The sequence below is a fragment of the Bradyrhizobium arachidis genome, assembly GCF_015291705.1.
Taxonomy (GTDB): domain Bacteria; phylum Pseudomonadota; class Alphaproteobacteria; order Rhizobiales; family Xanthobacteraceae; genus Bradyrhizobium; species Bradyrhizobium arachidis.
The window spans coordinates 4,040,568-4,154,873 of the sequence record NZ_CP030050.1 but is presented as its reverse complement, the minus strand read 5'-3'; the positions used below and the strand labels follow the sequence as shown (position 1 = coordinate 4,154,873).

Sequence of the window (114,306 nt, the reverse complement as noted above, 5' to 3'; positions counted from 1 at the left end):
AGCTGCCAGCGGATACAGCTTGTCGTGCACCGCGCGAGCCCGCGGCCAATCGCCAGCCTCCGCCGCGATCCAGAGGCTGACCACCAGTTCCGGAACGACACAGGCGAGACTGACTTGGCTGCCGGCCGAGCCGACGAGATAGCTCGTCAGCAGGTGCTCATCTCCCGAGCCGAGCACGGCGAAGTCCGGCCGCAGCTTGCGGATCAGCCTCAGATTCTGTTCGTAGGCAGCGACCTCCCAGCTGCCCTCTTTGATCGCGACGAAGCGAGGGTCGGCGACGAGTTGCTCGAGCAGCGGCGACGCATAGGCCATTGCACCCGCACCGACTGGCGCGGCGTAGAGCATCAGCGGCACGGTCGTGGCGTCGCGGATATGGCGGTGATGTTCGATAACACAGCCCTCGGCGTGACCGAGCGCCCAGCTGTTGGGCGGAAACACCAGCAGCCCGTCCGCACCCGCCTGCTCCAGCGTGGCTGCCTCTCGCGCAGCCTCCAGGCTGGATTCATGATTGACGCCAGAGACGATCAGGCAGTCCTTCGGAGCGTGCTTTCTCGCAAGCTCCACCACGCGTTGCTTTTCAGCGAAGGACAGCACGAAATTCTCGCCGGCGTGGCCGTTGACCAGGAGCCCGTTGATGCCGGGCGTGGAGGCGACCGAGGCGAGATGGGCTGCAAGCTTCGCCTCGTCGATCCCAAAGTCCGGCGTCATCGGGACGATCGTCGCAGCATGAATGCCGCGGAGCCGATCGCCAAATGTCCGCGTCCTGACCGACATCCGCTAGTGAATGATCTGGTCGAGGAACGTCCGCGCCCGCTCCGACTTTGGGTTCCCGAAGAACTCCTCCGGCGCGGCCTGCTCGACCACCTTGCCTTCGTTCATGAACACGATGCGGTCGGCGACCTCGCGGGCAAAGCCCATCTCATGGGTCACGCACAGCATGGTCATGCCCTCTTCCGCTAGCTTCTTCATGGTCTCCAGCACTTCCTTGACCATCTCGGGGTCGAGCGCCGAGGTCGGCTCGTCGAACAGCATGATCTTCGGCCGCATGCACAGTGCGCGCGCGATGGCGACACGCTGCTGCTGGCCGCCCGACAACTGCCCAGGGAATTTCTCGGCCTGATCCGGAATCCGGACCTTGGTGAGGAAATGCATGGCGAGATCCCTGGCTTCCGCCTCGGACATGCCATTCACGGTCATCGGAGCCAGGATGCAATTCTCCAGCACAGTCATGTGTGGAAACAGATTAAAACTCTGGAACACCATGCCGGTGTCGCGCCTGACGGCATCGATGTTCTTGCGCTGGCGATCGAGCTCGACGCCGTTGACGTAGATCAGGCCCTCGTCGTGCTTCTCGATGTGGTTGATGCAACGAATGAGCGTCGACTTGCCCGAGCCGGAGGGACCGCAGACCACGATCTTCTCGCCCTTGGCGACCTTGAGATCGACCTGGTCCAGCGCGGTGAAGTCGCCATAGTGCTTGTAGACCGCCTCCATGCGAACCGCAGGCTCCTCACGGAGCGCAGGCTGAGCTGCTGCATCTTCGGCCGGGTTCATCGACATCTCGCTCATGCCCGGGCCTCCACGCTCGCCTGTGCGACCGGCGTCCTGGCCGCGACCTTCCTGGACTTCGCAACACTCGATCGACCGAAATGCTTCTCGAGCCGGCGCTGTACCGCATCCCAGACCGATGTGAGGATCAGGTAATACGCCGTTGCCGCCGCATAGACTTCGAGGATCTGGAAATGCTCCTGCATCAGCATGTCGCTGCGGCGCATCAGCTCCTCGACCGAGATCACGGACGCCAGCGAGGTCGCCTTCAACAGCGAGTTGATGGAGTTGCCGAGCGGCGGGATCATCAGCCGGAACGCCTGCGGCAGGGTCACCCGGCGGAACGTCACCCATGGCGACAGGCTGAGCGCCCAGGCGGCTTCGCGCTGCCCCGCCGACACCGCCATGAAGCCGCTGCGCACGATCTCGGCGAGGTAGGCCGCCTCATTGAGGATCAGGCCGACCAGCGCGCAGGTGATCACGCTGAACTTGATGCCCAGCTGCGGCAAGCCGCTGTAGATCACGACCAGCTGGATCAGGAGCGGCGTGCCGCGGAAGAACCAGATGTAGAACCGTGAGATTCCTGACAGCACCGGATTGGACGACATGCGCATCAGCGCGATGCCCATGCCAAGGATCAATCCGCCGATGACCGCCGCCACCGTCAAGCCGATGGTGACGAGCACCCCCTTCATCAGGAAGTAGTTGAAGAAATAGTTGACGGCTGCCGTCGGACTGAAATGGCTCATCGGCTCGTCTCCGTATCTCAGGCCGGTCCGGGGCCGGCGATCGCGAGCGGCTGGTCGGCCGGCATGGCCGTCAAGCCGAACTTATCGAACAGCGCCTGATAAAAGCCGTCAGCCCGCATCGCGTTGTCAACCTGGCCCGCGAGCAACGCACTCACGACGTTGGTCGCGGTCGGGAATGTACGCATCTCGACGGCTGCGCCGCCCTTCGCCACGCTCGCATCGCTGAGTTTCTTGAGCCAGTTCATCTGGTAGCTGCTGACCTCGACCGCGGATGATTTTCCGATCAGATCGTTTTCGGTAGCAATTTTTGTACCGCTGTCGGGCGCAACCACGACCGAGATTGCCTGAACGGCGTACGGCACCATGTACATCAGCTTCGAGCGTTCCTCGGTCCAGAACATGCCGGTATTGACGCCGTCGATGCGCGCTGCGCCCAAGGCAGGAATCATGGCCGGAAAATCCATCCGGACGAGTTCGATCGGAAGACACAACCGCTTGCCGAGCTCGGCGGCGAGTTCCACGTTGAGGCCCTGCAACTGACCGTCCTTGTCGACGAATTGCTGCGGCGGATTGGTCGGATTGATCGAGAGCTGCAATTTTCCGGGCACGATCAGATTGTCGTCGGTGATTGCGGGCGTACAGGCGGCATGCACCGCCGTGGATGCGAGAACGAGTGCGGCAGTCACACCCAAGCGAAGCAGTGTCGAGACCATGTGATACCTCCAGTAAGACGCCAATGACCGATGCAATTCCTCGCCCGGGATTCCCCTCGACGTTTCTTGGATGCAGCCGGCCGGGCCTCGCGACACGGCAGGCAGCATCGTCTTCGAACTGCTCAAGCCGGTCCCGACATCGGCCTGAGCTGGATGCGCATGAAATTCCTCACCAGGGATTCGAACGGACCAAAACCCTTTACCCTCAGGAACTCAGGCGTCTCGAACGCCCATCGCCCCGCGACCTCGTACATGGCGGCGTATTTCGGTCCGTCACCGATGGAGACGAAGCGCTTGGCCGAGAGCCAGCCGGGACAAGCGAGCAGATCAGGGAAATGCTTTTGCTCGTACCAGGCGTTGAACGCAGCCTCGTGCTCAGGATCGATGTCGACCCGCACGATATGGATGAAGGCTTCATCCGGCATCAGTTGGTCCTCATGCCATGCGAATGTCGCCGGCCGCGCGCGCCGCGCCGACCGTCGTTGCAATGGCGTCGCACAGCGCAGGCAGAACCGGCAGCAGCGGCGGCCGTGGATCGGCGTTGCGGATCAGGCCGAGCGCCTTCAGCCCGACCCTCATGCGGGTGTGCATGTCCATGATCGGGGCAGGCCCATAGATGGCGCGGACGATCGGATAGAGCCGCTCGTTGACAGCGCGCATCGCCTCGAGGTCGTCGGCGAGCGAGGCCTGCCAGAGCGCTGCGAACAGCTGTGGCGCGAGGCTGACGAGGCCCGAGAGAATGCCGTCGCCGCCGACGGCCAACTGCGGCAGGAACCAGTTGAAGTTCGACGGCAGGATCGCGACCGAGGGATCGACCTGCTTCACCGCGCGGCGGTTCTCGTCATAGGCCAGCATGGTATCGCTGCCTTCCTTGACGGCGATCACGCTATCGAGGGCTGCGAGTTTCGCGAGCGTCTCCGGCGAGTAGCCGAAGCCGGACGCGAGCGGATACTGGAAGATCGACACGGGAATTCCGATCGCGGAGCTCACCGCCTGCACGAAGGCCACCGGCGCGCGCGAAGTCGCCGAGGCACCGCCGCCGAGCGGCGCGGGCGGGAACAGCACGGCACAATCGGCGCCGGCAGCTTCCGCGAGCTGGGCCTGATGGATCGCCTCCGCGGTGGAATGCGCGATGATGCCTGAAAGCAGCGGCTTGCCGCCGATCTGCCGGCGCGTCCGCTCGATCACCGCCTGACGTTCGTCGTCCGAAAGCGATCCGCCCTCGCCCGCGTGGCCGTTGACGAACACCGCCGCGATGCCATCCGGGCAAGCGCAATAGTCCAGCACGCGAGCATAGCCGTCCCAGTCGATCGAGCTGTCGTCTTTGAAGGGCAGCACGGTCGCGACCGTGACGCCGCGCAGGTCAGGTTTCTTCATCGGCTTGCTCATGACGGTTTCCGCCGCGGAAATTTGAGGCTCGCGCGAGCTTTCAGCACTTCGAGGCCGCCCTCGTTGCGGGCGCTCGCCTCCCAGATGATGGTGCGGGTTTCGTCGTGCTGCTCGGCGATCCAGACGTCGAAGGTGAGCGTGTCGCCGTAGAACACCGGACCGGTGAACCAGAAACGGTCCTCCACCGACACGCCGACGGTGCCGACCAGCTCGCTGGTCAGGATGCTGGTGCAGAGGCCCGCAACCATGATCCCCGGTGCGAGCCTGCGGCCAAAGCGCGTCGCGCCGGCATAGACCTCGTCGACATGAACCGGGCCGAAATCGCCGGTCGCGGCAATATAGAGCGCGCCATCGGCCTCGGTGATGGTCTTGCTGAGGCTGACCCTGTCGTTCACCTTGAGATCGTCGAAGGATTTCGGCTCATACATGGCTCAGACCTTCGCGAAGGGAACCAGCGTCGCGGTGCCGTCCACTACAGTCGCGCCTGAGGGTGACAGCATGCAGGTGACGCGACAGATCGCTTCATCGCCTGCGACCGAAACGATCTCGGCCCTGGCCTCGACGGACTCGCCGACGATCACGGGCGCAGCGAAATTCAGCGCGATGCTGCTGATCCGCCGCGTCGGTCCACCGAGCTGGCTGAGACAGGTCGTGGCCAGACCACCGACGGCGAGCTCGAAGGCCACCATGTTGGAGGCGCCCGCCTTCTTGGCGCGGACGGCATCGACATAGAGACCGCCGAGATTGCCACTGATGCCGGTGAACATCGCCTGCTCGGCCACCGTCATGGTCTTGCGGAAGGCGAAGACTGCGCCCGGCTTGAGAGGTGCGTGAGGCATCGGTCGTTCCCCTAGAGCTGCAAGCCGTTCTTGATGGTGCTGCGCGCAACCAGCATGCGGTGAATCTCGGAAGTGCCGTCATAGATGCGGGTCACGCGAGCGTCGCGATACATCCGCTCCAGCGGCAGGTCCTTGCTGAAACCCATGCCGCCGAACACTTGGATGGCGCGGTCGACCACCCGGCCCTGCATCTCGGACGCCGCGACCTTGATCATCGAGACCTTGTCGCGCGCATCCCGTCCCTGATCGATGTCCCAGGCAGCGTTCATCACCATCATCTTCACGCCGAAGATCTCAGTGGCGGAATCGGCGATCAGCTTCTGCACCATCTGGAAGTCGCCGATGAGCTGGCCGAACTGGCGCCGCTCGCCGGCGTGCTTGCGCATCATCTCGAGCGCGCGCTGCGCCATGCCGACCGCGCGGGCGCCGATATGGGCGAGGCGGATCTGGAGCACGCTCTGCATGATCAGCTTGAAGCCGCCGCCGACCTCGCCGAGCACGGCCGCCTTCGGAATGCGGCAGTCCTCGAAGCTCAGCTCGGCATGGCCATAGCCGCGGTGGCCCATCATCGGCTGGGTGCGCGCGACCTTGAAGCCGGGCGTGCCGCGATCGACCAGGAACAGGGTGATGCCGCCGCGTGCGCGCTTGTCCTTGTCGGTGAGCGCCATCAGGATCACGTAGTCGGCGATGTCGCCGTCACTGATGAAGTGCTTGGTGCCGTTCAGCACCCACTCGTCGCCATCGAGATGCGCCGTCGTGCTGATCGATGCGGCGTCGGACCCCGCGCCGGGCTCGGTGATCGCCATGGCGCAGATCTTGTCGCCCTTCACCGTCGGCAGCAGATAACGCTCGACCTGATCTCTCTTGCAGGCCATCAGCATCGGATAGACCTGACCAAACACACGGCGGATCAGGGCATCAGAGGTTTTCCCGAACTCTTCCTCGACCAGGCAATGCTCGACGCAGGACAGCCCACCGCCGCCGACATCCGCCGGCATGTTCATCGCGTAGAGGCCGAGCTTCTGCGCCTTGGCCTTGGTGACTGCGAGCGCTTCGGCCGGCACCTTGGCGGTCTGCTCCACCTCGTCCTCGAGCGGCTGCACCTCCGTTTCGACGAAGCGTCGGACGGTGTCGACGAGCAGGCGCGTATCCTCAGGCAGCGAGAAATCGATCATCGCGCCACTCCCACAGCCTTGCCGACGATCATGGCGTCGATGTCGGCGGCACCGTAACCGATCTCGCCGAGCACCTCGCGGGTCTGCGCACCGAGCCGCTGCGGCACCAGCCGCACCTCCGGCGTCTGGCCGTCATAGCGCGCGGGATGGGCGACCATCCGGATCGGCGCGCCGCCGGCACTCTCGGCGGTCTTGAACACACCGAGATGCTTGAGCTGGGGATCGGATTCGAGATCGCGATAATCCTGCACCGGCGCATGCCAGATCTGCGCCGCTTCGAGCGAGGGCAGCCAGCCGGCCGTCGACTTCTGCTTCAAGCGGGCTGCAACGATCCGCGTGATCTCCTCGCGCTTCGAAAAACTGTCGGCGTCGCCGAATTGCTTCAGCGCTTCGCTCTCGAGCGCGACGGCCAGCGCCTTGGGCGCGGCCATCGAGATCGCCATATGACCGTCCGCCGTGGCGTGAACACCGTACGGCCCGGGGCTGAACCACGCTGCGATACCCGCCGGCCCGCGCGGGGTCGGCGACGGTGCGCCGTTCAGCCAGGCCGTCAACGGCTCGACCTGGAGATCGATCGCAGCCTGATAGAGGTTCACTTCGACGAGCTGCCCCTTCCCGGTCTTCGTCCTTGCGAACAATGCAGCGAGAATGCTCATCGCATAGAGCGAGGCAGCATGCTGATCGACGATGACCGCGCCGACCGCCGTCGGCTCGCCATCGGCACGCCCCGTCCGCATCGCAAGGCCTGACATCGCCTGAAGCAGCAGGTCCTGGCCCGGGCGGTCCTTGTACGGCCCTTCCGATCCGAAGCCGGTTGCCACCGCGTAGATCAAGCCGGGATTGATCGCCTTCAGCGTGTCATAGCCAAGACCGAGCTTGGCCATGGTGCCGGGGCGGAAATTCTCCATCACGACATCGGATGTCGCGACCAGCTTCTTCACCGCGGCAATGCCGTCGGGATGCTTGAGATCGACGGCGATGCTGCGCTTGTTGCGCCCGGTCGCCAGATGATTGACGCTATCGCCCGCCACGAAATGATTGGCGACCGCCCAGTTGCGCTGAAACGCGCCCTCGATCGGCTCGACCGCGATGACGTCGGCGCCGAGATCGGCGAGCGTCTGCGCGGCGAGCGGCCCTGCGAGATAATGATTGAAGCTGAGGATCTTGACGCCGTCGAGCAGGTTCATCCGTTCACACCTCAGTTCAAGTGGCCGCAACCGGCGCACCGCGCCACGCGAGATCGAACGTCTTGACCAGCGCCAGCGCGGCCGCATCCTGCGCGGGAGGCAGCGGCAGCCGCGGCGGGCGCGGATGGCCGACCGCAAAGCCCATATGCCCGAGCAGCGCCTTGCTGCCGGCGACATAGGCCTGGCCGCCGACGAATTCGATCACCGGCAGGTATTTCAGATAGAGCTCGCGCGCATCCTTGATCGCGCCGTGGTCGGCGACGAGGCTGAAGATGCGGGCCATCTCCGCCGGGACCACGTTGGAGGCCACGGCCACCCAGCCCTGCGCGCCCTCGACGAAGGATTCGAAGCCGAGGATGCCGCCGAACACGGTCATCCTGTCACCGCAGAGGCGGATGATGTCGCGCACGCGCGTCACCTCCAGCGTCGACTCCTTGATATAGAGACAATTGTCGATCTCGGCGATGCGCGCCACCAGAGGCGGCTTGAGATCGACATTGGCGGTCGCCGGGTTGTTGTAGACCATGATCGGCAGCGCGATCGCGTCGGCCACCGTCTTGTAGTGATGAATGAGCTCGTCGTCGGTCGGCGTCGAATAGAAAGGCGGGATGATCATCACGCCGTCGGCGCCCAGTTTTTCAGCACGGCGACTGAGGCGGACCACCTCGCGCGTGTCCTCCGCGCCGGTCCCGATCAGGACGGGGACGCGGCCCGCGGCCTGGCGAATGACGACCTCGGCGACCAGCGCCTTCTCGTCATCGTCCATGGACAGGAACTCGCCGGTCGAGCCAAGCGGAATCAGCCCGTGAATGCCCTGCGCGATCTGCCAATCGACGAAGGCGCGCAATGCAGCGACATCGACCTCGCCCGCTGCCGTGAACGGGGTGATCATGACGGTGTAGGTGCCGCGGAACGTCTTCATCAGGGAACTGCCGGGTGTTCGGGTGCATTCAAGGGATGGACGCCGCCTGCGGAATATCCGCATGCTTTATGCAATCGTTTGCATAAATGGCTCTGCATTGGGCAACACCATCCATTTTTTGAGCTTGATCCGTGCGGAATAAGCTCTTATCGTTTCTGCAATCGTTTGCAGTCTATCGGCAGGTTTGATGAGCGTCACGCTCAAAGATGTGGCACAGGCGGCCCGTGTTTCAGTCAGCACTGCTTCCCGAGCGCTGACGGGAACCGGCCTGACCAGTGAGCGCACGCAGCAGCGCCTGGTGCGCATCGCACGCGAGCTCGGCTATCGGCCAAACCCGATCGCACGGGGCCTCAAGACCGGGCAGTCGCGACTCGTTGCACTTCTCGTCCACAATCTCACCAACGCCTCGTTCCAGGTGATGGCCGAAGTGGTGCAGGCACGCCTGAAGGCGCTGGGTTATCAAATGCTTCTGTGCATCGGTGGCGACGATCCGCAGCAGGAGAGCGACACCCTCACCACGCTGGTCGACCACCGCATCGACGGACTGATCGTGGTGCCGACCGGCAAGAATGGCGCGCAGCTCAAGACACTCGCGAAAGACGTGCCCATCGTCTGCCTGGTGCGGCGCGATGACGCGACCGATCTCGAGACCGTGCTCGCCGACGATCCGCAAGGCGCTTATCTGGGCACGCGCCACCTGATCGAGCTTGGGCACAAGCGTATCGGGCTGATCGTCGGCCGCCAAGACACGACGTCCGGCCGCGAACGGTTGTCCGGCTATGTCCGCGCGCTGCGCGAGGCCGGCATCACCAAAGACGACACATTGATTCATGCCGGCCATTTCGTGCCCGAGACCGGCGCAACCTGCACCCGCAAGCTGCTCGACCTTCCCCGCCCGCCCAGCGCGATCTTCGTCGCCAATCACGAGGCAACGCTCGGTGTCCTGCGCGTAACGGCGGAGCGGAACATCGCGATCCCCCAGGATCTCTCCCTACTCTGCTACGAGGACATGCCGTGGTTCGAATGGCATCGTCCGGCCATCAGCATCGTCGACAACGGCGCACGGGATCTTGCCAATCTCGCCGTCGACCGGCTGCTGCATCGGATGGACGCCAGGGGCAACGGCAGTGACGGCGTGCGCGAGTATCGCGTCGGCGCCCGACTGATCAAGCGCGACTCCTGCCGCCAGATCGACGTCCCGGCCCCTGTGAAATCCGCGAAGTCCAAGTCGTCTTCATCTAAATCGTCTGCGGCCAAATCCGCGAAGGTCTGATCGATGCCCTATGTCGAAGTGCTCGCCCCGCAAGTTCCATCCCAGCGCAAGGCCGCGCTGGCGCGGACCGTAACTGACGGCCTGATGTCGGCGTTCGGCGTCACCGCTGATACTGTCACGCTCTACTTCCTGCCGATTGCGCCCGACGACTACGCCCACGCCGGCACGTTCGGCGCTCAGGCCACCGGCCAGCGCATCCTGCTCAAGGTCCACGCCTTCCGCCGCAGCGAGGCCGAACGCCGCGCCGCCGCCATCGCACTGACCCGGGGCGTGTGCAGCGCCTATGGCGTGCCGGGCGACGATGTCGCGGTTTATTTCCTCGACCGTGACCGCAGCGAAGTTGCCCACGATTCCAAGCTCGCCAGCGACTGACGGGAGCACGCCATGGACCGCTTCTACAGCCAAGACCAGAAAGCCCTGCGCGAGACCGCCCGCCGCTTCGCGGAAGCCGAGATCCTGCCGCGTGCCGCTGCGATCGATCGCGAGGACCGGTTCGACCGCTCGCTCTACAAGGGCATGGCCGATCTCGGCCTGTTCGGCATCTGCCTGCGCGAAGGCGCCGGTGGCGCAGGCCTCGATGCCGTCGCGGCCTGCATCGCGATGGAGGAGCTGGCGCGCTGTTCCGGCGCGGTCGCCAACGCCTTCGCGATCCCTGTCGAGGCCGTGCTGTTCTTCGATCATCACGGCACCGAAGCGCACAAGGCGCTGATCCCCAAAATCCTGAGCGGCGACATCATTCCGGCCACCGCCGTCTCCGAGCCCGACCACGGCTCCGACGTCGCGGGTATCCGCACCAACGCCGTGCGCGAGGGCAATGGCTGGCGGCTCAACGGCACGAAAGCCTGGGTAACGCTCGGCGGCGTCGCCGACCGTATCATGGTGTTCGCGCGCACCGGCCCGGAAGCGGGCCACCGCTCCATCTCCTGTCTCCTCGTCGACGGTGCCCTGACCGGCATCGCTCGCGGCAAGAACGAGGAGTTGCTCGGCATGCACGGCCTCGACGACTGCCAGATCACCTTCTCCGACGTGCGACTTCCCGCCGACAGCGTGATGGGACCGGAGAACCAGGCCTTCAAGATGGCCATGAGCAATTTCAACTTCAGCCGGCTGATGATGGCCTCGATGGCGCTCGGTATGGCGCAGGCCGCTTTCGAGGACGCCACGACTTACGCAAAGGACCGCAAGCAGTTCGGCCAGGCCATCATCGGCTTCCAGGCGGTGCAGTTCATGCTCGCGGACATGTCGACCGACATTGCGGCTGCGCGCCTGCTGATCCATCACGCCGCGCGCCTGCACGATGCCGGCGAGCCGATCGCCAAGGAGGCGGCGCAGGCAAAGCTATTCACCACCGACATGGCGATGAAGCACGTCTCCAACGCGCTGCAGATCCACGGCGGCAACGGCTATTCGCGCGAATACCGCATCGAGCGCATCTTCCGCGACGTCCGCCTCGCCCAGATCTACGAGGGCACCAACCAGATCCAGCGGCTGATCATCGCCCGCCAGGTCGAGAAGGAGGCCGCGTGATGCGGGAAGCGCCGTCATGCTGAGCATCATCACAGCGGCGGAGGCCGCCGCTCTCATCGGCGACGCTGACACGCTGATTGTCGGCGGCAATGGCGGCACGGGCGCTGCCGAAGCCATCCTCGACGCGCTGGAGCAACGATTCCTCGGCGGCCAGGGCCCGCACGATCTGACGCTGATCAACATCACCGGCGTCGGCGCAGTGACCGAGAAGGGGCTCTGCCATCTCGCCCATGAAGGCCTGATCGCGCGCGTGATCGGCGGCAATTTCGGGCTTCAGGTGCCGTTCATGCGCCTCGTCCGAGACGAGCTGATCGACGCCTACAATTTCCCGCAAGGTGTGATGAGCCAACTCTGCCGCGCCATGGCTGCCAAGCATCCCGGCGTGCTCACGCATGTCGGCCTCAACACCTACATGGACCCGCGCCAGGATGGCGGGCGCATGAACAAGCGCACCACCGCGCCGCTCGTCGACCTGCTCGAGCTGCACGGCCAGTCATGGCTGCTCTACCGCGTCCCTGCCCCACCCGACGTCGCCATCATCCGCGGCACGTCGGCCGATGAAGACGGCTATATCAGCATGGAGCACGAGGGCACGACGCGCGAGGATCTCTCGATTGCCCAGGCCGTGCACAATGCCGGCGGCACCGTGATCTGTCAGGTCAAGCGCATCGTGAAGCGCGGCTCGATCCATCCGCAGATGGTGAAGATCCCGGGCTTCCTGATCGACCACGTCGTGCTCGAGCCCGAGCAGATGCAGACCTACGGCACCGCCTATGATCCGGCGCGCTGCGGCGAGGCGCGCGTCCCTGAGGTACTGATCACGCCCGATCCGCTCACCGAACGCCGGGTGATCGCCCGCCGCGCCGCCTTCGAATTGCGGCCGCGCGACGTCGTCAATCTCGGCGTCGGCATCTCCGCGATGATCCCCAATGTCGCGGCCGAGGAAGGCATCTCCGACCTGATCACGCTGACGGTCGAATCCGGCGTGGTCGGTGGCGTACCCGGGCATGCGCGCGAATTCGGTACCGCGATCAACCCGCGCGTCATTCTCGACCAAGCCTATCAGTTCGACTTCTACGATGGCGGCGGCCTCTCCTGCGCCTTTCTCTCCTTCGCGGAGGTGGACGAGACCGGCAACGTCAACGTCACCCGCTTCGGCGAGCGCCGGGACGGCTCCGGCGGCTTCATCGACATCACCCAGAACGCCAAGCGGCTGATCTTCAGCGGCACCATGACCGGCGGCAAGTTCGATATCGGCGTCGAGAACGGCCGCCTCGCGATCCGGCGCGACGGTGCCTTTCGCAAATTCGTTTCACAAGTGGGCCAGATCAGCTTCAGCGCCTCGCTCGCCGCGCAGCGTGGCCAGCACGTCAGCTACGTCACCGAGCGCGCCGTGTTCGAGCTCGAGAACGGCTTCGTGACCCTGACCGAGATCGCGCCGGGCGTCCGCCTCGAGGAGGACATCCTCGCCCATATGGGTTTCAAGCCGCGCATCAGCCCGCATTTGAAGGACATGGACCCGCGCATTTTCCGGTCCGGCCCGATGGGAATCGCGCAGAGCTTCAAGGCGCTGCCGGCGCGGCCACGGAAAGTCGCCTGAGGAATCAGCATGGACACGAGCGCTCCCATCAATCTCCGCTACGAGGACATCGCGCTCGGCGCCGAGTTCGAGACCGCTGCGCATACGGTGACGGAGGCAGACATCGCGACCTTCGCCGACGTCACGCGCGACCATCATCCGCTTCACATCGACAGAGGCTACGCGCGCTCCCGCGGCTTTCCCGCCGTGATCGGCCACGGGCTGTTTGGCCTCTCGCTGATGGAGGGACTGAAGTCTGAGCTGAAGCTGTATGAGGGGACCTCGGTCGCCTCGCTCGGCTGGGACGAGGTGAAGTTCAAGGGCCCCATCGTCGCCGGCGACACCTTACGCGTCCGCTTCCGCTTCGTCGAGAAGCGGCCGACCAAAAATCCGGAGCGCGGCATCGTCGTCGAGACGCTCGACCTCCTCAACCAGCGCGACGAGGTGGTAACCGCGGCGCGCCACATCTCGCTGATCCTGACCCGGCAAGCCGACGCGACGGCGCCCACATGACGAGACATTGAAGAAGACGCGGACCGGAGAACGGCTCCTCTGCCACCCACGATTTGATCGGAGTATTCAGATGCGACTTCCCAAAACCTTCTCCGCCCTCGTCCTTCTGGCCGGCCTGACGCAGGCCGCCGGCGCTCAGACCTGCACGCCGAAGGTACCGGCGTCGAGCCTGATCGAGGCGCCGAAATGGCAGATGTCGATCAACCCGACGCTGCCACCGCAGCAATTCGTCGACGACAAGGGCGAGCTGCAGGGCCTCAATGTCGAGCTCGCCCGCGAGATCGCCAAACGCATCTGCATCGAGGCGGTGTTCCTGCGCATGGACTTCCCGCCGATGATCCCGGCGCTGCGCTCGGGGCGGTTCGATGCCATCAACACCGGCCTGTTCTGGACCGAGGAGCGCTCCTAGATGCTCTACCTCGTGCCTTACGCGCAGCAGGCGATCAGCATCTACACCGATCCCTCCTCCAGCCTGAAGCTCGAGAAATTCGAGGATCTCGCCGGCCGCGTCGTCGGCGTGGAATCGGCGACCTACACCGAGCGCAAGGCGCGTGAGTTCAGCACGGCAATGGAGGCCAAGGGCCTCAAGCCGATCGAGCTGCGCACCTTCACCACCGTCACCGCCACCTCCGCGGCGCTGCGCGCCGGGCAGCTCGAGGCCGCGCTCAACATCAACGAGACCGCCAACTCGCTCGAGCAGAAGGGCATCGCCAAGATCTGGGTCCGCGACATCGCCGGCACCGACATCACCTTCGCCTTCCGCGACAAGCAGCTCGCCCAGGCCGTCGCTGATGCCCTCACCGCGATCCGCGCCGACGGCACCTACGACAAGCTGTTCGACAAGTTCGGCATGACCAAGCTGAAGGCGACCACGTTCGCGATCCGCGGCGACGGGCCGACGAATTGACAAGCCCGCGCTGCCTCATGTGCGGCAGCGCACATACGACACAAGAACGTGGCCTAATGAATTCGTGCACCGGAGGCCGCTCTTCAAGCTGACAGGATTCTAAGGCTTGCGAAGCCGTCGACGCATGTCGGTCGCGGACAGCGCCTGAAGTGCGACATCCAGCTCGATCTTCTCGATCACGTAACCAACGTCTCGCCCATGCCGAGAGCGAAAGTCCCGAACATCTGCCCCCTCGGGAGTATCGCTTTGTCGTTCATGGTTGATTCTTCGTTCCCGTCCATCAGATACCCCAGCGTAGCGCGGCGGTATGCACCGGCGCATCCCACAATTCCCTTGACTGGCTGTCCAGCACGGAGACGGTGATCGAAGCACCAGCCATGTCGAGCGACGTCACGTAGGAACCAGTCAGGAAACGCGTGGCCGTGATCCCCGCTCCGTCCAGAATGCGCTTGGCGCTGTTGGCCATCAGATAGAGCTCGATCAGCGGCGTCGCGCCAAACCCGTTGATCAGAAGAAGCACTTCACTGCCCTTGCTCGGCGCGAGATCGCCCAAAATCGCGTTGAGCATCTCGGCAGCAATCGCATCGGCAGAGCCCAGCGGCACCCTGCGGCGTCCCGGCTCGCCATGAATGCCGACACCCATTTCCATTTCGTCGTCACCCAGGGTGAAGTTCGGCCGACCCGCCGCCGGAACGGTGCACGGCAGCAGCGCTACGCCCATCGAGCGGGTACGCCGGTTGATATCATCGCCAAGCGCCTTGAGAGCGGCGAGCGGCATTCCCTTCTCGGCAGCGGCGCCGACGATCTTTTCCACGATGAGCGTGCCTGCGACGCCGCGGCGACCGGTCGTGTAAGTCGATTTCTCGACCGCGACGTCGTCATTGGTCACTACGCTCTCGACATCGCGTCCGGCCATCTCGGCGGCCATGGTGAAATTCATCACGTCGCCTTCGTAATTCTTGACGATGAAGAGCACGCCAACCCCGGTGTCGACGGCCTCCGCCGCCTCGATCATCTGATCCGGCGTCGGTGAGGTGAAGACCTGGCCCGGACAGGCGGCATCGAGCATGCCGTGGCCGACAAAGCCGGCATGAAGCGGTTCATGGCCGGAGCCGCCGCCCGAGATCAGCGCGACCTTGCCAGGCTTCAGGTTGCGGCGGCGCACGAACTTCCTGTCGGCACCGAGCAACAGGATATCGGCATGCGCAGCCGCCAATCCGTCGAGACTCTCTTCGAGCACCGTGTCGGCGCTGTTGATCAGCTTTTTCATGGCGTCCTCCCCGTGATCTTTTTTGCGTTTCGAATTGGTCAACCGATGCTTTCGGCGTAGCGCGCGAGCTGGGCAGCGAAGTCGACGATGAGCTGCTCGAGCGCGCGATTTTTCTTGTCGTCGCCGAGATCTGGCACCGTCACGGTCACAACACGCGTGCGCGCCTCGCGGTGGGCGCCGCGCAGCCGCCCCGGATGCGCGCGCCCATAGGCTTCGAGGAAAGCGGCACGCTCCGCACCTGCCAGATGGCAGACCTCGAAGATAATCGGGACATGCTTGGCCGGGATCGGCACCAGATAGGCCGGATTGGTGATCTGGCTGACGAATGACCGATTCTTGCCGAGCGCCGCCGCGAGCTTCAGCCGCGTCCCGGACGGCCGGTTGTCGAGCGCCCGTCGCAAAATGAGCTTGTAATCCGCGACATTGCTGTCGCCCGGCCGACTTGTGTCTTCGCCTGCGTCGTCACTCATGCGGTCACCCTGGCAATGGCGGCCTTGAGCCGCGCCACCGCAATCGGCGAGACCGACAGAGTCGTCAAGCCGGTCGCCAGCAGCGCCTTCGTCAAACGCGTGTCCGCCGCGGCATCGCCGCAGAGCGAGACCTCGACACCCCGCTTGCGCCCGGCCTCGACCGTTCGCGCGATCAGCGCGAGCACCGCCGGATGGCCGGCATCGTTGAGGTCGGCGACAGCGCCGATATCGCGTGCCGCAGCCATTGTGTATTGGGTCAGATCGTTCGACCCGATGGAATAGAACGCCGCGCCGAAGTCCTCTGCGCATAACGCTGCGGATGGGACCTCGACCATGATGCCGAGCGGCGGCCGGGCACAAGCGATGCCCTCTGCGCTGAGGGCCGCAAATTCGACGTCCATCATGGCATTAGCCCGGTCGAGCTCCGAAGGGATAGCGACCATCGGCAGCATCACCTTCAGCGTCCCATGCACGGCCGCCCGGCACAGCGCCCGCAACTGCACGCGAAACACCTCCGGCCGCGCCAGCGAGAGCCGGATCCCGCGCAGGCCCAGGAATGGATTGCGCTCGCCATCGACCGTCACGCCGGGGATTGGCTTGTCGCCGCCAGCATCGAGGGTGCGGATCGTCACCGGCCGTCCTGCGGCCCACTCGAGGATGCGGCGGTAGACGGCGTATTGCACGTCCTCGCCGGGCAGGCCCCTCGATCCTTCAAACAGAAACTCGGTGCGCACGAGGCCGATGCCGTCGCAGATTGCGGGATCGAGACCCGCAAGATCTTCGGGTGCGGCAACATTGAGAAGGACGGCGATGCGCCTTCCATCGGCCGTCAGCGCCGGCTTGAGGCGGCCCGCGTCGGCAGCGATCTGTGCGGCACGCGCCTCACCCATGCGCTGCTCGAACAGGCGGCGCGTTTCCGGCTTGGGATCAAAGATCACGCGGCCGGCATCGCCGTCGACCAGAGCCAATGACGGCGGCTGTCCGTTCCACGGTAATGGACCTAGTCCAACCACCATGGGGGCGCCGCGCGATCGCGCGAGCATCGCGACATGCGACGATGGCGATCCGCTAGCGAGCGCAATGGCACCGCCGCGGGTCCAGTCCACAGCGAGGAACGTCGACGGCGAAATATCGTCACCCGTGACGATGGAATCTCCGGAGATTTTTGCGATCGTGTTTGCGCCGTTCAGCCCTGCGAGCACGCGATCGCGAATGTCGACGAGATCGGCGGCACGGGCGCGGAAATACTCCTCATCCGCCGCGCGATAGCCGGCGATCTCCGCATCGAGTGCTGCGCGCCAGGCCTCATCGGCAGCCGTACCGCCCGCAACAGCCTCGTAAGCCCCCTCCGCGAGCGCATCGTCACCGAGCATCGCGACCTGGAATTCCAGGATCTCCGCGGCCTCGCCATGAACCTTCGCGATCAGTTCGGCAAGCTCGGCTGCTGCCCCCTCGATCGCTGCCTTCAGCGCTGCGGCCTCCTGCGCGGGATCACCTTTCGTCACCCTGCTCGCCACTGCACTCGTCAACACGGCGACCGGGCCGATGGCGAGGCCTGGCGAGGCGGGATGGCCGGTGAGGTGAATCTCGCCCACGATTCTACGCCTCGCCGAAACCGTCATGCACCAGCGCCAGCATGGCCGCGAGCGCCGCCTCGCCATCAGGGCCGGCAATGCGGAAATGCAGCGTTGCGCCTTGCGGCGCTTTCACACGCATCACCTTCACCGGACTCTTGGCGTCGGTCCAGGGCCCCTCGGCTGCAAGCGCAACTTCGATCTTGGCGACAAACCCTTTCGCGCATTGCGTGAGCTTCACCGACGGCCGCGCGTGCAGGCCGACCGGATTGACGAGGACCGCCGAAGCGGTCAGCGGCACAAACGTCTGGGCCGCCCGGTTGGCGTTGGCATCATGCATAGAATTCCTCCGCACTGCGCTTGACGGCGGCAAGCGATGAGCCGCCCGAAGATTCGGTCGCAGCGATCACGGCCCCCTCGACCACTGGGGCATTACAGACCAGCACGCGCGCGCGCCGGTCTTCCGGGAGCATCTCGACCGCCATCTCCGAATTGGTTTCGGCACCGCCGAGATCGACGAGGATCGCTACACCCGCCGGTGACCAGGCCGTCTCGATCGCCTCGAGGATTCCCGCAACATTCGTACCTAGGCCACCATCGACATCGCCACCGGTCCAGGCGAGCGGCACTGCGTCCCCGACCATCTGGCGCACCATATCGGCCGCGCCTTCCGCGATCTTCGGCGAATGCGACACGATGACAATTCCGACGTTGCTCATGTATTGACCTCGAGCTCGAGTGTCTCAACTGCTGCGCCGATCAGAAGCGACGCCGAGCGCGAGCCCGGGTCCATATGACCGATGGAACGTTCGCCAAGGAACGATGCGCGGCCACGGATGGCCTGCATGGGCGTGGTGCGATCGGCCGCTTGCACAGCCTCGGCCGCGATTGCCTTGGCATCACCGCCTCCCGCGAGAACCGCGTGCACCGGCACCAGGACATCGAGCAGCGTCTTCTGTCCTGCCTCCGAACGGCCGCGCGCCTTGACGGCCTCGATTGCCTTCTCCGTCGCCGCGACCAGATCGGTCCGGCTCGGCTGCTCCGGAAGGGCCTTGCCCAATTCCATGAAGAAAGTTCCGACCAACGGCCCCGACGCACCGCCGACCTTCATCACCAATGTCATTCCGATCGCCTTCAGCATTTCGGGGAGCGACTTGTCAGCAAGGCCCGGCAATGCGGCGAGCACCGCCTCGAAACCGCGTTTCATGTTCAGCCCGTGATCCCCATCGCCAATCGCCTGGTCGAGGCTCGTCAACTCGTCCGCATGCTCGATCACCGACGCCGCCAGCGCTCGAACCAATCTTTCCCTGGCTACCCGATCAAGGCTCATGCCGCTACCCTCCAGCCCTTCGCATCGAAAAATAGCGGTTTATTCAAACGCAGCGACACGACGTCTCCGGCGCCAAAACCCGCCTCGGGATCCGCCAGGGTCACGACCGGTCGACCCGCGAGATCGAGATGAAGGTGGCTCTGGTCGCCGAGATGCTCGACCCGCTTGACGGTTGCCGATATGTCGCCGCCGCCGCGCGCAATCGTCAGGTGCTCGGTCCGCGCGCCAATCGTCTCGACGCCGACGGGCGCCCCCGCGAACAGCGCCGCCGGCAGCAGATTGATCGTCGGCTGGCCCAGCCTTGCTGCGACATGCGCGTTGATCGGGTTCTCGTAGATTTCCCGCGGCGTGCCGATCTGCATCAGCCGCCCGCCTTCGATCACGCCGATGCGCGAGGCCATGGTCATCGCCTCGGTCTGATCGTGGGTGACATAGAGGATCGTCGCGCCGAGATCGACCTGGATCCGCTTGAGCTCGAGGCGCAGCTCGCCGCGAAGCTTGGCATCCAGCGAGGAGAGCGGCTCGTCCATCAGATAGATGGAGGGCGAACGGACCAGCGCCCGGCCGATCGCGACGCGCTGCATCTGGCCGCCCGACAGCTGCGTCGCCTTGTTGTCCAGCTTCGTCTCGATATGAAGCAGGCGCGCCACCTCCTGCACCTTCGCGCGGATATCGGCTTCGGGCACGCGGCGGGTCGGCGCACGCAACGCGAACGCCATGTTCTCGAACACGGTGAGGTGCGGATACAGCGAATATTGCTGGAAGACGAAGGCAACATCGCGGTCCGCCGGCGCATCGCCGGTCACGCTGCGCCCGTCGATGCGGATCGAGCCAGAATCCGGCTGCTCCAATCCAGCGATCAATCGCAATGCGGTGGTCTTGCCGGCACCGGTCGGCCCGAGCAATGCCACGAACTCACCGTCGCCAACGGTCAGCGATAGATCACTCAAGGCTTGAGTCTTGCCGAAGGCCTTGGAGACGGCATTGATCTCGACCTCAGCCATGCGCGCCTCCTTCATGCAGCGCGGTGCGGATCGCCCGGCCGGATGCCTTGTCGAAGATCGACAGCGTATCGGGCCGGAAATCGAGCCCGACAGTCTCGCCGGTCCGAAACGATTTGCTGCTGGGTGAGCGGGCCTTGAGCGCGCCGTAGTGCGTCGTCACGGTCACGATCTGCGTCGTGCCCAGATATTCAGTGCCATAGACCTCGCCGCGCACCATGCCACGATCGGTAAAACGCACATGCTCGGGCCGTACCCCGAGCACGAGCTCGCTTTCCGCCATGGCCTCCCGCGCCGCAGGAATTGCGACGTCACGCTCGCCGAGCCGGATCGCGTCTGCACCGGTCTGCAGGCCGCCACGGAACGGCAGGAAATTCATGGGCGGCGAGCCGATGAAGTCGGCGACGAACAGCGAAGCCGGCCGGTCATAGATGTCGCGCGGGCTCGCCACCTGCTCGACGACGCCGTTGTTCATCACAGCGATCCTGTCGGCCATCGCCATGGCCTCGAGCTGGTCATGGGTGACATAGACAGTCGTCGCGCCCAGCCGGTCATGCAGGGCCCGCAATTCATGAATCATGGCGTCCCGCATCTCGGTATCGAGCGCGCCGAGCGGCTCGTCCATCAGGAAACACTTTGGCTTGCGCACGATCGCCCGGCCCAGCGCAACACGCTGCCGGTCGCCGCCGGCAAGGCCGGAGACGGAGCGGTCGAGAAGGTGCGAGATCCGCAGGATGCGCGCAGCCTCGACGACCCGTCGATCACGCTCGGCCGCGCCGACGCCCTCGCATTTCAGGGGAAAGCCGATGTTGCGCCGGACATTCATGTGCGGATAGAGCGCGAAGAGCTGGAACACGAAGGCGATGTCGCGCGCCGATGCGCGGTTCATCGTCACGTCCTCGCCATCGAGCCGGATCGTGCCCGCCGTCGGCAGCTCTAGGCCGGCGATCATGCGGAGCGTCGTGGTCTTGCCGCAGCCGGACGGTCCGAGCAAGCAAAGGAACTGGCCGTCCTCCACCGTGAAGCTGGCGGACCTGACCGCATGAAACGCACCGAAGGATTTGTCGAGCACCTCGACCTTGATCTGTGCCATCGCGCGCTACTCCCGGACCTTGGACACGATGGTGAACATCACCGTGCCGAACAGGGTCGTCGCAAACGACCAGGAGTACAGTGTCAGAGACAAAGGCTGCATCAACATCACGACGCCGGCGGCGATGATCGTCGTCGCGATGGCTTCGAGCGGGCCGCGGCGCAGAAGGCGGTCCGCAAGACCGCGACGCGCAATGGATGGAGTGGCGTCGATGCTCATTTGCGGACAGCTCCAAAAGTGATGCCGCGCAGCAGATGCTTGCGAAGCAAGACCGTGAACACCACGATCGGCACCAGAAACAGCGTCGTGCCGGCGGCCACTGCGGGCCAATCTTGCCCACCCTCGCCGATGATGATCGGAATGAACGGCGGCGCCGTCTGTGCGTTACCCGAGGTGAGAAGCACCGCGAAGGCGTATTCGTTCCAGGCGAAGATCAGGCAGAAGATTGCGGTTGCCGCGATTCCCGTGGTGGCCTGCGGCAGCACCACCTTCACGAACGCCTGGAAGCGGGTGTATCCGTCGATCATCGCGGCCTCTTCGTACTCACGCGGGATTTCGTCGATGAATCCCTTGAGCAGCCAGACCGCCAGCGAGACATTGACCGAGGTGTAGAGCAGGATCATCCCGAGCCGGGTGTCCGACAAGCCGATGGTGCGGTACATCAGATAGATCGGGATCGCGACCGCGATCGGCGGCATCATCCGGGTCGACAGGATGAAGAACAGCAGGTCATCTTTCAGCGGCACGCGAAACCGGGAGAAGCCGTAGGCCGAGAGGGTACCCAGAGCAACGGCGAGCACGGTCGAACCGAACGCAATGATCAACGAATTGACGAAGCGCGGCACATAGTTCGAGGGGCCGGCGACCACCATGTTGCGGCTGCGCGCGATGTCATCGCACAGCCCTTGCGGCGGCCCCAGCGAACGGATGAATTCCGGCGTCTGGCGCGAGCGGGTCGTGAACAGGTTGCAGAAGCCTTCGAGCGACGGCTTGAACATCACCTTCGGCGGATAGGAGATCGCATCGTCAGGCGACTTGAATGCGGTGAGCATGATCCAGACCAGCGGGATCATGGTGATGATCGCGTAGAGCACGACGAGCGAGCCGGCAAAGCGCCGCGTCGTGGCCGACGGCTCGACGACTGAATGGGCTGTGGTGGCTGATGTCATCGGCTTTTCACCTTGTTCAGCGCCTTCACATAGATGTTGGCGAGTCCCAAGACCGTCACGAACAGGATGATCGCGAAGGCCGAGGAATAGCCGGTGCGCCAGCTCTCGAACGCCGCCCGCTTGAGCGTGATCGAGGCGACTTCCGTGGTCGATCCCGGCCCGCCGCCGGTGAGCAGATTGACCATGTCGAACATCTTGAAATTCTCGATGCCGCGGAAGAGCACGGCCAGCATGATGAACGGCAGCGCCATCGGCAGCGTGATCGACCAGAACTGCCGCCATTTCGACGCACGGTCGACCTCGGCCGCTTCGTAGATGTAATCGGGGATCGAACGCAGGCCGGCGAGACAAATCAGCATCACATACGGCGTCCACATCCACGCATCGACGATGACGATGGCCCAGGGGCTCAGCGTGACGTCGCCCAGCATCTGGAAGGACGAGGCTGCGCGGCCGGTGAAGAAGGCGACGACGTAATTGAACAGGCCGATCTGGGGCTGGTACAGGAAGGTCCAGAAATTGCCAACGACGGCCGGCGAGAGCATCATCGGCAGCAGGATGATCGTGGTCCAGATGCCATGGCCGCGGAATTTCTTGTCGATGAGGTAGGCCAGGCCGAATCCGAGGACGGTCTCGATTACCACCGTCCAGATCACGAAATGCGCGGTCACCTGCATCGCCGCCCAGATGTCAGGATCGGTCAGGATCGACTGGTACCAGTCAGCGCCCAGCCAGATCGTCGGCACGTTGGCCCTGTTCGCGCGGTAGTTCGTGAACGACAGATAGATCGTCCAGAGCAGCGGGAAGATGTTGATCGCCAGCAGCAGCACGATCGTCGGCGTGATGAAGAGCCAGGCAAGCGTCCTGTCCGACAGGCCCCGGATGCGGCGCGCCACGCCTGGCCGGACCATGACGGCCCGATAGGTGATCCGCGAAGAGGCACTCAATTCGTTCATTGCGTGAACCGATCCTGGCACCCGGCGTCGACACTGCGACGAATTCCGGTCATCTCGAAGGAAACCCGGAGCGCGAGCGCACGCGCTCCGGGCAGCTTGCATCAGAACTTCTTGCCTTCTTCCTTGAAGATCGCCTTCCAGTCCTTCACCAGACCGTCGAGCGCTTCCTGCGCGGTGCCCTTGTCGGCCACCACATAGTCATGCACGCGCTTCTGCTCGGCTTGGAGCAGCTGGGCGTAGGAGGGCTCGGCCCAGAAGTCGACGACCATTCCCATCGACTGCAGGAACTCCTTGGCGAAGGGCGCGCTGTTCGGGAAGCTCGGGTCGTTCAGCACGGACTTGGCGCAGGAATAGCCGCCGAGCGCCCACCACTTCTTCTGGACGTCGCCGCCGGAGAACCACTTGATGTATTGCAGCGCCTCGGCCTGGTTCTTGGAGTAGGAGACCACCGAGATGCCCTGTCCGCCGAGCTGCGTCGCTTGCGCGGCGGGACCGGCCGGGTTGACGAAGAAACCGATCTTGTCGCCGCCGACATTCGGATCCTTGTAGAGGCCTGGGAAAAACGCGAAGAAATTCATCTGCAGCGCGACCTGGCCGGACTTGAAGGCATCAAGCCCTTCCGACATGTAGGAGTTGGAGGCGCCGGGCGGCGTGCAGCACTTGTAGAGCTCCTTGTAGGCCTCGAGCCCCTTCACCGCGCTGGCCGAGTTCACGAACCCATCCATCGCATAGGGCTTCTTCGGATCGTCGTATTTGAAGCCGTAGTCGTAGAGGTAGTTCGAGACGCCCATGGTGATGCCTTCCGAGCCGCGCTCGGTATAGATCGAGGCGCCGTAGACCTTCTTGCCGTCGATCTCGCGGCCCTGGAAGAATTGCGCGATCTCCTTGAGCTCATCGAGCGTCTTCGGCACGCCGATCTCGCGGCCGTACTTGGCCTTGAAGTCCTTCTGCACGTCCGGCCGCGCGAACCAGTCCTTGCGATAGGTCCAGCCCACCGCATCGCCCATCGCCGGCAGCGCCCAGTAGTTCGGTGTGTTCTTCGGCCACTCGGAATAGCCGACCACCGTGGCCGGCATGTAGTCGTCCATGCTGATTCCTTCCTTCTTGAAGAAATCGTTGAGCTTGACGTACTGGCCGTTCTCCGCGGCGCCGCCGATCCATTGTGAATCGCCGATGATGAGGTCGCACAGCGAGCCGTGCGAATTGAGTTCGTTCAGGAAGCGATCGGCGTAATTGGTCCACGGCACGAATTCGAACTTCATGCCGATACCCGATTTGGCGGTGAAGTCCTTCGACAATTCGACCAGCGCGTTGGCGGGATCCCATGCGGCCCAGCACAGCGTGATAGTCTTGCCTTGCGCCTGCGCGGGCGTGGTGCCCGCTCCGACGCCGAACGCGGCGCCAACAGCCCCGCATGCCACTACAAGCGTCTTCATCGTTCGTTTCATTGCACGTTCCCTCCGAGTGGGCCGGCCATCGACATGGCGCGGCTTTCCTACCCGCTCGAGTGCTTCGAGCAGAGCGACACAGTCCATGACGAGCTGAACAACTAAACTGGCGTTTCCTCGCGCCGCCCGGATTCTATAGATCCGGCAGGCTCGATTTGTTTAGTAATGCACCATTTACTAAACATTGCAAGCGCAGTTTGCTGGTCGTCCGCTCGGCCGATTGCAATTTTCTCGTCACGAGCTGATCGCTGTTGCGGACAAGCCGGCGCGCCGACGGAGCAAGGGCGATCACCAGGTCCAGGTGATGGTCGCGAGCATGATTGCTCTGGATGAATGGCATCGACCCGTGAGCAACGGTTGGAGTAAGCGCTCGACTTACGGCCCGCATTGGTCTGCTTAAGCGCAGCGTTTATTCGCGGTCAAACGTGCTGTATAACGCCTGCAAGGAGGGATCGCGATGAAGGCTTTCATCCTTGCCTGTATTGCGACGATCGTCATCGCAGTGGTTGGAGCTGCCGCGCTCAATAGCGTACAGGAACCCGTCGCTGAGGCCTTTGCGACGACGGGCGTACGTCTTTAGGCAACGCTCCGTCAGCTCTATTCGGCTGCGGACGTAGCATGGCGAGGCTGCGGCCGAGAATCGTTCGGATCGCTCCGTGCCAACTCCTGGTCGAGCCACAGGCTATGGTGCTCGCGCGCCCAGTTGACATCGACCTCGCCTGATCCCATCGCCTCGAAGGCACCTTCCATCCCGATCGTGCCGATGTAGATGTGAGCGAGCATCGCGGCGATAAACAGCACGGCCACGACGGAGTGAACGATCTGGGCAATCTGCATGCCCTCGATTCCCGTCAGGTAGAACGGGAACATGAGCAGATACCCGGTCGCAGCGACGAGGCCACCGCCGATCACGACGATCCAGTAGATCCCCTTTTGACCCGCATTGAAGCGGCGAGCCGGCGGATGATCGTGACCGATCAGGCCGCCTCCGCGCTTGATCCACTCCACATCCACCTTGCTCGGGATATTGCCGCCGATCCACATCAGAAAGATCAGCACGACGCCGATCGTGAAGGGAAAGCTCAGGTAGTTGTGCGCGAATTTCGCCCATTGCGACCATTCCGAGAAGGCGTCAAACCCAATCAGCGGAAGCAGCAGCGGCCGACCGAACGTGACGTTCAATCCCGAGATCGCCAGGATGATGAAGCAGGTCGCAGTCATCCAGTGCACGAAACGCTCAAATGTGTTGAATCGCACGATGGTGCGGCCCGATCGTCCGCTTTCGAGACGGACCATGCCGCGCGTCAGATAGAAGATCACCAGCACCGCCAGCATGCCGAGCATGGCAACGCCGCCGATCCACCGCAGCGCGACGTTGCGGAATTCGCGCCACTCGCGGCCAGCCGGTTGCATCAGCACGCTGGAGCGCTGGTCGGGAATGCTGACGCGCCCCTGGATCCGGTCCATCTCCTGCAGCAATTGGCGCTCGTTGACCGAGCTCGCCGTCGGGTTGACCTGCTGGGCCGCTGACGGCGCCGGAACTGCCATGACCAACAGAAGCAACGCCCACGCGCCGATGGCTGGTCGAATGAACCTTGCAAATGAGGACATCTGCTCCTCCCGGCATTTGTGCCACGGCGCGTGGCGCCTTCAGGACTCGATTGTTTCGCGATAGGCGGTCTTCCAGCCCCACGCGCCTGAGCCATAGCCACGCTTCAGCACGCGCTCCTTGTAGATCTGGGCGATGATCTCGCCGTCGCCGGCGAGCAGCGACTTGGTCGAACACATCTCGGCACACAGCGGCAGCTTGCCCTCGGCCAGGCGGTTCGCACCGTATTTTTCGTATTCCTCCTTGCTGCCATCGGCCTCGGGGCCGCCGGCGCAATAGGTGCATTTGTCCATCTTGCCGCGCGAGCCGAAATTACCAACCTTCGGATATTGCGGCGCGCCAAACGGACAGGCGTAGAAGCAGTAGCCGCAGCCGATGCAGAGATCCTTGGAGTGCAGGACTACGCCATCGGCGGTGGTATAGAAACAGTTCACCGGGCACACTGCAGCGCACGGCGCATCCGTGCAGTGCATGCAAGCCATCGAGACCGATCGTTCGCCCGGCTTACCATCGGCGATGGTGACGACCCGGCGGCGGTTGATACCCCAGGGGACCTCGTGCTCGTTCTTGCAGGCCGTGACGCAGGCGTTGCACTCGATGCAACGGTCGGCGTCGCAGAGAAACTTCATACGTGCCATCGTCGTTGCTCCCTATGCCGCCGCGATCTGGCAGAGAGTGACCTTGGTCTCCTGCATGTTCGTCGCGGGATCGTATCCGTAGGTGGTGATCGTGTTGGCGCTTTCACCGAGCACGATCGGGTCGGTGCCCTTCGGGTAGTTGCCGCGGAGATCCTTGCCCGCAAGCCAGCCACCGAAGTGGAAGGGCATCCAGGCGACCCCCTTGCCCACCCGCTCGGTGACGAGTGCCTTCATCCTTGCCCGTGAATTGTTCTCGGCACCGGTGACCCAGACCCAGGCACCATCCTTGACGCCGCGGTCGGCGGCGTCGGTAGGATTGATCTCGATGAACATGTCCTGCTGCAATTCGGCGAGCCACGGGTTGGTCCGGGTCTCCTCGCCGCCGCCCTCATATTCGACCAGGCGGCCGGACGACAGGATGAGTGGGAACTGTTTCGCAATTCCCTTCTCCACTGCAGCCTTCTGCACGGAGAAGCCAATATTCGGCACCCGGAACTGCTTGGCATCGGGCAGCGTCGGATATTTGGCAACGAGATCGACGCGCGGCGTGTAAATCGGCTCGCGGTGGACCGGGATCGGATCGGGCAAGCCGAATGCATTCATGCGCGCCTTGCCGTTGCCGTAGGGGACGCAGCCGTGCGCCAGCGCGACGCGCTGGATGCCGCCCGACAGGTCGAGCGACCACGACACCGCGTCCGGAGTTGCGGGGTTGACCTTGTTGATCACGGCCATTTCCGCTTCGGTGAGCTCGGTATCCCAGCCGAGCTTCTTCAGGCTGGCGAGCGTGAATTCCGGGTAGCCGTCCTGGATGGCCGACCCTAGCGAGTACGAGCCATCCGCGAGCAGGCTGACCTTACGCGTCGTGCCGTCCGGCAGCTTCTCCTCGCGCTCGATGCCAAACCGCGGCCGGAACGTGCCGCCGCCATCCATTACATGCAGATTGGTATTGTAGAGCAGCGGCGTGCCGGGATGCTTGACCTCCGGTGATCCCCAGCACGGCCAGGGCAGGCCGTAATAATCGCCCCCGACCTCGGGATCGTCCCTGGGTGCCCGCATGGTCAGCATGTCGAACTTGGCTTGGTTCTTCATGTGCGCCTTGAGGCGCTCGGGCGATTGCCCGCAATAGCCGGTCGACCAGCTGCCGCGGTTCATCTCGCGCAGTACATCTTCTGCTTCAGGAAGATTGTTCTCGACCTTGATCTTCTTGAACATTTGGTCGGCGAAGCCGAACTTCTTCGCCAAGAGGTAGATGATCTCGAGATCATCCTTCGACTCGAAGATCGGCTTCACGATCTGCTCGCCCCATTGCAGCGAGCGGTTGGAGGCGACGCGCGAGCCCTTGCACTCGAATTGCGTGGCAACCGGAAGAATGTAGACTCCATCCTTGCGTCCCGCCTCGACTGCGAGCGAGGCCCAGGTCGTCGGATGCGGATCGGCGATGACGAGCAGCTCGAGCGCCTTCAGGCCATTAAGAGATTCAGGGATACGGGTGATGCTGTTGGAGGCGTGTCCCTGCACGAATACCGCCTTCACACTGTCCTTCTGCGCGATCTGATCCTTCGGCAGCGTCACCGCCTCGAACCAGCGGGTCAGCGGAATGCCGGGGGCTTCCATGATCTGCTTGGAGTCGAAGCGAGACTTCAGGAAGTCATAATCGACCTCCCAAACCCGCGACCAGTGCTTCCAAGCGCCCTCGGCGAGGCCGTAGTAGAACGGCAGCGTGACGATATCGAGCCCGACGTCGGTCGCGCCCTGGACGTTATCGTGGCCACGGAAAATGTTGGCTCCCATGCCCGCTCCGCCGACATTTCCGGTCATCAGCAGCAGGATGCAACTGGCGCGCACATTGGCGGTGCCCACGGTCTTCTGGGTCTGGCCCATGGCCCAGATCAGCGTGGCCGGCTTCTCGGTGGCAAACATCTTGGCGACGCGCTTGAGCTGCTCGCCGGGAATGCCGGTGACACGCTCGACTTCGTCCGGAGTCCACTTCTCCACTTCCTTGCGGAGATCGTCGAACCCGTAGACGCGCTGCCGGATGAATTCCTTGTCTTCCCAGCCGTTCTGGAGGATGTGCCACATCATGCCGTAGAGCACCGGGATGTCGGTGCCCGGCCGCATCCGCACATATTCCGTCGCGTGCGCGGCCGTGCGCGTCAGGCGCGGGTCGATGACGACGAAGTTGGCCTTTTGCAGTTCCTTTCCCTCAAGCAGGTGCTGAAGCGAGACCGGATGCGCCTCTGCCGGATTGCCGCCCAGGATGACCTGCGTCTTCGCATTACGGATATCATTGTAGCTGTTGGTCATCGCGCCGTAGCCCCAGGTATTGGCGACGCCGGTGACGGTGGTCGAATGGCAGATGCGAGCCTGGTGATCGGTATTGTTGGTTCCCCAGAATGCGCCGAGCTTGCGGAACAGGTAGGCGCCTTCGTTCGTCATCTTGGCCGAGCCGAGCCAATAGACGGAATCGGGGCCCGACTTCTCACGTACAGCTTGAAGTTTGTCGCCGATCTCGTTGATCGCGGTGTCCCAGGACACGCGGGTCCATCGCCCGTCTACCAACTTCATCGGATAGCGCAGTCGCCGCTCGCTGTGCACGAGCTCGCGCACGGAGGCACCCTTGGCGCAATGCGATCCGCGATTGATCGGGGAATCCCAGCTCGGCTCCTGGCCGATCCATACCCCGTTCAGGACCTCAGCCGTCACCGTGCACCCAACCGAGCAATGCGTGCAGACGCTCTTGCGGACGGTCGCGCCTGCGGCGAGCGGACCGGCCATCGCCGCTTCCGCCTTGCGCACGCCGCCGACCGGCAGCGTGCCGAGCGCGGCGAGCGCGCCGCCAGCAAGACCGGATTTGCGCAAGAAGCTGCGGCGGTCGAGACCGCCGGCCTGCCCCGCAAGGGACACGGCAACGGAACCATGGCGCAAGGAACGCTCGTTTGTTCGCTTGATCAGCACGGTCAACCTCCCTTGGCCGGATAACGATTGACGCGATAGAAGGCCTTGATGTGATCGGTTTCCTTGTAGCGCGCCTTGCGCTTCTCATCGCTGGTCTCGCTATCAGCCTGCGCGGACCCGACCAGCGGTGCCGCGAGCGTCGCGCCGGCGCCGACCGTGCCGACGCCGACCTTGCGCAGGAAATCGCGACGCCCGACTGTGGTTTTCTCGTCTTCACTCATCGCATCTCTCCTGGACCTGCCGGTGCAGGTCAGTTGGCGAACGTGAATGCTTCCCTCTCGATCTCGATAAAGGCGCGGCCGAGCGCGCCGACCGCACGATAGAAGATGGCGCTCTCAGCGCGCTCGATGTCGGCGAACAGCTGCCCTATCCAGGACCCGACATGCTTGTCAAAGAACGCGCGCTGCTCCTCGAACGACGCCGGGAAGCGCCCTCCCGCGAAGCCCGCCATGATCTCGCACAGGATGGCGGCGTGATCTTCCGGCTCCGAATTATTCGCGGCGCGCTCGATTCCGGACGCGGCGAGATCGGCGCGCAGGCGCGACAGCGGCCGCTCGTTGAGGAATCCCGTCAGGTAGTAGGAGGCATAAGGCAACAGCTCGCCGCGGCCGAGACCGACGAACAGATCGAAATGTTCGCGCTCGACCTTGGCTGCGACTGCATTGGCGGCGGCTGCGGCCAGCCCGGCATGCGCGCACCCGAGCGGCGTCGCATCACCGTTCAATGCGGCCAGTTGATCGAGCAGCCTTCTAGACGGTGCCGCGGACAAGAGCGTCGCGAGCAGCAGATATTCTCGCGCACGCGCCGCATCGACGGGTTCAATCAGCTCTTCGGACACAAGCGGCTCGCTGTACAGATCGGGCCGCAAGTCCTGGCGCGATACGCCGGTGGCCGCTTCGACCGCCATCACCCGTTGTGCTGGCACCTTGCTCCAGTTCGAAACGGAGGGTTGGCTGATGCCAATTTTGCGCGCGAGTCCTGCAACGCCGCCAGCGGCGCATATGGCTCGCTCAAGGCCATCATCACGCACGTGGACCTCCATCCAAGTCCCGGGTGCTGATTTTGCTTTCGCTACAAAGCGCTAGACCAAGCGTAGTCCCGGCCCAACTGAGGGTCAATCGCCTCCCCATAGTCTGAGGCTATAGCCGTTCGTCGGAGCCTAGCGAGGCAGCGCTCCGCCATGGGTGCGGCGAGGACTCGACGGCTGTTCGCCTCCAGTGCTTTCAGCCACCGTTAGTTGCGATGCAGCAGGAACAGGTGAAGGCCGGGCTTGCTCGGCGACGATCTCAACACTCGATCTCTCGACCTGCTGCAATTCCGGCGAAGAATCCGTGACTTCAACCGGAGTCTCAGGCAGCGTCTCGGCTGCCTTGCTGAGGCCGCCGAAGATTCTGTCCACGAACGCGGCCAGTTCTGCTTCCGAGCAATCCAGTGGGCCAAAGCCCGGCATTGCGGTCGGATCGTTGAAGTCCCAGGCGTTTTCCGCAAGCCCGATGAAGTCGCGAATGGCGGGATCGGCACTCCAGGCGCGACGAAGCGCCGCACGTGTCAGCTCCTGCGGAATCCCCGTGCGCAGGAATTGCCTGATGTCCGTTACGGACGTGATCGCGTCGATCGAAGGCAGGCTCGAAAGGTCAAACTCTGCTTCGTCGTTTTTCACGGCAGGCGGTGGTGCCGACTGCATGTCGTCGGGCATAGCCGGATCGGGTTGCCGAGCGTTCGCCTTTGCTTCCTGCTTGCGACGGGACCAGCGCGCCAGGAACTTATCCTCACTCATTCGTGTCCGCCTTTTTGCTGCCGGCTCGCCAGCGCTTCCGGATCGGCCTGCCGCCGCTTGCGTTTGAAGAATTCCCGTTCGACGTGGTGCTCGGCAACGACTCTTTCAATCTGCTCACGCAGCGCTTCCGGCATGGGAACGGCCTCGACCAGGTTCGCGCCGGACTCCGTGAACGCCTCGCCTTCCGCAGGATCGACGGTGGCGGCAGCCACCGAATAGGGCCAAGCGCCCTCCGCAGGCGACAACACGGTCCAGATGCTCGGGCTACCCGAAGCGAGATTGTCGCGATAGCGCGCCGTCTCGGAACTGTAGAGATCGACCGTAGCACTGCCGGCATAGAACAGCGTTCTGCCGCTCTCTTCGCGCAGAACCGTCCAGGGCTTTGTGTCCGGCTCGTCCGGCAGCACGGCGACCGCGCGCCAGACAAAGTCAGTCCACGGCGAGTCCGCCTTGTACCGCTCGACCACGATGCCGACGGGGATGCACACAAGCGGCAGCGCGGCCGGGCTCACGTCACCATCTCCAGGTGCTTGATCGGCAGCCCCGTCAGCAAATTCTGCGGCTTCATCCGGAGTTGCTGATCGGAGTTCATCGACAGAATGAGATAGACCGGCTCGCCCTGCATCTCGTCCGCGACTGCACTCGTGTCTGCAAACGTCAGGCTGAACAATGCAAGCACACGGCCGGCGCTGCGGTCGTCGAGTTGTTCGCCATGCCAGAGGCGGTCGCCGAGCCTGGTCGCATCGGCGTCGAGCCCAACATACCAGGTGAGCCGCGCATCACGCAGTTCGCGCAGCGGCTCGATACCGACATCAATCCCGAGCAGATGGGAGATCCAGCGCGTCATCGCCCGCGCCAACGCCCATGGCCCGCGGCCGCCCGCGGTGAGATCGAAAGCCATGTCGAAATGGTCGCTTCGGTGCCAGTAGTCGTCGACATTGCCCTCGCCCAGGACGTCCAGCTCTGCATCGGTCACGGCCCCGAGCATCGACATCAGCGAGAGCACCGGGGTCGGGCTCCGCCCACCGACGACCTCCTCGTCGCCGAGCAGTAGGGCCCCTTCTTGCGGCAGGATGCGCTGCTGGCGGAAGAACAGCTCGGCCGCGCGCAGCACGAACGGGTCATCGCAGCCATCCAGCGCATTGCGCAGGATGACATGCACGAGTTGATTGACGAACAGCGGCGGCAAACCGTTCGTCCCCGACCGGACGGCTGCAAGATAGGCGGCTTCCAGGGTCCGATGTCTCACCAGGAGATCGCGAACGGCAAGCACGAGCCGCCAGTTCTCCCGGGCATCCGCGTCAACGATCGCTGCGATTTCATCCACACTGACCGCCCGGCGGGGAGCAACAAACAACTCGCGGTGCAGGCGCCGCTCGACCGGGCATGCGTCGTCCGGCGGAATCAGCTCGGGCCGGACGAAATAGGCCTTCAGGAACTCGTCGGTGACGCAAAGCCCGCCGCCCGCCTCGCGGTCGAGCAGATGATGGCCGCATGCGATCCAGAAATCATTCATCGATTCTGCGGCTCCCGGCCCATCTCGGCAAGCCTGACATTGCTGTCAGGTTCGACGTCATCCTCGGCTTCCATGAACGAGAACGCCTTGCCGTGCCCCTGTCCCTGCCGCAGCTGCAGCCTGCGGAACGACTCGCGGATTTCGCCGTCGCTCACCGAGCGGTGGACGGCAATGAGCGAACTGATCGGATGCGTGCAGAGCGACTGCACAAAGACGACCTCCTCTTCGGCGGCCGTCCGCGCGGTTGCGGGATCCGGCGCGCTGAAACGATCGATGAGTTGCCCGGCGAGGAGCTCGATCAGCGCCCGGCAGTCGCTTTCCGTTGCCGGCACGATCTGCGCCAGTGTCGACCAGCCCCAGGATTGCACCCCAAGGAGGCCGCTGCGGAACGTCGCGCGCGCCTTGCCGCTCAAAGTCGCCGGATCCTGGTCGCAGAAGCGGAACGCGCCGGAGACGACCCATTCGCCGGGCTCTGCCGCCGCGTCGAACACGAAGGTGTCGGAGGGATCGAGCGCTATGGCGCGCAGCAGTTTCAGGGCTCTTGTCACATCCTTGGCCCTCCGAGTTTCGGATCGAGCCAGGATGGTGCGGCGAGCGCTTTGACGAGCTCGCTCCGCTCAACCCTGCCGGTACCGACGTGACGCGCGAAGAGGTCGCCGCCCTCGTCGATCCTCAGGACGGTTCGCCGCTCATGGGGAACCCGGCTGAGATAGTCGCGTGCGACGCTGTCAAAGCCATCGACCTGCCAACGATCGATCACCCGCATCAGGTGCCGTGCAAAACTCTCGGTCACCTGGTCGGCGCCCGCTTCGCCGAACCCCTCCTCATCCAGCGCGGACGCGAGCGGACGAACGCCGGGTCCCTGATCGGCCATGGCGACGGTCCGGATCATGGCGCCAAACACCAGCCATGCGGGCCGCTCAGTCTCGCGCGCGGACGATGGCCACCCCATCCGCCCTCCTCCGACGAGCCCGCCGTCGATCTCGACGGAGCCGGGCCACCCGATCACAACCGTCTTGTTGGGCGGCGCATAGGCGCGAAGAGCGTCGGTGAGTGCGACCATGCCGGCGTAGAACGCGCGCCGCGCGGTGCTCAAGTTTTCGCCGGGCTCGAGCACCACGGCGAATTCGGCGAGATCGAACCGCCCGACATACACCAGTGTGCCGGCGCCGTGCTTGGGTGCAATGCGGCAAGCATGGGCAAAGGCGTCTCCGCTCTCGCGCAACCGGACGAGCGTGAAGGGCGGCGGCAGATGGATCGGTTCCGCCAGGGAAACGTGGCTGGTTGGGGTCGACCGCAAGGCCGTCCTCCACTTTCCTTTTCTTCCCGATAGTGAAAATCTATACGAGGTGCAGGAACGGCGCGAGTCCGTAAGTCGGCGCCGCACTGACGGAGGGATTCACCTGGACCAGCCAGCGAAGACCGTCCTGATCTGCTCGTGCGAAGACACGATGCGTCTTGACACGGCTGCGATCCAGCGGGGATGCCCCAACTGCGAGATCAGAAGCTTTCGCCATCTCTGCGGCGCGGAGCTCGATCATTTCCGCAATGCGGCAAAGGCGGATGGTCCGCTGACGGTCGCCTGCACGCAGCAGGCTGCCCAGTTCACCGAAGAGGCCGGCGACCTTCCCAACGGGATCACTTTCGTCAACATCCGCGAGACGGCGGGCTGGTCGCACGACGGCGCCAATGCGGGTGCGAAGATGGCCGCTCTGCTGGCGGCCGCCGCGATTCCCGCACCCGACTATCCGCTGGTCACATTGTCGAGCGACGGCATCGTCCTGATCTATGGACGCGACGAGGCCGCGATCGAAGCCGGGCGGCTGCTCGCAGACCATCTCGATGTCACGGTGATGCTCAGGCAGCTGACAGACGTTACGCCGCCTCCCGCGGCAGTGTTTCCGATCGTAACAGGCACGATCCGCAACGCGCGGGGACATTTTGGTGCCTTCGAGCTCACGATCGACGACTACGCACGACCGCGCCCCTCTTCGCGCGACCACTTCGTATTCGAGGCCCGGCGCAACGGGGCGACCTCGCGTTGCGATCTGGTGCTCGACCTCTCCGGCGAGCCACCGCTATTTGCCGCGCACGACCTGCGGGACGGCTATCTCCGCGCCGATCCGAGAGATCCCGCGGCGGTGCTGCGCGCGGTGCTTGCCGCTCGCGATCTCGTCGGAAGTTTCGACAAGCCGAGATATATCGACTTCACACCCAGCCTCTGCGCGCATTCGCGCTCGAAGCTGACCGGATGCCATCGCTGCCTTGACTTATGCCCTACCGGCGCGATTGCGCCGGACGGCGACCATGTCGCGGTCAATGCAGAAGTCTGCGCAGGTTGTGGGCAATGCGCGGCCGCCTGCCCCACAGGAGCTGCATCCTACGCGCTGCCGCCCGCAGACACCCAATTGCAGATCCTTCGCGCCATGTTGCTCGCCTATCGCGAGGCCGGCGGCACCCATCCGGTGCTGCTGTTGCACGACAGCCAGCACGGCACGCCGCTGATCGATGCGCTCGCCCGTCATGGCGACGGATTGCCGGCCAACGTGCTTCCCCTCGCCGTCAACGAGTTGACGCAGGTCGGCCTGGAGGCCGTTATCGGCGCATTCGCGTATGGCGCGGCGGCAGTGCGGTTCCTCCTACGCGCCAAGCCGCGACACGGCGTGTCCGGACTTTTGCAGACGATCATCATGGCCGAGACCATCCTTGCCGGGCTCGGATTTGACGGCCGCCGCGTGGCCACGATCGAAACCGACGATCCCGACACCCTGGCTGACCAACTGACGGGGATGGGTTCCCTCGCCGGTCTCGAGAATCCAGCGACTTTCCGGACAGTCGGTAAGCGGGGCGATCTGCTCCGCTTTGGCCTGAGTGAATTGCATCGTCTCGCGCCAAAGCCGGTCGACGTGATCGCCTTGCCCGAGGGTGCACCGATCGGTGCAATCACCGTTGACGCCGGCGGTTGCACGCTGTGCCTGTCGTGTGTTTCTGTCTGCCCGACCGGCGCGCTTCGCGCCGATCCTGAGCGTCCCGTCCTCAAATTCGTGGAGGACGCCTGTGTGCAGTGCGGTCTGTGCGAGAGCACCTGTCCCGAGAAGGTCATCACGCTCACCCCGCAGATCGACTTCCGGACCAGGCGCGCGCCGGCGCGCGTGATCAAGGAAGAAGAACCGGCCCTTTGCGTTCGCTGCGGCACGCCTTTCGGCGTGAAGAGCACCATCGATCGGATCGCGACAAAGCTCGAGGGGCGCCATTGGATGTATCCCACCGGGGACCGCCGAACCGAAGCCTTGCGGATGTGCGCCGATTGCCGCGTCATTGTCATGAGCGAAGAGCAGTTCGATCCAATCCAGGACGTTCCGGAACGCGCACCACCACGGACGACGGATGACTATCTGCGTCAACGCGAGAAAAAGGAATAGCCGCATGCCTCGTTCCATGATGGGTGTTGCGACCTGCCTTGCCATCACGGCCCTTGCCGGCACGGCCGTCGAGGCCGCCGCCCTCACCAAGGTGGAAAAGGTCGCGCTCAAACGGGCGATCGTCGCCTGCAAGGCCGAGGCCAAGGGCAAGAAGATCAAGTGGCTGTCACGCCGGAAATACGTCAACCAATGTGTCGTGACGGCGCTCAAGGAACATCCCAGCATCGACGTCGCCCGCATGCTCAAGGAGAACCCGGAGCTAACAAACATTCCCGTGGAGCAATGGCCGGGGTATTAGAGCGTTGTTGCCAGCTATTTCGACGTCGCACGCGCCAGAAAGTCCGTGAGCGCGCGGCGGTCCTCGGCCGAACCGATGTGCTGCTCCGGCATCTTGGTGCCGGGTGTGTAGGCGTTCGGCCCGATCTCGAACAGTCTTGAGACGGTCTCCGGCGTCCAGACGATATCCATCGACTTGAGCGCGTCGGAGAAGTGATAGCCCGGAAGCGAGGCGATCTTCCGGCCGAAGAGTCCCGCAAGCGTCGGCCCGGCACGCTGCACCTCAGCCTCCGACAATGTATGGCAGGCGACGCAGGCCCTGAAGATTTCGGCGCCGTGATCGCCGGCATAGGAAGCGAGCGGATCCACCGGTGTACCCAGTACGCTCGACCCGATCGCCGCTCCGGTCAGCGCATTCCAGCGCCTGATCTTGCCGTCGGCACCGCCAGTCAGGAGCGTGGTACCATCGGGCAAGAACGCAACCGACCAGACCGGCGCCCCGAACCCAGCGATCGTGCGCATCACGTTGCGCGCCTTGCGATCGACGATCGCGACGGTGCCGTCAATCGCCCCTGCGGCGATCAAAACACCGTCTTGCGAGATCGCCAGCGCCACGATCGGCCTGGCGCCAACCATGACCTCGCCGTTCACCTTGCCATCGGCGGTCATCATGCGCAGCTTGCCGTCTGCCGCACCGGTGACGATTTCGCCATCGGGCGCGATGGCGAGCGCATTCAGCGGCGCCGGCATCGTAACGATCTCGGGGCTGCCGCCCGGCAGAGGCCAAATGCACACTGTCAGATCGTAGCCAACGCTCACCAGCGTTTTCCCGTCGGGAGCAAAGGCCACGCCGTTCACGCCTTGCGAGTGACCTTCCAGCACGCTCATCCCACCGTCGGACAGCGATGAAATCCGCACGGTGTGGTCCCACGAGGCGGATGCCAGCTTCGATCCATCGGGTGAAACGGCGAGCCCGACAATGGGTCCCGTATGACCGACGACAACCATATCTGGTTGCAGCCGACCCGGCGTCCAGACAGCAATCTGGCCGTCCGCACCAGCCGTTGCCATTCGTCCATCGCCGAGGAAGGCAGCCGCATTCACCGCACCCGAATGGAAGCGAAGGACCTGCTCGGCGGACTCGGTTGCGAGGGACCATCGGATCGCGGCAGTGTCGAAGCTGCCCGACAAGATTGTCTTGCCGTCGGCTGAAACGGCGATCGCGCGAACAGGCCCGCCGTGCCCCGCCAATTGCGCCTGCGCAGGCAGCAGCGGGAGGAGCAGCGATGCCGTCAGAAGGGCGGTGGCGAGACGCAATGTCAAATCCATTGGCCGTCGGAGACAGTCACGGCGAAGCGCCCACCGTGCCATTCTGCCCGGCTTTCGCGCCACGGCCAAATGCCGGACGTCCGTCAATTCCGGCATCGATCGATGGCCGACAGGCTTGGCCTGTGGGCAAGCGCGCATCCATTTGATCCAGCTCAACGAGGGTAGCTCGTGTTGGGTTCCAGGTGCGACAAGCGGCGCCTTGAATGGCGATCTACGCGGTCGCAGTCTTCCCAAAGGCGCCTCACAGACCGAGGCCGGATATGCAAATACACCTGAAGGCCTATTTGCAGCTCATCTCGCGGTTGCGGCACTTTCGCGCGTTGCCGCCGCGAAATCGTGATCCCGGCACGCAGCACGCGTCGCCACTCCTGGTCTACGTCGTCGCAGTGTTAGCCCTCCTCCTGGCTGCCCTTGAAGTCGACGTCCACCGCGCGCGGCTTCAATCCGTGGGGCTGGTTGGCGACCCCATCGGGATTGCCCCGATTTTCATGAGTCCTTGAGCAGTGCTTGCGACAGTCGCGCCCCGGCCAGCCGCTTGGCGCGTCGAACCTGCTCGAAGGCATACGAGCCGACCAAGTCGTCCGGTTCGATCACTATCAGTTGAGACGCGCTGGCGCTGTTCTCACTGCGGTGTCTCCCTTGGAAACACAAGAGATCGATCTGCGAAATCTTCAACCGGCAATTTGTTTCGTTGCATTTGCATCCCTTGCAAAGGGGGCATCCCTGCTACCGATGTGCGACCCGCCGGTAATGGATGCGATGCCATATTCGCCGCAGCGACGAAAACGGCCAGCCCGGCCAGGCCAGAGATCATCAGAAGCTTCATGCGAACCTCCAGCGGTTCTACGAGAGTCGAAGCTCTGACTAGTGCAAGAGTCGAAATCCCCGTGTGAGATCCCTCACATCTCTCTTTCTCTTGATCATCGTTGCGCCGGCTGCCCTTCGCGCCAGTCAGGATCCGCTATAGCAGGATGCCTATACACTCTGCTCGATTGCGGCCGCCCCTAGTGGCGACGCAGATGGTCGGCGGCAACAAGCGTTCACTGCGTCCTGGAAAAGTTCCACGTGCCCTGATTGCGCCCTCGCTAGAACTGGACGCCGCGCGTCAATGCACCATCGACAACGAGGTTCGTCCCGGTGATGAAGCTCGCCGCGCGGCTCGCGAGAAACACCACGGCGTTAGCCATTTCCTGCGGTGTCCCCATCCGTCCCGTCGGATTAAGCGCCAGCGCGGTCTTGTAGAGCTCTGGATTGTTGTCCTTGATCATGTTCCAAACCCCACCCTCGAAATAGGTGTTGCCCGGCGAGACCGAATTGGCGCGGATGCCCTTCCCCGCGAGCTGATTGGCGAGCCCTTGCGTGTAATGGATGATTGCCGCCTTGAAGGTGCCGTAGGGGCCGGCCGCGAAATCGACCTCGCGCCCGGAGACGCTTGATATCGTGACAATCGCGCCGGCCGTGCTCTTCTCCAGATACGGCATGGCCGCATTCACCAGCCGGACCGTGCCCATCATGTCGGTCGAAAATTCCTTCTGCCAGCTTTCGTCGTCCTGTCCGATCGCGAGCGCGCTGACATTGGCGACGACGACATCGATGCCGCCGAGCTTTGACGCCATATCGCCGACCCAGGTCTTTAGAACCGCCGCGTCGGCGACATCGACCGCACCGCCAAAGGCCGCCACGCCCTTGGCCTTGAGCGCGGCGACCGTGCTTTCGACCTCGGCCAGATTGCGCGAGCACACACCGACATCGGCGCCCTCGGCGGCAAATGTCTCGGCGATCGCGCGGCCGATTCCCTTGGTGCTTCCCGTGACGAGAACCTTGGCGCCCTTCAGTCCTAGATCCATGACCCGTCTCCTTTTCTTGATTCAGTAGTTGTGCGCAGCCACTTGGACCAATCCGCGATAACTGTGCGGCATGCGCATCGACACCAGATCCTTTCGACGCACGACATTGGTTGGATAGACGCTGTCGAGGTTGGTGGTGTCGACCAGCGCAGTGGCAAGCCCCGTGCCGTCGGCCGCGATCGTTTCCTGCCGCGGGAACGCGAAAGTGTCGGGGCCGAATACGCCGCTGAGCCCAGGATAGCCGCGTTCTGGATCGACGACATTAGCGAAGGCGAAGAACAAATTATTTTCGCCGGCGCGAACGCGGAAATGGTGCCAATGGTGCGAATCCGGGCCGGTTGGAATCGGCTTTCGCTGTTCGACCCCCGTGCCCGCATGCGACGAACTGAAGCGCCCCTTGATCGCGGCAGGACACGCGACGATATCGCAGCCGCGAAGCGCCAGCACCCGGCCCGCCTCGGGAAACGAGGCGTCGTGACCGATCAATAGCCCGATGCGACCGATTGGCGTGTCGACAACCGTCCAACCGTCACCGGCCGTCGCCCAGCTTCGCTCGTCGGCGGTGAGATGCGTCTTGCGATAGACCGAGATGTCCCCATCCGGCGTAACGAGGCAAGCGCTGTTGTAGACTAGATCGCCGTCGCGCTCGGCGAGGCCATAGACAAGATAGAGGTCGAGCTCCTCTGCAAGCCTGCCAAGGCTGTCGGCCGCCGGTCCTGAAATCGGTTGCGCCCCTCGTGCGGGATCGGCAAGGCCCGTCAGGGCGAGCTCCGGGAAGACGACGAGCTCCGCGCCTTCTGCCCTGGCCTTGCGGGCGAGCACCGAGATTTTCTCGTGATTCTGGCTGATGTCGTGGCCTGGCGTAAATTGCGCGACGCTGACCCGCGACGTCTTGCCGGTCGGCCAGGGGTCGTGGCCATAGAGACCGAAGAAGTCGCGCGGATTCCAGCTGAACGTATCGGTTAGCAGCTCCGGATAGAGCTCGGGCCGCCGCTGCGCGAAGACGGCCTCCCCAAGCACGCGGCGCGCGCGTGCGGCGTCGAGATCGATCTCCGACAGCAGCACCCCATCGCCCTTGTCGAGCACCGCCGTCACCTGCCCGTCCGGTGCGATCACGCAGCTGCCGCCACTGAACTGCACCGTGCGTTCAAGCCCCCATCGATTGCTCTCGATGACGTAGCAGCCGTTCTCGAAGGCGCGGCTGATCCAGTAAGGCGCCGGCGTGCGCTCCGCCAGCCAATTCGAGATGTGGCAGATAACATCCGCACCGCCGAGCGCCATCAGTCGCGCGGTCTCGACGAAATGAATGTCCATGCAGATCAGGAGCGCGATCCGCCCGATCGGCGTCTCGAACACCTGATTGTGCAGGTCGCCAGCCGCAGCCCATTTCGGCTCGGAGATATAGGGGTGCGTCTTGCGGTGGCGGCCGACGATTCCATCAGGCCCGATCAGGACGGCCGTGTTGAAGTAGATGTTGTCCTCGTCGACCTCGGGCATGCCGACCACGATGTAGCAGTCATGTTTGCGCGCCAGCGCCGCAAAGCGGCTCGTGGTCGGCCCCGGAATGGCCTCGACGAACGGCGCGACCTCGGCCCGGTCGAACCAGCAATAGCCGGTCGTTCCCATCTCCGGCGTGACGATCAGCTTTGCACCGGCGATCGCCGCCTGCTCACAGAGCTCGAGCAGGCGAGCGACATTGCGCGCCTTCTCGAACATGGTCGGCTCAAACTGGACCGCCGCGACCTTGTGAATGGTGGACATTCCGGCCAGCCTCAAGCGAGATAGGACTTCTTGATGGAGGCTCCCAATGTGTATTTGGGATCGACCATGTTGCCGAGCCTGATACGGCCGGCCTGGGTCAGCAGCATGTAGGCGTCGATCTCGTCGAAACCATAGTCAGCCGCCATCCAGCGGCAGAGCTCGCGATAGGCGATGCGGGCTGCATCTTCCATCGGGCGCGCCGAGCCGATCGTCATGATGAAGTCCCTGGTCTCGAGCCGCGGCCAGGCGATGGTCCAGCCCTTGATCAGATCGACCTGCACCGTCGTCACCGTCGGATGCTCGATGGCGACGCCGCAGAGCTCGCCGTCACCCTGCGCTGCATGGCAATCGCCGAGATAGAGCAAGGCACCCTTGGTGTTGACAGGAAGATAGATGATCGCGCCGACGCCGACGTCGGGCAGATCCATGTTGCCGCCGTAATAATCCGGGACCAGCGAGGATATCGCCTCGATCTCCGGCGAGGTGCCGATGGTGCCGATGAATGGCTCATATGGCAGCGTGATCTTGTCGTTCCATTTGGTTCCGGTCTTGGCGTCGATCTCGAGCTTCTTGACCCGTTCCGGCAGCGCCGGGTTGAGCAGCGCGGTCTGCCCGGTCGAGACCAGGCCGCCGAAATCAGGCATCACCACGGTCGTGCCGCAGGGCTGCGGCCCGCGCGGCACGATGCTCTCGATATAGACCGCGAGCGTGTCGCCCTTCTCGGCGCCGTTGACGTGGATCGGCCCGTTCTGCGGATTGAGGAACGGAAAGTTGAGAATCTTCGACGGGCTGTCGGTCTCCTTCTTGATGGCGCCCTCGAACGCGTCGTGGGTTTCGGCAGCCACCACCGCACCGGGATCGACGGTCAGCACTGGATTCACGTAAGGGCCATAGACATAGTGGTACTTGCCCTGCTCGTGCTCCGTGATGCTGTATCGGGTTCCTCGCTCACCCTTGGCGATGCCCTTGCGGGCCATGATGGAGTCTTTCTGCCAGGACATTTGCTTTTCTCCTTCTGTCGTTGGCTAGTCTTCAAACCGCAAGATGACGGCGCATCTCGGCCGCATCGTCGAGCGCCGCGCGATCGAGGTTCGCGACGATGCGTCCCTTGTCCATGACATAGCAACGCTGCGCCATGGCGCGGATCATGTCGAGGTTCTGTTCGACCAGGATGATGGTCACCCCGGTCCTATGGTTGAGCTCGACCATGTTGCGCGCGATGTCCTGGACGATGTTGGGCTGGATGCCCTCCGAGGGCTCGTCGAGCAGGATCAGATTGGGATCCGCAATCAGGACGCGCCCGATCGCGAGTTGTTGCTGCTGGCCACCGGACATGGTGCCGGCACGCTGGTTCCAGCGCTCGGCCAGGATCGGAAAGGCGTCAACGATCTTGCGCCGCCCCGCTTCGGGAATACCGCCGCCCTTGATCGCTGCGCCGACAGCGACGTTCTCGCCGACGGTCAGCCGCGGAAACACGTCGCGCCCCTGTGGCACATACCCCATGCCGAGGCGCGCCCGTTTGTGCGCGGGGAGAGATTCCACCGCCTCACCTCGATAGACGATCGAGCCGCTCATCGCCGGCACGAGCCCGATCAGGCTCTTCATCAGCGTGGACTTGCCGACACCGTTGCGTCCGATGACGGCGACGATCTCCCCTTCCCGCACCTCGATTTCGAGGCCTTGGAGCACCGGCTTGCCACCATAGCCGGCACGCAGACCCAGCGTTGCGAGGATCACTTCCTTGCGCGGCACATCAAGCATGGGCCTGCCCCAGATAGATCGCCGCCACGCGTTCGTCAGCCACGATCTCGTCGATCGAGCCTTGCGCGAAGACCTGGCCGAGATGCAGCACGGTGACGCGGTGCGCGACCTGCCGGACGAAGGCCATGTCGTGCTCGATGGCCAGCACCGTCATGCCGTCGGCATTGAGCCGCTGCACCATCTCACCGGTCGTGTGGGTTTCCTCGGGCGACATGCCGGCGGTCGGCTCGTCCAGCAGCAGAAGGCGCGGCTTCAGGCTGACGGCCATGCCGATCTCGAGCCATTGCTTCTGGCCGTGGCTGAGATTGCCGGCGATCTGCGCCTGCTCCGATTCCAGCCCGAGGAAGCTCAGCAGCCGGCCGATCTCGGATTCGAGCTCCGCCCCGCGATGCCGGCTCTGCAGGGCGATCTCGAGATTCTGGCGGACCGACAGGCCCTTGAACACGCCAGGCACCTGGAACTTGACCGAGAGGCCGCGGCGAATCCGGGCAAAGGATTTCAGCGCCGTGATGTTCTCTCCGGCGAAGAGAATGTCACCGCTGCCAGGATGATGCTCGCCCAAGATCAGGCGGAACAGCGTGCTCTTGCCGGCGCCGTTCGGGCCGATCAGGCAATGGATCTCGCCGGCTTGCAGCGTGAGATCGACGGAGTTGGTGACGTGCAGGCCACCGAAATGCTTGTTCAGCTTGCGCAGCTCGAGCAGCGACATCAGCCGGCCCTCTGCGTGAAACGGGCGGCGATGCGGCCGAGCAAGTTCATCACGCCGAGCACGAGACCGTTCGGGGCGATCAGGACCGTGAGCACCAACAGCACGCCCATGAAGACCAGCGCGTACTGGCTGCCGTAGATCGTGAGCGCCTGGAACGCGGCGAGCACCACCAGCGTGCCGATCACGGTCGACGTCAGATCGCTGCGACCGCCGACTGCGACCCATATCAGCGGCAGCGCCGCAGCCGTCATGCCCATGCTCGACGGCGTGATGTACTGTCCCCACACCGTGTAGAGCACGCCGGACAGGCCCGCGAGCGCGGCACCGATGACGAAGGTGATGAGCTGGTACTTGCGGATGTCGTAGCCCAGCATCTCCGCCCTCTCAGGATTCTCGCGGATGGCCACGATGACATTGCCGAACGACGAGTTCATCAGGACGCGCAAGGCGAGATAGACGAAGACAAGAAGGCAGAGCACGAGGTAATAGAGCCCGATATCGGCGAACAGCACGATGGGCTCGCCGGGCCACGGGATGGTCAGCGGCGGCATCGCGCTCATGCCGTTGAAGCCGTTCAGCCTTGCGCTGCCGATGTGCCATTCGGGTCCTGCGGTCTGCGCCATGAAGCGTTCCAGCATCAGCGTCACGGCCAGCGTGACGATGCCGAGGAAGACGCCGGCGATGCGGCCGAAGAACATGAAATAGCCGAGCAGAACCGCGAACAGCGCGGCGATCGCCACCGCAATCACCAGCGCCAGCAACGTGAAGCCGTAGGCCGAGCCGAAATTGATGGTGAGGACGCCGTAGCCGTAGCCCGCGATGCCGAAGAACGCGGTCTGGCCGAACGACAGCGAGCCGCCATAGCCCCAGATCACGCAGAGGCTGAGCGCGATGAAGACCCATACGAAGAAGTAGACGGTGTTGCCGACCGTGTAGCCGTCGCTGAACAGCGGATAGGCCAGCGCGACCGCGAGCACGAGGGCAAACAGGCCCCAGAAGCCGGGACCGCGACCGACGGTCTGCGGGCCTTCGAGACGGCGGAACAACGAGAGGAAACCAGTCACGACGCCATCACTCCGTCAGGTGCGCTCACGCAGCACGAAGCCGGAGATGCCTTTCGGCAGGACCCGGACCACGATGATGACGGCAACCAGCAGGCCGATCTGGCCGAACAGCTGTCCCTGCCAGGACGTCATCACCGATTTCACCACCGCCAGAACGGTGCCCGCCGGCGCGGTGCCGAGAAAAACATCGGCGCCGCCGATCACCACTGTGACGAAGGCCTCCATGATGAAGGTCGCCCCCATCGTCGGTACCAACGTCATGGTCGGCGCGTAGAGCCCGCCGGCGAGGCCAGCGAGCCCCGCGCCGCAGGCGAAGGTGAGGCTGTAGATCAGGCGCGTATCGACGCCGAGCGCGGCCGCCATATGCGGCACCTGGATGGTGGCGCGCGCCAGCACGCCGAAGCGCGTCCAGTTGAACAGCGCGTAGAGCGCGGCGAGCACGCCGAGCGCGGCACAGAACAGCACGATACGATAGATCGAGTAGGAGTAGTCGCCGACCTGGAAGCTGCCAAACGGCGTGCCGACGCCGGCCATGGTCGAGCCGACCATGATCAGGGTGCCCTGCGTCGCGATCAGGCTGAGCCCCCAGGTGGCCACGATGGTGTCGAGCGGCCTGTCGTAGAGATGGCGGATCACCGCGAGCTCCACCAGGACGCCAACCAGCGCGGACACGATTGTGCCCGCCAGAATGCCCAGCGGCAATGGCAGGCCGGCATGAACCGTCGCGGCCGTCACATAGGCACCGCACATGATGAACTCGCCATGGGCGAGATTGATCACGCCCATCATGCCGAAGATCACGGCGAGGCCGCAGGCCGAGAGCACCAGGAACGCAAAGGCGTCGCCGAATTGGTAGAGCGCCGAGAAGACGTGGGTCGCGATGTCCATGAACCAACCGATATGTGGGAAGACGCAGCGAGATGTTCTTGACCGCCCCGGCCCGCCGCGAGGGCCGGGGCGATCAGCCGCCGGATCAGGGCTTCGGCGGAGGATTCGACGGCGTGTACTGCGCCATCGGATCTTTCTTGGTGAGATCGCAGCCGGCTTCACCCAGCCAGTACGGCTTGATGTCCTCCCAGACCTTCGGGAAGGAGATCGAATGATCGGCGCCGACCTTGGCGAGATAGATCGTGTGCGACATGTGCTGGCTCTTCGGGTCGATGCAGACTTTGCCTTCCGGCGCGTCCATGCAGACATCGCCCAGCGCGATCACCTTTCGGATGTCCTCGCGCTTGGTCGACTTCGCCCGCTCGACCATCTGCTTGTAGAGATAGACGGCGAGATAGGAGTTCTCCGCCTCCTGGTTCACATAGGGCTCGCTCGGGAATTTCGCTTTGAACTTGGCGTAGAACTCCTTGCTCTTCGGCGAGTCGATTTCCTCGATGTAGTTGGTGGTGACGTACATGTCCTTCAGGCTCGGCGGCTTGAAGCGCTTGTGCTCGTAGCCCTGGCCGACATTGACCGAGGACGCCATCGGCAAGTTGACGTTGGCGGAGGCCGCCTGCTCGTAGTAGGAGGCCTGTGCGGTGCCGACCAGCAGCGTGACGACGAAGTCCGGCTTTGCCTTCTGGATGTTCTGGATGCTCTGGGAGAATTGCGATACGCCGAGCGGGATGAACTCTTCGCCGGCCATCTTGCCGCCGTTCTCCTTGACGATCTTGCGCACCCATTCCGCCGAGATCTGGCCGAAATTGTAATCGGCCGCGAGCGTGTAGACGTTCTTGCCGTACTTCTCCATCATGTAGGGAATGAGCGTCGAGAACTGCTGCTCCGGCACGGCACCGGTGACGATCATGTGGCCGTCGCAGACGCCACCTTCGTACTGGTTGTTGTAGAAGGCGAAGCCGTTGAACTGGTCGACGATCGGGCGGTACGCCTCGCGCGAGGCCGAGGAGAAGCCCGCGAACACGACGTCGACCTTGTCGCGCTGAAGCACGCGCCGCATGAATTCCTGGTAGCGGGTGTTGTCGGACTGAGTGTCGTAAGCGACCAGCTCCAGCGGCCGGCCCATGATGCCGCCGGCTTTGTTGATCTCGTCGGCGGCGAGTTGGATGGCGTGAACCTTGCCGATCGTGGCCGCGGCGAAATCGCCGGACTGATCCTCCAGCACGCCAAGCTTGATCGGGTTTTCCGCCGCGAGCGCCGATTGTAGGGGTGATCCGAGGACAAGCGTCCCCGTGAGGGCTGCGGCGCGCAGCCCCCGCAATACAGACTTGCTCATTTTGCTTCTCCTAGATGGCCTGCTTCTTACCGCCTTGCAGCGTGATGCCGGTCGTGCGGCTGGACGTATCGGGCGGCTTCGCCCGCTTGCTCAGAAACTCCTCGCAATAGAGTTCCATGTTCTGCCGCGCGCGCATGCTGTCGCGACGGAGCTGGGAATAGGCACCTTCCTCGTCGAGGCCGCCCTGCTGCATCAGCAGGATGACCGCCCGGATCACCGCGCGGCGGCCGCGACGGCGCTCCTCGAGGACCTGCAGACGCTCATACATTTCGGAGCGCAACAGGAACTGGTTGATGCCCATGAACAGGGAGGTATAGACCGCACCGCCATGCACCGGCTTGCGCAGGAACGAGGTGGCGCCGAGATTGACCAGCGCCTTCAGCCGGCTCGGAGCCTCGACGCCGACGAGACCGATCACCGGCACCGGCGGCAACCGCGAGGCCGGGCTGACTTCGATTGCCACCGCGCCTTCGAGATCACCGTCGACGAACAGGATGTCGCGATCGGCCTGGAGGCCAACGACATCGATCTGGGCACGGCCGTCGATGATCTCCGGATATTCAGTGGAGACGCCGAGCTTGGCCAGCGTCGTTTCGAGCGTGCTCTCCCATCCCCCTCGCCGGGTGACTACGATGGCACGGCCGCCCTTGAAGTTCTGTAACAGTCGGGAGCTCATGATTGCACCACCTTCAACAGCGGAGAGCGCATCGCACTTGCAAAGCGCGGCGACGACTGGACGAGATAGGGATCTGGCGCGATCGGCTCGCGCGATTCCAGCAGCACTTCGAACTGCCCGTTGGCCGCCGAGCGGCCGATCCGCGGCGTGAGCCAGGCGTGAAAGGTCTGCCGGTCGATACGAACCTCTCCTTGCGGTGCGCGCAGTCGCTGGTCGGCGACCGCGGCCCGCACCGTGCGGGCGTCGTCGGTGCCGGCCTGCGACAAGGCCGCCGCGAGCAGCTTGACGGCGATATAGGAGGCTTCGGCGTCTGCCGACGACACCGGCCCCTCCGGAAACGATCGCGTATAGGCGGCGATGAAGGCGGCATTTTCGGGGGAGTTCAACGAGGAGAAATAGACGCTCGATGATAAATGCCCATCGACCGCATCGAGGCCGATCTCGGGCAGCTCCGGCTCCGACAACGTGCAGCTGGCAACGGGGATTTCCGCTGCCTGATCGATGCCACGCGCGCGGCAGGCGGCGCGGAACGCGCGGAAGAACGCGTAGGCGCTGGTGCCGATCAGGTTGTTGAAGACGAAGTCGGGCCGCTGGTCGATGATCGCCGCGATCACCTGGTCGACTTCAGTATCGCCGACCGAGAGATAGCGCTCGGCCAGCACGGTGCCACCACGCGCGGCAAGCGCCTCGCGGAAGATGCGATTGTTCTCCCACGCCCAGATGTAGTTGGAGCCGACGCAGAAGGCGCGCTTGCCGACGCGCGTAGCGAGATAGTCGACCAGCGGAAGGACGTGCTGATTTGGCGCGGCCCCCGTATAGACGACGTTGTCGGAGCTCTCGAAACCCTCGTAGTGCGAGGGATACCAGAGCATGCCGTCGAACTTCTCGAAGCAGGGAATGACCTCCTTCCGGCTTGAGGAGGTGTAGCAGCCGACGACGTGACGGATCCCGGAGTTGAGCAGGTCCCGGCTAAGCGAGCGGTACTGGGCGAGATCGCCGGTTGGATCGACCACGACCGGCTCCAGCGCGATCGTGTCGGAGCCCGCGTTCATCTCGCTGAACGCGAGCAGCGCTCCGTTGAGCATCGAACGCGCGACGACGCTGTACGATCCCGTGGTCGAGAACATCACACCGATACGATATCGCGTCCGCGCCATCACTCGATCCAAAACAAAAAAGCACCCGCCGGCCGTTAAGCCGAGGGCGCCCTCGCCGCCAACCGAACACGCGAGGTGCGCGTGGTGTTGGAAATGATTTGAACTCGTCGCGTTGACGGGCTGAGTTGCCCAACGCTTGGTTGATACGGTCGTTGAGATCGAAACCGAAGTCAAGCGCGTTATTGCAGCGCAGGCTGCTGGAATTCATATCGCCATGCAGCAAATCTGTGCAGTGCTGCTGAGCCCGATCCGATCAGGCTCGACTTGCCGCAAGCCGAGAATGTGGCTGTGTCCTCGTCCTGCAGGCCGACGACATCCGCGGTCAGCGCATCGCGTTCTCGCCGCGTCTTGGTTTCGATGTCGCGATTGATGATGTCATCGCGAATGGGCTAGCCTTCTTGATTGAAGCCGGTCCGGGTCCGCCACCACAACCGCGGCGCCGCGTGCGCTAGCATGGATTTTGCATAAATTCTGGGCGATATGGACGCCGCATGAACCTCATCAGTCTCGACATCCGCATGCTCCGGTCGCTGATCTCGGTGGTCGAGACCGGCAGCATCACCGAGACAGCGCGAAGGCTGGGCCGCACCCAGCCGGCGATTACCCTGCAATTGCAGCGGCTGGAGGAACTCACCGGCAAGCAATTGTTCGAGCATGGCGGCCGCAGGCTGACGCTGACCGAGGACGGCACCACCGTCCTCACCTACGCCAAATCGATCCTGAGGTTGCATGACGAGCTGATTTCGCAGCTTGCGTCACAGGAGATCGAGGGCCAGGTCGTGCTCGGCACGCCCGACCTCTATGCCGCCTTCATGCTCCCCTCGATCCTCAGCGTATTCCGAAAGTCCTTCCCCCGCGTACAGGTCGAGCTCAACTGCGCGCTGTCGACGCCGCTGGTCGGCCTCGTCAAGCGCGGCGATGTCGACATCGCGCTCGTCACGCGCATGAACGATTTCACCGGCGGCCAGGTGGTGCGGCGCGAACAACTGGTCTGGATGACCGGAGAGCAATCCGCCGCGCATCAGGAACGTCCGATCCCGCTCGCGCTATTGCCGCCGGGCAACATCTATCGCGACTACGCCATCGACACGCTCGAGCGCGCGAATCTGCGCTGGCGCATCGCCTGCGTCAGCGAAAGCGTCGGCGGACTGCAGGCTGCGGCCTTTGCCGGCATGGCCGTCACGGTGCTCGGCCGCAGCGCATTGGTGCCGGCGATGCGCGAGATCGGGCCGAACGAGGGTCTGCCGCCGCTGCCGAAGATCGAGCTGCTGCTGTACAAGTCCAGCGGCGCCACCTCGAAGGCGGCCACCGCGCTGCACGACTATCTCGCGCACTATCTTCGCCTCGATGAAGAGCTGAGCGGCCGCGGCGCGCCGATCGAGCTCGGCTAGGCGCGCAAGAACTCGAAAACAACCCCATGCACAGTAGAACTGCCTTGTTCACAAAGGGCTTTCCGCGCCATGTCTCGGAAAGCCGGCGGCGCCACTTTTCGGATCGTGCTTTGGCGATTTGACACGTCGGGCAAAACACTGGCACACTTGCATTGTGGCCGTTTCACCCCTTGGCGCGCCCTCCACCCCCATCACGTAACGCGAGCTGCGGCCAGAACTTCGCCCAGGGCTGCGCCTGTTCGAACGCGGCGGCGATGCGGAAGATCGTGGGTTCGTCGAGCCAGGGCGCGATGATCTGAAGCCCGATCGGCATGCCATCGCGATCGAAGCCGCAGGGCAGCGTCGCGGCCGGCAGACCCGCGAGGTTGATCGGCCAGGTGAAGGGCGACCAGCCGAGATGCGGATCGACCTCGCGGCCGTCGATCTTATCGACACCGATCTGGCCAGCCTCGAATGCGGTCACCGCGACCGTCGGCGTCACCAGCGCATCGACGCGCTCGAACAGTTTGACGAAAGCACTGCGGGCCTGGCCGCGCCGGTAGCTCGCTTCGACATAATCCGTGCCGCTGTAATGCCGGCCGGCGCTGACGACATCGCGATAATCAGCCTCAGAACTGGCGAGATCGGCCGTCGTCTTGGTCGTGACGGCGGCAGCCTGTTCGGTGAACGCGATCGGCTTCAGTGTATGTTCCAAAATACCGGGATCGAGGCCTGGACCATCCATTGTGACCTGCGCGCCGCAGGAATCGAGAATGGCGAGCGCCTTGCCAAACGCCGCGCAGACGTCAGGGCTGACGGCGGCGTAGCCGAGATCGGCGCTGGCGCCGATACGAATGCCATTCAGGCGTCCTGCATTCGTATCGAAGCGGCGCGTGGACACCGGAAGGCTTGCGGCATCGCGCAGATCGTAGCCCGCGATGATTTCCAGCGTCAGCGCGGCGTCCGCGACCGTCCGCGTGATCGGTCCGGTGTGCGCGAGCGAGGCCCAGGACGGCGGCGAGAAACCGGGCGAGCGCGGCACGAGGCCGAAAGTCGGTTTCAAGCCGAACACGCCGCAGAAGGAGGACGGCACGCGGATCGAGCCGACGCCATCGGTGCCGATCGCGATCGGACCGCAACCGGCGGCCACACCCGCCGCCGCGCCGCCGCTCGACCCGCCGCTGGTGCGGCCGGGATTCCAGGGATTGCGCGTGATGCCGGTAACCGGGCTATCTGCCGTCAGCTTGTAGCCGGACTCGCAGGTCGTCGTCTTGCAGGTGATGATCGCACCAGCCGCTTTCAGCGCTGACACCACGGCAGCATCGGCTTCGGGCACAAAGCTCTTGTTCATCGGCGAGCCGGCATAGGCCGGCACTCCCGCAACGAAGACGAGATCCTTGATCGTGACGGGTACGCCAGCGAGCGGCCCCTTGGCCTCGCCTGCCCGCATCTCTTTGGTGACACGGTCGGCATCCGCCCTCGCCTGCTCGTACATCGGCGTCACCACCGCATTGCAGGCTTCGTTCGTCGCCTGAAGTGCGGCGATGGTATCGTCGACGACGTCGCGCGGAGTGAACGCCCTGCGCCGGTAGCCAGCCATGATCTCGGTTGCAGAAAGAGCGCCAAGGCCAGTCGGCGCCGGCGGGAAGGCCGTTCGGCCGGAACCATCAGTCATCATCAACCCTAAGGAGCTAGCTGAGCGCCGCGTCGACGGCGCGCTTGGCCATGACCGTGACGAGATGCGCACGGTAGTCGGCTTCGGCATGGATGTCGGAAGTGAGGCCGTCTGTGTCGATCCTGATCGCCGCGATCGCGGATGGATCGAAACTGCCGGACAGCGCCGCCTCCATCGGCGGCACGCGGAACACGCCCGGCCCCGCGCCGGTGACGGCGAGGCGGACCCCGTCGGCGAATTTGGCCACGAACACACCAACCAGCGCGTAGCGCGAGGCCGGCGCTTTGAACTTCGCATAGCCTGCCTTGAGCGGCACCGGAAAGCGGATCCCGGTGATGATCTCGCCCGGCTCAAGCGCGGTCTCGAACAGACCGAGGAAGTAGTTGTCGGCAGCGATCTCGCGCGTGCTGGTGATGATGGTGGCACCGAGGCCAAGCACGCCTGCGGGATAATCAGCGGCCGGATCGTTGTTTGCGACGGAGCCGCCAATCGTGCCGCGGCTGCGCACGGCGGGGTCGCCGATCATGGACGCAAGTGCCGCGAGCCCGGGAATTTTCGTTTGCACCAGTTTCGAGGCCGCCACCACCGCATGCGGCGTCATCGCGCCGATGGTGATCGTGGCACCGTCGTCGGTGATGCCCATGAGGCTTCCGAGCTTCGACAGATCGATTAGCGCGACCGGGCTCGCCAGCCGCTGCTTCAATGTCGGGATCAGCGTCATGCCACCGGCCACGAGCTTGCTGTCCTCGATCGAGGTCAACAACTTGGCCGCATCGGGGATCTGGCCGGGTTGGTGGTATCCAAATGGTTTCATCGTTGTTGTCCTCCCTATTCCGCGGCCACCGGCAGCGATGCGTTTTGCAGCAACCGCCAGATCCGGTTCGGTGTCGCCGGCATGTCGACATGGGTGACGCCGAGATGCGACAGCGCATCCACCACGGCGTTGATGACGGCGGCGGGCGAACCGATGGTGCCGACCTCGCCGCAGCCTTTCACGCCCATCGGTGTGTGTGTGCAGAGCGTGGAGTGGGTCGCCACCTTCATCATCGGCAGATGATCGGCGCGCGGCATGCAGTAATCCATCAGTGAGCCTGAAAGGAGCTGGCCCGAGCCTTCGTCATAGACCGCGTTCTCGAACAGCGCCTGGCCGACGCCCTGCACGATGCCGCCGTGCAGCTGGCCCTCGACGATCATCGGGTTGATGACCGTCCCGACATCGTCGACCGCCGTGTAGTTGACGAGCGCCACCGTACCGGTCTCCGGATCGACCTCGACCTCGGCGATGTGGCAGCCGCCGGGATAAGTGAAGTTGACGGGATCGTAATAGGCCTGCTCCTCGAGCCCCGGCTCCAGCACCTCGAGCGGATAGTCGTGCGGCACATAGGCGGCGCCCGCGATCTCCTCGAACGTCTTGATGCGGTCCGTGCCGGCGACGGAAAATTTTCCGGCCTCGAACTGGATGTCGGCCTCGGACGCTTCGAGCAGATGCGCGGCGATCTTCTTGCCCTTGACGATCACCTTGTCGGTCGCCTTCGACAGCGCGGCGCCCCCAACGACCAGCGAGCGCGAGCCGTAGGTGCCCATGCCGAACTGCACACGGTCGGTGTCGCCGAACACGATGTCGACATTCTCAAACGCGACGCCGAGCTTGTCTGAGACGATTTGCGCGAAGGTCGTCTCGTGGCCTTGGCCATGATTGTGCGTGCCGATCATGACCGTCACCTGGCCGGTTGGATGCACCCGCACCGTGGCGCTTTCATAGAGACCACCGCGCGCGCCAAGCCGCCCTGCAAAGCGCGACGGCGCGAGGCCGCAGGCTTCGACATAAGTGGAGTAACCCAGCCCGCGGAATTTGCCCTTGCTGGCGGAGGCCGCCTTGCGTACGCCAAAATTCTTGACGTCGGCGGCGACCAATGCGCCGTCGAGGCAGCCCATGGGATCGCCGGAATCATACTGCACCAGCACCGGCGTCTGGTACGGATAGGCTTCCTTCGGGATCATGTTGCGGCGGCGGATCTCGACGCGATCGATCCCCATCTCGGCGGCTGCGACGTCGACCATACGCTCCAGCACGAAGGTCGCCTCGGGCCGGCCCGCGCCGCGATAAGCGTCGACAGGCACGGTGTTGGTGAAGACCACCTTCACATTGCAGTAAATCGCAGGCGTGGTGTAGACACCGCCCAGCAGCGGACCATAGAGGTTGGTCGGAATATTGGGACCGAACGTCGATAGATAGCCGCCCATATTGGCCAGCGTCTTGACCCGGAACGCGAGGAATTTTCCAGTCTCGTCGAGCGCAAGCTCGGCCTCGGTGACGTGATCGCGGCCGTGGCGATCGGAGACGTAGCCTTCGGAACGGCTCGCGACCCATTTCACCGGCCGCATCACCCGTTTGGCCGCCCAGGTGATCACGGCTTCCTCGCCGTAGTGGAACTGCTTGACGCCGAAGCCGCCGCCGACATCGGGCGCGACCACGCGCAGCTTGTGCTGCGGGATGTTCAGCACCAGCGCGCCCATCAGGAAGCGCACGACGTGCGGGAACTGGCTGGTGGTCCACAGCGTGTAGCGGTCGGTACCGGGCTCGTATTCGGCGATCGCCGCGCGCGGCTCCATCGGATTGCCGATGAGGCGGTTGTTGACGAGGCTGAGCTTTGCGACATGCGCCGCCTTCCTGAAGGCGGATTCGACCGCAGCCTTGTCGCCGAGCTCCCAGTCGCAGCAGATGTTGTTCGGCACATCGTCAAACAACTGCGGCGCATCTGGTCGGATCGCCTCGAGCACACCGACCACCGAGGGCAGCACCTCGTAGTCGATCTTCAGGAGCTCGGCACCCGCATTGGCCTGCTCCGGCGTTTCTGCGATCACGAACGCCACCATGTCCCCGACGAAGCGCACCCTGTCCTGCGCCAGCATCGGGAACGGCGGCTCCTTCATCGGCACGCCCTTGGCGTCGGCGATGCCCCAGCCACAGGGCAGCGAGCCCAGTCCGTCGTCGGAAACATCGTCGCCGGTCAGCACCGCGATGACGCCGGGCGAGGCCAGCGCCGCGCTCTTGTCGATGCCGCGCAGCACCGCATGGCCATGGGGCGAGCGCACGAACACGCCTGATGTCATGCCCGGGCGCTTGATGTCGGAGACGTAATTGCCGCGGCCGGTGAGGAAGCGCTGGTCCTCTTTCCGCTTCGGTGCGGCGCCGATGCCGATCACATTGCCCATAATCACTCTCCCTTGGCGGCATTCATGGCGGCGGCGCCGGCCATGACCGAGACGACGATGTTCTGATAGCCGGTACAGCGGCAGATGTTGCCTTCAAGGCCGTGACGGACGTCGGCTTCCGTCAGGTCCGGTTTCTCGGTGGCAAGTGCGACCGCGGTCATCAGCATGCCGGGCGTGCAGAAGCCGCATTGCAGGCCGTGATGCTCGCGAAACGCTTCCTGCATCGGATGCATCCTGTTCGAGCCCGGCGCGCCCTTCAGGCCCTCGATGGTCAGCAGCGTCGCGCCGTCAAGCGCGGGCGCCAGCAGCGTGCAGCTTTTCACGGGCAGTCCGTCGAGATGCACCACGCAGGCGCCGCACTGGCTGGTGTCGCAGCCGATATGGGTGCCGGTGAGATTGAGCTGCTCGCGCAGCAGCTCGGCGACGAGCGTCGCCGGTTCGAGGTCCACGGTGGTTGGCCGGCCGTTGAGTGTAAAGGATATCTGCACGGTCATACTCCTGCGCGACGGGTCTCTAGGCGAGTGGCAACGCGCTGCCGGTGGCCCACGTGGCCATCACGACATCGCCGACGGTGAAAGGATCTGCGAAGAAGGTCTTTTCCGGCACATAGGCGACGAAATCGTCGTCCGGCACCGTGTCGAGCATGACCTTCACGAAATAGCCCTGGTATTCGATCGCGAGCACGCGGCTCGGCAGCGACGCGGTGCAGCCAGGCGGCAGCTCCCTGCCCGGCCGGACCAGCGCGACGTCATCGCGACGCACAGCAATATCGACCTTGTCGCCGACGCTGACGGTCGGGCGAGCCAGAAGCGGCACCTCGATGCCGGAGGGAGCAGCCTGCGCCAGCGTGAAGCTCGCACCGTTGACCTTCTCGACCCGACCCGACAGCACGTTCTGCCCGCCCATGAACTCGGCGACGTAGCGGTCGTGTGGATGGGCATAGACCTCGCGCGCCGGTCCTGCCTGCTTGATCCTGCCCTGCTCCATGACCACGACGAGGTCGGCCAGCGCTATCGCCTCGAGCTGGGTGTGAGTGACGTGGATGAAGGTGATGCCGAGCTCCTGCTGCATCCGTCGCAACTCCTGGCGCATCTGGACCCGGAGCTGCTCATCGAGCGCCGACAGCGGCTCGTCGAGCAGCAGCACGCGCGGCTCGGTAATCGCCGCACGCGCCAGCGCCACCCGCTGTTGCTGGCCGCCCGAGAGCTGGGCCGGCAGGCGGTCGGCGAATTGCGTCAGCCGCACCTTCTCGATCATGGCGTCTGCGGCGCGCAGGCGATCGGCCTTGGACTGACCCCGCACCCGCAGGGCGAAGGCAATGTTCTCGCGGACCGTCAGATGCGGGAACAGCGCGTAGGACTGGAACATCATCGCAGTGCGCCGCTGCACCGGCGCAAGGCCCACCACGTTCTGGCCGCCGATCACGATCTCGCCTGCGGTCGGATCCTCGTGACCCGCGATCATGCGCAAGATCGTGGTCTTGCCGCAGCCGGAGGGGCCAATGAAGCAGCAATAAGCGCCGTCGGCGATCTTGAGGTTGACGCCGTCGACGACGTTGGTCACGCCGTCAAAGCTCTTGCAGACGCCTGCCAGTTCGATATCGCCGCGATCGCTCTTCATTCCTGACTCAACCCCTGCTCAACCTTTGGCCCGGCCGCCGCGCTTCTTCTGAATCAGCACGATGGTGCCGAGGCTGGCGCCGATGACGATGAAGGAGACGATGGTGGTCACCGTGCCGAGCGCGTAGAGCGAGGGCGAGGTGACGTTCAGCGTCATGCTCCAGATTTCCAGCGGCAGCGTGTTCAGCGAGCCCGCGGTCTGCAGACTGCGCGCGAACTCGTCGTAGGACAGCGTGAAGCCGAACAGCGCGACCGCGACGAGGCCCGGCGCCAGCACCGGGATCATTACGAGCCAGATCGACTGCCAGCGGCTGGCCCCGAGATCGTAGGCAGCCTCCTCCCAGACGTGATTGAAGCGCGACATCACCGCGAACATCACGAGCACGCCGAACGGCAGCGTCCAGGACAGCTGGGCGCCGAGCGCCGAGGTGTACCAGCTCGCGTTCAGCCCGAGCGCCTGGAACAGGAGCCCGGTGCCGAGGCCGAGCACGAGACCGGGCGCAACCAGGCTGCCGATCATCATGTAGAAGACGAACGAGTCGCCGCGAAAACGCCTGCGGAAGCCCAGCCCGGCCAGGAATGACACCACCACCGTAATGACGGTGACGATGACCGCGAGCTTGATCGAGCGGTCGAACGAGCCCTTGACGTCGCCGGTCCGCACCTGGGTGAAGAGATCGACGAACCAGTGCAGCGAATGGCCCTTCATCGGGAAGACGAGGCCGCCGCGGATGTCCTGGAACGAGAGGATGTAGATGCAGAACATCGGGCCGTAGAGCGCGACGACGTAGAGCCCGAACAGCGTCGCCAGCAGGTAGAACGTCCAGGGCCGGCCACCTTTGCTCGGCGCGATCGCCTTGGTCGTCGCGGGCGCGACCGACTTGGACATGTCGGATTTGGGCATGTCGGCGAGAACGGCGCTCATCGCGTGATCTCCTGCCGGATATCCACGGTGCGCAGGATCAGCGAGACGATCGCGACCAGCACCAGCGTGAGCAATACCGCGCTCGCGGCCGCGGTCGGATATTGCAGCACGCCGACGTCCTCGTAGAACGCGCTGACAACGGAGGCCGAGCCGCCGCCGGACATCACCTTGACCACGAAGAAGTCGCCCATCACGATCGAGACCACGAAGATGGTGCCGAGCGCGATGCCGCTCTTGGACATCGGCACCACGATCAGGCGCATAATGTCGAAACGGCTGGCACCGGCGTCGATCGCGGCCTCGATCAGCTTCCTGTCGATCCGCGCCATGGAGTTGAAGATCGGCACGATCATGAAGATCGTGAGCTGGTGGACATAGGCGATGACCACCGCAAGGTCGGAGAACAGCAGAACCTCCAGCGGCTGGCGGACCACGCCCATCGCCAGCAGCGCCTGGTTGATCAGGCCTTCCTTGCCGAGCAGCGGGATCCAAGAAATCATCCGGATGATGTTCGAGGTCCAGAACGGCACGGTGCACAGCAGGAACAGGCCGATTGCCAAGAGCTGGTTGCGAACGTGGAACACCAGGAAGTAGGCGACGAAGAAGCCGATGATCAGCGTGAAGACCCAGGTCAGCACCGTGAACTTGATGGTCGCCAGATACAGTTTCAGCGTCAGCGCCGAATGCAGCACCTCGACATAGCTTGCGAGCGTGAAGCCCGGCGTCAGTCCGCCAAAGCCGTCGGTGGCGAAGAAGCTCGCGGCCAGCACGACCAGGATCGGCGCCACGAAGAACGGAACCAGCACCAGGACCAGCGGCGACACATAAAGCCAGCCGGCGAGATTGGAGCGCGATGGACTTGGACTAGGCTGCATGTCAGCGAACGCCTCGACACCGGTCTTGTCGCACCGGCGCGTGACGGCGCCGGCGCTCTTGTTTAGGTCAGGGAAAGCAGGTTTCAGGCCACCTTGAAGTCGTTCCAACGCTTGTTCATGTAGGCGGCTTCGTCCATCAGCGTGTTCCAGCACGAGATGTTCTTGACGCGATCCAGGAACGAGCCGCCGTCGCGCTTGGTGCCGGCCTTCTCCATCGCAACGCCATAGGGATCGTTGACCACCTCGGGCGCGGGCTGGCCCTCGTACCAGAATGCCCATTCTGCCGGCGTGAGGAATTTCTTCGCGGTCGACGGCACCGGGCTGTAGTAGCCGTAGCGCGCGACAAAGCCGCCCTGCCAGCCCGACAGATACCAGTTGAGATATTCGTAGGCCGCATCGAGCTTCTTGCCGGAGAGATGCTTCATCAGGCCCATGCCGTTGCACCAGCCGCGATAGCCTTCCTTGCCATTCTTGACGTTGACCGGCGCGTAGACGCAGGGAATTTCCTTGACGCGGACGGCTGCGACCGCCGGCGACCACATCGACTGGATCACCACCTCGCCCGCCGCCATCAGCTGCACCGACTGGTCGAAGGTGGTCCAGGTCGCGCGGAACTGGCCCTGCTTCTTCAGCTCGATCAGCTTGTTGCAGGTGAAATCGATCTCCTCCTTGGTCATATTGCCCTTGTTGCCGTACTTGATCAGCCCGGCGCTTTCAAAGCAGAGCGCGGCGTCCATGATGCCGATCGCGGGCACGTCGAGGATCGCGGCCTTGCCCTTGAACTTGGGATCGATCAGATCCTTCCACTCCGTCACTTCATGACCAACCAGATCGGGCCGATAGCCGATGGAGTCGGCGTTGTAGACCTGCGGCAGAAACGTCGCCCATTCGGTGACGCCGTCATGCAGGTCGGTGGAGTCGGGCTTGGAGATGTACATCGCCTCATAGGGCGAGATGCCCTGGCGCGGGATCTTGTGCCCGTCGATCTCGCCCTTGGTGAAGATCGGCAGGATGTTGTCGAACTCCTTGATCTTCTTGACCTCGATGCCCTGGATCACCGCCCGCTTGGCAGCGAGCTTGGCCTGCCATCCCTCGAGGTCGGCGATGTCGACCGTATTAGGCTGGCTTATGAAGCGATTGATGGCAGCCGAAGTGTCGAGGTTCTGCATCGTCACCTTGAAGCCGAGATCCTTGGCAGCCTGGTCGCCGATCGCCTTCACCACCGAATAGGACACGCCAACATGGCGCAACTCGATGTCCTTGATCTCCTGCGCCCAGATGGTCGGAAAGCCACGGATCGCATCCGATCCCGCAGCGGCGCCCGCGATTGCGGCCGCTCCCTTCAACAGCGTGCGCCGGCTCAGCTTTTTCGCACGCCTCGCGTCTGCTTCCGCCGGATCGGAAGTGAATGTCCCCTTACCCCTGTCAGACATGGCAACCCTCATTGGTTACGATGAACGCTCGCCGATCGGCATTGACCGGCTGCGGATGTAATCAGTTGCGCGTGAGGCTAGGGACAGGATTTTGCGAAGTAAAATTGGAAGTAAAAATTTGCGACATAAGCGCCACTAATGGTTCAATTCTCTGCACTTCATCGCGGCACGCGGCTCAGGAAGGCGGCACGGCATATGGGCAGATCGCGATGAGCCGTCGGCGCTTGCCCTGCCCTCGCGCGGCTTCCTGACTTCCCGAGTTTGCGTCTTATCAATAGAGAGAACGACTTCCTCGCTGGCCCTTATTAATTTTCCTGATCCCCCGGTGCACACGTTGTGCACGCTCCGCCTACGAACTGGTTGAAAATCCTGAACTCTCGCGCCAGTCCCTCATCCGCCAATTTGGGCTAACTACAACCAGGGAAGATCGTCGAGGAGCACCAAAGGTGGTTCGCTTTGTGTCAACGGCAGCCTCGTTGGGCTGGAGCCTGTCCGTGTTCCGGAAATGCGTTCACCACCTGTGTCAGATTGGCCCCTCACCGTCGGTAACGGGTGAGGTAACTACCAGAAAGACCAAGTCCGTCAGGCCCGAATTCGAGATCGCGTGCTCGACGCCCGGCGGCAGGAAGATCACGTCGTGCTTGCGCACGACATAATTCTTGCCAGCGATCTCCATCAGCCCCTCGCCGTCGAGGACGTGATAGACCTGCTCCTGCACGTTGTGATGATGCCGCGCGACATAGGCCATCGGCTGGTACATCGAGATGCGGTAGTCGATGCGACGCGAGCCTGCGGTCTCCGGCATCACCAGCGGCTTTGACAGCGCGCCGCCGAAATGGTTGGGAAATTCGCGCCAGGGCACCTCGGCGATGTTGCGGATGAAGGCGCCGCCAGTTTCCTCAATCATCATCCTGCTCCCTAGTTCACCAGCGCGCCGCCGTCGATATAGACGATCGAACCCGTGGCAAACCCGTTGGACATGAAGCTCGCGATCTGCCGGGCGATGTCATCCGCCACGCCGACGCGGCCGACCGGCAATGCGGCCGCCGTCTTCGCCAGCATCTCCTTGCGCGCCGATTCCGGCATCGCGGCGCGGATCGGCGTATCGACCACGCCCGGCGAGACCGCATTGACCCGCACCGGCGCAAGCTCGAGCGCGAGCGCACGGGCCAGCGACTCCAGCGCGCCATTGGCCGCACTGATGATCGCCGAGTTCGGCCGCGGGCGAACGCTGAGAAAGCCGGTGACCAATGTCAGCGAGCCGCCGGGCCGGATCTCCGCTTCGCGCGCCACGCGCCAGGCGCCCCAGAATTTGCCTTCCATCGTGCCGCGCACATCCTCCATCGAGACCGTCTTGAATGGTCCGGTGCGAAGCTGCGCGGCCGTCAGCACGACGTGATCGACCGGGCCGGTGCGGCGGAACAGGTCAGCGACGCTCTGATCGTTGGTCACGTCGGCCGGGATCGCCGTCACCTTGAGCCGCTCCGCGACGGGATCGAGCTTTGCCGCACTGCGCGAAGCGATGATGACGTCCGCGCCCTCTCCCTTCGCAAGCTCAGCCGTGGCAAGGCCGATGCCTGAGGAGCCGCCGATCACGACGACCTTCTTGCCTGCGAGCGTCATTTTCATCTCCCCGATACGTTTTGATTGACGATCTGGATCAGCCCGGCTGGAAGCGCGTGCCGATGCCGGCCTTGCTCTGGCCGAGGCCCGGCAATTCCCAGACGCCGGCGCCGGCCGGATTGACGTCGGCGGCGATGTCGACATCGATCAGATAAGGCTTGTTGGCGGCGATGCCCTTGCGGATCGCTTCGCCAAGATCCCCGGCGCGATCGACCCGCACGCCCTCGACACCGCAGGAGCGCGCCATCGCCGCGAAGTCAGGGTTGTAGCGCTCGCCCGTCTCCGGATGCCTGAAGTCGGTCGCAAGCTCGCGTCCACCGAGATAGCCGCGCTGAAGACCGCGGATCGAGGCATAGGCGTAATTGTTCCAGACCACCCAGACCACGGGCAGATTGTATTCCACCGCCGTGCCGAGCACGTTGGCATGCATGAAGAAAGCGCCGTCGCCGCATACTGACACGCAGGGACGATCGGGCGCGGCGAATTTCGCGCCCATCACGCCGGCGACGCCAAAACCCATCGGGCCGAACCCCATCGAGCCGATCAGCGAGTCGGGCCGCTTCGGCTTGCAGAAGCCGAGCAGCCAGTTGTGATGCACGCCGATGTCGGAGACGAGGATCGCGTCATCCGGCAGCGCCTTGTCGATCTCGGCCGCCGCGCGCTGCGGATTGATCGGCGTCGAGTCATCGGAGAAGCCGGGCGCGACGAACTTGTCCCACTCCTTGCGATAGCCGTCGATTTGCATCAGCCATTTCTTGCGTGCATCGGATTTCTTGAAGAGGTTGTCGCGGCGGTCGAGCTCGGCATGGACCTGGCGCAGGAAGGTGCGCACATCGGCCATCAGGCCGAGCGCGACGGGATAGTTGCGGCCGATCTCCTCGGGGTCGATGTCGACATGGATCAATCTCGTCGGCGGGATCGTGAAGGAATAGCCGGGGATCCACGAGCTCGACGTGCGGTCGTCGAAGCGAACGCCGAGCGCGAGCAGCACGTCGGCCTGACGTGTCGCGTGGTTGGCCTGGTAGTGGCCGGCCCGCGCGACGAGGCCGAGCGCGAGCGGATGGTTGACGTCGAGTGCGCCGAGCCCGCTGGCTGACGCCGCAACAGGAATCTGAAGCCGTTCGGCGAGCTTGCGCAACTCCTCCGCCGCGCCGCCATAGCGCACGCCCTGCCCGACCAGCATCACCGGCCGTTCGGCCGAAAGCAGCATGTCGACCGCCTTCTCGACGCCGTCCGGATCGGCGCCGCAGCGGCTGGAGATGTTGGCGTTCCATTCGATCGCCTTGGGCGCCTCTTCGGCCGCAGACTCCATGAAGACGTCGAAGGGCACGTCCACTACCACAGGTCCCGGCCGTCCCGTCACCATCGTCTTCCAGGCCTGCCGCACGGCGAGCGGCACCATCTCGCCGCGCGTCGGCTGAAACACCTTTTTGCAGATCGTGCGCACAGTGGACGGAAAGTCGGCCTGGTGGTGCCGATACATTTCCTGGAACGCACCGCGGTTGAACTGGCTGGTCGGCACGTTGCCGGTGATCGCCATGAACGGCACGGAATCGAGAAACGCGTTGGCGAGCGAGATCGGCAAGTTCGCCGAGCCGGGACCGCATGAGGTGAAGGTTGCAGTCGGCTTTCCCGAGACGCGGTAATAGACGTCCGCCATGAAGCCGGCGACGCTCTCGTGGTGCACGGAGATCGTCTTGATGTCGGACGAGCGCTCATACAGCGCATCGATGAACTGGATGTTGCCGTGGCCGCAGAGCCCGAACACCTGCGGCACCTTCTCCTGGATCAGATAGTCGACAATGACCTGGGCGCCATTGAGCATATTCTTCGACATCAACGTCTCCTGCCGGCCCACGACTTCTTATGGACCGATGCGGGGAACATGGCGGTCGTCGCTGGGCCGCGGCACAGTATTTCTCATAATGCTGTACGTCAATTTATATTGTGATAGGCTACTCACTTGAGGAAACGCGCAGCCTCAACTCCGACGGTTGCGCCGTTGCGTGCTACTGTCGCAGCAATGGAGTCATGACGGACTTAACCTGAAGGGGGCCTTGTCCTTGAGATCTCGTACCAAGCCCAGCACGAGCGAAAAGCCTGCAAGCGCACGCAAGTCTGCGATTGCCAAACTGGTCCCTGCCCCCGGGGCCGAAGGCGAGGACGAGGCCGACGACAAGCAGCGCAGCGGCGGCGTTCAGTCGCTCGGCCGCGCCTTCTCGATCCTCGAGCAGGTCGCGCGCCATCGCGAGGGTATCGGGCTTGCCGAGCTGAGCAAGCTGGTCGGCCTGCACAACTCCACCACGTTTCATCTGGCAAAGACCTTGGTCTCGCTCGGCTATCTCCGCCAGGAGAAGGATAACAAGCGCTACCGCATCGGACGGCCGCTGTTCGCGCTCGCCGCATCGGCGCTCGACGAAATCGAGATGGTCAATGTCGCGACCCCGGTGCTTGAGGAGCTGTCGCGCCAGACCAGCGAAAGCAGCCATTTTGCCGTGCGGATGGGCGATGCGGTGATCGTCATCGCGCGCACCAGCGGTCCCGGCGCGTTCCAGCTCACTGACCGTGTCGGCGTGGTTCGGCCCGCGCATTGCACCGCGCTCGGCAAGATCATCCTGGCCTCGCTCCGTCCCGATCAGTTCAAGCGGTTCCTGGGGCGCGCAGAGCTCAAACCGTCGACACCGAAATCCATCACCGATGCCGGCGTGCTCGCGCGCGAGATCGCCGAGGTGCAGCGCACCGGCGTTGCGTTCGACGACGGCGAGTTCAATCCCGAGGTGCGATGCGTGGCCGTGCCCGTGACCGATTTCACCGGGCAGGTGATCGGCGCGCTCGGCATTTCCGGTCCAATCTGGCGGCTCTCCAACCAGGCGCTGCACGCCGGCGCGCAGATCGTGCAGGCCGCCGCCGACCGCCTATCGGCCGAATTCGGCGCCAAGGACCGGGCGCACAAGGCGTTCTCGCAAAAAGCCTGAGCTGCAAGCGAAGCGGCGATTTTGCCGGTTGACACCGGCGATGGCGTTCGGGATTATCCTCCAGCATTAAAAAAATGTCTCTCACAATATCGGATACTCGATTTGGAAGAGAGAACGATGCACCCGGGAGGAGACAGACATGATCCGCTACCCGCGACGGACGTTGTTACGGGCGGGCGCAGCCTTCGTTGGCGCGTCCGCACTGGGGTTTCCGGCGATCGTCAGAGCACAGGCCGAGAAGATCCGGATCGGACACCTGACGCCGCTCACCGGCTTTCTCGGCGTGATCGGCAGCTACGCCCAGCTGGGCGTGAAGCTCGCGACTGAGGAGATCAACGCCTCCGGCGGCATCCTGGGCAAGCAGATCGACCTGCTCTCGGAAGACTCGATCAATCCGGCGACCGCCGCCACCAAGGCGCAGCGCATGCTGGAGCAGGATGGCGCGGTGGTGCTGCTCGGCGAGATCTCGTCGGCATCCTCGCTCACCATCATGCAGGTCGCCGAGCGCAACAAGAAGGTGTTCTTCTCCACCGGCGCGCGCTCGGACGCGCTGCGCGGCAAGAACTGCAACAAATACTCGTTCCACTGCGACATCCCGAACACCGTGATGGTCAACGCGGTCGGCACCGCGCTGTCGCAGAAGGGCATGGTGAAGGGCAAGAAGTTCTTCACGCTCACCGCCGACTACATCTTCGGTCATGACCTCTTGAAGGCGGCAAAGTCGTTCTTCGGCGCGCATGAGGCGAACCTGATCGGCGATGAGCTGATTGCGACCGACGTCACCGACTTCAGCCCTTACCTCCTCAAGGTGCGGCAAGCAAAGCCCGACGTGGTCTGCTGCAACCTCGCCGGCAACCAGGTCACCAACCTCGTCAAGCAATATGCCGAGTTCGGCCTGCCCTACCCACTGGTCGGCTTCAATCTCAACACCGGCGACGCCTGGGCGGCGGGCGCGGGCAACCTCAGCGGCACCTGGCCGACGGTCTGGTACCACACGCTGAACAATCCGGCCTCGCAGGCCTTCGTCGCGGCCTTCAGCAAGAAGTACGGCAAGCCGCCGGAGAACCACGCCTGGATCGAGTACATCACGCTCAAGCTGCTGGCGGAGGCGATCAACACGACGAAGTCGACCGACAGTAGCGAGCTGATCGCCTATTTCGAGAAGCAGAGCCAGTTCGACATCATGAAGGCGCGCAAGGCTTATTTCCGCAGCTGGGACCACCAGCTGGTGCAGGAGGCCTATCCCTTCACGGTCAAGCCAAAGGACCAGATGAAGGACCAGTGGGACATGCTGGTGCTGGGCGATGCGGTGCCGGCGGCGAACGATCCGCTGGAGACGATCTATCCGACCAAAGAGCAGAACCCCTGCGAGATGAAAGCCTGACGCGCATCCGCGCGGCACGGCCGATGGGCGTCGACGGCGCCGGCCCTGCCGGCGCCGTTCTTCATCAAAAGCTAAGGGCGCAACATGCAGTTCGAGTTCTTGCTGGAACAGGTGGTGAATGGCCTCGTGCTCGGAGGCTATTACCTGCTCATCGCGCTCGGGCTGTCGCTGATCTTCTCCGTCGGCGGCATCGTCAATCTCGCCCACGGCGCCTTCTATGCGTTAGGTGCCTATGTGTGCGTCGAGCTGACCAAGCGCCTCGGCTTCGGCGCCTCCGTGGTGATCTCGCCGTTCGCGGTCGCCCTGCTCGGCATCCTGTTCGAGCGCTTCATCCTGCGCCGCTTCTACACGGCTGATCCGATCCTGAGCCTGCTCGTGACCTTCGGCCTCGCGATGGTCGCCGAGCAGGCGATCCGCATGATCTGGGGCGCCGCCCCTGTTACGACCGAGATCCCGCAAAACTTCCGCGGCTCGGTCATCATCGGCGACTTCCTGTTCTCGCGCTATCGCCTGCTGATCCTCGCTGTCGTTGCCGCCGTGCTGCTCGGAATCTGGCTGCTGCTGCAGAAGACCTCGTTCGGCCGCGTGGTGCGCGCCGGCATCCAGCGGCCGGACATGGTTGCAGCCCTCGGCATCCGACTGCAGCCCTACATGACCGCGATCGTGATGCTCGGCGTCGGCATGGCAGCGCTCGGCGGCGCCTTCTTCGCGCCGATCACCACCGTGCACCCGGCGATGGGCGCGGAGATCATGACGATCGCCTTCGTCGTCGTCGTGATCGGCGGCCTCGGCAGCTTCTGGGGCGTCGTCATCTCGGCGCTGCTCGTCGGCGTGGTGCGCGGTATCGCCATTCACTTCGAGCCCGCCGCCGGCGAGGCCTCGATCTACATCCTGATGTTCCTGGTGCTGCTGGTGCGCCCGCGCGGCCTGCTTGGCGAGCGTATCGAGAAATTCGAATGAGAACCGCCTCGCCCATCGACCGGTTGAAGCCGCTGCTGATCGCGATCGTCGCGGTGATCGCCCTGCCCTTTTTTCTGAGAGCCGTCGGCCTGTCCTTGAACACCGGAACCTGGATCGTCGGTCTCGCGATCGCGACCATGGGGCTCAATCTCTGCATCGGCTATACCGGTCTCGTCTCGTTCGGCCACAGCGCCTGGTTCGGCATCGGCGCCTATGCTGCCGGCCTGATCCAGCTCCGATACTTTCCCGGCGAGATCTGGCTGCCGCTGCTGGGATCGATGATCGTGGTCGCGATGGCGTCGACCGTAATCGGCATGCTCATCCTGCGCCGTCGCGGCGTCTATTTCTCGCTGCTGACCCTGGCGCTGGCCGCCCTCGTCTATACCACCGCCTTCCGCTGGACGAGCCTCACCGGCGGCGAGGACGGGCTCGGCGGGTTGAAGCGCGGCGGCATCGGCTCCGTCAGCTTCGACAGCGCGCTCAACTATTACATCATGGTCGCAGCGATTGGGCTCGCCGTGCTCTATGTGCTGATGCGGCTCGTGCGCTCGCCGTTCGGGCATGTGCTGGTCGCGATCCGCGAGAACCAGCTGCGCGCGAGCTTCCAGGGCTATCCGGTCGAACGCTACAAGCTCGCGGTGTTCGTGATCTCGGCGGTCGTCACCGGCCTTGCCGGCGCGCTGATCGGCTTCCTCAACTATCTCGTCTCGGCCGAAGCGGTCTCGGTGCCGTTCGCGGGCGAGCTGCTGGCGATGGTGGTGATCGGCGGCATGCGCAGCCTGCTCGGGCCTGCTCTCGGCGCGCTGTTCTTCATTCTGTTCCGTGAGCTGTTCTCGATCTGGACGTCGGACTGGCTGTTCTGGTTCGGCCTCACCTTCGTGGCCTTCGTGATGTACTCGCCCGGCGGCCTCGTCGGCATCGGCGCACTGATCATGCGGCGTCTTCGTCCTCCCGCGGAAGAGACGGCGGCGATGAGCCGGCGCAAGATATATGACGGCCTGCCGCTGCCCGACTTCCTGCGGCCGGAGGCGTTGAAGGGCACCGTGCTCGAAATCAGCGGCGTCTCGCGAAAGTTCGGCGGCATCCGCGCGGTCGAGAATGCCAGCATCACGGTCGCCGCCGGCGAGATTCATGCGCTGATCGGCCCGAACGGCGCCGGCAAGACCACGCTGTTCAATCTGGTCTCCGGCCTCTATGCGCCCGACCAGGGCACGATCCGCCTGCAGGGCCGCGACATCGCCGGTGTGCCGGCCAATCTGATCTGCCATCAGGGGCTGGCGCGCTCGTTTCAGATCACCAATCTGTTCCGCGGCCTGACCATCTACGAGAACCTCCGCCTGTCGCTGCAGGCGCGGCGGCCGATGCGCTTCAACATCTGGAACGACATCGACGCTTACAAGGACATTCACGCCGAGACCGCCGCGCTGACAAAATTCCTCGGGCTCGAAGGCATCGAGGAGATCGAGGGCGGCGAGCTGTCCTATGGCGGGCAGCGGCTGGTCGATCTCGGCATCGCGCTCGGCTCCAAGCCGCAGGTGCTGCTGCTCGACGAGCCGCTCGCCGGCCTTGCCGCGGCCGAACGCGAGCGCGTCTCCAACCTGGTCAAGAACATCGCGGCCAACATTCCGGTGCTGATCGTCGAGCACGACATCGACCGCGTGCTCGGCTTCTCGCAGGTCGTGACAGTGATGAACCAGGGCGAAGTCCTGATGTCGGACTGCCCCAAGGCGGTGCGGGCCGACCTGCGGGTACAGGAGATCTATACCGGCAAGGGCATTCCCGCCGTCGAGCACCGCCGCAGCGACGCGGACGCCGGCGACCACGCGACCGTGCTGCGGCTCGACGGCGTCAATACCTTTTACGGCAAGAGCCATATCCTCAACGACGCCGCGCTCGATGTGCGCGAAGGCGAGATCGTCGCCCTGCTCGGCCGCAACGGCGCCGGCAAGTCGACGCTGCTCAAATCCATCGCCGGGCTTGTGCCGGCGGCCTCAGGCAGCATCGACTATCGCGGCACCGACATCGCGCGCCTTCCCGCCCCCGATATCGCGCGGCGCGGCGTCGGCTATGTGCCGCAGGGACGCGGCCTGTTCGCCGGTATGACGGTGCGGGAAAACCTCGCGCTCGGCCGCCTCGCCCGCAAGACCGACGGCAGCGACGGCGTGGTCTGGGACGAGGAGCAGATCCTGCACCACTTCCCACGCCTTAAGGAGCGCATGAACGTCGCGGCCGACTATCTCTCAGGTGGCGAGCAGCAGATGGTTGCGGTCGCGCGCGCGATGTCGGGCAATGTCCGCCTGCTGCTGCTCGACGAGCCTTTCGAAGGTCTCGCACCGGCGGTGACGCTGGAGCTGTTCAAAGTGTTCGACGCACTCCGCCGACACATGTCGATCGTGATCGTCGAGCATAACCTCGACCTCGTGTTGGCGCTGGCCGACCGCGTCTTTGCGCTGGAACGCGGCGCCGTGTTCCACGAGGGCCCCGCCGCGCCGCTGCTCAACGATCTGACCTACCGCAAGCAAGTCCTGTGGCTGTGACGACCTACTCGAGTTGATGTTGTCACCAATTACCGCGGCGCAAACTTCCTCATTTCCCCGGCGCTCGCCGAAGCCCGCCGCTAGATGATCTAGTAATTCGTCGCGGACTTCTCGTTCGGAATCCCGTCGATCGGGCATTCCTCGGTGCCGACCATCGGGCGGGTCATCGCCTCGACCATGTCGCGTGTCCCTTCGGGGTCGGCGATCCACTTCGCGTAGAAATCGTAGGGACAGGCAGCGAGGCCTTTGGCGCTTTCGCCGGAATTGATCATGCCGGTGTAACCGCGATGCAAGAGCTTGAAGAGATGGTTCTGCGACTGGTTGTTGCGGCGGGCATCGCGGATCAGGCTCTTCGAAAGGCCGGCGTACTGGATGCCGTATTCCTCTTCGCCAGTCTCGCCCAGCGTACGGCCATCAAAGCCGACGATCGCGGAGTGGCCGAAATAAGAGTAGACGCCGTCAAAGCCCGCGGCGTTGGCCACCGCGACATAGACATTGTTCGCCCAGGCCATCGCCTTGGAGATCATCACCTGCTGCTCCTTGGCCGGATACATATAGCCCTGGCAGCGCACGATCAGCTCGGCGCCCTTCATCGCACAGTCGCGCCAGATCTCCGGATAGTTGCCGTCATCGCAGATGATCAGGCTGATCTTCAGGCCCTTGGGGCCCTCGGACACATAGGTGCAATTACCGGGATACCAGCCCTCGATCGGCACCCAAGGCATGATCTTGCGATACTTCTGCACGATCTCGCCCTTGTCGTTCATGAGGATCAGCGTGTTGTAGGGCGCCTTGCGCGGATGCTCCTCATGGCGCTCGCCGGTCAGCGAAAATACGCCCCATACCTTGGCCTTGCGACAGGCTTCAGCAAAGATCGCAGTCTCCTCGCCCGGCACCTGCGAAGCGGTCTCGTACATCTCCTTGGAGTCGTACATGATGCCGTGGGTCGAATATTCCGGGAAGATGACGAGGTCCATGCCCGGTAGGCCGAGCTTCATGCCGACGACCATGTCGGCAATCTTGCGGGCGTTGTCGAGCACCTCAGCCTTGGTGTGCAGCCGCGGCATCTTGTAATTGACGACCGCGACGCCGACGACGTCATTGCTGGAGGAGATGTCACCGTGAAGCATTTGAAACGCCCTTCTGTTCTGGTTTGAGTTCTTCAGCTCGCAGCGTCAGTGGCTGATCATCCATGGCCGCGCGGTCGGGAAGCCGACGGCGCCGCTCTTGCTTTTGGTGACGAGCCGTCCCGGTTTCTTCCTGCTGCCGGTCCCGCAACAGCCGCAGCCCGGACCGTGCGCGGCCTTGTACTGGTCGAGCGTCTTCGGCGCGTGCTTGCTGCGCTCGTTGGTGGCGTGCGCCTTGCGCTTGTCTGTGGGCATGCAGAAGAACGCCGGCGCGGTGAGGATCACACGCGGCGATTCCATCTCGCAGCGCGGACAGTCCTGCGGGTCGTCGCATTCGGCCATCGGCCGCATGTCGGTGAACGGACCGCAATCATTGCAGAGATAGTCATAGACGGGCATCGTCGCTCCCTTCGCTGTTGACGCCGGACGCGGGGCGCATCGCCCCGCATCCCTCGCGCTGGCATCACTTGTCCGGCGAGATCGGCATCTGGATGTCGCCCGTGATATGCTTCACGGGCCCTGCCGCCGACGGCATCACGTCGAAGTCGAAGATCTCTGTCGGCAGCCACAATGTGGCGCAGGCGTTGGGCACGTCGACCACGCCGGAGATGTGGCCCTGACATGGCGCGGTGCCGAGGATCGAATAGGCCTGGGCCCCGGAGTAGCCGAACTTCTTCAGGTACTCGATGGCGTTCAGGCATGCCTGGCGGTAGGCGATGTGAACGTCGAGGTAATGCTGCTTGCCGGCCTCGTCGACCGAGATACCCTCGAAGATCAGATAGTCCTTGTAGTTCGGAGTGATCGGCGACGGCTTGAACACGGGGTTCTTGATGCCGTATTTCGCCACGCCGTCCTTGATGACGTCGACCTTGATGTGCAGCCAGCCCGCCATTTCGATCGCGCCGCAGAAGGTGATCTCGCCGTCGCCCTGGCTGAAATGCAGATCGCCCATCGAGAGGCCGCCGCCCGGTACATAGACCGGGAAGTAGATCTTCGAGCCACGCGACAGGTCCTTGATATCGCAATTGCCGCCATGCTCGCGCGGCGGCACGGTGCGGGCCCCCTCGAGACCGATCTTGGCCTTGACGTCACCCTTGGCCTGTCCGGCATGCGCGGTCGGTGCGAACGGCGGATTGGCAAGGCCGGGTACACGGGTCGGATTGGTCGCAATCAGCTCGGCTTCGCGCGCGTTCCAGGCCGCGAGCATCTTGGCATCGGGCAGACAGCCGATCAGACCGGGATGGATCAGGCCGGCGAAATTGACACCGGGTACGTGGCGCGACGATGTATAAAGGCCCTTGATGTCCCAGATCGACTTCTGCGCCAGCGGGAAGTGATCGGTCAGGAAGCCGCCGCCATTCTGCTTGGAAAAGAAGCCGTTGAAGCCCCACAGGCTCTCCTTGAGAGGACCGACGTCGAGCAGGTCGACCACGAGCAGATCGCCGGGCTCGGCACCCTTGACGCCGATCGGACCGGACAGGAAGTGCACGATCGACAGGTCGATATCGCGCACGTCGTCCGCCGAGTCGTTGTTCTTGATGAAGCCGCCGGTCCAGTCGACGGTCTCGATGATGAAGTCGTCGCCGGGGCTGACCCATTCGACGATCGGAACCTCCGGATGCCAGCGGTTGTGGATCTTGTCGTTTTCATAGGCCGACTTGGTGAGATCGACCTTGATCAGCGTATCTGGCATCGAGATGCTCCCCTTGGTTTACTGATTAGACGGACAGGAATTTCGAGATCTGCGCGGCATCGACGCTGTCGCGCGGATCGTCACGCACGATCTCGCCGTTCTCGATCACGAGCACGCGGTCAGCGATGTCGAGCGCGAAGCTCAGAACCTGCTCGGAGACGACGATCGACAGGCCGCGCTCGTCGCGGATGCGCTTCAAGGTGCGCGCCATCTCCTTGATGATCGACGGCTGGATGCCTTCGGTCGGCTCATCCAGCAGCAACACTTTCGGTTTGGTCGCGAGCGCCCGCGCGATCGCCAGCTGCTGCTGCTGCCCACCGGAGAGATTGCCGCCGCGACGTCCCTTCATCTCCAGCAGCACCGGAAACAGCTCGTAGATATCCTCCGGTACCTCGGAGCCGCCGGAGACGACGAGGCCGGTCTCGATGTTCTCCTTCACCGTCATGGTCGAGAAGATCATCCGCCCCTGCGGTACATAAGCGAGCCCCTTGGCGACGCGATCGTAGCTCGGCAGCGATCCGAGCTCGGTGCCGTCCATGGTCACCGAACCGCTTTTGGTCGGCACGATCCCCATCAGGGACTTCATCAGCGTGGTCTTGCCCATGCCGTTGCGCCCCATGATCGCGACGATCTCGTTGGGCGCGACCGACACGTTGAGGCCATGCAGTACCTCACTCTGGCCGTAGGCGACGTGAAGATCATTGATTGCCAGCATCGACGCGCTCCTTAATGTCCGAGGTAAACTTCGATCACTTTCGGATCGTTCTTCACCTTCTCCATCGTGCCCTCGGAGAGAATCTGACCCTGGTGCAGCACCGTGACCTTGTGGGCGATGTCCTCGACGAATTTCATGTCGTGCTCGATGACCAGCACCGAGCGGTCCTTGATGATGCGGTTGAGCAGCTCGGCGGTTTTGGCGCGTTCCGACACGCTCATTCCGGCGACCGGCTCATCGAGCATCAGCAGGTCCGGGTCCTGGATCAGGAGCATGCCGATCTCGAGCCACTGCTTCTGGCCGTGGCTAAGCAGCGCCGCGCTCATGTTGAGGCGATCCCTAAGGAAGATCATCTCAGCCACCTCATGGACCCGATCGCGTACGGCGGCGTCGCGGGTAAAGGTCAGCGCACCGAACACGGTGCGGCCGCGCGGATAGGAGATCTCCAGATTCTCGAACACCGTGAGGTCGTCGTAGATCGACGGGGTCTGGAATTTGCGGCCGACGCCGGCCTTGACGATCTGGTTCTCCTTCAGCTTGGTCAGGTCCTTGCCGCGGAATTCGATCGAGCCTGAGGTGGCCTTGGTCTTTCCGCAAATCAGGTCGAGCACGGTGGTCTTGCCGGCGCCATTGGGACCGATGATGACGCGGATCTCGTTCTCCTCGACATAAAACGAGAGATCGTTGACCGCCTTGAAGCCGTCGAAGGACACGGTGAGCCCTTCGACCGAGAGCAGGAAGGGTTTGGGCTGGTGACCGACGAGCATAAGATCCTCCTCACTCTGCCGGTGCGCCGTCGGCGACCGAGCTGTCGGTCCAGCCCGCCTTCGGCTTGCGCGTGCCGATCAGCTTGCTGATCCGCGGCTGGACGTAGTCTCCCCAGATGCCGGCGAGGCCATTCGGGAATGCGAGCACCACGGCAATGAACAGGCCGCCGAGGCCGAACAGCCAGAGCTCGGGGAACGACTCGGAGAGGCTGGTCTTGGCGAAGTTGACGAGGATGGTGCCGTAGACCGCGCCGAGGATCGACAGCCGGCCGCCGACCGCGGTGTAGATCACCATCTCGATCGAGGGCACGATGCCGACAAAGGACGGGGACATGAAGCCGACGTTGAGCGCGAACATCGCGCCGCCGATCGCGGCGAAGATCGCGGCGATGCAGAAGGCGAAGATCTTGAAATTGGCGACGCTGTAGCCAGAGAAGCGGACCCGGTCCTCCCGGTCGCGCATCGCCACTAGGATGCGGCCGAGCTTCGAGTGGCGGACGAACTGTGCGATGAAGATGCAAGCGAACAGCAGGCCGACCTCGAAGAAGTAGAGCACGATCTTGGCGTGGTCGGGACGGATGTCCCAGCCCTTCAGCGTGCGGAGATCCGTCATACCGTTGATGCCGCCGGTATAGCCCTGCTGTCCCACGATCAGGATGGTGAGGATCGCAGCGACCGCCTGCGTGATGATCGCGAAGTAGGTGCCGCCAACGCGGCGCTTGAACATCGCAGCACCGATGATCAGGGCGAAGAGGCCCGGTACCAGGATGACGGCAGCGATGGTGAAGGTCAGGCTGTGGAACGGCTTCCAGAAGAACGGCAGCGCGGTGATCTGATTCCAGTCCATGAAGTCGGGGATGCCCGGCGTCGACTGGATCTTGGTGTTCTCGACGCTCGACGCCTCGAGCTTGAGGAACATCGCCATGCAGTAGCCGCCGAGACCGAAGAATACGCCCTGCCCCAAGCTCAGGATGCCGCCATAGCCCCAGCAGATCACCAGTCCCAGCGCGACGAAGGCGTAGGTAAGATATTTGGCGACCAGGTTGAGGCGGAAGACGTCGAGGCAGAGCGGCAGGATCACGACCAGAAAGACCGCGAGCACCAGGATGCCGATCAACTCCGAACGCGTGGCAAAACGACTGTCGTTCATGGGTTCAGCCCCCTGCGCTTTCGTTATTTGCGGACCTTGAGGGCGAACAGTCCCTGCGGCCGCAGCATCAGAATTCCGACCACCGCAAGCAGCGTCAGCACCTTCGCCATCGAGCCCGACATGAAGAATTCGAGCGTCGACTGGGTCTGCGAGATCGAGAAGGCCGATGCGATGGTGCCGAGCAGGCTGGCGGCGCCGCCGAACACGACGACCAGGAAGGTGTCGACGATGTAGAGCTGGCCCGACGTCGGCCCGGTCGAGCCGATCATGGTGAAGGCGGAGCCGGCGACGCCGGCGATGCCGCAGCCGAGCGCGAAGGTGTAGCGGTCGACCTTCGCAGTATTGATACCGACGGCGCCCGCCATGATACGGTTCTGCACCACGGCGCGAACCTGGCGGCCCCAGCGCGAGCGGAACATGATGTAGGCGACGCCGATCGTGATCAGCACCGTCAGGCCCATCACGAAGACGCCGTTGATCGGAACTTCGATGGAGTCCGTGACATGGAGCGAGCCGAGCATCCACTGCGGCAGCTCGACGCCGACCTCGCGCGCGCCGAAGATCGAGCGATAGGCCTGCTGCAACATGAGGCTGAGCCCCCAGGTCGCAAGCAGCGTGTCGAGCGGCCGCTTGTAGAGGTGCCGGATCAGCACCCATTCGACCAGCATCCCGAGTGCGCCGGAAGCCAGAAAGGCCAATATCATCGCGAGGAAGAAGTAGCCGCTGAACAGGCTTGGAAGGTAGGACTGGAAGAAATTCGACGTCATCCAGGTGACGTAGGCGCCCAGGATCATGAACTCGCCATGGGCCATGTTGATGACGCCCATCTGGCCGAAGATGATCGCCAGCCCCAGCGCCATCAGCACGTAGACGGAAAACAGGATCAGGCCGGCAAAGCCCTGCATGACGAAGATCGAGCCGAGGTCGCCAATCGAATAGTCGCCGAACATCTGGTTTCTCCGTCGAGAACAGCGTCTCGCGTCCGAGGGCACAGGGTCCCGCGTCGCGATTGAAAATCGCGACGCGGGGTCGTGAGACGCGGATTGACGGCCCGCGTCAGGGAGCTCTTGCTTGGGGAAAGTTCGCGGAAGGCTTGCGCGCTTACTGGTAGCCCTTCGGGAACGGATCCGGCTCGACCAGATCGGCGGTCTCGTAGATCAGCTCGAACTGACCATCGAGCTTGGCGCGACCGACGCGGGTTTTCGACCAGAGGTGATGGTTCTCGTGGATGCGCACATAGCCCTCGGGCGCGCCCTTGAATTCCACGCCCGGCGAGGCGGCCGCGATCTTGTCGACATCGAAACTGCCGGCCTTTTCGACCGTCAATTTCCAGAGCCATGGGCCGAGATAGGCCGCCTGCGTCACGTCACCAATCACGGTCTTCTCGCCCCAGATCTTCTTGAAGGCGGCGACGAACGCCTTGTTGTTGGCATTGTCGAGCGACTGGAAGTACTTCATGCAGGCGTAGGCACCCGCGATGTTCTCGCCGCCGATGCCGTCAATCTCGTCCTCGGTCACCGAGATCGTCAGCAGCGCCTGCTTGGAGAGATCGATGCCGGCTGCCTTGAGCTGCTTGTAGAAGGCGACGTTCGAGCCGCCGACCACGTCGGTGAAGATCACGTCCGGCTTGGTCAGCTTGATCTTGTTGATGACCGAATTGAACTGGGTGTTGCCGAGCGGGTAATATTCCTCGCCGACCACCTTGCCCTTCAGCACGTTCTCGACGTGCTTGCGCGCGATCTTGTTCGAGGTACGGGGCCAGATGTAGTCGGAGCCGACGAAGAAGAACGATTTGGCGCCCTTCTCCTTGGCGATCCAGTTCAGGCCAGCGAGGATCTGCTGGGTGGCTTCCTGGCCGGTGTAGATCACGTTCTTGGACTGCTCGAGGCCTTCGTAGAAGGTCGGGTAGTAGAGCATGCCGTTGTACTGCTCGACGACCGGCAGCACCGCCTTGCGTGAGGCCGAGGTCCAGCAGCCCATGATGGCCGCGACCTTGTCGTTGACGAGGAGCTTCTTGGCCTTCTCCGCGAAGGTCGGCCAGTCGCTGGCGCCGTCTTCCTGGATGACCTTGATCTTGCGGCCGAGCACACCGCCGGCAGCGTTGATCTGCTCGATCGCGAGCTTCTCGGCTTCGATCGAGCCGGTCTCCGAGATCGCCATCGTGCCGGTGGCCGAGTGCAGGATGCCGACGGTGACTTCGGTATCGGTGACCGCGAGACCCGTGGTGTTGACTGCCGGGGTCGCCGGAGCCTGCGCGAAGGACGCCTTCGGCAGCATCGTGATGGCCGGCACAGCGGCCATTCCCATCAATAGTTTGCGCCGAAGCGGCGACAACAAGCCTTTATTTGCGTCTTCTGACATGAGCACCCCACTGTTTGTTTTCGAGGACACGCGATTGGTGCCGTGAGGATGGCTCGAATTTGTGCAGCGCAAGCATACGCAAGATCGCGTATACTGCACCGCAAAATGCCGACGTAGGCTTTTGGTACGGGATTTGCGTGGCTTGCGGGTCCGTATCGGGAGTGGGGTTAAGTGGCAGGGCGGCAGCGAATAGACCGCGTCAGGCGCCAATACAACCAATGGGTTGCCAACCAGACGCTGGAAGACTACGCGCTGCGCTTCACCGCCAAGAGCGCGCGGCGCTGGTCCGCCGCCCGCGTCGCCAACACCGCGCTGGGCGCAATCTCCTTCCTTGCGCTTGAAGCGATCGGCGGCACCATCACGCTGAATTACGGCGCCAGCAACGCAACCGCAGCGATCCTGGTCGTCAGCGTCATCATCTTCCTGTGCGGACTGCCGATTGCCTATTATGCCGCCAAATGCGGCATCGATATCGACCTGCTGACCCGCGGCGCCGGTTTTGGCTATATCGGCTCGACGATCACTTCGCTGATCTACGCCTCCTTCACTTTTATCTTCTTCGCCTTCGAGGCGGTCATTCTGGCAGCGGCGCTGGAGATGTGCTTCGGCATTCCCCGTCCGCTCGGCTATCTCATCAGCGCCATCGTCATCATCCCGCTGGTGACCTACGGCATCACCCTGATCAGCCGCTTCCAGCTTTGGACGCAGCCACTATGGGTCGTCCTTCATCTCCTTCCGTTCCTGGCGATCGCCTGGGCCAATCCGCATTCGTTCACGGAGTGGCGACACTTCGCCGGCGAGCATGGCGATCCGAACGGGCATCTCGATCTCCTGCTGTTCGGCACCGCGGCGTCGGTGGTGTTTTCGCTGGTGGCGCAGATCGGTGAGCAGGTCGACTTCCTGCGCTTTCTGCCGCGCGACCGCCGCACCTCCAAGACCTCGTGGTGGATCGCCCTGCTCAGCGCCGGCCCGGGCTGGATCATCTTCGGCGCGCTCAAACTGCTGGTCGGCTCCTTCCTGGCCTATTTCGCGCTGAGCCACGGCGTCGCGCTCGAACAAGCTGCCGAGCCCGCCAACATGTATCTGGAAGCGTTTCGCTACGTGCTGTCGCAGCCGGACCTGGCGCTGGCGCTGACCGGCACCTTCGTCATCCTCTCGCAGGTCAAGATCAACGTCACCAACGCCTATGCCGGCTCGATCGCCTGGTCGAACTTCTTCTCGCGGTTGACGCACAGCCATCCCGGCCGCGTGGTCTGGCTGGTGTTCAACGTGATGGTGGCGCTGCTGCTGATGGAGATCGGCGTCTACAAGGCGCTGGAGCAGACGCTCGCGCTCTACTCCAACGTCGCGATCGCCTGGGTCGGCGCGCTGGTCGCCGATCTCGTGATCAACAAGCCGCTCGGCCTCCGCCCGCCGCAGATCGAGTTCAAGCGCGCACATCTCTACGACATCAACCCGGTCGGCGTAGGCGCCATGACCATCGCGACCATCGTTTCGATCAGCGCGTTCTATGGCCTGTTCGGCCCGACCGCGAAGGCGCTGTCGGCTTTCGTCGCGCTCGCTGCGGCCTTCATCGCGGCGCCGCTGATCGCGTGGGCCACCGAAGGCAGGTACTACATCGCCCGCAAGCCGAAGCGGAGCTGGCAGAGCGTCGAGGCGATCCAGTGCTGCATCTGCGAGCATTCGTTCGAGCCGGAGGACATGGCCTCATGCCCCGCCTATGCCGGGCCAATCTGCTCGCTGTGCTGCTCGCTCGATGCCCGGTGCCATGATCTCTGCAAGCCGCACGCACGGGCCGGCGCGCAGGTGTCGGAAGCGCTCGGCAGGATGTTGCCCGAGGCGATCCATACCCGGATCAACTCGCAGTTCGGCCAGTATATCGGCGTGTTCGCGGTATCGGCCGGTCTCGTCGGGCTCGTGCTCGGACTGATCTACCTGCAAACCTCGGCGACCGTGCATGCCGATGCGCTGCTGGCTGACGTGTTATGGAAGGTGTTCTTCGCGCTGATCATCATCATCGGCGTTGTCGCCTGGCTGTTCGTGCTGGCGCAGCAGAGCCGTCGCGCGGCGGAGGAAGAGACGCGGCGGCAGACCGCGCTCTTGATCCAGGAAATCGACGCACACAAGCGCACCGACGCCGAATTGCAGCGCGCCAAGGAGGTCGCGGAGTCCGCCAACCTCGCCAAGAGCCGCTATGTCGTTGGACTGAGCCACGAGCTCCGCTCGCCGCTGAACGCGATCTCCGGCTATGCGCAGTTGCTCGAGCAGGACAACAGTTTGCAGGCGCGGCCGCGCGATCAGGTGCGCGTGGTCCGCCGCAGCGCGGATCATCTGTCGGGATTGATCGACGGCATCCTCGACATCTCCAAGATCGAGGCCGGACGGCTCTATCTGTCCCGCGACGAAGTTCGCCTCAACGATTTCCTCGATCAGCTCGTCGGCATGTTCCGCCTGCAGGCGGCCGCCAAAGGCATCGACTTCGTGTTCAAGCGGCCGGCGGTGCTGCCGGTCGTGGTCTATGCGGACGAAAAGCGGCTGCGGCAGATCCTGATCAACCTGCTGTCGAACGCGATCAAGTTCACGCAAACCGGCAGCGTCAAGTTCGTCGTGCATTATCGCAGCCCCGTGGCCGAGTTCGAGGTCGTCGATACCGGCCCCGGCATCCAGCCGGACGATCTCGAACGCATCTTCGCCCCCTTCGAGCGCGGCGCGCTCGGCGTGGCGCAGCCCCAGACCGGTACAGGTCTCGGCCTCACCATCAGCCGCCTCCTCGCGGGCGTGATGGGCGGCGACATCAAGGTGACGAGCACGGTCGGCGCCGGCGCGACCTTCCGCGTGAAACTCCTGCTCTCCGAGGTCACCAATCCCCGGCGTGATGCCCCGGTGGAGGCGCCGATCTACGGCTATCTCGGCCCGCGCAAGACGATCCTGATCACCGATGACGATCCGACCCATCGCGATCTGCTGCGCGAGGTGCTGGCGCCGCTCGGCTTCATCCTGCTCAGCGCTCCCGACGGCCCCGGCTGCCTCGCGCTGGCGCAGCACTGCCGGCCCGATCTGTTCCTGCTCGACATCTCCATGGCAGGCATGGACGGCTGGGCGGTGGCGGAGACCTTGCGTGCCGACGGCCATCACACAGCGCGCATCCTGATGGTGTCGGCCAGCGCGCTGGAGGCGCATGGCGCGCCGCTGGCGCAGCCGTTTCATGACGGCTATCTGATGAAGCCGATCGACATCCCGCGGCTGCTGGAAACCATCCGCCAGTTGCTCAAGCTCGAATGGCAGTACGAGGCCGACCAGGTGCCGGTGCCGCTGTGGAAGCCGGAGAGCGGCTCGCGCCCTCCGGTGAAATATGTCGAGGAGCTGATCGACCTTGGCCGGCTCGGCTATGTCCGGGCGATCCAGCTCAAGCTCGACGAAATCGGCACCGAGCTGCCGGAGCACGCCGACTTTGTCACCCACATGCGCGCCCTGCTCGACCGCTTCGATCTCGACCAATACATGGCGACGCTGAAAACCTTGCACAGCTATGATCACTGATCCCAGAAAACGCGACGTCGCCCTCGTCGTCGACGACTCTCCCGAGACGCTGCGGCTCCTGACCGACGCGCTGGACGGCGCAGGCATGACCGTCATGGTCGCGCTCGATGGCGTATCCGCAATGCGGATCGTCGACCAGATCACGCCCGACATCGTGCTGCTCGATGCGGTGATGCCCGGCATGGACGGGTTTGAGACCTGCAAGCGGCTGAAGCGCGATGCCGGGCTCGACGGCGTGCCGATTATCTTCATGACGGGCCTTGCCGAGACCGAGCACATCGTGCGCGGGCTCGAAGCCGGCGGGGTCGACTATGTGACGAAGCCGATCGTGGTCGAGGAGATGCTGGCGCGGATCCGCGTCCACCTCGCCAATGCCCGGATGACCCAGAGCGCGCGCGCTGCCCTCGATGTCTCCGGCCGCTATCTGCTCGCGGTCAACAGCAAGGGCAAGCTGTTATGGGCGACGCCGCAGGCCCAAAGGCTTCTCGCGGATACGCTGGCCGACGACACCATCGACGAGTTCGTGCTGCCCGACCCTATGCCGCAATGGCTCGACCAGGTCCAGAAGGGCAAATCCGCCCCGAAGACCACGACCATGCCCGCTCTCCCCGGCAACGAGCAATTGCGGCTGCAATATATGGGCAAGCTCGGTCCGAACGAATTCCTGCTTCGTCTTGCCAAGGATTCCGGCGCCGATACGCCGGTGGAGTTTTCAAGAGAGCTAGGCCTTACCGCACGTGAAGCGGAAGTGCTGTCCTGGCTGTCCAAAGGAAAGACCAACCGGGATATCGCGCAAATCCTGGGTTTGAGCCCGCGGACGGTCGACAAGCATCTCGAGCAAATCTATTCCAAGCTGGGCGTCGAGAATCGCACCGCGGCGGCCGCGATCGCGGTCAAGGCCAAAGATTTGAAGTAAGAGAGGCGCGTCGCGCGAGCGTTCCGACGAGATACCAGCCTGAGCCGTGCGCAGCAGTCGTCTCCCGGATAATCGTGCAGGTGGAAGCCAGCCGCGACAGGCCCTTTTCCGGCGCGGGCTTCTGCTGCAGCGCGAAACCATCTGCGCCGCAACATTCAAAAATGAGACTGCCCGTCAAGCCGGACGAGGCCTCCGCGCAGGCACCGCATTCGACTTCGGATAGCTTCCCTCGAAAGCCGCGGGCCGCTGAGAGCCACGGGCGTCGCGCTGGTTTGGCGCGGCACAAATCGACGACACAGGGAGGAGCACAATGTCGAAATGCAGTATCGGACTGCTCGCGCTGAGCAGCCTGTTTCTTTCAGGCGCGGCGATAGCCCAGGAAAAAATCAAGGTGGGCGTGACCGCGACCCTCGAAGGCACCTATACGGTGCTCGGCGAGGACGGCATGCGCGGCCATCAGACGGCGCTCAACGTGCTGGGCAAGAAGATCGGCGACAAGGAGCTCGAATTCATCGTCGCCTCGACCGATGCGACGCCGGACTCCGCAGTGCGCGCAGTCCGCAAGCTGATCGAACAGGACAAGGTGCAGATCCTGCTGTCGCCGCTCTCCGGCGACGAAGGCATCGCGGTGAAGAACTTTGCCAAGACCCACCCCGAGCTGACCTTCATCAATGCCGCATCGGGCGCGCAGGAAACGACCTATGTCGATCCTGCCCCGAACTTCTTCCGCTACAACATGGACGGCGCCCAGTGGCAGGTCGGCCTCGGCAAATACGCCTATGAGGACAAGAAGTATCGCAAGATCGCGACCGTCGGCGAGGACTATTCCTTCATCTATACCCAGGTGTTCGGGCTGGTGCTCGAATTCTGCGGCATGGGCGGACAGGTGACCAACCGGCAATGGGTGCCGCTCGGAACCAAGGACTTCGCCTCGGTGATCGCCGCCCTGCCCGACGATGTCGATGCCATCTATCTCGGCCTCGGCGGCGCGGATGCCGTCAACTTCCTCAACCAGTATCAGCAGGCCGGCGGCAAGGCGCATCTGATGGGCGGTTCCATCATGATCGACCAGACCATCCTGTCGTCAAAGGGCAATGCCAAGAACGCCCTGATCGGCACCATCGCGGCGAGCGGCCAGGCCGACACCTGGGAGGATCCGGGCTGGCAGAAATTCGTGAAGGCCTATCAGGACGCGTTCCCGCCGAACAAGCGCTTCCCGAGCCCCTCGCTGCTGGCCACCAACTACTACGGCTCGACGATGGCCTTGATCCTCGCACTGCGTGAGGTCAACGGCGATCTCAGCGACAATCAGTCGAAATTCAAGGCTGCGCTGGCGAAGATCGAGCTCGACGCGCCGAACGGCAAGATCAAGCTCGACTCCAACCGCCAGGCGATCGGCACCAATTTCGTCACCGAGGTTGTCGATGACGGCAAGGGCGCGCTGTTCAGCAAGGTCGTGAAGGTGATCCCGAACGTGAACCAGACGCTCGGCTATGATCCTGCAGTGTTCTCGAAGATCGGCCTGCCGAGCCGCACCGTACCGGAATGTAAGAAGTACTGACGCATCGCAGGCAAGGACGCAACCGGGGAGCGACTCGCTGACGCGGTCGCTCTCCGCTCTTGCAATCTCGGCGGCGTTGTTGAACGCTGGCTGAAAATAAGAAACATTCGGGAGGGGAAGGCATGAGCCGTGCGCTCGCCGTCTTCCACGGCCGGTTCGGCCGGGCGACGGTTTATCAATTGAACCGCCCTTTCAATATCCACGCCCATCGTGAAGGTCATCTGATCTTCCATGTCGGCGGCATGTCTGCATGCATTGATGTCTCAGACGGACACTATGATCTCACCGAGACCTCCGTGGTCGCCGTCAATCCGTGGGAGCCACACAACTTCCTGCCGACCGATCTCGATGGCGGCGCCATCTTCTTCGTGCTCTATGTCAACGCCGAATGGTTCGCGCCCGATACCCCGGGCACCGACCGCCTACGGTTCGGCCGCACCCATTTCAGGCGCACGCCTGCACTCGACAAGCACATCAGACGGACCGCCGCGCTTGTGTGCGGCGCACCATCCCTCTCCAGTCTCGATTCCGAGCTGAGGCGGCTGATCGACATCTGCTACGACGAAAGCTGGCAGCAGGCCGAGATCGCGCGCGATCCGCGCGCAAGCGGCTCCGTCACCGATTTCCGCGTGCGCAAATGCATCAAGATGATGTCGGAAAGCCCCGGCGCCGAGATCGAGCTCGATACGATCGCCCGCGAGTCCGGCCTGTCGCGGCCGCACTTCTACCGATTGTTCCGTGTCCAGACCGGCGTCACCCCGAACCTCTACCTCAACACACTGATCATGGAACAGGCGCTCGAAGCGCTGGTAGCCAGCGAGACGCCGATCGCCGACATCGGCTTCGATCTCGGCTTCTCCTCGCAGAGCGGTTTCACCCGCTTCTTCGCCGCCAATGTGGGAATGGCCCCGACCGATTATCGCCGCGCAGCCAAGGTTTTGCGGGCCTGACCGCTGCACGAAAAGATACTCACGATCAAACGTCGCCCTCGCCGCCCGGCTAGGATGCGGGCAACGCGATCCAGAGATGATCGCGACCGACGGGAGCGCACGTCCATGGCAAGGCCTGCAGCCGCTGTAGGGCTGTCCGACCTGCATTTTACGAACTTTCGGCGTGTCGCCCGGACAAGCGGACGGCGCACATGAGCCGTTTCATCGAACGCCATCCCGCCTGGGCGCTGATCACGATCATCGCCGTTGCCGTCGTGCTCTGGCTGGTCTTCGCGGTCTGGCCGCCGGGTCTCGAAGAGGTGATCGGCCGCAAGCGCGTCTTCCTCAACGCCGTCTTCAACGGCATCACGCTCGGGGGCCTCTACTTCCTCGTCGCCAGCGGCTTCACGCTGATCTTCGGCCTGATGCGCAACGTCAATCTCGCGCACGGCTCGCTCTATCTGTTCGGCGGCTATGTCGGCTACGCCATCAGCACGGCGACCGGCTCCTGGCTGCTCAGCTTCATCGTCGCCTTCGTCCTGACGGCCCTGGTCGGCGTGCTGCTGCAGGTGATCGTGTTCCGGCGCATGGAGGGTCAGGACCTCAGGCAGACCATGGTGACGATCGGGCTGTCGATCGTGTTTGCCGATCTCATGCTGTGGGCCTGCGGCGGTGATTTCTATCAGATCCAGACCCCGAGCTGGCTGATCGGGCCCATAGACCTGCCGTTGATCACGGCGGTGAAGTCCTCGGGCGAGCCGGTCTATCTCAGATATCCGATGGTCCGGCTCGTGATCTTCGCCGCGTCCGTGGTCATTGGCGTTGCGATGTGGCTCGCGCTCAACCGCACCCGGATCGGCATGATCATCCGCGCCGGCGTCGATGATCGCGACATCCTGGCTGCGACCGGTGTGCGCATCCAGCTCGTCTTCGTCCTGGTGTTCGCATTTGGCGCTGGCCTTGCCGGCATCGCCGGCGTGGTCGGCGGCACGTTCCAGTCGTTGTCGCCGGGCGAGGACATCCGCTTCCTGCTGGCCTCGCTCGTGGTCGTGATCGTCGGCGGCATGGGCTCGATCCCCGGTGCGGCGCTCGGCGCGCTGATCATCGGCCTCGCCGAGCAGCTCGGCTCGGTCTACATCCCGACCTACGCCATCGTCGTGACCTTCCTGATCATGGTGCTGGTGCTGGCGATCCGGCCGCAAGGCCTGTTGGCGAGGCGCTGACATGTCGCTCGCGCACGATGCCCGCGTTGCCGTTCGTTCTGCCGCCGGAGCAGAGCGCCCCGCGCGGACCTGGCCGGAGATCGACAATCCCGCCGCCTGGGTCGTTGCGGCCATTCTTGTCATCATGCCGCTGATTGCCAACGGCTTCTTCCTGATCGAGATCTTCGCGACCACGCTGATCCTCGGCACAATGGCGCTGAGCCTGATGTTCCTCGCCGGTTATGGCGGCATGGTCAGCCTGATGCAGCTCACCATCGCGGGCTTCTCGGCCTACATGGTCGCCGTGTTCGGCGTCAGCGGCAACGCCAATATCAGCCTGGGCTGGCCCTGGTGGCTCGCCGTTCCCATGGCGCTCGCACTGGCGACTGCCTTCGGCACGCTCGGCGGCGCGCTCGCGGTGCGCACTGAAGGCATCTACACCATCATGATCACGCTCGCGATTGGAGCTGCCTTCTACTATTTCACCAACCAGAACTGGGCGATCTTCAACGGCCATACCGGCATCAACACCGTGGCAACGCCGCACTTCTGGGGCGTCAACTGGCGCGCCGACATCCCCTTCTACTATGTGGTGCTCGCGGTTGCCGCGCTCTGCTATTTCGCCGTCGAATATCTCTCGCGCGCACCCTTCGGCCTTGCGCTTCAGGGCGTCCGCGACAATCCGCGGCGCATGGCTGCGCTGGGCTTCAACGTCAACGCCCATCGCGTCGCCGCCTATGCCTTTGCGTCCTTCGTCGCCGCGCTCGCCGGCGTGCTCCAGGTCTGGAACTACCGGCAGATCTCGCCGGGCTCGGTCAGCGTCGGGGCCTGCATCGACGTGCTGATCATCGCCGTGGTCGGAGGCATCACCCGCCCGATCGGCCCCTTCATCGGCGCGCTGATCTTCGTGCTGCTGCGCACCTTCGCACTCGACTTCCTGGTCCGGCTCGGGCTCGACGGCAACCGCTTCCGCCTGCTGATCGGGCTCGGCTTCCTCGCCATCGTGTTCTGGTCTTCCGACGGCGTCGTCGGCCTGTGGCAGCGCTGGCGTCAGAGTCAGCGTCCTCGCGCGGACCGCCCAGGCGGAGGGCGCGGTCATGGATAGCGTCGCTCATCGCCTTTCCGCCGTCGGCGCCGGCGCCGCGCTGGAACTACGCGGCGTGACCCGGCTGTTCGGCGCGCTCGCCGCGCTGACCGACGTCACCATCACGGTAAAGCCGGGTGAGCGGCGTGCCGTGCTCGGTTCAAACGGCGCCGGCAAGACCACGCTGTTCAACTGCATCACCGGCGACTTCCCGCCATCCTCCGGCACCATTCGCTTCTTCGGCGAGGACGTCACCCACTTCCCGCCCTATGAACGCATCCGCCGCGGGCTGCGCCGGACCTACCAGATCTCGGCGCTGTTCCCGGGCCTCACCGTTCAGGACAACGTCTATCTCGCCTGCCGCGGCGTCTCGCGCGGACGTTTCTCGTTCCTGCGCCCGGGGCAGAACGACGCGCTGATGCATGCCGCCGACAACCTCGTCCAGGCCGTGCATCTGTCGGCCGTGAAGGACCAGCGCGTGGCCGAGCTCGCGCACGGCCAGCAGCGCCAGCTCGAAATCGCGCTCGCGCTGGCCGGCGCCCCGCGCTTCGTCCTGTTCGACGAGCCGGCCGCGGGCCTGTCGCCGACCGAGCGGGCCGAGCTGATCGAGATCCTGACCTCTCTGCCGGCCCACATCGGCTACATCATCATCGAGCACGACATGGACGTCGCGCTGCGCGTCGTCGAGAGCGTCACGATGATGCACAACGGACGCGTCTTCAAGGAAGGCTTGCCGCAGGAGATCCAGTCCGATCCCGAGGTGCAGGAGCTCTATCTCGGAGGCGGCCATGAATGAGGCTCGCCGAACTTCCGCCGCGCTCGAGGTCCGTGGCCTCGACGTCTATTACGGCCACTCGCACGCGCTGCAGGGCGTCGACCTCACGCTGGAGAGCGGCGTGTTCTCCGTCGTCGGCCGCAACGGCATGGGCAAGACCACGCTGTGCAAGGCGATCATGGGGCTGGTCGGCGTGAGTGGCGGATCGATCCGCGTCCGCGGCGAGGATGTCACGCGGCGGCCACCGGCCCAGATCGCCCGGCTCGGCGTCGGTTATGTGCCGCAAGGTCGCCGTCTCTGGCGCTCGCTCAGCGTCGACGAGCATTTGCGGCTCGCCGGCGGGCTGCGCTCCGGCGCCTGGACCGTCGAGCGCATCTACGACACCTTCCCGCGGCTCGCTGAACGCAAGGATCACGGCGGCGGCCAGCTTTCCGGCGGAGAGCAGCAAATGCTGGCGATCTCGCGCGCGCTGCTCACCAATCCGCATCTCCTGATCATGGACGAGCCGACCGAGGGCCTTGCGCCCGTCATCGTCGCCCAGGTCGAGGAGATGCTGCTGCGGCTGGGCGAGGACGGTGACATGTCCGTGCTCGTGATCGAGCAGAACATCGGTGTTGCCACCGCGATCTCGCGCAACGTCGCGATCATGGTCAACGGCCGCGTCCACCGGATCATTGACTCCGCGCGGCTCGCTGCCGACCGCGAGCTGCAGCAGCGCCTGCTCGGCGTCGGGCTTCATGCGGAGCTGGAACCAGATGTCGATATATCTACGGCCGCTGCCGGCCCGAAACCGGCGCCGGCGCCACGCCCAGGCGGGCCGATCCGCATCTACATCTCCAACCCCGCGCCACCGACGCGATGGTCGCAGCCGGTGCCGATCGCGCGCATCGAGGCAGCGGCCCGCACACGGTCGACAGAGGTCACGCGGCTGGAGGAGACGACGCGGCGCAGGCGCGAGCCGATAGCGGCGCAGACCGCAGGACCGCCTGTCGTGCTGGTCGTCGGCACGCTCGATACCAAGGGCCAGGAGCTGCGCTTCATCCGCGACATCATCGCAGCAACCGGCCTTCGCACGCGGCTGGTCGACGTCTCGACCAGCGGCAAGCATTCCAGCTGCGATGTCTCTGCGCAGGAGATCGCGCTGAACCACGGCCGCGGCGGTGCGGCCGTGTTCGGCCCTGACCGCGGCGCCGCTGTGACCGCGATGGCCGATGCGTTCGCCAGCTGGCTGCGGCGCCAGGGCAATGTCGCCGGCGTGATCTCGGCCGGCGGCTCGGGCGCGGCGTCGCTGGTTGCGCCGGGCATGCGTGCCCTGCCCGTCGGCGTGCCAAAACTGATCATTTCGTCCGTCGCCTCAGGCGATGTCGGGCCCTATGTCGGCCCCGCCGACATCGCCATGATGTACTCGGTCACCGACGTGCAGGGGCTGAATGCGATCTCGCGCGCCGTGCTGGGCAATGGCGCCAATGCGCTCGCCGGCATGGTCAAGGCAAGGCTCGATGCGCGTGCCGCCACAGGGCGAGAGGCCGGCGGCCTGCCCTCGGTCGGCATCACCATGTTTGGCGTCACCACACCGGCGGTGCAGAAGATCGCGGCCGAGCTGCGCGACGACTTCGAATGTCTCGTCTTCCACGCCACCGGCGTTGGCGGCCGCTCCATGGAAAAGCTCGTCGAGTCTGGTCAGCTTGCCGGCGTCATCGACCTCACCACGACCGAGATCTGCGACCTGCTGATGGGCGGCGTGTTTCCGGCGACCGAAGACCGCTTTGGCGCGGTCATCCGCAGCCGGCTGCCCTATGTCGGCTCGGTCGGCGCGCTCGACATGGTCAATTTCGGCGCGCCCGACACCATTCCCGAACGCTACCGCGGCCGCAAGTTCCACGTCCACAATCCGCAGGTGACGTTGATGCGGACCACGGCTGAGGAGAACGAGCGCATGGGCCGCTGGATCGCCGAGCGGCTGAACCAGATGGACGGCCCTGTCCGCTTCTTCCTGCCCGAGGGCGGCGTCTCTGCGCTCGATGCGCGAGGCCAGCCGTTCTGGGATCCGGACGCCGACGCGGCGCTGTTCCGCGCGCTGGAGCGCGACGTGCGCCAGACCAGCAACCGCCAGCTCATTCGCACGCCTAAGAACATCAACGATCCCGACTTCGCCGCCGCCATCGTCAGTGCGTTCCGAACTCTGTTCGGCCGCACCGGCGCGCGGCGGAGATTAGCGAGGTGACCGATGGCCAGGTTTGAACGCGCAGCCCTCCTGAAGAAATTCCGCGACATGGCGAGGCGAGGCGAGCCGATCGTCGGCGGCGGTGCCGGCACCGGCCTGTCGGCCAAATGCGAGGAAGCCGGCGGCGTCGATCTCATCGTGATCTACAATTCCGGGCGCTACCGCATGGCCGGCCGCGGCTCGCTCGCCGGCCTGATGGCGTACGGCGATGCCAACGCCATCGTGCTCGAAATGGCCAGTGAAGTGCTCCCGGTGGTCGACCAGACCCCGGTGCTTGCGGGCGTCAACGGCACCGATCCGTTCCGCGACATGGATGTCTTCCTCGACCAGCTCAAGGCACTCGGGTTTGCGGGCGTCCAGAACTTCCCGACGGTCGGCCTGATCGACGGCACCTTCCGCGCCAATCTCGAAGAGACCGGCATGTCCTATGCGCTCGAGATCGACATGATCGCGAAGGCGCACGACAAGGACATGCTGACCACCCCCTACGTGTTCAGCGAGAAGGAAGCCGCCGCGATGGCGATCGCCGGCGCCGACATCATTGTCTGCCACATGGGCCTGACGACGGGCGGCACGATCGGCGCGCAGACGGCCCTGAAGCTCAAGGACTGCCCCGCGCGGATCGACACCTGGGCCACAGCAGCGCTCAGTGTCAATCCGGACATCCTGGTGCTGGCCCATGGCGGTCCGATCGCCGATCCCGCCGATGCCGATTTCATCATGAAGAACACCCGCCATTGCCACGGCTTCTACGGCGCTTCCTCGATGGAGCGGCTGCCGGTGGAGCGGGCGCTGACGGAACAGGTACGTCAATTCAAGGCGATCGGCGCGCGGTAACGCCGGAAGGTTCGAGGGAGAGAAAGATGTCAGGGATACTCGTCGGTGAATTGATCCTCTGGCTGATCGTCGCGATCATCGTGATCGTGGTCGGCGTCTACATCGTGAACTGGCTCTACCACCGCTCCTCCAAGGAGACCTCGTTCGTCCGGACCGGCTTCCTCGGCGAGCGTGTGGTGATCAATGGCGGCGCCTTCGTGCTGCCGTTCATCCACGACTACACGCCGGTCAACATGAACGTGCTGCCGATGGGCATCGTGCGTTCGAAGCAGGATGCCGTGATCACCCGCGACCGCATGCGCGTCGACATCGAGGCGGATTTTTATGTCCGGGTGCAGCCGACTCGCGAAGCCGTCTCGATTGCTGCCGCAACGCTCGGCCGCCGCACCATGGAACCGGGGCAGCTACATGCCCTGCTCGCCGGCAAGTTCATCTCGGCGATCCGTTCGGTCGCCTCCGAAATGACGATGGAGGAGATGCATGAGCGGCGCGGCGACTATGTCGCGCGGGTCAAGACCAACGCGGCCGAGGCGCTCGCGCAGAACGGGCTCGAGCTGGAGTCGGTCGCGATCACCGATCTCGACCAGACCGACCTCGAATTCTTCAACCCCTCGAACCGCTTCGATGCCGAAGGTCTGACGCGCCTGATGGAGGATATCGAGGCGAGGCGCAAGCTGCGCAACGACATCGAGCAGGACTCGATGATCAAGATCCGCTCCCGCAACCTGGAAGCCGAGCGGCAGGCGCTGGAAATCGAGCGCGAGAGCGAGACCGCGCGGCTGGAGCAGGAGCGCGACATCGAGATGCGCCGCGCGCTGCAGCGCACCGAAGTGGCCCGCGAGCGTGCGCTGCGCGAGACCGAGGCCGAGCAAGCGCAGATCTCGGCACGCGAGGCCATCGAGCGCGCCCGCATCGCCAACGACCAGGCGATTGCGGAGGCGCGCATCGCCTCGGAGCGCGAGACCCGCCAGAGGGAGATCGAGCGAACCCGGACGATCGAGGAGAAGGAGCTGCTGGCTCGGGAGGAGATCGAGAAGACTCGGATCGCGAACCAGCGCTCGATCGACACCACCCGCATCGCCTCCGAGCGTGAGGTCCGCCAGCGCGAGATCGAGCGCATGCGCACGGTCGAGGAAGCCGAGATCGCCGCCCGCGAAGCCATCGAGAAGGCCCGGATCCAGCAGGATCGCGTCGTCACCGACGCCCGCATCGCCAATGAAGAAGAGACACGCCGCCGCGAGATCGAGCGCACCCGCGCCGTCGACGAGGCCGAGATCGCCGCGCGCGAGGCCACCGAAAAGGCCCGCATTGCCCAGACCATGACGGTCAATGTCGAGCGCATCTCCTCGGACGAGCGCACCCGCGCGCTGGAGATCCAGCAGGTGCGCACCATCCAGGAAGCCGAGATCGAGGCGCAGCGCGCGGTCGAAGCCGCCCGCATCGCCCGCGAGCGGACGCTCGCCGCAGAGCGCATCGCCGCCGAACAGAACACCCGGCAGCTGGAGATCGAGCGCAACCAGACGCTGGACGTCGCCGGCATCGCGGCCCGCGAAGCGACGGAAGCCTCCCGTATTGCGCAGGAGGAGCGCGTGCGGTCGCTCGAGATTGCCCGCAACCGCGCCGTCGAGGAAGCCGACATCGCCTCGCGCGAGGCGATCGAGGCGGCCCGCATCGCCCAAGAGAAGGCGGTCGCGGCCGAGCGCATCCAGGCCGACCGGGAGACCAGGGCGCTCGAGATCGAGCGGACCGGCACATTGGAGGCAGCCGAGCTGAAGCGGCGCGACGCCATCGAGCGCCAGCGCATCACGGTCGATCTGGCGCTCGAGGCCGAGCGCATCAATTCCTCCAAGAAACGCGAAGTGCTCAACATCGAGCAGAAGAAGGCCGTCGAGATCGCGGACGAGGACCGCGTCATCGCTCTCTCCAGCAAACGCTCCGAGCGCATCGATGCCGACCGCCAGGTCAAGCAGGCCGAGATCGTCGCGCGCAAGGAGGTCGAGACCACCGACGTCTCGCGCGAGCAGGCGCTCGAGGCCGCCCGTATCGAGCGGCGGCGTGCGATCGAGCAGCTCGAGGTCGCCCGCGTCCAGTCGCTACAGGAGGCCGAAATCGCCGCGCGCGAGGAGGTCGAGCGTGCCCGCATCGCCTCCGACCGCGGGCTGGACGAGGCCCGCATCGGGCGCGAGCGCGAGCTGCGCAAGCTCGAGGTCAACCGCGAGAAGGATGTCGAGACCGTGCTGATGGAGAAAGCGATCGCCATCCATCAAAAGTCGCTGGAGGAGTCGGCGGCGCGCGCAGCCGCCGAGGAAGCGCGGATGCGAGCCACCGAAGCGGCCGAGCGCGTCGTCACCGCGCGCGAGAGCGAGATCGCCAAGCGTCGCAAGACCGTCGAAGTGCTGCTGGCCGAGAAGCAGGCCGAGGAGACCCGGATCGCGGCCGAAGCCGAGCGTGTGCGCGCCGCTGTCGAGGCCGAGGCCCAGCGGATGCTCAACGAGGCCGAGAACGTGCTGACCGACCAGGCGCGCTACTCGCTGTTCCGCCGCAAGCTGCTCGACCGCATCGAGGGCATCGTGCGCGAGAGCGTCAAGCCGATGGAGAAGATCGAGGGCATCCGCATCCTCCAGGTCGACGGCCTCAACGGCAACGGACATGGCGGCGGCAATGGCGGCCGCAGCGCCACCGACGAGGTGATCGACTCCGCCCTGCGCTACCGCGTCCAGGCGCCGCTGATCGATTCCATCCTGTCCGACATCGGCGTCGAGGGCGGCAGCCTGGCAAAGATGCCCGGACTGATCCGCGAGGCCCGCGACATGCAGGGCATCAAGGATTCCGCGCGCAAGGGTGGCGGTGGCGGCGACAAGCCGGCGGCCTCCCCGCCGGCGGCCGAGGGCAGCGGCGAGCCGCCGGCCGAGCGCGGTCCGCGGAAGAAGAGCTGAGGTCTAGGTCATGGCCCGCGTCTACGTCTCCACCGTCGTCAATGCCCGCAACGACCGAGTCTGGGCACGGGTGCGCGATTTCAATGGCATGCCGAACTGGCACCCGGCCATCGCCGAGAGCCGCATCGAGGGCGGCGAGCCCTCCGACAAGATCGGCTGCGTCAGGGACTTTCGCCTCCGCAACGGCGACCGCATCCGCGAGAAGCTGCTCGGCCTCTCCGACTACGACATGTTCTGCACCTATTCGATCCTGGAATCGCCGATGGGCGTCGAGAACTACGTGGCAACCCTGCGGCTCACGCCCGTTACCGACGGCGACCAGACTTTCATGGAATGGACCGCGGAATTCGACTGCGCGCCGGAACGGGAGAACGAGCTCGTGAGCAATATCGGCGGCGGCGTGTTCCAGGGCGGCTTCGACGCCCTGAAGCGTGTGTTCGGAGGCTAGCCGTGCCGCATGTTGTCAAGAGCACGATCCTGAACGCGCCGACCGACGCGGTGTGGGAGGTGCTGCGCGATTTCAACGGCCATGACCGCTGGCATCCGGCAGTTGCGACCTCCTCGATCGAACGCGCGCAGTCCGCCGACAAGATCGGCTGCGTCAGGCGGTTCAAGCTCAAGGACGGCTCCGAGCTGCGCGAGCAATTGCTGGCGCTGTCCGACCTCGAACAGACCTTCAGCTATTGCCTGCTGGATACGCCGATCCCGATGTTCAACTACGTCGCCCACGTCCGCCTGCTGCCGGTGACCGACGGTGACCGCACCTTCTGGCACTGGGAGTCGCGGTTCACGACCAGGTCCGAGGACCGGGACCGTATCACCCACATGGTTGCCGAGGACATTTATCAGGTCGGGTTCGAGGCAATCCGCCGGCACATGAAGGAGGCCGCTTAAGCCATGGCCGTGACGGTAAAGACCTTTGCGAATGCGAGCGAAGCGGCCGGCGCGCTGTCCTCGGACCGCAGCGCGCGCTATCTCGGCGGCGGCACGCTGGTGATGCGGGCGCTGAACGAGGGCGACGTCTCGATCTCGACGATCGTTCGCGCCAGCGACCAGGCGCTGAGCCGGATCGATGCTTCCGGCCCGCGCGTGACGCTGGGGGCCGGCGTCACCTTCGCGCGCGTGCTCGCCGAACGCGATCTCGCCTTCCTGCACGCCCCTGCCCGCTCGATCGGCGGTCCGGCCGTGCGCAACATGGGGACCATTGGCGGCAATCTGTTCGCGCCGAGCCCTTACGGCGATTTCACCGTGGCGTTGCTCGCGCTCGACGCCACCATCGCTGTCGCAGGCGGCTTCGGCACACGCGACATCCCGATCGAGGAGTTTTTGCAGGCGCGCGACCGGCAGGCCGGCACGCTGGTGCTCTCGGTGTCCTGCACCCGGCCGGCCAGCACGGAGGCCTTCCGCTATCGCAAGATCGCGCGCATCAAGCCGAAGGGCGGCTCGGTGATCACGCTCGCCGCGCACCTGCCGATCTCTGGCGGCCGGATTGCGGGCGCGCGGATCGCGCTGGGCTCGATGGCGCCGACGCAGATCCGCGCTCGCGCCGCCGAACGCGCACTGGAGGGCCGCTCGCTGGATGCCGCGACCATCGCGACCGCGGCATCCGCCGCGAGCGAAGGAACATCACCATCGGACAACGCGCTCGGCAGCGCCTGGTACCGCCGCGAGATCGTCGGCGTGCATCTGCGGCGTCTGCTGTCCGGACAGGAATAGATCGCCATGTCGAAGATCCCCCTGCAATTTCGCCACAACGGCCGCGACGTCGCAATCTTCGTCGACGGTGGCACCAATCTCCTCGTTGCACTTCGCGAGCTGATCGGCGACATGACGCCGAAATTCGGCTGCGGCCAGGGCGGCTGCGGCACTTGCAGCGTGCTGGTCGAAGGCGAGCTGCACCTCTCCTGCCTGACTCTCGCCGAGACGGTCGCCGGCCGCTCGGTCGAGACGCTCGACGGCATGAAGCAGGGCCCGAACCTGCATCCGCTGCAGCGCGCTTTCGCCGACCATTTCGCCGCCCAGTGCGGCTATTGCACGCCGGGCATGCTGATGGCCGCCAAGGCCCTGCTCGACCGCAACCCGTCGCCGAGCCGCGACGAGGTCGTCGAGGCGATCTCCGGCAACATCTGCCGCTGCACCGGCTATGAGCCGATCATCAATGCCATCCTCGCCGCCGCGAGCGGCCGGGTCAGCGCGTAAGGGAACGCGACCATGCTGGAACTGCGCAAGGACATTTTTGCCGACGAGCGCGACGATAATTTGAAGGAGATCGGCAAGGGCACCCAGCGCCAGGACATGCTCGGCCATGTCACGGGCACGTCCAGCTATTTCAACGACCACAAGCTGCAAGGCATGCTGCACCTGAAGGTCGTGCGCTCGGCGCACGCACATGCAAGGCTTCGCCGCATCGACACCGCGGATGCGGAGCGCTCGGCGGGCGTGCGCCGGATCATTCGCGGGGCCGATGTGCCGCGCAACCTCAATACGCTGCTGAGCCTGATCAACTTCGGCAAGGACGACGAGCCGTCGCTTGCGGTCGACAAGGTCCGCTACAAGGGCGAACCGATCGTCGCCATCGTCGCCGATAGCGAGCGCGAGGCCTTCGAGGCGGTCGCCAAGGTCAGGATCGACTACGAGCCGCTACCGGCCGTGTTCGACGTCGAGGATGCGCTGAAACCCGGTGCGCCCGTGGTCAACGAGACCTATCCCAAGAACACCTTTACTTATCACGACGTCTACGACCACCAGAAGCTGCGCTTTGGCGATGCGGATGCGGCGCTCGCGACCGCCGATCACGTGCTAGAGCAGCGCTACCAGATGTCGCCGATCGAGCATGCGCCGACCGAAACCAATGGCGCGATCGCAGCTCCCGACACCAACGGCCGTTACGTCGTCTACACCTCGACCCAGGCGCTGTTCTTCTCGGTCGACACCTGCGCCAAGATCCTGGACGTGCCGTCCAACACCTTCCACTTCATCGGAGGCACCGTCGGCGGCGGGTTCGGCGGCAAGGTGGACACCTTGACCGAGCCGCTCGCGATCCTCGGCGCCATGCTGACGGGACGTCCCGTCCGCTACGTGTTCGGGCGCGAGGAGGAGATGCAGTACGGCCCGCCCCGCGGCGCCGAGCGCATCTACATCAAGGACGGCGTGATGCGCGATGGCCGTATCGTCGCACGCAAGATCCGTGCCTATTTCGACAGCGGCGCCTATACGCGGCTGTCGAGCTACGCGGCGGTGAAGTGCGCTGCGCATCTACCGGGTCCCTATACCATTCCGAACGTCTACGGCGACGTCTATTGCGTCTTCACCAACCGGACGCCGGCGACCGCCATGCGCGGCTTCGGCGTCACCGCGATGGATTTCGCCATCGAGTGCCAGATGGACAAGCTGGCCAACCTCGTCGGCATGGACCCGATGGAGTTCCGCATCCTCAACGCCTATCGCGACGGCGACATGAAGGCCCACCGGCGCGAGGCCAAGAACACCGCGCTGATCGAATGCGTGCAGGTCGCCGCCGAAAAGGCCAAGTGGCCGCTCCGCGAGGAATTCAAGCGCGCCTCCTCGCGCAAGGATGGTGGCGGCAGCCGCGCTGTGATCCCGCCGACGCCGGCGGACGCGCGCAGCCGGCCGACGGCTCCGGCGCAGCAACGCACGAGCTATGACCGACTTCCGCCTACCGTCACCCGCGAACCGCCGCGCGAGCCCCCACCGCCGGCTCCGCCGCCACCCCCGCCACGGCCAGCGGCTCCCTCGCACGGCGCAACCCGTTTCTCCTCCGTCTTCGGCACCAGGAGGCGCTGAGATGACCAGGCACCGCGGACGCGGCATGGCGTCGATCAACTATCCCATCGGCATGAATCTCGGCGGCGATCCGAGCCAGGCGCTGGTGCATTCCAACCCAAGCGGCAAGTTCACGGTGGCGCTGTCGTCGATCGATCTTGGGCAGGGCATGAAATCTGTGACGCGGCAAATCTGCGCGGAGACGCTGGGTGTGCCGGTCGAGGACGTCTACGTCGACACTGCCGATTCCGACACCGGCCCGCACTGCATGGGCTCGTTCGCTTCGCGCGGCACTCATCGCGTCGGCAATGCGGTGATGGCCGCCGCCCGCGAGGCGCGCGGCGTGATGATGGAAGCGGCGGCCGAGGAGCTCGAGGTCAACGCCGCCGATCTCGAGACCGACGGCCGCGGCAACATCCACGTCAAGGGCGCGCCGCACCGCTCGATCTCGACCAAGGATGTCGCGATCGCGGCGCAGTTCAAGCAGGGCAAGACCATCTCCGGCCGCGGCATCTTCCTCGTGCCGCTGTCGGACGTCGACCCCGAGACCGGCGAGATGTCGCCTGCGACCTGCTACGCCCACGCCTGCCTCGTCGCCGAGGTCGAGGTCGACGACGAGACCGGCGAGGTTGCGATGGTCCGCATGGACTCCGCCTATGAGCTCGGCCGCGCGCTCAATCCGCGCCTCGTCGAGCAGCAGCTGGTCGGCGGTGCCTGGATGGGCGTCAGTCACGCGCTCTACGAGACCCCCGAGCCCTACTATCCCGAGCCCGTTCACGGGCCCCGCGACTTCGTCGAATATCTGATGCCCGGGCCCGGCGACATCTGTCCGCACGACATTGCCGTGCTGGAGCGTCCAGCGCCCGATGGTCCTTTCGGTGCAAAGGGCCCCGGCGAGATGTGCGCCAACCCGGTGCTGCCCGCCGTTGCCAATGCGATCTTCAACGCCGTCGGCGTCCGCATCGACGATCTCCCGATCACGCCGGAAAAGGTGCTTAGGGCGATCAGGTCACAGGGCGGCGCGCGGCCGCAGGCACGTCGCTGAAGGAGACATCGTGGCCGTTCGCAGCAACATCGTCGGCATCGACAGCCCGGAGGCGCTGGAGAAGGCTCTGCGGGCGGCCTATTACCTCGCCGACGAAGGGCTCGCGACCGCCGCCTATCTCGGCCTTGCCCTCGGCAAGCCGCTGCTGCTGGAAGGCGCACCAGGCGTCGGCAAGACGGAAGCGGCGAAGGCCATCGCGGCCGTGCTCGGCCGGCAATTGATCCGCCTGCAATGCTATGAAGGCATCGACGCGTCGGCCGCACTCTATGAATGGAACTATCCGCGCCAGATGCTCGCGATCCGCCAGGCCGGCGATGATAGCATCGACATCTACGGCGAGACCTTCCTGATCGAACGGCCGATGCTGGCGGCGCTGCGCGCGCCAGATTCCACCGTGCTGCTGATTGACGAGATCGACCGCGCCGACCAGGAGTTCGAGGCGTTCCTGCTCGAATTCCTCTCCGACTTCCAGATCTCCATTCCCGAGCGCGGCACGGTCCGCGCGGCCGAGCGACCCGTAGTCGTGCTGACCTCGAACCGCACGCGCGATCTGCACGAAGCCCTGCGACGCCGCTGCGTTTATCACTGGATCGACTATCCCACGGCCGAGCGGGAGGCGCGGATCATCATGATGCGCGCGTCCAGCGTCGCCGAAGCCACGGCCCGCGCCGTCGTCGCGGCCGTCGAGAAATTGCGACGCGAGCCGTTGAGCAAGGCGCCCGGCATCGCCGAGGCCGTCGATTGGGCGGAGGCCGCGACGCTGCTCAACAAGGGGGGCGCGCGCTGGCCCGACGCCTTCAAGCGCTCGATCGGCGTGGCGCTGAAGGACGAGGAGGACCTGCACTTCGTCGCGCCGCGGCTCGATGCCATGCTGGCGGAGGCGACCGCATGAGCACCGAGCTGCAGCTCCCGCGCGCTGCCAGGATCTTCATTTCCTTCGTCGCGCTGCTGCGCGCCAACGGCTTTGCCGTTGCGCCGGAACAGACCACAGCGTTCCTGGCAGCGATCGAACTGCTGGGTCCGCGCGACCTCAGGGATATCAGGCAGTCTGCGCTTGCCACCCTCGCCCCGCCCCCAGAGCGCCGCGCCACCTTCGACCGGCTGTTCGACCTGCATTTCCGCGGCGGCGAGGCCATCGAGCACGCCGACGACGGCGAGGACGACGAGACCGTCCGGCTCCAGGAAGAGGGTCGCGGCGACGAGGAGCCCCTGCTCTCCGATGAGGCCAACGAGTCCGGCCTCACCGCGACGCGCACCGAGGCGTTGGTCGAGCGCCGCTTCGCCCAGCTCTCCACCTCCGATCCGCTCCGCCGCCTGGCGCGCGAGGCCCCGCGGCGTTTGCCGCGGCGGCGCGGCCACCGCCGCATGCGGGCCCGCCGCGGCCCCTTTGCCGATCTACGCCGCACCTTGCGCGACAGCGTCCGCAGCGACGGCGAAATCCTGCGTCTCGGCCACCTCAAGCGGCGCCAGCGTCCCCGCAAGATCCTGCTGCTGATCGACGTCTCCGGCTCGATGAAGAGCCGCACCGAGGAGAACATGAAGCTCGCCCACGTGCTGGTGCAGGCCGCGCCGAATGCCGAGGTCTTCACCTTCGGCACCCGCCTGACCCGTGTCACCCGCGCGCTGCGGCTGAAGCGACGCGAACAGGCCTTGAGCGCGGCCGCACATCTCGTCAGCGATTGGGACGGCGGCACCCGCATCGGCGATGCGCTGCAAGCGTTCCTGGCGGTCCCTCGGTTCGGCGGCTATGCCCGCGGCGCCGCCGTGGTCATCGTGTCCGATGGGCTCGAACGCGGCGAGCTTGACGCTCTTCGCGACGCCGTCGCGAAATTGTCGTGGCGGGCCTGGCGCCTGAGCTGGCTGACGCCGCTCGCAACTGGACCAGGCTTTCGCCCACAGACCGAAGCGCTCGTCGCGATCGAACGCTTTGTCGACGATCTCGTGGACGGCGGATCGAGCGCCTCGATCGTCGCCCATGTACTGGCACTGGGAAGGAGAGCTGCGTGAACGATATAGTCGACGGCCATCACCACATCTGGCGGCAGGCTGACCTGCCCTGGCTGACCGGCCCCATGCAGCCGCGCATCTTCGGACCGTACGAGCCGATCCGCCGCGATTATCCGATCGAGGAATATCTCGACGATCTCAAGGGCACCGGCGTCACACGCTCGGTCTATGTGCAGACCAATTGGGCGCCCGAGCATTTCGAGGACGAGGCCGCCTGGGTGCAGCGGACCGCCGAAGAGCACGGCTGGCCGCATGCCATCGTCGCCTACGCCAATTTCGCGGCCGACGACGTGCGCCCGCAGCTCGACCGGCTCAAGCGCTACCCGCTGCTGCGCGGCGTGCGCATGCAGCTGCACTGGCACGAAAACCCGCTGTACCGCTTCGCGGCTCGTCAGGACCTGTGCGCAGACCCCGTGATCCGTCGCAACGTCGCGCATCTCGCCGATTACGGCTGGAGCTTCGACCTGCAGGTCTTCACGCCGCAGATGCCGGATGCCGCACTGCTCGCCGAGTCCTGCCCCAAGGTGACGTTCGTCCTCCAGCATGCCGGCATGCCGGAGGATCTCTCGCCGGCGGGACGCGCGGCCTGGCGCGCCGGGATGGCCCGCCTCGCCACCTGCCCGAACGTGGTCTCGAAGCTGTCCGGGCTCGGCACCTTCATCCATCGCAACGACCCCGCGCACATCGCGGCCGTGCTCGCCGATACGGTCGCGATCTTCGGCGCCGAGCGCTGCCTGTTCGGCTCCAATTTCCCGATCGAGAAATTGTGGACCAGCTATCGCGAGCTCGTCGGTGCCTTTCGCAGCGCCGCCGCGCCTTTCAGCGCCGAGCAGCAGGACGCGATCTTCCGGACGACGGCTGCGCGCGTCTACCGGCTTTGACAGACGAGACACGAGACAGGAGGGCAAGGAATGGCGCTGGAGATCAAGATCCTGGACTATGGCGATATCGAGCTGGAATCGAGCTTCCTGGTGCTCGGCCGCGACTGCGGCCGCACCCGCCGCGTCCTCACCCTCGGCTTCCTGATCCTCGGCGGCCCCTATCCGGTCGTGGTCGACACCGGCTATCGCTCCAACCAGATCATGGAGACTCTGGGGATGCGCGGGCTTCAGTACCATGAGCACATGATCGAGAACCAGCTCGCGCGACACGGCGTGCGCATGGGCGATGTGCGCTTCGTCTGCCACACCCATCTGCACATCGATCATGCCGGCAAGGACGATCTGTTCCCGATGAACACGACCGTCGTCGTCAATCGCAAGGAGCTCGAATATTCCGTCTCCGGCCTGATGCATCCGCAATATCCAGCGCCCGACATCAAGCACCTGATCGACCGCCTGCACACCAAGAGCGCGCTGCGCTTCCTCGACCTGGAGATCACCGGTCCGATCGAGCTGATGCCCGGCGTCTATTGCGATGCGGCCAACGCCCATACCGAGGGATCGATGAACATCATCGTCCACACCGCCGACGGCATTGCGACCATCTGCGGCGACGTGATCTACGACTTCAACGACCAGATCGTCACGCCCTTCCACGAGATCCACGACTGGGAACCACGCACCACCGGCAACCATGGCACCAGCAAGCGCGCGGAGAAGGCGGCGATCAAGAAGCTGCTGAGCAGTTCGCGCTATCTCCTTCCCGTGCACGACCGGCCCGCCAAGATCGAAGGCGGCAACGTGGTCGGACGACTGCACGACCAGGTTCCTGGCCCTATTGTTCAGTCCCTTCCCCAGCGCAACTGGTTCCCTGCGTGAGGTTCTTTTTGCGCATGATCCTTTCGGAAAGCCGCTTCACACTTTGCGCTAACGCGGCCCTTCGGGTCCGGATCATGCGTCCGAGGATCGACCGATGACGCATGTCACCCTGCGAAGCGAGTTCGAGAACCTGATCGACCCCTATGCGCCGGTCGCACAGATCGGCACCGGCTTTGATTTCACGGAAGGGCCGATCTGGCATCCGGTCGATCATTATCTGCTGTTCTCGGACATGCCCGGCGACGTGCGCCGGCGCTGGGATGCGCGGCGCGGCGTCGTCGAGGTCAAGCGCCCTTCGAACAAATGCAACGGCATGACCTATGACGCCGAGCTCAACCTGATCGTCTGCGAGCACGCGACCTCGTCGCTCGTCCGCGAACGCCCGGACGGACGGCGTGAGGTGCTGGCTTCGCATTTCGGCGGCCAGGAGCTCAACAGCCCGAACGACGTCTGCGTGCATTCTTCTGGTGCAATCTATTTCTCGGATCCCTGGTATGGGCGGATGCCGGTGTATGGCGTCGAGCGGCCGCGCCAGCTCGGCTTCCAGGGCGTCTACCGCGTCCTGCCAGGCGGCGAGCCGAAGCTGTTGGTCGAGCGGAACCTGTTCGACCAGCCGAACGGACTGTGCTTCTCGCCCGACGAGAAGCTGCTCTATGTCAACGATACCGTGCAGGCGCTGATCCGCGTGTTCGACGTCAATGCCGACGGAACGCTCTCGAACGCACGCGTGTTCGCGAGCGGCATCAAGTCCGAGCTCGAACCGGGCCTGCCCGACGGCATGAAATGCGACCAGCACGGCAATGTCTGGGTCACCGCCCCCGGCGGCGTCTGGGTCTATTCCCCGCGCGCCGAGCTGCTCGGCAAGGTCCGCGTGCCGGAGCTGGTCGCCAACCTCGCCTGGGGCGGGCCGGATTTCCGCACGCTCTACCTCACCTCGACCCGTTCGGTATATGCGATCCCGACCAGGGTCGGCCCGCGTCACGAGCCCTATATGAGCGGCCGGCGCGCCGGCGGCGGAGCGAGCCCGAGTTCAGCTCCGGCCTCGCCTATTCTCGCCGAGGGCGAGATGCGGCTCGATCCGCAGCGCTGCGCCATGATCATCCAGGATCTCCAGAACGACGTCATCATGGACGGCGGCGCCTTCGCTGAATCAGGCGCGCCGGGGCACGCGAAGCAACAGCATGTCGTGGAGAACGTGCGGCGCCTCGCGGAGGCCGCGCGCGCCCGCGGCGTCGCCATCATCCATGTCTGGTTCGTGGTCGAGCCCGGCGCACCCGGCGTCACGCTGAATGCACCGCTGTTCGAGGGTCTCGTCGATAGCAAGGCGATGGTGCGGGGAAGCTGGGGCGCGGCTCCGGTCTCCGGCCTCGAGCCGCGGCCCGGCGACTTCGTCGTCGAGAAGATGCGGATGAGCGCCTGGGAAGGCACGCGGCTGGAGACCATCCTGAAGGCCACCGGCCGCGACATGATCATCAATACCGGCGCATGGACCAACATGTCGGTCGAGCACACCGCGCGCACCGGTGCCGACAAGGGCTACTTCATGATCGTGCCCGAGGATTGCTGCTCGACCATGAACGCCGACTGGCACAACGCCTCGATCAATTTTGCCATGCAGAACGTCGCGGTCGTAACCAGGGCCGATACCGTCATCAGAGCGCTGGGATGAGCTGTGGCAAAGCTCCTGCATCTGTCCTGCTCGCCCCGCCCCGAGTCCGTCTCGACGGCCGGCGCGCGCGTCTTTCTTGACGGCTTCCGCCAGGCTCGGCCGGATTGGGACATTGATGTCGTTGACATCTGGCGTGACCGGATGCCGGAGTTCATGGGCCCCATCGTCGATGCTAAATACGCGCGCATGAAAGCTCAGGCCTTTAACGAGGCGCAGCGCGAGAGCTTCGCCGAGGCCGAGCGCATGGCGCTGCGCTTCTCGCTCGCCGATCGGGTGTTGATCTCGACCCCGATGTGGAACTTCGGCATCCCCTATAAGCTCAAGCAGTGGTTCGACATCATCGTGCAGCCCGGGCTCACCTTTCGGTTCGATCCGTCGCAGGGCTATTTCCCGCTGCTGCCGGACCGGCCGACGCTGGTCATCCTCGCCAGCGGCAGCGACTTCGCCACCGGCATGAACCGCGGCCGCATCGACATGGCAACGCCCTACCTGCGGGAAATCCTGCGCTTTGTTGGAATCAGCGATGTCCGCTTCCTGGCGATCGGTCCAACCACCGGACCGCAGCAGCCGATCGATGCTGCCCGTGAAAGGGCCCATCGACGCCTCGCGGCAATGGCCGCGACCTTCTAGAGCGGGATGGTGTAAAGGAGAGAGCGATGCCGAGCTCCAACTACCGCTTGTTCGAACAAGCCATACGCAAGCGCAAGCCGGTCTTCTGCGTATATGACGGCTATCCCCGCGAACTCTGTCCCATCATCCTCGGCCATTCGCAACAGCAGGAGAAGGCGCTCACCTATCAGTTTGGCGGCCAAAGCAAATCGGGTCTCCCGCCGCAAGGCGAGTGGCGTTGTCTATGGCTTGCAAAGGTAAGCGCTCCCCAGCTGCACGATGGGCCCTGGCGAACCGGCTCCAGCCATACCCAGCCACAAGGCTGCGTCGAGATCGTCGAGCTCGATGTGAACCCGCAGAGCCCATATCGGCCGAAGCATCCGCTTTCCTAGCCGTCGCACCATCAGTAAGCGGGCCAACCGACTCTAGGAAGGGCGAAAGCCCGGCGGCATCGCTCGCCAGACTCTGTCGTTGCGACAATAGGCTCGAGCGCCCTCAGGAATGTCTTCGCCGGCGCTTCCGTCGTATGGCTCATAGAGGAGCGCCGGGAACAGCTCGCCGTTGACAATTTTGACCATATCGCCACGTCGAATGTCGGCGCCGGCCGTTCTGGTCGAAACAGACATGGTTCCTCGCGAAAGCGGACGCAAATGCCGAATGAGCCCATCGACGGGACAGGCTTGATCTGAGGCTATCTCCAAGCCGATCTGTGTTCCAATACACGTAAGGGCTACTCCCCTGACGGATCACCAACGCTTCCGCGCGATGCTGTATCGATCCGAATGGATGCGCACACGAGAACTCTCTCTACGCCCCGGCAGATTGTTCTGCTGCGCCAGCGGGGACCGCTGCCGGTCCTAGCTGTTTTTTTGAGCAGCAGCGACCCCGCCAACGCTGTTACAAGATGGCGAGGCCGCCTGCTCTGCGGACCTCGGCGCTGAGCTTCAGTCCGAAGGCCGGAGGATTTTACGCAGGACCGCCGATGATGGGGATTGCTCTAAAGAGGCACCCAGTCTGGAGCGCACGTCTGTCACACCAGCATCATCGGACATCGTCCTGAAGTGTACGAACAGAGGCTGCGCGCCTGACGGACTATTCGACCGTCACGGACTTTGCGAGATTGCGCGGTTGGTCTACGTCGGTCCCCAGAGCTGCGGCGCTGTGATAGGCCAGGAGCTGTAGCGCCACAGCAAAAGCCAGCGGCGCTACGACGTCGGGCATCTCGGGCAAGCTCAACGTCGCGCAAGCACCGGATGCGCCGAGTGAAGCGCCTCTCTGATCGGTCAACAGGATGATGCGACCTCCACAGGGGATGACCTCCTGCATGTTCGATATGGTCTTCCCGAACGTCGCGTCGCTCGGCGCTATGACGATGACAGGCAGGTCCTGATCTATCAGCGCGATTGGCCCATGTTTGAGCTCGCCCGCCGCATATCCCTCGGCGTGTATGTAGGTTATCTCTTTGAGCTTGAGGGCCCTTCCAGGGCCAGCGGATAAACAAGGCGCTCGCCTTACAAAGCTTGCTCGCGGACTTTCGGCTCCAGTTCGAGCGCACCATCATCACAGCCCGATATGTCGCCCGAGCAAAAGAGCATCAGACCGAACGATCTGCGTGATGGCTCGTGACGGGACGACATGAGTCGCCCAAAAGATCGCGGCCCCGGCGGGGGGCTAGGATTCGCAGGGAGCCGGGGCCGCAACGCTGCGCCGAAGTGGGCTCCGTCGACGCACCACAATCGTAACGATAACCAAGCGATCAATCACCTTGGATTCGTGATCAATCAGATCAACGTCGAGGTACCCATCAATGATGATGTATCCTCCTGCAACGGCGGCCTGCTATCTGTTCATTGTGGGTCCGATGACCCAGTTGTGATGCGCGGGGCTCGCTGCAGTCATCGGACTCTTCGCGTTGTCCGGAGACACCAATGCCGCGATATTTCTTCCATATCCACGATGGGAATTCAGTTCTCGACGACGTCGGGCTGGACCTCCCTGACATTGTCGCAGCGCGCACCGCAGCGATCGAACTGAGCGGCGAGATCCTCAAGCATGACTTGACGGAACGGCACTTGCCTCACGTCTTCTGGCGGGTGGAGGTCAGCGACAGCCCCGCACTTGGCGGCCGCTCGCTATTCGTTCTTCAGTTCTCTGTGGCAGAATGAGCGCCCCCTCTCGCTGGCCGGACGCGAGAGACAATTCTTCAGCCGCGCTTCCAGCATATCGCGCTGCAATCATCGCGGGATGATCTCGCAGTCCTAGGCCCAGCGGGCTTGACCCTATTTGCGCTGCCTGTCCTGCATTGAATTTGCGCCCTCATCCTGCGAGATGGCGAGCGCAGCAAGCGCCGTGCGATTGCCGACCTCGAGCTTTTGGAAGATCTTGTGGAGGTGCACCTTGATGGTGCCATCAGCAATGTTGAGCAGGCGGCCAATCTCCTTGTTGGAGAGACCGCGAGAGACAAGGCGGATGATTTGCCGCTCTCGCTCAGTGAGCACAGCGAGTGCATTTTCCGGATTTGCGCTCTGCTCCTGAGGTGCGACCTGATCTATAGGCGCTCCCGGGACGACAGTCGCACCATGAATAACCTCACGTAAGCACTGCACCAGCGCCTGGCCCGCCATCTCCTTTAGAAGAACACTGTGCCCCGCGGGGAGCCCCGCTGAGATGAGATCGCAATCTTCGCTGGCTGCGAAGAACACCAGGCGGGTCGATCGATTCTGCGAGCGGTCGAGCGAATCGTTCAGCAGCGCGATCAACTCCGGCATTGCCGCATCGATGATCGCAATGTCGGGAGCAAGGTCTAGAACCGCCGCGATGCAATTCCCGGCGTCACCGCAGGATGCAATGACCTCGAAATCAGGTTCTGACCCGAGTAGATTTGCGAGACCGTACAAGACTACCGGATGTCGATCCGCAATCACCACAGTCGCACGACGCATCGGGCGCTCCCTAACCAGCCGCCCCCCATTTCTGTGATTGAAGCTACGGGCCCCCGCCCTGGCCGCTCCAATATTGCTTGAACACCAAAAACCTCATCAATATTCCGAAGTGTCAGTCACAAGAGCAAAACGCGTAAACCATAAGGTAGATGATCGCACGAGTCTGAAGCTCCAGTATACAGCAAGTTTGCCGCGCCGAGGCCCGTAGGACTCCGGTGGTCAATACTCAAGAGGGCACAAGTGTTCTATCCATTTGCGAACCTGGAATGACAGCGTGCTGCAGTGCATCGTAAACGCGCATTTGAGATTGCTGGCGCGTTCTCGCGCATCTCCAGCAGCTGCAACGCCGCGTCATTCGACCGCGTCGCCGCCGGTCAACCTATAACCAAAGGTATATAGGCAAAACCGAAGATTCAAATCTAACCTTCAGCAAATGCTATCGAAACAAAATCGGGAGGCCTACACGCGCTCGAGCTTTTCCTACTCAACTGTCTTTTCCCAAGCCTTATTCGTTCAAGTTGTATCGTTGCGTTGACGCGGAGGGTGATATGAGGAGGCGACAATCCTGCAAAGTGGTTTTGATTGGACGACATATTCTACTGCGAGAGGGTATTTCCCGAATCCTGCATGCGGCAGATTTTCACATCGTAATGTCGGCCTTGGGTCCCGACGAATTGCCGAGCACACTCCAAGCAGACCAGCTTCTGTTTGTAATTGTCCATGACACCGACGAGTTCCATCTCACCCTGAAGCACATCGGGTTTGTAAGGGAGCACTATCCAGACGCCCGCGTCGCGATCGTTTCGGACCACTATCGGCCGGAACAATTGATTTCGGCCTACAGGGCGGGCGCCAGCGGCTACTTCGCCGACGTCAATTCATGCGCCACCTTCACAAAGTCGATCGAGCTTGTGACAATGGGCGAAACGGTATTTCCGCCCGCATTTCTGTCGTTCGTGCTCGATCTCGAGCCTAACCGCAAGGCCCAGCCGCCGGCGAGCGAAGAGCGATCAAGCGTCCTCGCTCCGGCTAAGGAACGGATCGCCCCCCATCTGTCACCGCGCGAGCAGGCGATTCTCTCCTTTTTGGTTGAAGGCAATTCCAACAAATCCATTGCACGAAAGATCGATATTGCCGAAGCGACGGTGAAAGTTCACGTCAAGGCGATCCTGCGCAAGATACGAGTCCAGAATAGAACGCAGGCCGCAATTTGGGGAATGAACAACGGACCACTGGTCCGGCCGTCCAATGGGCACGCGCTGACGCTGTCAATCGATCGGGCGGCGGCTCCGAACCAGGCCCCGAATGGGCGCGGTCATCAGGAGGCCGAGATCTCGGACATCCACTAGACCACGCAGGCCGTTCTAGCGCGTCGATCGTTTGAGACGCGCGCCAGATGACTGCGCAACCAAAATGACTTCGAGATTGCGCGAAGATCACCAACGCTCCGCGAGGCCTCCTGCGTTTAGATGATGTGCGCTAGGACCTAGAGGATCGATACATCATCGACATCCGTGGCCCCTGCAAGATCGTCATGATCGGAAGGGGCCCCGAACGTCGGCCGTCTGTCAACTCGAAGCGCCCGAGTCCGCAGGTTGTCGTGAGGCATGATACGATGTCTCCATCGACAGACCAGTCTGCCGTCGCAGACGGGTACTCCCTCACGAAATCGGAGTGTCCGCTTCCCGCTCCTCGTGGTCAACCTGGATGAGGATGGCCGCATGATCGATGATGTTTCCGGACGGATCCTTGATCACGGCATCCGCGGACGGCGAGCGACCATAACCTGCCACGACATTCGCTGCTATTCGACCGTCACTGATTTGGCGAGATTGCGCGGCTGGTCCACATCGGTGCCCATGATCACGGCCGCATGATAAGCGAGCAACTGGATCGGAACCGAGTAGACGATCGGCGCGAAGGTCGGCGCCATGTCAGGCAGCAGTACCGTAGCTACGGGCTCGATGGCTGATTCCGCCGCACCTTTGGCGTCCGTGATCAGAATGATCTTGCCGCCGCGCGCCACGACCTCTTGCATGTTCGACACGGTCTTTTCGAAGACGCCGTCGAAAGGCGCGATGACCACGACGGGCATGTTCTCGTCGATCAGGGCGATCGGGCCGTGTTTGAGCTCACCCGCGGCATAGCCCTCGGCATGGATATAGGAGATTTCCTTCAGCTTCAGCGCGCCTTCCAGCGCAAGCGGATAACTGGTGCCTCGCCCCAGATAGAGGACATCACGTGCCTTTGCGACATAGCGAGCCAGCTTCTCGATCTGCGGCTCGCTGGCAAGCGCGGCGCCCATCAAACGCGGAACCTCAATCAGCGCGCTCACGAGCTTTCTCTCCTCGCTCACGGAGATCTCGCCACGCTCTGTTCCAGCAGCGACCGCGAGGGCGGCGAGCGCCATCAACTGACAAGTGAAGGCCTTGGTGGAGGCAACACCTATTTCCGGACCGGCCAGGGTCGGCAGCACCGTTTCACTTTCACGCGCGATAGTGGAGGTCGGCACGTTCACGACAGAGACCGTGTGGGCTCCCCTCTCCTTGGCGTACCGAAGTGCTGCGAGCGTGTCGGCGGTTTCGCCCGATTGCGAGATGAAGAGCGCGAGGTCGCCCTTGCGAAGCGGCGCTTCGCGATAGCGGAATTCGGAGGCGATATCGACATCAACAGGGATATGTGCCAGCCGTTCGAACCAGTACTTTGCGATAGCCCCCGCATAACTTGCGGTGCCGCAGGCCGTGATCGTAACGCGCCTGACATTGCTGAAATCGAACGGCAGCTTGATCGGCAGTGCGACTCGTTCGGTTCTCATATCCACATAATGGGCGAGCGTGCGGCCCACTACGTCCGGTTGCTCGCAAATCTCCTTAGCCATGAAATGCCGATAGTTGGCCTTGTCGGCGACGAACGACGCCCCACCCGGCTCGAGCACCTCGCGCGTAACGACCGCGTCATTCGCGTCCCGGATCACTCCTCTCTGGCGTGACAGCACCACCCAGTCACCGTCTTCGAGGTAGCTGATGCCCTGGGCGAACGGAGCGAGGGCAATCGCATCGGAGCCGAGATAGGTCTCACCGTCGCCATAGCCCACCGCCAGTGGCGACCCCCTGCGCGCTCCAATCAGAAGATCGCGATATCCCTTGAATAGAAACACAAGTGCGAAGGCGCCGCGCAGCTGCGGCAACGACGCTTTGACGGCTTCCTGGGGCGAATAGCCCATCAACAGGTAGGAATGAACGAGGTGTGCTACGACTTCACTATCCGTGTCGCTCGCGAATTTCGCGCCCTTCGCTTCGAGCCCGTGGCGCAACGTTCGAAAATTCTCGATGATGCCATTATGGACCACTGCGACGCGCTCGGTCGCGTGTGGATGGGCATTGTATTCCGTCGGCTTGCCGTGCGTGGCCCAGCGCGTGTGACCGATTCCGGCATCCCCGCTCAGCGGCTCAGCACGCAGCCGCACCTCCAGGTTCTTGAGCTTACCTTCGGCACGCCGACGCTCGAGATGACCATCATCGAGGGTGGCCACTCCCGTCGAGTCGTAACCCCGATACTCGAGCCGTCTGAGCGCGTCGATCAATCGCCCCGATACCGCGGATTGTCCTAGAATGCCGATAATTCCGCACATCTGTCAGATCTCTCGCCTCGTCGACAATCACAAATGCACGCACACGATGATCATCAACGCCCAATACACGGTTGGTACAGATTGGGGCGGTCGAATCGGGAGAAGCGCTGCAACAAACGCGGGGTACTCCGCTTGAGCGGGTGAATGTAGCAAGCGTCCTCCTGCTTTCGAGCCCCCCGGCGGCGCGGGTCAATGTCATGAATGCGATTACCGCGGCTCGATGCGCGATCCGAAACCGAGCCGCGCATCCAGGCGCCTCACGCGCAGAGGCTCAATGATTGCAGCCCGAAGCAGGCGCGGACGCGGGCAAGTGAACCAGGAGGGCAAGCCCTCAGCCGACCTCATACCGTCGAGGCGAGGCGATCGCGGCCCGGCGGGGGTTGATTTGCAGGAATGCCAGGGTCGTCGAACACGCCGAAGTGGACAATTGCGGCGTAACGAGACTCTAGACCGCAACGCGCAATTGTCCATGTCAACTAAGAGGATCCCGTTCGACGTTGAGGTACTCAACAATGCTCATGGACCGGGACTGTCCGCTCGTCATAGTCCCACTCCGGGACGCTACTGCGACATCCGCTTGGTCTTGTCGCGCGGATGCACCTCGTTTTCCGGATGCTCCAATGCCTCGCTATTTTTTCCACGTCCACGACGGCGGGTCAGTACCCGATGACCTCGGCTTGAATCTGCCCGACATCGACGCCGCGCGGGCGGCAGCCATCGAGTTGAGCCGCGAGATCCTTCGAAGCGAGCACGTCGGACCATTTGAGGACCATCCGTCCTGGCGGATCGAGGTTAGCAAGAGCCCTGAACCGAACAGTGAGCCGCTGTTTGTCCTCCACTTCTCGCTCACGGAATAACCCGCGGCAAGCGCCTGCTGATCTTCTAGAACCCCACTGGTGTCGGATCATTCCGCTCGAACTTCAGTTGGCCTTGGCAGCCCGGCGACGCAACACGGGCGCTCAGCGCTCTCGGCTCATTCGGACTCCGTCGACTTGACCGGAGTGCCCCGATCATTTTGCGAAATGGCGAGAGCCGCAAGCGCTGTTCGGTTGCTGATCTCCAGCTTCTGAAAGACATGGTGAAGATGGACTTTGATTGTGCCGTCGGCAATGTTCAAGCGGCGTCCAATTTGCTTGTTTGACAGTCCTTCCGATACCAGGCGCATGATCTGACGCTCCCGGTCCGTCAGCATGGCCAGCGCACTGTCCGAGGTCACCCCATGGCCAGCCGGTGTAGCCTGATCAATCGAAGGCTGCGGTAATATTCGTTCACCGCGCGCGATTTGTCGCAAGGACTGCACCAGCACTTCGGACAAGGTTTCCTTCAGGACCACGCTGCAGCCATCTAACGCGTCCGGCAACAAAAGGTCGTAGTCTTCTGAAGGCATGAAAAACGCCAAGCGGATCGAGCGATCGGCCGGATTGAGGACGGAGGAGCTCAGTGCGATCAGCTCGGGCATTGTTGAATCGAGAATCGCGATGTCGGGCGCGAGCCTCTCGATCGCCTGCACGCAACTCGCAGCATCGCTACAAGATGCAACAACTTCGAAGTCGCCTTCCGCGCCGAGCAGGCTGCTCAGACCCTGCAAGACCATCGGATGCCGGTCTGCAATTACCACCCTTGTGCAATTCATTGGCTCCTCAGTCCCCGCGTAGCCCTACGGATTAACTCAACGTGCGGAAATATTCTATGGCTGATTCATCTGTAGATTGTGCAGCCCGCCCCGGGACGCCAGTAGTTTCCGGGAGTAAACCTATAACGAACGGTATATATCGAAATCGGAAGTCCGGATTTAACGTTAGGAAAAGCTTAACCACTTGAAGGCGGGAAACCCGCCAAATGATGGCAAAAACCTGCCAAACAATGGCAAAGGCTGGAAGCACACAGCCGAGGTAGCACGAAAGGATATCCCGCCGAAAAAGGCGATCAACTGGCGGCCTGTTAGGAGGCAGCGCCGGCGCAGGTAACTTTGACTTCAAGATCTTCCATTGCAGTCGTGTAATTGCGTAGCGTACGTCGTTGGAGGGTACAATGCCGAGGCGTCAATCTTTCGAAACTATTCTTATTGGAAAGAACATTTTAGTCAGAGAGGGAATTTCACGGATCCTACATGCTGCGAGTTTCCGGATCCTGCTCTCTGTTTCGAGCGCTGAAGAATTGCCAAACGAGCTCCAGTCACATCAACTACTGTTTCTCATCATCCACAACGGCGACAGTTTCGATGTCGCATTGGACCAGATACGTTTCGTCAGGGGTCAGCGTCCTGATGCGCGTGTCGCAGTCGTATCGGATCATTATCGCCCGGATGAACTTGTCTCGGCATATCGAGCTGGTGCGAGCGGCTATTTCGTGAACGTCAATTCTTGCGACGCCTTCATCAAGTCCATCGAACTCGTGACGATGGGAGAGGCGGTCTTTCCGCCGGCTTTTCTGTCGTTCGCGCTTGACGGCATTCTTGAGCGCGAAGCAACACCAGCCGAAGAGGTCGAGCATGGCATCGTGCTCACGACGGATGAGCCGGTCGCACCACATCTTTCTCCCCGCGAGAAGGCGATCTTGTCTTGTTTGATCGAGGGCAATTCCAACAAGTCCATTGCCCGAAAGATCGACATAGCTGAGGCGACGGTCAAGGTTCACGTCAAGGCGATTCTGCGCAAGATCCGCGTCCAGAACCGGACGCAGGCCGCGATCTGGGGAATGAACAACGGATCACTGATGCATTCTGCAGATGGACACACCTTGCCCTCGATCATCCCTCACCCCACAGGTCTCGGCGCCTTGCGACCCGATCGCCAGGCTCATGTCAATCAAGGTCCCGGGGTCACTAAACTCGATTAATGGGCATCGTTCCGTGTCTAGCACCTCATCGCAACGGCGTGTCTGACCTGATGAAAGACTACTCCCACGGCACGGTAACCGTCACGCAGCTCGCAATCTTCGATAAGCCACAGCGGCCACGCTGCTGTGGCCTATCTCCTTGCACAGACCTCGACCACAGCGCACAGAATGTGTTTTGATCTTCGCGCGTTTGACACGCCAGCCATGACAGCTCCATAGCGATCGCCGTCGCGCTCACTCGCCTGCACGCAGTATCCGACACT

Annotated in this window: 110 protein-coding genes and 1 pseudogene (1 of these 111 cut by a window edge); 42 read left to right on the top strand and 69 right to left on the bottom strand. The window is 63.9% G+C overall.

The window, feature by feature from the left end:
• The 11 genes from WN72_RS19075 to dapA all read right to left on the bottom strand — a co-directional run.
• Nucleotides 1-708 carry the 5' portion of a dihydrodipicolinate synthase family protein gene (locus WN72_RS19075; protein ID WP_244553919.1) on the bottom strand. Its footprint begins 168 nt before the window's first position, so only the first 708 of its 876 coding nucleotides appear in the window; the start codon lies at nt 706-708; its stop codon lies beyond the left edge, outside the window.
• A gap of 69 nt (nt 709-777) precedes the next feature.
• Nucleotides 778-1,569, bottom strand: coding sequence for an amino acid ABC transporter ATP-binding protein (locus tag WN72_RS19070; protein ID WP_092218599.1), 792 nt, complete (start codon nt 1,567-1,569; stop codon nt 778-780).
• On the bottom strand, nt 1,566-2,297 hold the full coding sequence (locus tag WN72_RS19065; RefSeq protein WP_027557162.1) for an amino acid ABC transporter permease: 732 nt from the start codon (nt 2,295-2,297) through the stop codon (nt 1,566-1,568). The genes WN72_RS19070 and WN72_RS19065 overlap by 4 nt, the downstream gene beginning before the upstream one ends.
• A 17-nt stretch (nt 2,298-2,314) precedes the next feature.
• Nucleotides 2,315-3,118 carry a transporter substrate-binding domain-containing protein gene (locus tag WN72_RS19060; RefSeq protein ID WP_244553920.1) on the bottom strand — a complete coding sequence of 268 codons (804 nt, stop codon included), beginning with the start codon at nt 3,116-3,118 and terminating at the stop codon, nt 2,315-2,317.
• A 14-nt stretch (nt 3,119-3,132) separates the two neighbouring features.
• Nucleotides 3,133-3,435: a DUF4286 family protein gene (locus WN72_RS19055; RefSeq protein ID WP_092218603.1), complete on the bottom strand. Its 303-nt coding sequence runs from the start codon at nt 3,433-3,435 to the stop codon at nt 3,133-3,135.
• Between the two features lie 10 nt (nt 3,436-3,445).
• The gene (locus WN72_RS19050) at nt 3,446-4,399 is read right to left on the bottom strand and encodes a dihydrodipicolinate synthase family protein (protein WP_092218605.1); all 954 of its coding nucleotides are present in this window, start codon (nt 4,397-4,399) and stop codon (nt 3,446-3,448) included.
• Nucleotides 4,396-4,827, bottom strand: coding sequence for a MaoC family dehydratase (locus WN72_RS19045; RefSeq protein WP_027557158.1), 432 nt, complete (start codon nt 4,825-4,827; stop codon nt 4,396-4,398). Before WN72_RS19045 ends, WN72_RS19050 begins: the two co-directional genes overlap by 4 nt.
• Nucleotides 4,828-4,830: 3 nt before the next feature.
• A complete protein-coding gene (locus WN72_RS19040) occupies nt 4,831-5,238 on the bottom strand; it encodes a MaoC/PaaZ C-terminal domain-containing protein (RefSeq protein WP_092218607.1) in 408 nt (135 codons plus the stop codon).
• Nucleotides 5,239-5,249: 11 nt separating this feature from the next.
• The gene (locus tag WN72_RS19035; RefSeq protein ID WP_035729909.1) at nt 5,250-6,413 is read right to left on the bottom strand and encodes an acyl-CoA dehydrogenase family protein; all 1,164 of its coding nucleotides are present in this window, start codon (nt 6,411-6,413) and stop codon (nt 5,250-5,252) included.
• A complete protein-coding gene (locus WN72_RS19030) occupies nt 6,410-7,600 on the bottom strand; it encodes a CaiB/BaiF CoA transferase family protein (RefSeq protein WP_027557155.1) in 1,191 nt (396 codons plus the stop codon). Before WN72_RS19030 ends, WN72_RS19035 begins: the two co-directional genes overlap by 4 nt.
• A gap of 16 nt (nt 7,601-7,616) precedes the next feature.
• Nucleotides 7,617-8,525: a 4-hydroxy-tetrahydrodipicolinate synthase gene (gene dapA / locus WN72_RS19025; protein WP_167381074.1), complete on the bottom strand. Its 909-nt coding sequence runs from the start codon at nt 8,523-8,525 to the stop codon at nt 7,617-7,619.
• A 184-nt stretch (nt 8,526-8,709) separates the two neighbouring features.
• Here dapA and WN72_RS19020 point away from each other — a divergent pair, with 184 nt between their 5' ends.
• From WN72_RS19020 to WN72_RS47865, 7 genes are all read left to right on the top strand, one after another.
• On the top strand, nt 8,710-9,795 hold the full coding sequence (locus WN72_RS19020; protein WP_092218611.1) for a LacI family DNA-binding transcriptional regulator: 1,086 nt from the start codon (nt 8,710-8,712) through the stop codon (nt 9,793-9,795).
• Between the two features lie 3 nt (nt 9,796-9,798).
• Complete coding sequence (locus WN72_RS19015; protein WP_027557152.1) at nt 9,799-10,167, top strand: tautomerase family protein; 369 nt, start codon at nt 9,799-9,801, stop codon at nt 10,165-10,167.
• 12 nt (nt 10,168-10,179) lie between these two features.
• Entirely contained in the window at nt 10,180-11,322 is a 1,143-nt protein-coding gene (locus tag WN72_RS19010) for an acyl-CoA dehydrogenase family protein (RefSeq protein ID WP_092218613.1), read from the top strand.
• A 16-nt stretch (nt 11,323-11,338) separates the two neighbouring features.
• Entirely contained in the window at nt 11,339-12,922 is a 1,584-nt protein-coding gene (locus WN72_RS19005; RefSeq protein ID WP_092218616.1) for an acyl CoA:acetate/3-ketoacid CoA transferase, read from the top strand.
• 9 nt (nt 12,923-12,931) lie between these two features.
• Nucleotides 12,932-13,414: a MaoC family dehydratase gene (locus WN72_RS19000; RefSeq protein ID WP_092218619.1), complete on the top strand. Its 483-nt coding sequence runs from the start codon at nt 12,932-12,934 to the stop codon at nt 13,412-13,414.
• Nucleotides 13,415-13,484: 70 nt separating this feature from the next.
• On the top strand, nt 13,485-13,823 hold the full coding sequence (locus WN72_RS47870) for a transporter substrate-binding domain-containing protein (protein WP_430640398.1): 339 nt from the start codon (nt 13,485-13,487) through the stop codon (nt 13,821-13,823).
• On the top strand, nt 13,824-14,321 hold the full coding sequence (locus WN72_RS47865) for a type 2 periplasmic-binding domain-containing protein (RefSeq protein WP_430640399.1): 498 nt from the start codon (nt 13,824-13,826) through the stop codon (nt 14,319-14,321). It begins immediately after the preceding gene.
• A 280-nt stretch (nt 14,322-14,601) separates the two neighbouring features.
• Here the strand turns inward: WN72_RS47865 and dhaK are convergent, their stop codons facing one another.
• From dhaK to WN72_RS18935, 12 genes are all read right to left on the bottom strand, one after another.
• Nucleotides 14,602-15,591 carry a dihydroxyacetone kinase subunit DhaK gene (gene dhaK, locus WN72_RS18990; protein ID WP_092218665.1) on the bottom strand — a complete coding sequence of 330 codons (990 nt, stop codon included), beginning with the start codon at nt 15,589-15,591 and terminating at the stop codon, nt 14,602-14,604.
• A gap of 38 nt (nt 15,592-15,629) precedes the next feature.
• Nucleotides 15,630-16,061, bottom strand: a complete 432-nt coding sequence (locus tag WN72_RS18985) for a hypothetical protein (RefSeq protein ID WP_027557146.1) — start codon at nt 16,059-16,061, stop codon at nt 15,630-15,632.
• The gene (ptsP, locus tag WN72_RS18980; RefSeq protein ID WP_092218621.1) at nt 16,058-17,656 is read right to left on the bottom strand and encodes a phosphoenolpyruvate--protein phosphotransferase; all 1,599 of its coding nucleotides are present in this window, start codon (nt 17,654-17,656) and stop codon (nt 16,058-16,060) included. The genes WN72_RS18985 and ptsP overlap by 4 nt, the downstream gene beginning before the upstream one ends.
• Nucleotides 17,657-17,660: 4 nt before the next feature.
• Complete coding sequence (locus tag WN72_RS18975) at nt 17,661-17,975, bottom strand: HPr family phosphocarrier protein (RefSeq protein WP_092218623.1); 315 nt, start codon at nt 17,973-17,975, stop codon at nt 17,661-17,663.
• Nucleotides 17,968-18,354 (bottom strand): dihydroxyacetone kinase phosphoryl donor subunit DhaM, encoded by a 387-nt coding sequence (gene dhaM, locus WN72_RS18970; protein ID WP_027557143.1) that lies wholly within the window; start codon nt 18,352-18,354, stop codon nt 17,968-17,970. Before dhaM ends, WN72_RS18975 begins: the two co-directional genes overlap by 8 nt.
• Nucleotides 18,351-18,965 carry a dihydroxyacetone kinase subunit DhaL gene (gene dhaL / locus WN72_RS18965; RefSeq protein ID WP_027557142.1) on the bottom strand — a complete coding sequence of 205 codons (615 nt, stop codon included), beginning with the start codon at nt 18,963-18,965 and terminating at the stop codon, nt 18,351-18,353. The genes dhaM and dhaL overlap by 4 nt, the downstream gene beginning before the upstream one ends.
• Nucleotides 18,962-19,969 (bottom strand): ABC transporter ATP-binding protein, encoded by a 1,008-nt coding sequence (locus WN72_RS18960; protein ID WP_027557141.1) that lies wholly within the window; start codon nt 19,967-19,969, stop codon nt 18,962-18,964. The genes dhaL and WN72_RS18960 overlap by 4 nt, the downstream gene beginning before the upstream one ends.
• Nucleotides 19,962-21,059: an ABC transporter ATP-binding protein gene (locus WN72_RS18955; RefSeq protein ID WP_092218625.1), complete on the bottom strand. Its 1,098-nt coding sequence runs from the start codon at nt 21,057-21,059 to the stop codon at nt 19,962-19,964. Before WN72_RS18955 ends, WN72_RS18960 begins: the two co-directional genes overlap by 8 nt.
• A gap of 6 nt (nt 21,060-21,065) precedes the next feature.
• Complete coding sequence (locus WN72_RS18950) at nt 21,066-21,278, bottom strand: hypothetical protein (protein ID WP_035729913.1); 213 nt, start codon at nt 21,276-21,278, stop codon at nt 21,066-21,068.
• Nucleotides 21,275-22,228 (bottom strand): carbohydrate ABC transporter permease, encoded by a 954-nt coding sequence (locus tag WN72_RS18945; protein ID WP_027557138.1) that lies wholly within the window; start codon nt 22,226-22,228, stop codon nt 21,275-21,277. The genes WN72_RS18950 and WN72_RS18945 overlap by 4 nt, the downstream gene beginning before the upstream one ends.
• The gene (locus tag WN72_RS18940; RefSeq protein WP_092218630.1) at nt 22,225-23,184 is read right to left on the bottom strand and encodes a carbohydrate ABC transporter permease; all 960 of its coding nucleotides are present in this window, start codon (nt 23,182-23,184) and stop codon (nt 22,225-22,227) included. The genes WN72_RS18945 and WN72_RS18940 overlap by 4 nt, the downstream gene beginning before the upstream one ends.
• A 101-nt stretch (nt 23,185-23,285) precedes the next feature.
• A complete protein-coding gene (locus WN72_RS18935) occupies nt 23,286-24,620 on the bottom strand; it encodes an ABC transporter substrate-binding protein (RefSeq protein WP_084334102.1) in 1,335 nt (444 codons plus the stop codon).
• A gap of 469 nt (nt 24,621-25,089) precedes the next feature.
• Here WN72_RS18935 and WN72_RS47520 point away from each other — a divergent pair, with 469 nt between their 5' ends.
• Nucleotides 25,090-25,212, top strand: coding sequence for a hypothetical protein (locus WN72_RS47520; protein ID WP_265441005.1), 123 nt, complete (start codon nt 25,090-25,092; stop codon nt 25,210-25,212).
• Between the two features lie 17 nt (nt 25,213-25,229).
• Here the strand turns inward: WN72_RS47520 and WN72_RS18930 are convergent, their stop codons facing one another.
• From WN72_RS18930 to WN72_RS18885, 10 genes are all read right to left on the bottom strand, one after another.
• Complete coding sequence (locus tag WN72_RS18930; RefSeq protein WP_092218632.1) at nt 25,230-26,243, bottom strand: formate dehydrogenase subunit gamma; 1,014 nt, start codon at nt 26,241-26,243, stop codon at nt 25,230-25,232.
• 39 nt (nt 26,244-26,282) lie between these two features.
• Entirely contained in the window at nt 26,283-26,879 is a 597-nt protein-coding gene (fdh3B, locus tag WN72_RS18925; protein ID WP_011088224.1) for a formate dehydrogenase FDH3 subunit beta, read from the bottom strand.
• Between the two features lie 12 nt (nt 26,880-26,891).
• Nucleotides 26,892-29,834 (bottom strand): formate dehydrogenase subunit alpha, encoded by a 2,943-nt coding sequence (locus WN72_RS18920; RefSeq protein ID WP_092218667.1) that lies wholly within the window; start codon nt 29,832-29,834, stop codon nt 26,892-26,894.
• Nucleotides 29,835-29,836: 2 nt separating this feature from the next.
• A complete protein-coding gene (locus WN72_RS18915) occupies nt 29,837-30,055 on the bottom strand; it encodes a twin-arginine translocation signal domain-containing protein (RefSeq protein WP_027557133.1) in 219 nt (72 codons plus the stop codon).
• A 29-nt stretch (nt 30,056-30,084) separates the two neighbouring features.
• Nucleotides 30,085-30,864, bottom strand: coding sequence for a molecular chaperone TorD family protein (locus WN72_RS18910; protein WP_092218669.1), 780 nt, complete (start codon nt 30,862-30,864; stop codon nt 30,085-30,087).
• A 129-nt stretch (nt 30,865-30,993) separates the two neighbouring features.
• Nucleotides 30,994-31,611 (bottom strand): DUF3306 domain-containing protein, encoded by a 618-nt coding sequence (locus WN72_RS18905; protein WP_092218634.1) that lies wholly within the window; start codon nt 31,609-31,611, stop codon nt 30,994-30,996.
• Nucleotides 31,608-32,123: a DUF3305 domain-containing protein gene (locus WN72_RS18900; protein ID WP_092218636.1), complete on the bottom strand. Its 516-nt coding sequence runs from the start codon at nt 32,121-32,123 to the stop codon at nt 31,608-31,610. The genes WN72_RS18905 and WN72_RS18900 overlap by 4 nt, the downstream gene beginning before the upstream one ends.
• Nucleotides 32,120-33,127 carry a DUF6352 family protein gene (locus tag WN72_RS18895; protein ID WP_092218638.1) on the bottom strand — a complete coding sequence of 336 codons (1,008 nt, stop codon included), beginning with the start codon at nt 33,125-33,127 and terminating at the stop codon, nt 32,120-32,122. Before WN72_RS18895 ends, WN72_RS18900 begins: the two co-directional genes overlap by 4 nt.
• Nucleotides 33,124-33,663 (bottom strand): DUF6505 family protein, encoded by a 540-nt coding sequence (locus tag WN72_RS18890; protein ID WP_092218671.1) that lies wholly within the window; start codon nt 33,661-33,663, stop codon nt 33,124-33,126. The genes WN72_RS18895 and WN72_RS18890 overlap by 4 nt, the downstream gene beginning before the upstream one ends.
• 8 nt (nt 33,664-33,671) lie before the next feature.
• Nucleotides 33,672-34,427 (bottom strand): biotin/lipoate--protein ligase family protein, encoded by a 756-nt coding sequence (locus WN72_RS18885; RefSeq protein WP_167381072.1) that lies wholly within the window; start codon nt 34,425-34,427, stop codon nt 33,672-33,674.
• A 151-nt stretch (nt 34,428-34,578) separates the two neighbouring features.
• Between WN72_RS18885 and WN72_RS18880 the strand changes: the two genes are divergently transcribed.
• Both WN72_RS18880 and WN72_RS18875 read left to right on the top strand, forming a co-directional pair.
• Nucleotides 34,579-36,549, top strand: coding sequence for a 4Fe-4S binding protein (locus tag WN72_RS18880; protein WP_092218641.1), 1,971 nt, complete (start codon nt 34,579-34,581; stop codon nt 36,547-36,549).
• Between the two features lie 4 nt (nt 36,550-36,553).
• Nucleotides 36,554-36,847 carry a hypothetical protein gene (locus tag WN72_RS18875; RefSeq protein ID WP_244553921.1) on the top strand — a complete coding sequence of 98 codons (294 nt, stop codon included), beginning with the start codon at nt 36,554-36,556 and terminating at the stop codon, nt 36,845-36,847.
• Between the two features lie 14 nt (nt 36,848-36,861).
• Here the strand turns inward: WN72_RS18875 and WN72_RS18870 are convergent, their stop codons facing one another.
• The 12 genes from WN72_RS18870 to WN72_RS18815 form a co-directional block, all read right to left on the bottom strand.
• Nucleotides 36,862-38,154, bottom strand: coding sequence for a c-type cytochrome (locus WN72_RS18870; protein ID WP_092218643.1), 1,293 nt, complete (start codon nt 38,152-38,154; stop codon nt 36,862-36,864).
• A 622-nt stretch (nt 38,155-38,776) separates the two neighbouring features.
• Nucleotides 38,777-38,980, bottom strand: a complete 204-nt coding sequence (locus tag WN72_RS18865) for a hypothetical protein (protein ID WP_092218645.1) — start codon at nt 38,978-38,980, stop codon at nt 38,777-38,779.
• 259 nt (nt 38,981-39,239) lie between these two features.
• Nucleotides 39,240-40,001 (bottom strand): SDR family NAD(P)-dependent oxidoreductase, encoded by a 762-nt coding sequence (locus tag WN72_RS18860; RefSeq protein WP_092218648.1) that lies wholly within the window; start codon nt 39,999-40,001, stop codon nt 39,240-39,242.
• A gap of 21 nt (nt 40,002-40,022) precedes the next feature.
• Entirely contained in the window at nt 40,023-41,762 is a 1,740-nt protein-coding gene (locus WN72_RS18855) for a nitrilase-related carbon-nitrogen hydrolase (protein ID WP_092218651.1), read from the bottom strand.
• Between the two features lie 11 nt (nt 41,763-41,773).
• Nucleotides 41,774-42,763: an acetamidase/formamidase family protein gene (locus WN72_RS18850; RefSeq protein WP_027557119.1), complete on the bottom strand. Its 990-nt coding sequence runs from the start codon at nt 42,761-42,763 to the stop codon at nt 41,774-41,776.
• Between the two features lie 31 nt (nt 42,764-42,794).
• Nucleotides 42,795-43,523 carry an ABC transporter ATP-binding protein gene (locus tag WN72_RS18845; RefSeq protein ID WP_035729925.1) on the bottom strand — a complete coding sequence of 243 codons (729 nt, stop codon included), beginning with the start codon at nt 43,521-43,523 and terminating at the stop codon, nt 42,795-42,797.
• On the bottom strand, nt 43,516-44,232 hold the full coding sequence (locus WN72_RS18840; protein WP_092218655.1) for an ABC transporter ATP-binding protein: 717 nt from the start codon (nt 44,230-44,232) through the stop codon (nt 43,516-43,518). Before WN72_RS18840 ends, WN72_RS18845 begins: the two co-directional genes overlap by 8 nt.
• Nucleotides 44,232-45,296: a branched-chain amino acid ABC transporter permease gene (locus WN72_RS18835; protein WP_027557116.1), complete on the bottom strand. Its 1,065-nt coding sequence runs from the start codon at nt 45,294-45,296 to the stop codon at nt 44,232-44,234. The genes WN72_RS18840 and WN72_RS18835 overlap by 1 nt, the downstream gene beginning before the upstream one ends.
• 15 nt (nt 45,297-45,311) lie before the next feature.
• On the bottom strand, nt 45,312-46,184 hold the full coding sequence (locus WN72_RS18830; RefSeq protein ID WP_027557115.1) for an ABC transporter permease subunit: 873 nt from the start codon (nt 46,182-46,184) through the stop codon (nt 45,312-45,314).
• Nucleotides 46,185-46,269: 85 nt separating this feature from the next.
• Nucleotides 46,270-47,517 carry an urea ABC transporter substrate-binding protein gene (locus WN72_RS18825; RefSeq protein ID WP_027557114.1) on the bottom strand — a complete coding sequence of 416 codons (1,248 nt, stop codon included), beginning with the start codon at nt 47,515-47,517 and terminating at the stop codon, nt 46,270-46,272.
• Between the two features lie 10 nt (nt 47,518-47,527).
• Entirely contained in the window at nt 47,528-48,193 is a 666-nt protein-coding gene (locus tag WN72_RS18820) for an ANTAR domain-containing response regulator (RefSeq protein ID WP_092218658.1), read from the bottom strand.
• Entirely contained in the window at nt 48,190-49,350 is a 1,161-nt protein-coding gene (locus tag WN72_RS18815; protein WP_027557112.1) for a transporter substrate-binding domain-containing protein, read from the bottom strand. The genes WN72_RS18820 and WN72_RS18815 overlap by 4 nt, the downstream gene beginning before the upstream one ends.
• A gap of 491 nt (nt 49,351-49,841) precedes the next feature.
• On the opposite strand from WN72_RS18815, the gene WN72_RS18810 reads away from it, so the two are divergent.
• Complete coding sequence (locus WN72_RS18810) at nt 49,842-50,741, top strand: LysR substrate-binding domain-containing protein (protein ID WP_027557111.1); 900 nt, start codon at nt 49,842-49,844, stop codon at nt 50,739-50,741.
• 163 nt (nt 50,742-50,904) lie between these two features.
• Here the strand turns inward: WN72_RS18810 and WN72_RS18805 are convergent, their stop codons facing one another.
• The 11 genes from WN72_RS18805 to WN72_RS18755 all read right to left on the bottom strand — a co-directional run bounded on the left by WN72_RS18805 (nt 50,905) and on the right by WN72_RS18755 (nt 63,923).
• Entirely contained in the window at nt 50,905-52,395 is a 1,491-nt protein-coding gene (locus WN72_RS18805) for an amidase (protein WP_092218968.1), read from the bottom strand.
• 16 nt (nt 52,396-52,411) lie between these two features.
• Complete coding sequence (locus WN72_RS18800; RefSeq protein WP_092218957.1) at nt 52,412-53,209, bottom strand: FAD binding domain-containing protein; 798 nt, start codon at nt 53,207-53,209, stop codon at nt 52,412-52,414.
• A 14-nt stretch (nt 53,210-53,223) separates the two neighbouring features.
• Nucleotides 53,224-55,611, bottom strand: coding sequence for a xanthine dehydrogenase family protein molybdopterin-binding subunit (locus WN72_RS18795; RefSeq protein ID WP_092218955.1), 2,388 nt, complete (start codon nt 55,609-55,611; stop codon nt 53,224-53,226).
• A gap of 2 nt (nt 55,612-55,613) precedes the next feature.
• A complete protein-coding gene (locus WN72_RS18790) occupies nt 55,614-56,105 on the bottom strand; it encodes a (2Fe-2S)-binding protein (RefSeq protein WP_194483028.1) in 492 nt (163 codons plus the stop codon).
• A 19-nt stretch (nt 56,106-56,124) separates the two neighbouring features.
• Nucleotides 56,125-57,231, bottom strand: coding sequence for an ABC transporter ATP-binding protein (locus tag WN72_RS18785; protein WP_092218953.1), 1,107 nt, complete (start codon nt 57,229-57,231; stop codon nt 56,125-56,127).
• Between the two features lie 18 nt (nt 57,232-57,249).
• Nucleotides 57,250-58,155 carry an ABC transporter permease gene (locus WN72_RS18780; RefSeq protein ID WP_092218951.1) on the bottom strand — a complete coding sequence of 302 codons (906 nt, stop codon included), beginning with the start codon at nt 58,153-58,155 and terminating at the stop codon, nt 57,250-57,252.
• A complete protein-coding gene (locus WN72_RS18775) occupies nt 58,152-59,030 on the bottom strand; it encodes an ABC transporter permease (protein WP_092218949.1) in 879 nt (292 codons plus the stop codon). Before WN72_RS18775 ends, WN72_RS18780 begins: the two co-directional genes overlap by 4 nt.
• An 83-nt stretch (nt 59,031-59,113) precedes the next feature.
• Nucleotides 59,114-60,463 carry an ABC transporter substrate-binding protein gene (locus WN72_RS18770; protein WP_027557103.1) on the bottom strand — a complete coding sequence of 450 codons (1,350 nt, stop codon included), beginning with the start codon at nt 60,461-60,463 and terminating at the stop codon, nt 59,114-59,116.
• A 523-nt stretch (nt 60,464-60,986) separates the two neighbouring features.
• Complete coding sequence (locus WN72_RS18765; RefSeq protein ID WP_092218965.1) at nt 60,987-61,370, bottom strand: cupin domain-containing protein; 384 nt, start codon at nt 61,368-61,370, stop codon at nt 60,987-60,989.
• An 11-nt stretch (nt 61,371-61,381) separates the two neighbouring features.
• Nucleotides 61,382-62,086, bottom strand: a complete 705-nt coding sequence (locus tag WN72_RS18760) for an SDR family oxidoreductase (RefSeq protein WP_092218963.1) — start codon at nt 62,084-62,086, stop codon at nt 61,382-61,384.
• Between the two features lie 37 nt (nt 62,087-62,123).
• Complete coding sequence (locus tag WN72_RS18755; protein WP_092218961.1) at nt 62,124-63,923, bottom strand: thiamine pyrophosphate-binding protein; 1,800 nt, start codon at nt 63,921-63,923, stop codon at nt 62,124-62,126.
• Between the two features lie 226 nt (nt 63,924-64,149).
• Between WN72_RS18755 and WN72_RS18750 the strand changes: the two genes are divergently transcribed.
• From WN72_RS18750 to WN72_RS18735, 4 genes are all read left to right on the top strand, one after another.
• Nucleotides 64,150-65,061 (top strand): IclR family transcriptional regulator, encoded by a 912-nt coding sequence (locus WN72_RS18750; RefSeq protein WP_244553935.1) that lies wholly within the window; start codon nt 64,150-64,152, stop codon nt 65,059-65,061.
• A 139-nt stretch (nt 65,062-65,200) separates the two neighbouring features.
• Nucleotides 65,201-66,445 carry an ABC transporter substrate-binding protein gene (locus tag WN72_RS18745; RefSeq protein ID WP_092218945.1) on the top strand — a complete coding sequence of 415 codons (1,245 nt, stop codon included), beginning with the start codon at nt 65,201-65,203 and terminating at the stop codon, nt 66,443-66,445.
• An 84-nt stretch (nt 66,446-66,529) separates the two neighbouring features.
• Nucleotides 66,530-67,405 (top strand): branched-chain amino acid ABC transporter permease, encoded by an 876-nt coding sequence (locus tag WN72_RS18740; RefSeq protein WP_027557097.1) that lies wholly within the window; start codon nt 66,530-66,532, stop codon nt 67,403-67,405.
• A complete protein-coding gene (locus WN72_RS18735) occupies nt 67,402-69,942 on the top strand; it encodes a branched-chain amino acid ABC transporter ATP-binding protein/permease (protein ID WP_092218942.1) in 2,541 nt (846 codons plus the stop codon). Before WN72_RS18740 ends, WN72_RS18735 begins: the two co-directional genes overlap by 4 nt.
• An 89-nt stretch (nt 69,943-70,031) precedes the next feature.
• Here the strand turns inward: WN72_RS18735 and WN72_RS18730 are convergent, their stop codons facing one another.
• The 8 genes from WN72_RS18730 to urtA all read right to left on the bottom strand — a co-directional run bounded on the left by WN72_RS18730 (nt 70,032) and on the right by urtA (nt 77,755).
• The gene (locus WN72_RS18730) at nt 70,032-71,072 is read right to left on the bottom strand and encodes an aliphatic amidase (protein WP_092218940.1); all 1,041 of its coding nucleotides are present in this window, start codon (nt 71,070-71,072) and stop codon (nt 70,032-70,034) included.
• A 45-nt stretch (nt 71,073-71,117) separates the two neighbouring features.
• Entirely contained in the window at nt 71,118-71,468 is a 351-nt protein-coding gene (locus tag WN72_RS18725; RefSeq protein ID WP_092218939.1) for an FmdB family zinc ribbon protein, read from the bottom strand.
• A gap of 64 nt (nt 71,469-71,532) precedes the next feature.
• Nucleotides 71,533-72,762, bottom strand: coding sequence for a formamidase (gene fmdA, locus WN72_RS18720; RefSeq protein ID WP_027557093.1), 1,230 nt, complete (start codon nt 72,760-72,762; stop codon nt 71,533-71,535).
• 25 nt (nt 72,763-72,787) lie between these two features.
• Nucleotides 72,788-73,477 (bottom strand): urea ABC transporter ATP-binding subunit UrtE, encoded by a 690-nt coding sequence (urtE, locus tag WN72_RS18715; protein ID WP_027557092.1) that lies wholly within the window; start codon nt 73,475-73,477, stop codon nt 72,788-72,790.
• Nucleotides 73,478-73,488: 11 nt separating this feature from the next.
• The gene (gene urtD, locus WN72_RS18710) at nt 73,489-74,244 is read right to left on the bottom strand and encodes an urea ABC transporter ATP-binding protein UrtD (protein WP_092218937.1); all 756 of its coding nucleotides are present in this window, start codon (nt 74,242-74,244) and stop codon (nt 73,489-73,491) included.
• Between the two features lie 10 nt (nt 74,245-74,254).
• The gene (gene urtC / locus WN72_RS18705; RefSeq protein ID WP_092218935.1) at nt 74,255-75,394 is read right to left on the bottom strand and encodes an urea ABC transporter permease subunit UrtC; all 1,140 of its coding nucleotides are present in this window, start codon (nt 75,392-75,394) and stop codon (nt 74,255-74,257) included.
• 23 nt (nt 75,395-75,417) lie between these two features.
• Entirely contained in the window at nt 75,418-76,344 is a 927-nt protein-coding gene (gene urtB / locus WN72_RS18700) for an urea ABC transporter permease subunit UrtB (RefSeq protein WP_027557089.1), read from the bottom strand.
• Between the two features lie 151 nt (nt 76,345-76,495).
• Complete coding sequence (gene urtA, locus WN72_RS18695; RefSeq protein WP_092218933.1) at nt 76,496-77,755, bottom strand: urea ABC transporter substrate-binding protein; 1,260 nt, start codon at nt 77,753-77,755, stop codon at nt 76,496-76,498.
• A gap of 171 nt (nt 77,756-77,926) precedes the next feature.
• Between urtA and WN72_RS18690 the strand changes: the two genes are divergently transcribed.
• The 23 genes from WN72_RS18690 to WN72_RS18580 all read left to right on the top strand — a co-directional run bounded on the left by WN72_RS18690 (nt 77,927) and on the right by WN72_RS18580 (nt 105,024).
• Entirely contained in the window at nt 77,927-81,295 is a 3,369-nt protein-coding gene (locus WN72_RS18690; RefSeq protein WP_092218931.1) for a hybrid sensor histidine kinase/response regulator, read from the top strand.
• Nucleotides 81,285-82,211, top strand: coding sequence for a response regulator transcription factor (locus WN72_RS18685; protein WP_027557086.1), 927 nt, complete (start codon nt 81,285-81,287; stop codon nt 82,209-82,211). Before WN72_RS18690 ends, WN72_RS18685 begins: the two co-directional genes overlap by 11 nt.
• Nucleotides 82,212-82,521: 310 nt before the next feature.
• Nucleotides 82,522-83,772 (top strand): ABC transporter substrate-binding protein, encoded by a 1,251-nt coding sequence (locus tag WN72_RS18680; protein ID WP_027557085.1) that lies wholly within the window; start codon nt 82,522-82,524, stop codon nt 83,770-83,772.
• Nucleotides 83,773-83,894: 122 nt separating this feature from the next.
• Nucleotides 83,895-84,722, top strand: coding sequence for a helix-turn-helix domain-containing protein (locus tag WN72_RS18675; protein ID WP_092218929.1), 828 nt, complete (start codon nt 83,895-83,897; stop codon nt 84,720-84,722).
• A gap of 191 nt (nt 84,723-84,913) precedes the next feature.
• Nucleotides 84,914-85,924 carry a branched-chain amino acid ABC transporter permease gene (locus WN72_RS18670; RefSeq protein WP_027557083.1) on the top strand — a complete coding sequence of 337 codons (1,011 nt, stop codon included), beginning with the start codon at nt 84,914-84,916 and terminating at the stop codon, nt 85,922-85,924.
• A 1-nt stretch (nt 85,925) separates the two neighbouring features.
• Nucleotides 85,926-87,008, top strand: a complete 1,083-nt coding sequence (locus WN72_RS18665; protein ID WP_092218927.1) for a branched-chain amino acid ABC transporter permease — start codon at nt 85,926-85,928, stop codon at nt 87,006-87,008.
• Nucleotides 87,001-87,783, top strand: coding sequence for an ABC transporter ATP-binding protein (locus WN72_RS18660; protein ID WP_027557081.1), 783 nt, complete (start codon nt 87,001-87,003; stop codon nt 87,781-87,783). Before WN72_RS18665 ends, WN72_RS18660 begins: the two co-directional genes overlap by 8 nt.
• Nucleotides 87,776-89,986 carry an ABC transporter permease gene (locus WN72_RS18655; RefSeq protein ID WP_092218925.1) on the top strand — a complete coding sequence of 737 codons (2,211 nt, stop codon included), beginning with the start codon at nt 87,776-87,778 and terminating at the stop codon, nt 89,984-89,986. The genes WN72_RS18660 and WN72_RS18655 overlap by 8 nt, the downstream gene beginning before the upstream one ends.
• Nucleotides 89,987-89,989: 3 nt before the next feature.
• On the top strand, nt 89,990-90,823 hold the full coding sequence (locus WN72_RS18650; RefSeq protein WP_027557079.1) for a phosphoenolpyruvate hydrolase family protein: 834 nt from the start codon (nt 89,990-89,992) through the stop codon (nt 90,821-90,823).
• 26 nt (nt 90,824-90,849) lie between these two features.
• Nucleotides 90,850-93,759, top strand: coding sequence for a flotillin family protein (locus WN72_RS18645; protein ID WP_092218923.1), 2,910 nt, complete (start codon nt 90,850-90,852; stop codon nt 93,757-93,759).
• 10 nt (nt 93,760-93,769) lie between these two features.
• Nucleotides 93,770-94,207, top strand: a complete 438-nt coding sequence (locus WN72_RS18640; protein ID WP_027557077.1) for an SRPBCC family protein — start codon at nt 93,770-93,772, stop codon at nt 94,205-94,207.
• Between the two features lie 2 nt (nt 94,208-94,209).
• A complete protein-coding gene (locus tag WN72_RS18635; protein ID WP_027557076.1) occupies nt 94,210-94,653 on the top strand; it encodes an SRPBCC family protein in 444 nt (147 codons plus the stop codon).
• A 3-nt stretch (nt 94,654-94,656) separates the two neighbouring features.
• Nucleotides 94,657-95,475, top strand: a complete 819-nt coding sequence (locus WN72_RS18630; RefSeq protein WP_092218921.1) for an FAD binding domain-containing protein — start codon at nt 94,657-94,659, stop codon at nt 95,473-95,475.
• Nucleotides 95,476-95,481: 6 nt separating this feature from the next.
• Entirely contained in the window at nt 95,482-95,958 is a 477-nt protein-coding gene (locus tag WN72_RS18625) for a (2Fe-2S)-binding protein (RefSeq protein ID WP_027557074.1), read from the top strand.
• 12 nt (nt 95,959-95,970) lie between these two features.
• The gene (locus tag WN72_RS18620; RefSeq protein ID WP_092218919.1) at nt 95,971-97,563 is read left to right on the top strand and encodes a xanthine dehydrogenase family protein molybdopterin-binding subunit; all 1,593 of its coding nucleotides are present in this window, start codon (nt 95,971-95,973) and stop codon (nt 97,561-97,563) included.
• A gap of 1 nt (nt 97,564) precedes the next feature.
• Nucleotides 97,565-98,587 (top strand): xanthine dehydrogenase family protein molybdopterin-binding subunit, encoded by a 1,023-nt coding sequence (locus WN72_RS18615; protein WP_092218917.1) that lies wholly within the window; start codon nt 97,565-97,567, stop codon nt 98,585-98,587.
• Nucleotides 98,588-98,597: 10 nt separating this feature from the next.
• Nucleotides 98,598-99,479 carry an AAA family ATPase gene (locus WN72_RS18610; RefSeq protein WP_027557071.1) on the top strand — a complete coding sequence of 294 codons (882 nt, stop codon included), beginning with the start codon at nt 98,598-98,600 and terminating at the stop codon, nt 99,477-99,479.
• The gene (locus WN72_RS18605) at nt 99,476-100,594 is read left to right on the top strand and encodes a vWA domain-containing protein (RefSeq protein WP_092218916.1); all 1,119 of its coding nucleotides are present in this window, start codon (nt 99,476-99,478) and stop codon (nt 100,592-100,594) included. The genes WN72_RS18610 and WN72_RS18605 overlap by 4 nt, the downstream gene beginning before the upstream one ends.
• Nucleotides 100,591-101,475: an amidohydrolase family protein gene (locus WN72_RS18600; RefSeq protein WP_092218914.1), complete on the top strand. Its 885-nt coding sequence runs from the start codon at nt 100,591-100,593 to the stop codon at nt 101,473-101,475. Before WN72_RS18605 ends, WN72_RS18600 begins: the two co-directional genes overlap by 4 nt.
• A 30-nt stretch (nt 101,476-101,505) precedes the next feature.
• Complete coding sequence (locus WN72_RS18595) at nt 101,506-102,354, top strand: MBL fold metallo-hydrolase (RefSeq protein ID WP_027557068.1); 849 nt, start codon at nt 101,506-101,508, stop codon at nt 102,352-102,354.
• A 94-nt stretch (nt 102,355-102,448) separates the two neighbouring features.
• Nucleotides 102,449-104,023 (top strand): isochorismatase family protein, encoded by a 1,575-nt coding sequence (locus WN72_RS18590; protein ID WP_092218912.1) that lies wholly within the window; start codon nt 102,449-102,451, stop codon nt 104,021-104,023.
• A 3-nt stretch (nt 104,024-104,026) separates the two neighbouring features.
• Complete coding sequence (locus tag WN72_RS18585) at nt 104,027-104,653, top strand: FMN-dependent NADH-azoreductase (protein WP_092218910.1); 627 nt, start codon at nt 104,027-104,029, stop codon at nt 104,651-104,653.
• Between the two features lie 26 nt (nt 104,654-104,679).
• Entirely contained in the window at nt 104,680-105,024 is a 345-nt protein-coding gene (locus WN72_RS18580; RefSeq protein ID WP_092218909.1) for a hypothetical protein, read from the top strand.
• A 33-nt stretch (nt 105,025-105,057) separates the two neighbouring features.
• Here the strand turns inward: WN72_RS18580 and WN72_RS18575 are convergent, their stop codons facing one another.
• Together WN72_RS18575 and WN72_RS18570 are read right to left on the bottom strand one after the other, a co-directional pair.
• Nucleotides 105,058-105,258 (bottom strand): hypothetical protein, encoded by a 201-nt coding sequence (locus WN72_RS18575; RefSeq protein ID WP_141262995.1) that lies wholly within the window; start codon nt 105,256-105,258, stop codon nt 105,058-105,060.
• A gap of 466 nt (nt 105,259-105,724) precedes the next feature.
• Nucleotides 105,725-106,143: pseudogene (locus tag WN72_RS18570) on the bottom strand (SIS domain-containing protein); the annotation flags it as partial.
• A gap of 417 nt (nt 106,144-106,560) precedes the next feature.
• Here WN72_RS18570 and WN72_RS18565 point away from each other — a divergent pair.
• Complete coding sequence (locus WN72_RS18565) at nt 106,561-106,797, top strand: DUF6894 family protein (RefSeq protein WP_092218907.1); 237 nt, start codon at nt 106,561-106,563, stop codon at nt 106,795-106,797.
• A gap of 114 nt (nt 106,798-106,911) precedes the next feature.
• Here the strand turns inward: WN72_RS18565 and WN72_RS18560 are convergent, their stop codons facing one another.
• Entirely contained in the window at nt 106,912-107,574 is a 663-nt protein-coding gene (locus WN72_RS18560; protein ID WP_092218905.1) for a LuxR C-terminal-related transcriptional regulator, read from the bottom strand.
• A gap of 548 nt (nt 107,575-108,122) precedes the next feature.
• Between WN72_RS18560 and WN72_RS18555 the strand changes: the two genes are divergently transcribed.
• Complete coding sequence (locus WN72_RS18555; RefSeq protein WP_092218903.1) at nt 108,123-108,923, top strand: LuxR C-terminal-related transcriptional regulator; 801 nt, start codon at nt 108,123-108,125, stop codon at nt 108,921-108,923.
• A gap of 455 nt (nt 108,924-109,378) precedes the next feature.
• Here the strand turns inward: WN72_RS18555 and glmS are convergent, their stop codons facing one another.
• Nucleotides 109,379-111,205: a glutamine--fructose-6-phosphate transaminase (isomerizing) gene (gene glmS / locus WN72_RS18550; RefSeq protein WP_092218901.1), complete on the bottom strand. Its 1,827-nt coding sequence runs from the start codon at nt 111,203-111,205 to the stop codon at nt 109,379-109,381.
• Between the two features lie 620 nt (nt 111,206-111,825).
• Between glmS and WN72_RS18545 the strand changes: the two genes are divergently transcribed.
• Nucleotides 111,826-112,062, top strand: a complete 237-nt coding sequence (locus WN72_RS18545; protein ID WP_027557060.1) for a DUF6894 family protein — start codon at nt 111,826-111,828, stop codon at nt 112,060-112,062.
• A 116-nt stretch (nt 112,063-112,178) separates the two neighbouring features.
• Here WN72_RS18545 and WN72_RS18540 read toward each other — a convergent pair whose 3' ends face one another.
• Nucleotides 112,179-112,823: a LuxR C-terminal-related transcriptional regulator gene (locus WN72_RS18540; protein WP_244553934.1), complete on the bottom strand. Its 645-nt coding sequence runs from the start codon at nt 112,821-112,823 to the stop codon at nt 112,179-112,181.
• Nucleotides 112,824-113,236: 413 nt separating this feature from the next.
• Here WN72_RS18540 and WN72_RS18535 point away from each other — a divergent pair, with 413 nt between their 5' ends.
• Entirely contained in the window at nt 113,237-114,043 is an 807-nt protein-coding gene (locus tag WN72_RS18535) for a response regulator transcription factor (protein WP_051395235.1), read from the top strand.
• The last annotated feature ends 263 nt before the right edge of the window (nt 114,044-114,306 follow it).

Excerpts from the sequence above, each read along its gene's own strand:
- WN72_RS18950 (WP_035729913.1), bottom strand. The coding sequence starts at position 21,278 with ATGAGCATCGACGCCACTCCATCCATTGCGCGTCGCGGTCTTGCGGAC.
- WN72_RS18945 (WP_027557138.1), bottom strand. The coding sequence starts at position 22,228 with ATGACATCAGCCACCACAGCCCATTCAGTCGTCGAGCCGTCGGCCACG.
- WN72_RS19050 (WP_092218605.1), bottom strand. The coding sequence starts at position 4,399 with ATGAGCAAGCCGATGAAGAAACCTGACCTGCGCGGCGTCACGGTCGCG.
- WN72_RS47870 (WP_430640398.1), top strand. The coding sequence starts at position 13,485 with ATGCGACTTCCCAAAACCTTCTCCGCCCTCGTCCTTCTGGCCGGCCTG.
- WN72_RS18875 (WP_244553921.1), top strand. The coding sequence starts at position 36,554 with ATGCCTCGTTCCATGATGGGTGTTGCGACCTGCCTTGCCATCACGGCC.
- dhaL (WP_027557142.1), bottom strand. The coding sequence starts at position 18,965 with ATGAGCCTTGATCGGGTAGCCAGGGAAAGATTGGTTCGAGCGCTGGCG.
- WN72_RS47865 (WP_430640399.1), top strand. The coding sequence starts at position 13,824 with ATGCTCTACCTCGTGCCTTACGCGCAGCAGGCGATCAGCATCTACACC.
- WN72_RS18545 (WP_027557060.1), top strand. The coding sequence starts at position 111,826 with ATGCCTCGCTATTTTTTCCACGTCCACGACGGCGGGTCAGTACCCGAT.
- WN72_RS18655 (WP_092218925.1), top strand. The coding sequence starts at position 87,776 with ATGAATGAGGCTCGCCGAACTTCCGCCGCGCTCGAGGTCCGTGGCCTC.
- WN72_RS18955 (WP_092218625.1), bottom strand. The coding sequence starts at position 21,059 with ATGGCACAGATCAAGGTCGAGGTGCTCGACAAATCCTTCGGTGCGTTT.
- WN72_RS18855 (WP_092218651.1), bottom strand. The coding sequence starts at position 41,762 with ATGTCCACCATTCACAAGGTCGCGGCGGTCCAGTTTGAGCCGACCATG.
- WN72_RS47520 (WP_265441005.1), top strand. The coding sequence starts at position 25,090 with ATGAAGGCTTTCATCCTTGCCTGTATTGCGACGATCGTCATCGCAGTG.
- WN72_RS19055 (WP_092218603.1), bottom strand. The coding sequence starts at position 3,435 with ATGCCGGATGAAGCCTTCATCCATATCGTGCGGGTCGACATCGATCCT.
- WN72_RS18615 (WP_092218917.1), top strand. The coding sequence starts at position 97,565 with ATGACCAGGCACCGCGGACGCGGCATGGCGTCGATCAACTATCCCATC.
- WN72_RS18560 (WP_092218905.1), bottom strand. The coding sequence starts at position 107,574 with ATGCGTCGTGCGACTGTGGTGATTGCGGATCGACATCCGGTAGTCTTG.
- WN72_RS19000 (WP_092218619.1), top strand. The coding sequence starts at position 12,932 with ATGGACACGAGCGCTCCCATCAATCTCCGCTACGAGGACATCGCGCTC.
- WN72_RS18820 (WP_092218658.1), bottom strand. The coding sequence starts at position 48,193 with ATGAGCTCCCGACTGTTACAGAACTTCAAGGGCGGCCGTGCCATCGTA.
- WN72_RS18630 (WP_092218921.1), top strand. The coding sequence starts at position 94,657 with ATGGCCGTGACGGTAAAGACCTTTGCGAATGCGAGCGAAGCGGCCGGC.
- WN72_RS19030 (WP_027557155.1), bottom strand. The coding sequence starts at position 7,600 with ATGAACCTGCTCGACGGCGTCAAGATCCTCAGCTTCAATCATTATCTC.
- WN72_RS18915 (WP_027557133.1), bottom strand. The coding sequence starts at position 30,055 with ATGAGTGAAGACGAGAAAACCACAGTCGGGCGTCGCGATTTCCTGCGC.
- WN72_RS18760 (WP_092218963.1), bottom strand. The coding sequence starts at position 62,086 with ATGACGCTCGCAGGCAAGAAGGTCGTCGTGATCGGCGGCTCCTCAGGC.
- WN72_RS18665 (WP_092218927.1), top strand. The coding sequence starts at position 85,926 with ATGTCGCTCGCGCACGATGCCCGCGTTGCCGTTCGTTCTGCCGCCGGA.
- WN72_RS18680 (WP_027557085.1), top strand. The coding sequence starts at position 82,522 with ATGTCGAAATGCAGTATCGGACTGCTCGCGCTGAGCAGCCTGTTTCTT.
- WN72_RS18575 (WP_141262995.1), bottom strand. The coding sequence starts at position 105,258 with ATGTCTGTTTCGACCAGAACGGCCGGCGCCGACATTCGACGTGGCGAT.
- WN72_RS18840 (WP_092218655.1), bottom strand. The coding sequence starts at position 44,232 with ATGTCGCTGCTCGAGCTGCGCAAGCTGAACAAGCATTTCGGTGGCCTG.
- WN72_RS19020 (WP_092218611.1), top strand. The coding sequence starts at position 8,710 with ATGAGCGTCACGCTCAAAGATGTGGCACAGGCGGCCCGTGTTTCAGTC.
- WN72_RS18960 (WP_027557141.1), bottom strand. The coding sequence starts at position 19,969 with ATGGCTGAGGTCGAGATCAATGCCGTCTCCAAGGCCTTCGGCAAGACT.
- WN72_RS18645 (WP_092218923.1), top strand. The coding sequence starts at position 90,850 with ATGTCAGGGATACTCGTCGGTGAATTGATCCTCTGGCTGATCGTCGCG.
- WN72_RS18775 (WP_092218949.1), bottom strand. The coding sequence starts at position 59,030 with ATGCAGCCTAGTCCAAGTCCATCGCGCTCCAATCTCGCCGGCTGGCTT.
- urtD (WP_092218937.1), bottom strand. The coding sequence starts at position 74,244 with ATGCTCGTCGGTCACCAGCCCAAACCCTTCCTGCTCTCGGTCGAAGGG.
- WN72_RS18605 (WP_092218916.1), top strand. The coding sequence starts at position 99,476 with ATGAGCACCGAGCTGCAGCTCCCGCGCGCTGCCAGGATCTTCATTTCC.
- WN72_RS18865 (WP_092218645.1), bottom strand. The coding sequence starts at position 38,980 with ATGAAGCTTCTGATGATCTCTGGCCTGGCCGGGCTGGCCGTTTTCGTC.
- WN72_RS18565 (WP_092218907.1), top strand. The coding sequence starts at position 106,561 with ATGCCGCGATATTTCTTCCATATCCACGATGGGAATTCAGTTCTCGAC.
- WN72_RS18800 (WP_092218957.1), bottom strand. The coding sequence starts at position 53,209 with ATGAAACCATTTGGATACCACCAACCCGGCCAGATCCCCGATGCGGCC.
- WN72_RS18755 (WP_092218961.1), bottom strand. The coding sequence starts at position 63,923 with ATGTCGAAGAATATGCTCAATGGCGCCCAGGTCATTGTCGACTATCTG.
- WN72_RS18985 (WP_027557146.1), bottom strand. The coding sequence starts at position 16,061 with ATGAGTGACGACGCAGGCGAAGACACAAGTCGGCCGGGCGACAGCAAT.
- fmdA (WP_027557093.1), bottom strand. The coding sequence starts at position 72,762 with ATGCCAGATACGCTGATCAAGGTCGATCTCACCAAGTCGGCCTATGAA.
- WN72_RS18830 (WP_027557115.1), bottom strand. The coding sequence starts at position 46,184 with ATGGACATCGCGACCCACGTCTTCTCGGCGCTCTACCAATTCGGCGAC.
- WN72_RS18660 (WP_027557081.1), top strand. The coding sequence starts at position 87,001 with ATGGATAGCGTCGCTCATCGCCTTTCCGCCGTCGGCGCCGGCGCCGCG.
- WN72_RS18825 (WP_027557114.1), bottom strand. The coding sequence starts at position 47,517 with ATGAGCAAGTCTGTATTGCGGGGGCTGCGCGCCGCAGCCCTCACGGGG.
- WN72_RS18640 (WP_027557077.1), top strand. The coding sequence starts at position 93,770 with ATGGCCCGCGTCTACGTCTCCACCGTCGTCAATGCCCGCAACGACCGA.
- WN72_RS18590 (WP_092218912.1), top strand. The coding sequence starts at position 102,449 with ATGACGCATGTCACCCTGCGAAGCGAGTTCGAGAACCTGATCGACCCC.
- WN72_RS19005 (WP_092218616.1), top strand. The coding sequence starts at position 11,339 with ATGCTGAGCATCATCACAGCGGCGGAGGCCGCCGCTCTCATCGGCGAC.
- WN72_RS18930 (WP_092218632.1), bottom strand. The coding sequence starts at position 26,243 with ATGTCCTCATTTGCAAGGTTCATTCGACCAGCCATCGGCGCGTGGGCG.
- WN72_RS19035 (WP_035729909.1), bottom strand. The coding sequence starts at position 6,413 with ATGATCGATTTCTCGCTGCCTGAGGATACGCGCCTGCTCGTCGACACC.
- WN72_RS18555 (WP_092218903.1), top strand. The coding sequence starts at position 108,123 with ATGAGGAGGCGACAATCCTGCAAAGTGGTTTTGATTGGACGACATATT.
- WN72_RS18940 (WP_092218630.1), bottom strand. The coding sequence starts at position 23,184 with ATGAACGAATTGAGTGCCTCTTCGCGGATCACCTATCGGGCCGTCATG.
- urtA (WP_092218933.1), bottom strand. The coding sequence starts at position 77,755 with ATGTCAGAAGACGCAAATAAAGGCTTGTTGTCGCCGCTTCGGCGCAAA.
- WN72_RS19060 (WP_244553920.1), bottom strand. The coding sequence starts at position 3,118 with ATGCTGCCTGCCGTGTCGCGAGGCCCGGCCGGCTGCATCCAAGAAACG.
- WN72_RS18815 (WP_027557112.1), bottom strand. The coding sequence starts at position 49,350 with ATGGCGCGGACGCGATATCGTATCGGTGTGATGTTCTCGACCACGGGA.
- dhaM (WP_027557143.1), bottom strand. The coding sequence starts at position 18,354 with ATGAGCAACGTCGGAATTGTCATCGTGTCGCATTCGCCGAAGATCGCG.
- WN72_RS19010 (WP_092218613.1), top strand. The coding sequence starts at position 10,180 with ATGGACCGCTTCTACAGCCAAGACCAGAAAGCCCTGCGCGAGACCGCC.
- WN72_RS18810 (WP_027557111.1), top strand. The coding sequence starts at position 49,842 with ATGAACCTCATCAGTCTCGACATCCGCATGCTCCGGTCGCTGATCTCG.
- WN72_RS18670 (WP_027557083.1), top strand. The coding sequence starts at position 84,914 with ATGAGCCGTTTCATCGAACGCCATCCCGCCTGGGCGCTGATCACGATC.
- dhaK (WP_092218665.1), bottom strand. The coding sequence starts at position 15,591 with ATGAAAAAGCTGATCAACAGCGCCGACACGGTGCTCGAAGAGAGTCTC.
- WN72_RS18795 (WP_092218955.1), bottom strand. The coding sequence starts at position 55,611 with ATGGGCAATGTGATCGGCATCGGCGCCGCACCGAAGCGGAAAGAGGAC.
- WN72_RS18535 (WP_051395235.1), top strand. The coding sequence starts at position 113,237 with ATGCCGAGGCGTCAATCTTTCGAAACTATTCTTATTGGAAAGAACATT.
- glmS (WP_092218901.1), bottom strand. The coding sequence starts at position 111,205 with ATGTGCGGAATTATCGGCATTCTAGGACAATCCGCGGTATCGGGGCGA.
- WN72_RS18880 (WP_092218641.1), top strand. The coding sequence starts at position 34,579 with ATGCGTCTTGACACGGCTGCGATCCAGCGGGGATGCCCCAACTGCGAG.
- WN72_RS18975 (WP_092218623.1), bottom strand. The coding sequence starts at position 17,975 with ATGCATGATGCCAACGCCAACCGGGCGGCCCAGACGTTTGTGCCGCTG.
- WN72_RS18730 (WP_092218940.1), bottom strand. The coding sequence starts at position 71,072 with ATGCTTCACGGTGACATCTCCTCCAGCAATGACGTCGTCGGCGTCGCG.
- urtE (WP_027557092.1), bottom strand. The coding sequence starts at position 73,477 with ATGCTGGCAATCAATGATCTTCACGTCGCCTACGGCCAGAGTGAGGTA.
- WN72_RS18580 (WP_092218909.1), top strand. The coding sequence starts at position 104,680 with ATGCCGAGCTCCAACTACCGCTTGTTCGAACAAGCCATACGCAAGCGC.
- WN72_RS19045 (WP_027557158.1), bottom strand. The coding sequence starts at position 4,827 with ATGTATGAGCCGAAATCCTTCGACGATCTCAAGGTGAACGACAGGGTC.
- WN72_RS19015 (WP_027557152.1), top strand. The coding sequence starts at position 9,799 with ATGCCCTATGTCGAAGTGCTCGCCCCGCAAGTTCCATCCCAGCGCAAG.
- WN72_RS18685 (WP_027557086.1), top strand. The coding sequence starts at position 81,285 with ATGATCACTGATCCCAGAAAACGCGACGTCGCCCTCGTCGTCGACGAC.
- WN72_RS18905 (WP_092218634.1), bottom strand. The coding sequence starts at position 31,611 with ATGAGTGAGGATAAGTTCCTGGCGCGCTGGTCCCGTCGCAAGCAGGAA.
- WN72_RS18740 (WP_027557097.1), top strand. The coding sequence starts at position 66,530 with ATGCAGTTCGAGTTCTTGCTGGAACAGGTGGTGAATGGCCTCGTGCTC.
- WN72_RS18770 (WP_027557103.1), bottom strand. The coding sequence starts at position 60,463 with ATGTCTGACAGGGGTAAGGGGACATTCACTTCCGATCCGGCGGAAGCA.
- WN72_RS18780 (WP_092218951.1), bottom strand. The coding sequence starts at position 58,155 with ATGAGCGCCGTTCTCGCCGACATGCCCAAATCCGACATGTCCAAGTCG.
- WN72_RS18650 (WP_027557079.1), top strand. The coding sequence starts at position 89,990 with ATGGCCAGGTTTGAACGCGCAGCCCTCCTGAAGAAATTCCGCGACATG.
- WN72_RS18745 (WP_092218945.1), top strand. The coding sequence starts at position 65,201 with ATGATCCGCTACCCGCGACGGACGTTGTTACGGGCGGGCGCAGCCTTC.
- urtB (WP_027557089.1), bottom strand. The coding sequence starts at position 76,344 with ATGTTCGGCGACTATTCGATTGGCGACCTCGGCTCGATCTTCGTCATG.
- WN72_RS19065 (WP_027557162.1), bottom strand. The coding sequence starts at position 2,297 with ATGAGCCATTTCAGTCCGACGGCAGCCGTCAACTATTTCTTCAACTAC.
- WN72_RS19040 (WP_092218607.1), bottom strand. The coding sequence starts at position 5,238 with ATGCCTCACGCACCTCTCAAGCCGGGCGCAGTCTTCGCCTTCCGCAAG.
- WN72_RS18620 (WP_092218919.1), top strand. The coding sequence starts at position 95,971 with ATGCTGGAACTGCGCAAGGACATTTTTGCCGACGAGCGCGACGATAAT.
- WN72_RS18595 (WP_027557068.1), top strand. The coding sequence starts at position 101,506 with ATGGCGCTGGAGATCAAGATCCTGGACTATGGCGATATCGAGCTGGAA.
- WN72_RS18790 (WP_194483028.1), bottom strand. The coding sequence starts at position 56,105 with ATGACCGTGCAGATATCCTTTACACTCAACGGCCGGCCAACCACCGTG.
- WN72_RS18735 (WP_092218942.1), top strand. The coding sequence starts at position 67,402 with ATGAGAACCGCCTCGCCCATCGACCGGTTGAAGCCGCTGCTGATCGCG.
- WN72_RS18765 (WP_092218965.1), bottom strand. The coding sequence starts at position 61,370 with ATGATTGAGGAAACTGGCGGCGCCTTCATCCGCAACATCGCCGAGGTG.
- WN72_RS18785 (WP_092218953.1), bottom strand. The coding sequence starts at position 57,231 with ATGAAGAGCGATCGCGGCGATATCGAACTGGCAGGCGTCTGCAAGAGC.
- urtC (WP_092218935.1), bottom strand. The coding sequence starts at position 75,394 with ATGAACGACAGTCGTTTTGCCACGCGTTCGGAGTTGATCGGCATCCTG.
- WN72_RS18625 (WP_027557074.1), top strand. The coding sequence starts at position 95,482 with ATGTCGAAGATCCCCCTGCAATTTCGCCACAACGGCCGCGACGTCGCA.
- WN72_RS18870 (WP_092218643.1), bottom strand. The coding sequence starts at position 38,154 with ATGGATTTGACATTGCGTCTCGCCACCGCCCTTCTGACGGCATCGCTG.
- WN72_RS18850 (WP_027557119.1), bottom strand. The coding sequence starts at position 42,763 with ATGTCCTGGCAGAAAGACTCCATCATGGCCCGCAAGGGCATCGCCAAG.
- WN72_RS18725 (WP_092218939.1), bottom strand. The coding sequence starts at position 71,468 with ATGCCCGTCTATGACTATCTCTGCAATGATTGCGGTCCGTTCACCGAC.
- WN72_RS18845 (WP_035729925.1), bottom strand. The coding sequence starts at position 43,523 with ATGCTTGATGTGCCGCGCAAGGAAGTGATCCTCGCAACGCTGGGTCTG.
- WN72_RS18935 (WP_084334102.1), bottom strand. The coding sequence starts at position 24,620 with ATGAAGACGCTTGTAGTGGCATGCGGGGCTGTTGGCGCCGCGTTCGGC.
- WN72_RS18860 (WP_092218648.1), bottom strand. The coding sequence starts at position 40,001 with ATGGATCTAGGACTGAAGGGCGCCAAGGTTCTCGTCACGGGAAGCACC.
- WN72_RS18895 (WP_092218638.1), bottom strand. The coding sequence starts at position 33,127 with ATGAATGATTTCTGGATCGCATGCGGCCATCATCTGCTCGACCGCGAG.
- WN72_RS19070 (WP_092218599.1), bottom strand. The coding sequence starts at position 1,569 with ATGAGCGAGATGTCGATGAACCCGGCCGAAGATGCAGCAGCTCAGCCT.
- WN72_RS18805 (WP_092218968.1), bottom strand. The coding sequence starts at position 52,395 with ATGACTGATGGTTCCGGCCGAACGGCCTTCCCGCCGGCGCCGACTGGC.
- fdh3B (WP_011088224.1), bottom strand. The coding sequence starts at position 26,879 with ATGGCACGTATGAAGTTTCTCTGCGACGCCGACCGTTGCATCGAGTGC.
- WN72_RS18675 (WP_092218929.1), top strand. The coding sequence starts at position 83,895 with ATGAGCCGTGCGCTCGCCGTCTTCCACGGCCGGTTCGGCCGGGCGACG.